General features: G+C 51.4%; 70 protein-coding genes and 1 pseudogene (1 of these 71 cut by a window edge). 21 read left to right on the top strand and 50 right to left on the bottom strand.

The genetic code is table 11. The features are described from left to right. Together tnpB and tnpA are read right to left on the bottom strand one after the other, a co-directional pair. Positions 1 to 238: IS66 family insertion sequence element accessory protein TnpB (gene tnpB, locus BM030_RS15035; protein ID WP_244518977.1), on the bottom strand; the 238-nt coding region annotated here is incomplete at its 3' end. Between the two features lie 53 nt (positions 239 to 291). After that, a complete protein-coding gene (gene tnpA / locus BM030_RS15030) occupies positions 292 to 582 on the bottom strand; it encodes an IS66 family insertion sequence element accessory protein TnpA (protein WP_079718784.1) in 291 nt (96 codons plus the stop codon). Positions 583 to 854: 272 nt separating this feature from the next. Between tnpA and BM030_RS20345 the strand changes: the two genes are divergently transcribed. After that, entirely contained in the window at positions 855 to 983 is a 129-nt protein-coding gene (locus BM030_RS20345) for a hypothetical protein (RefSeq protein WP_262987344.1), read from the top strand. Between the two features lie 232 nt (positions 984 to 1,215). Here the strand turns inward: BM030_RS20345 and BM030_RS15025 are convergent, their stop codons facing one another. The 13 genes from BM030_RS15025 to BM030_RS14965 all read right to left on the bottom strand — a co-directional run bounded on the left by BM030_RS15025 (position 1,216) and on the right by BM030_RS14965 (position 22,191). Continuing rightward, complete coding sequence (locus tag BM030_RS15025) at positions 1,216 to 2,205, bottom strand: phosphodiester glycosidase family protein (protein WP_170845764.1); 990 nt, start codon at positions 2,203 to 2,205, stop codon at positions 1,216 to 1,218. Positions 2,206 to 2,268: 63 nt separating this feature from the next. Beyond that, complete coding sequence (locus BM030_RS15020) at positions 2,269 to 3,114, bottom strand: DUF4397 domain-containing protein (protein ID WP_244518975.1); 846 nt, start codon at positions 3,112 to 3,114, stop codon at positions 2,269 to 2,271. After that, the gene (locus BM030_RS15015; RefSeq protein WP_090974426.1) at positions 3,107 to 4,687 is read right to left on the bottom strand and encodes a SusD/RagB family nutrient-binding outer membrane lipoprotein; all 1,581 of its coding nucleotides are present in this window, start codon (positions 4,685 to 4,687) and stop codon (positions 3,107 to 3,109) included. Before BM030_RS15015 ends, BM030_RS15020 begins: the two co-directional genes overlap by 8 nt. 16 nt (positions 4,688 to 4,703) lie before the next feature. Continuing rightward, positions 4,704 to 7,781, bottom strand: a complete 3,078-nt coding sequence (locus BM030_RS15010) for a SusC/RagA family TonB-linked outer membrane protein (protein WP_090974425.1) — start codon at positions 7,779 to 7,781, stop codon at positions 4,704 to 4,706. A gap of 452 nt (positions 7,782 to 8,233) precedes the next feature. Continuing rightward, positions 8,234 to 9,682, bottom strand: a complete 1,449-nt coding sequence (locus BM030_RS15005; RefSeq protein WP_170845763.1) for a serine hydrolase domain-containing protein — start codon at positions 9,680 to 9,682, stop codon at positions 8,234 to 8,236. A 104-nt stretch (positions 9,683 to 9,786) separates the two neighbouring features. Further along, complete coding sequence (locus tag BM030_RS15000) at positions 9,787 to 10,776, bottom strand: N-acetylmuramoyl-L-alanine amidase (RefSeq protein ID WP_090974423.1); 990 nt, start codon at positions 10,774 to 10,776, stop codon at positions 9,787 to 9,789. A gap of 18 nt (positions 10,777 to 10,794) precedes the next feature. Further along, positions 10,795 to 13,212, bottom strand: a complete 2,418-nt coding sequence (locus BM030_RS14995) for a serine hydrolase (RefSeq protein ID WP_090974422.1) — start codon at positions 13,210 to 13,212, stop codon at positions 10,795 to 10,797. A 47-nt stretch (positions 13,213 to 13,259) separates the two neighbouring features. Next, positions 13,260 to 14,651 carry an APC family permease gene (locus BM030_RS14990; protein WP_090974421.1) on the bottom strand — a complete coding sequence of 464 codons (1,392 nt, stop codon included), beginning with the start codon at positions 14,649 to 14,651 and terminating at the stop codon, positions 13,260 to 13,262. A 13-nt stretch (positions 14,652 to 14,664) separates the two neighbouring features. Continuing rightward, complete coding sequence (locus BM030_RS14985; protein WP_090974420.1) at positions 14,665 to 15,729, bottom strand: mandelate racemase/muconate lactonizing enzyme family protein; 1,065 nt, start codon at positions 15,727 to 15,729, stop codon at positions 14,665 to 14,667. Further along, on the bottom strand, positions 15,726 to 16,781 hold the full coding sequence (locus BM030_RS14980; protein ID WP_090974419.1) for an N-acetyltransferase DgcN family protein: 1,056 nt from the start codon (positions 16,779 to 16,781) through the stop codon (positions 15,726 to 15,728). The genes BM030_RS14985 and BM030_RS14980 overlap by 4 nt, the downstream gene beginning before the upstream one ends. A 4-nt stretch (positions 16,782 to 16,785) precedes the next feature. Further along, complete coding sequence (locus BM030_RS14975) at positions 16,786 to 18,879, bottom strand: S9 family peptidase (RefSeq protein ID WP_090974418.1); 2,094 nt, start codon at positions 18,877 to 18,879, stop codon at positions 16,786 to 16,788. 9 nt (positions 18,880 to 18,888) lie between these two features. After that, a complete protein-coding gene (locus BM030_RS14970; protein ID WP_090974417.1) occupies positions 18,889 to 20,409 on the bottom strand; it encodes a glycoside hydrolase family 10-like protein in 1,521 nt (506 codons plus the stop codon). 24 nt (positions 20,410 to 20,433) lie between these two features. Continuing rightward, entirely contained in the window at positions 20,434 to 22,191 is a 1,758-nt protein-coding gene (locus BM030_RS14965; RefSeq protein WP_090974416.1) for an N-acetylmuramoyl-L-alanine amidase, read from the bottom strand. Positions 22,192 to 22,612: 421 nt separating this feature from the next. Between BM030_RS14965 and BM030_RS14960 the strand changes: the two genes are divergently transcribed. Together BM030_RS14960 and BM030_RS20550 are read left to right on the top strand one after the other, a co-directional pair. Further along, on the top strand, positions 22,613 to 23,914 hold the full coding sequence (locus BM030_RS14960) for a UDP-N-acetylmuramoyl-tripeptide--D-alanyl-D-alanine ligase (protein WP_090974415.1): 1,302 nt from the start codon (positions 22,613 to 22,615) through the stop codon (positions 23,912 to 23,914). Beyond that, a pseudogene (locus BM030_RS20550) lies at positions 23,913 to 24,065 on the top strand (IS1634 family transposase); the annotation flags it as partial. The gene BM030_RS14960 and the pseudogene BM030_RS20550, both read left to right, overlap by 2 nt. Before the next feature lie 3 nt (positions 24,066 to 24,068). Here BM030_RS20550 and BM030_RS14955 read toward each other — a convergent pair. Further along, complete coding sequence (locus BM030_RS14955) at positions 24,069 to 24,788, bottom strand: tetratricopeptide repeat protein (protein ID WP_090974414.1); 720 nt, start codon at positions 24,786 to 24,788, stop codon at positions 24,069 to 24,071. A 2-nt stretch (positions 24,789 to 24,790) separates the two neighbouring features. Continuing rightward, positions 24,791 to 25,354, bottom strand: a complete 564-nt coding sequence (locus tag BM030_RS14950; RefSeq protein ID WP_090974413.1) for an RNA polymerase sigma factor — start codon at positions 25,352 to 25,354, stop codon at positions 24,791 to 24,793. An 89-nt stretch (positions 25,355 to 25,443) separates the two neighbouring features. On the opposite strand from BM030_RS14950, the gene BM030_RS14945 reads away from it, so the two are divergent. Both BM030_RS14945 and BM030_RS14940 read left to right on the top strand, forming a co-directional pair. Further along, positions 25,444 to 27,435 carry a PKD domain-containing protein gene (locus BM030_RS14945; protein ID WP_090974412.1) on the top strand — a complete coding sequence of 664 codons (1,992 nt, stop codon included), beginning with the start codon at positions 25,444 to 25,446 and terminating at the stop codon, positions 27,433 to 27,435. Then, a complete protein-coding gene (locus BM030_RS14940; RefSeq protein ID WP_090974411.1) occupies positions 27,435 to 30,047 on the top strand; it encodes a CHAT domain-containing protein in 2,613 nt (870 codons plus the stop codon). Before BM030_RS14945 ends, BM030_RS14940 begins: the two co-directional genes overlap by 1 nt. 77 nt (positions 30,048 to 30,124) lie before the next feature. Here BM030_RS14940 and BM030_RS14935 read toward each other — a convergent pair whose 3' ends face one another. Continuing rightward, a complete protein-coding gene (locus tag BM030_RS14935) occupies positions 30,125 to 31,927 on the bottom strand; it encodes an OmpA family protein (protein ID WP_090974410.1) in 1,803 nt (600 codons plus the stop codon). A gap of 364 nt (positions 31,928 to 32,291) precedes the next feature. On the opposite strand from BM030_RS14935, the gene BM030_RS14930 reads away from it, so the two are divergent. Beyond that, positions 32,292 to 32,504, top strand: coding sequence for a hypothetical protein (locus tag BM030_RS14930; RefSeq protein WP_090974409.1), 213 nt, complete (start codon positions 32,292 to 32,294; stop codon positions 32,502 to 32,504). A 250-nt stretch (positions 32,505 to 32,754) separates the two neighbouring features. Here BM030_RS14930 and BM030_RS14925 read toward each other — a convergent pair whose 3' ends face one another. Next, a complete protein-coding gene (locus BM030_RS14925; RefSeq protein WP_139215908.1) occupies positions 32,755 to 33,582 on the bottom strand; it encodes a hypothetical protein in 828 nt (275 codons plus the stop codon). Between the two features lie 297 nt (positions 33,583 to 33,879). Next, a complete protein-coding gene (locus BM030_RS19675) occupies positions 33,880 to 34,146 on the bottom strand; it encodes a hypothetical protein (RefSeq protein WP_139215907.1) in 267 nt (88 codons plus the stop codon). A 71-nt stretch (positions 34,147 to 34,217) separates the two neighbouring features. On the opposite strand from BM030_RS19675, the gene BM030_RS14920 reads away from it, so the two are divergent. Then, positions 34,218 to 35,471 carry an efflux RND transporter periplasmic adaptor subunit gene (locus BM030_RS14920; RefSeq protein ID WP_090974407.1) on the top strand — a complete coding sequence of 418 codons (1,254 nt, stop codon included), beginning with the start codon at positions 34,218 to 34,220 and terminating at the stop codon, positions 35,469 to 35,471. A 50-nt stretch (positions 35,472 to 35,521) separates the two neighbouring features. On the opposite strand, the gene BM030_RS14915 is transcribed toward BM030_RS14920, so the two are convergent. The 21 genes from BM030_RS14915 to BM030_RS14815 form a co-directional block, all read right to left on the bottom strand. Next, a complete protein-coding gene (locus tag BM030_RS14915; protein WP_090974406.1) occupies positions 35,522 to 36,202 on the bottom strand; it encodes a YceI family protein in 681 nt (226 codons plus the stop codon). Positions 36,203 to 36,435: 233 nt separating this feature from the next. Then, positions 36,436 to 36,813: a hypothetical protein gene (locus tag BM030_RS14910; RefSeq protein ID WP_090974405.1), complete on the bottom strand. Its 378-nt coding sequence runs from the start codon at positions 36,811 to 36,813 to the stop codon at positions 36,436 to 36,438. A 54-nt stretch (positions 36,814 to 36,867) separates the two neighbouring features. Continuing rightward, positions 36,868 to 37,230 carry a right-handed parallel beta-helix repeat-containing protein gene (locus tag BM030_RS14905; RefSeq protein ID WP_090974404.1) on the bottom strand — a complete coding sequence of 121 codons (363 nt, stop codon included), beginning with the start codon at positions 37,228 to 37,230 and terminating at the stop codon, positions 36,868 to 36,870. Next, a complete protein-coding gene (locus BM030_RS14900) occupies positions 37,200 to 37,757 on the bottom strand; it encodes a hypothetical protein (RefSeq protein ID WP_090974403.1) in 558 nt (185 codons plus the stop codon). Before BM030_RS14900 ends, BM030_RS14905 begins: the two co-directional genes overlap by 31 nt. A gap of 72 nt (positions 37,758 to 37,829) precedes the next feature. Further along, positions 37,830 to 39,110 carry a TonB-dependent receptor plug domain-containing protein gene (locus BM030_RS14895; RefSeq protein WP_090974402.1) on the bottom strand — a complete coding sequence of 427 codons (1,281 nt, stop codon included), beginning with the start codon at positions 39,108 to 39,110 and terminating at the stop codon, positions 37,830 to 37,832. Between the two features lie 218 nt (positions 39,111 to 39,328). Continuing rightward, entirely contained in the window at positions 39,329 to 40,339 is a 1,011-nt protein-coding gene (locus BM030_RS14890) for a FecR family protein (protein WP_090974401.1), read from the bottom strand. A gap of 81 nt (positions 40,340 to 40,420) precedes the next feature. Beyond that, positions 40,421 to 41,020: an RNA polymerase sigma factor gene (locus tag BM030_RS14885; RefSeq protein WP_090974400.1), complete on the bottom strand. Its 600-nt coding sequence runs from the start codon at positions 41,018 to 41,020 to the stop codon at positions 40,421 to 40,423. Between the two features lie 92 nt (positions 41,021 to 41,112). Then, a complete protein-coding gene (locus BM030_RS14880; RefSeq protein ID WP_090974399.1) occupies positions 41,113 to 42,195 on the bottom strand; it encodes a Gfo/Idh/MocA family protein in 1,083 nt (360 codons plus the stop codon). Further along, on the bottom strand, positions 42,185 to 43,438 hold the full coding sequence (locus tag BM030_RS14875) for a nucleoside permease (protein ID WP_090974398.1): 1,254 nt from the start codon (positions 43,436 to 43,438) through the stop codon (positions 42,185 to 42,187). The genes BM030_RS14880 and BM030_RS14875 overlap by 11 nt, the downstream gene beginning before the upstream one ends. Before the next feature lie 12 nt (positions 43,439 to 43,450). Next, on the bottom strand, positions 43,451 to 46,120 hold the full coding sequence (locus tag BM030_RS14870) for a PQQ-dependent sugar dehydrogenase (protein WP_090974397.1): 2,670 nt from the start codon (positions 46,118 to 46,120) through the stop codon (positions 43,451 to 43,453). A gap of 1 nt (position 46,121) precedes the next feature. Continuing rightward, positions 46,122 to 47,141, bottom strand: coding sequence for a Gfo/Idh/MocA family protein (locus BM030_RS14865; RefSeq protein WP_090974396.1), 1,020 nt, complete (start codon positions 47,139 to 47,141; stop codon positions 46,122 to 46,124). A 116-nt stretch (positions 47,142 to 47,257) separates the two neighbouring features. Next, the gene (locus tag BM030_RS14860) at positions 47,258 to 48,691 is read right to left on the bottom strand and encodes an ADP-ribosylglycohydrolase family protein (protein ID WP_170845762.1); all 1,434 of its coding nucleotides are present in this window, start codon (positions 48,689 to 48,691) and stop codon (positions 47,258 to 47,260) included. Between the two features lie 217 nt (positions 48,692 to 48,908). Further along, positions 48,909 to 50,609 (bottom strand): FAD-dependent oxidoreductase, encoded by a 1,701-nt coding sequence (locus BM030_RS14855; protein ID WP_090974394.1) that lies wholly within the window; start codon positions 50,607 to 50,609, stop codon positions 48,909 to 48,911. Between the two features lie 11 nt (positions 50,610 to 50,620). Continuing rightward, positions 50,621 to 52,087 carry a hypothetical protein gene (locus BM030_RS14850; protein WP_211657623.1) on the bottom strand — a complete coding sequence of 489 codons (1,467 nt, stop codon included), beginning with the start codon at positions 52,085 to 52,087 and terminating at the stop codon, positions 50,621 to 50,623. Continuing rightward, positions 52,084 to 53,187 (bottom strand): metallophosphoesterase, encoded by a 1,104-nt coding sequence (locus tag BM030_RS14845; RefSeq protein ID WP_090974393.1) that lies wholly within the window; start codon positions 53,185 to 53,187, stop codon positions 52,084 to 52,086. The genes BM030_RS14850 and BM030_RS14845 overlap by 4 nt, the downstream gene beginning before the upstream one ends. A gap of 55 nt (positions 53,188 to 53,242) precedes the next feature. Next, positions 53,243 to 54,415 carry a DUF4998 domain-containing protein gene (locus BM030_RS14840; RefSeq protein WP_170845761.1) on the bottom strand — a complete coding sequence of 391 codons (1,173 nt, stop codon included), beginning with the start codon at positions 54,413 to 54,415 and terminating at the stop codon, positions 53,243 to 53,245. 94 nt (positions 54,416 to 54,509) lie between these two features. After that, positions 54,510 to 55,700, bottom strand: coding sequence for a DUF5000 domain-containing lipoprotein (locus BM030_RS14835; RefSeq protein WP_170845760.1), 1,191 nt, complete (start codon positions 55,698 to 55,700; stop codon positions 54,510 to 54,512). A 32-nt stretch (positions 55,701 to 55,732) separates the two neighbouring features. Beyond that, positions 55,733 to 57,631 carry a RagB/SusD family nutrient uptake outer membrane protein gene (locus BM030_RS14830; protein ID WP_090974390.1) on the bottom strand — a complete coding sequence of 633 codons (1,899 nt, stop codon included), beginning with the start codon at positions 57,629 to 57,631 and terminating at the stop codon, positions 55,733 to 55,735. Positions 57,632 to 57,642: 11 nt separating this feature from the next. Next, the gene (locus BM030_RS14825) at positions 57,643 to 60,825 is read right to left on the bottom strand and encodes a SusC/RagA family TonB-linked outer membrane protein (RefSeq protein ID WP_170845759.1); all 3,183 of its coding nucleotides are present in this window, start codon (positions 60,823 to 60,825) and stop codon (positions 57,643 to 57,645) included. 121 nt (positions 60,826 to 60,946) lie between these two features. Continuing rightward, entirely contained in the window at positions 60,947 to 62,191 is a 1,245-nt protein-coding gene (locus BM030_RS14820; protein WP_090974388.1) for a sugar MFS transporter, read from the bottom strand. Position 62,192: 1 nt separating this feature from the next. Continuing rightward, the gene (locus BM030_RS14815; RefSeq protein WP_090974387.1) at positions 62,193 to 63,392 is read right to left on the bottom strand and encodes a n-acyl-d-glucosamine 2-epimerase; all 1,200 of its coding nucleotides are present in this window, start codon (positions 63,390 to 63,392) and stop codon (positions 62,193 to 62,195) included. A 356-nt stretch (positions 63,393 to 63,748) separates the two neighbouring features. Here BM030_RS14815 and BM030_RS14810 point away from each other — a divergent pair, with 356 nt between their 5' ends. Next, positions 63,749 to 64,987, top strand: coding sequence for an ROK family transcriptional regulator (locus tag BM030_RS14810; protein WP_090974386.1), 1,239 nt, complete (start codon positions 63,749 to 63,751; stop codon positions 64,985 to 64,987). A gap of 59 nt (positions 64,988 to 65,046) precedes the next feature. On the opposite strand, the gene glgP is transcribed toward BM030_RS14810, so the two are convergent. Continuing rightward, positions 65,047 to 65,820 (bottom strand): alpha-glucan family phosphorylase, encoded by a 774-nt coding sequence (gene glgP, locus BM030_RS20265; protein ID WP_244518973.1) that lies wholly within the window; start codon positions 65,818 to 65,820, stop codon positions 65,047 to 65,049. Positions 65,821 to 65,847: 27 nt separating this feature from the next. Further along, positions 65,848 to 66,573, bottom strand: a complete 726-nt coding sequence (locus tag BM030_RS20260) for a hypothetical protein (protein WP_244518971.1) — start codon at positions 66,571 to 66,573, stop codon at positions 65,848 to 65,850. 369 nt (positions 66,574 to 66,942) lie between these two features. Between BM030_RS20260 and BM030_RS14800 the strand changes: the two genes are divergently transcribed. Both BM030_RS14800 and BM030_RS14795 read left to right on the top strand, forming a co-directional pair. Next, positions 66,943 to 67,608, top strand: a complete 666-nt coding sequence (locus BM030_RS14800) for a DUF6266 family protein (RefSeq protein ID WP_317615116.1) — start codon at positions 66,943 to 66,945, stop codon at positions 67,606 to 67,608. A gap of 302 nt (positions 67,609 to 67,910) precedes the next feature. After that, the gene (locus tag BM030_RS14795; RefSeq protein WP_090974384.1) at positions 67,911 to 68,585 is read left to right on the top strand and encodes an ABC transporter ATP-binding protein; all 675 of its coding nucleotides are present in this window, start codon (positions 67,911 to 67,913) and stop codon (positions 68,583 to 68,585) included. 25 nt (positions 68,586 to 68,610) lie between these two features. Here the strand turns inward: BM030_RS14795 and BM030_RS14790 are convergent, their stop codons facing one another. Beyond that, positions 68,611 to 69,537, bottom strand: a complete 927-nt coding sequence (locus tag BM030_RS14790; protein ID WP_139215905.1) for a ketopantoate reductase family protein — start codon at positions 69,535 to 69,537, stop codon at positions 68,611 to 68,613. A 325-nt stretch (positions 69,538 to 69,862) separates the two neighbouring features. Between BM030_RS14790 and BM030_RS14785 the strand changes: the two genes are divergently transcribed. The 8 genes from BM030_RS14785 (at position 69,863) to BM030_RS14750 (ending at position 78,701) form a co-directional block, all read left to right on the top strand. After that, a complete protein-coding gene (locus BM030_RS14785; RefSeq protein WP_090974382.1) occupies positions 69,863 to 72,268 on the top strand; it encodes an FtsX-like permease family protein in 2,406 nt (801 codons plus the stop codon). Between the two features lie 67 nt (positions 72,269 to 72,335). Next, positions 72,336 to 73,217: an ABC transporter permease gene (locus tag BM030_RS14780; protein ID WP_170845758.1), complete on the top strand. Its 882-nt coding sequence runs from the start codon at positions 72,336 to 72,338 to the stop codon at positions 73,215 to 73,217. Continuing rightward, on the top strand, positions 73,196 to 74,797 hold the full coding sequence (locus BM030_RS14775) for an FtsX-like permease family protein (RefSeq protein WP_090974380.1): 1,602 nt from the start codon (positions 73,196 to 73,198) through the stop codon (positions 74,795 to 74,797). Before BM030_RS14780 ends, BM030_RS14775 begins: the two co-directional genes overlap by 22 nt. A 113-nt stretch (positions 74,798 to 74,910) precedes the next feature. After that, positions 74,911 to 75,519 (top strand): ABC transporter permease, encoded by a 609-nt coding sequence (locus BM030_RS14770; protein ID WP_170845757.1) that lies wholly within the window; start codon positions 74,911 to 74,913, stop codon positions 75,517 to 75,519. Between the two features lie 468 nt (positions 75,520 to 75,987). After that, positions 75,988 to 76,641 carry a DUF6266 family protein gene (locus BM030_RS14765; RefSeq protein ID WP_090974378.1) on the top strand — a complete coding sequence of 218 codons (654 nt, stop codon included), beginning with the start codon at positions 75,988 to 75,990 and terminating at the stop codon, positions 76,639 to 76,641. Between the two features lie 344 nt (positions 76,642 to 76,985). Beyond that, positions 76,986 to 77,315 (top strand): hypothetical protein, encoded by a 330-nt coding sequence (locus BM030_RS14760; RefSeq protein ID WP_090974377.1) that lies wholly within the window; start codon positions 76,986 to 76,988, stop codon positions 77,313 to 77,315. Further along, positions 77,198 to 78,166, top strand: a complete 969-nt coding sequence (locus BM030_RS14755) for an Nramp family divalent metal transporter (protein WP_170845756.1) — start codon at positions 77,198 to 77,200, stop codon at positions 78,164 to 78,166. The genes BM030_RS14760 and BM030_RS14755 overlap by 118 nt, the downstream gene beginning before the upstream one ends. A gap of 259 nt (positions 78,167 to 78,425) precedes the next feature. Then, on the top strand, positions 78,426 to 78,701 hold the full coding sequence (locus tag BM030_RS14750; protein WP_090974375.1) for a hypothetical protein: 276 nt from the start codon (positions 78,426 to 78,428) through the stop codon (positions 78,699 to 78,701). A gap of 7 nt (positions 78,702 to 78,708) precedes the next feature. Here BM030_RS14750 and BM030_RS14745 read toward each other — a convergent pair whose 3' ends face one another. Then, entirely contained in the window at positions 78,709 to 79,203 is a 495-nt protein-coding gene (locus BM030_RS14745; protein WP_090974433.1) for a DinB family protein, read from the bottom strand. A 130-nt stretch (positions 79,204 to 79,333) separates the two neighbouring features. Between BM030_RS14745 and BM030_RS14740 the strand changes: the two genes are divergently transcribed. After that, positions 79,334 to 81,094, top strand: a complete 1,761-nt coding sequence (locus BM030_RS14740; protein ID WP_090974374.1) for an SWIM zinc finger family protein — start codon at positions 79,334 to 79,336, stop codon at positions 81,092 to 81,094. A gap of 142 nt (positions 81,095 to 81,236) precedes the next feature. Here the strand turns inward: BM030_RS14740 and BM030_RS14735 are convergent, their stop codons facing one another. Further along, the gene (locus BM030_RS14735) at positions 81,237 to 82,421 is read right to left on the bottom strand and encodes an ATP-binding protein (RefSeq protein WP_090974373.1); all 1,185 of its coding nucleotides are present in this window, start codon (positions 82,419 to 82,421) and stop codon (positions 81,237 to 81,239) included. An 88-nt stretch (positions 82,422 to 82,509) separates the two neighbouring features. Continuing rightward, the gene (locus BM030_RS14730; RefSeq protein WP_090974372.1) at positions 82,510 to 85,998 is read right to left on the bottom strand and encodes a DEAD/DEAH box helicase; all 3,489 of its coding nucleotides are present in this window, start codon (positions 85,996 to 85,998) and stop codon (positions 82,510 to 82,512) included. Between the two features lie 118 nt (positions 85,999 to 86,116). Between BM030_RS14730 and BM030_RS14725 the strand changes: the two genes are divergently transcribed. Together BM030_RS14725 and BM030_RS14720 are read left to right on the top strand one after the other, a co-directional pair. Beyond that, the gene (locus BM030_RS14725) at positions 86,117 to 86,353 is read left to right on the top strand and encodes an addiction module protein (RefSeq protein WP_079717887.1); all 237 of its coding nucleotides are present in this window, start codon (positions 86,117 to 86,119) and stop codon (positions 86,351 to 86,353) included. Beyond that, entirely contained in the window at positions 86,353 to 86,652 is a 300-nt protein-coding gene (locus BM030_RS14720) for a type II toxin-antitoxin system RelE/ParE family toxin (RefSeq protein ID WP_079717888.1), read from the top strand. Before BM030_RS14725 ends, BM030_RS14720 begins: the two co-directional genes overlap by 1 nt. A 1-nt stretch (position 86,653) precedes the next feature. On the opposite strand, the gene BM030_RS14715 is transcribed toward BM030_RS14720, so the two are convergent. The 3 genes in view from BM030_RS14715 to BM030_RS14705 are tightly spaced (at most 18 nt apart) and all read right to left on the bottom strand, a layout consistent with a single transcriptional unit that may run on beyond the window. After that, positions 86,654 to 87,310: a hypothetical protein gene (locus BM030_RS14715; RefSeq protein ID WP_090974371.1), complete on the bottom strand. Its 657-nt coding sequence runs from the start codon at positions 87,308 to 87,310 to the stop codon at positions 86,654 to 86,656. A gap of 18 nt (positions 87,311 to 87,328) precedes the next feature. Then, positions 87,329 to 87,709 carry a hypothetical protein gene (locus BM030_RS14710; protein ID WP_139215902.1) on the bottom strand — a complete coding sequence of 127 codons (381 nt, stop codon included), beginning with the start codon at positions 87,707 to 87,709 and terminating at the stop codon, positions 87,329 to 87,331. Then, positions 87,693 to 87,864: the 3' portion of a hypothetical protein gene (locus tag BM030_RS14705; RefSeq protein WP_079717890.1), read on the bottom strand. The gene runs 605 nt beyond the window's last position; the window shows 172 of its 777 coding nt (coding positions 606-777); the start codon falls outside the window, past its right edge; the stop codon is at positions 87,693 to 87,695. Before BM030_RS14705 ends, BM030_RS14710 begins: the two co-directional genes overlap by 17 nt.

The following is an 87,864-nucleotide window of genomic DNA, read 5'->3' as shown; positions in this document are numbered from 1 at the left end:
CCACCATCAGCACCAGCTCGCTCCAGTCGATCTCCCCGCCCGGCGAACTGGTTCTGGGCAGCGGGAAGGTGCCGCCCTCCAGCCTTTTGTAATACAGCACGAACCCGCCATGCTCCCAGTGCAAAAGCTTCATGTGCGTTCGGCGCCGGTTCAGGAAAACGAACACATCCCCGCCGGTGGCACCCCGGCCCATACCGGAGGACACCAGCCCGCAAAGCCCGTCAAAACTTTTCCTCATATCGCAATGGCCGCCGTACAGATAATAACGGTGCGAGGAACCCAGCGAAAACATCAGGCAAGGGCAATCAGCCTGGACAATAGTCCAAGGTCCGCCGAAGGCACTTCCAGCCGCACACCGTTGGGATAGATAACCGACAAGACAGGATGGCCTGCCGCCCTGGTGGGTGAACCCATCGGAATAAAACCGCTATCCCCGGCGGATTGATCCTCCTTCCAGCGGCTGATCCAATAACTGAACTTGCCCAGGGTGATGCCATGCTGCAGGCAGAACTCCTGCCGGGTCAAACCACTCTCACGCCACTGGCCAACAAGGGTAAACATGTAATCTCTACGCTCTTTCATAAATATATTATTTTGGGCGTAAAGCTAAAGACGATCAATTAATCAGAAAATATGCAGTTGGTCGGGCGGATACGTTAAGGCTGATATGGGTTAATGTGCTATACATACCGCTGATGAGTGCATCGCCTGCAAATCGGCCCTGCGTTATGTTGAGCATATGGTAGTACGGTCATCTTTGTACCGGTGTGCATAGAGATCGCCTTCGTTGTCTGAGTTCGGCGAAATCCATCATAGACCGTAAGGAATCTGTCATCCGGAATACGAGAAATTGAATGAAACAGCAACAAATCCCGTCATTTTATTACTCTACCGATCTTACCAAACAAACCAAACCGGATAAGAAAGGAATCGTCCTTGTTGCAGGCTCTGGACTAGATGCCAGCCAGTTTTCCAACTTGTAATTACGCTCATTGACTAAGAAAAATAACGCCTCTCTATGAACGGTAAACTCAATAATAATATTCACTTACCACGATAACATCGGCATCAAAAGTAGGTATTGGTTCTGGATGGTCTTGACACCAGTACTGGCCAAACGAAAGAAACTGGTGGAATGTCTCGACCGATTCAATAACTAATCAATTTATATTAGTACTTTTTATTTTACGCGTTCTATAGATGGGTTCTGGAAATCTACTCAACCACAGCAAAAGCCAATCCATTAGCAACAGCCCGCTCTACGCCATCGGAGGGCCTATTCTTGACCGCCCATCCAGTCCCTACTCTGCTTGGTTCTATTCTAATCGCAAGGGTAGACGAAGCGCCACCGTCCAGATTAAAAGCATGATATGTTCCGAAAGCGAGCATCATTTGTCGTAATTCTTCCATCCCACAACCATTGGAAAAGTACTGCTGCCTTCCGTCAACAATCACAACATAAACCCTTTGATCTTGCGTCAGGCCGATTGCTGTCCGCGGTTCAATGGAATAGTTCGAATAGTTAACCGATTCGCCTTCAAAAACCAACCACTCGTTGCCGCTTACCAGATGTTCCACAGCGTTGAGGTTTATTTCCTCTCCTTGACCGGCAACAGGCGCCCTTCCGATTACTGCCGTACCGTCTTGCATAATGGCGAAATAAGGTCTCGTTGCCGAAGTATTGATTTTCCGCTGAAGCCCATTAATAATAAATGTACCTGTAGGCTCGCCAGTAGATGTGTTATAATAGTCTGCATTGATTGCGGCCATAATTTTTGTTCCCGTTTTCTCATTATCCCTCGCCATCTCAGAGATACGTTGAAAACCATACAGCCTATCGTTATATGGACTCATTGCATAAGCAACGAGATTCCCGTTCGATAAGTCCACTTCAAGAACGTGTATGCTCATCGGCAATTCCTGCTGGTTCAAGTAGCGGATATGTGTATGCGCTATGCCATCAGCGATCATTGTCGTGGAGTCCATCTGAAAAGTACCAATCACATTGGTGTTATCGATGATTAGCTGCGTAATGGCACTGACATCATCATCCGGGGGAATAACATCAACAATCTCTTCTTTTTTGTCCTTTAGGTAATTGTCATCCCGCATGCTGCAAGACGCCAACGTTAAAAGGGCTAATAAGGCAGACTTCGCAGATGGCAATACAGTGAACAACCGATATTTAATGTGATTTATCCTCATGATCATTATTCTTTTTGAATTTAGCTAAGTCGTTTAAAAGGTTCATCCCGCCTCATTACATTGCTAACGCACGTGATAGAAAGATACAAATGGTCGCCGAATATCTCCAGTACCAAAATATTTCTCGTATCCCATTGCATATACAGTATACACTCGTTGATTTAAGGTAGTATTCGTGCTGCTATACCAAGCCAGGACCGATGCATTAGTAACAGGAGCGCCGGCCTTCCGAATTTTCCAAGTTCGGTTCGCCGAACGGTTTAATGTAAATTCTTCGCTTAACTGCATGTACCCAATGTTGGAAGCCACTAAACTATCCGCGATAGTGGTCTGCCCAGCAGCTGTCGTAGAATAAGCTCCATAGTACAAATCTATCGCCTCCACATCTGGCATCAAATTGATAAACCGATAACGAGCATAACCCGAGTCAGGCATTAAGAAGTTTTCCTCTGCGATAATTGACCGAGTAAACTCTGCGGTGTCAGCTACGTGAATAGTATAACGTTTTCCCTTTTCAAGGGTAAACTCCTGTTGGTAGAGTACCAGCGAATCTAAACCATTGTCATTACGGAAGGGCAGACAGATCTGCATATTCATCACACCAGGCTTAGCTACTAAAAAATCTGCACGGGAGTCGCCCCGGGTATTCCAACCACCACCCGGGTAAGGCTGTCGCCCAAGGATCAGCGGTGTAACACGGGTGTCATTAAATTTGACGAATATAGCCCGGTCATCTCCGTACTGAGATGCATAATTAATTTTCACGATAGCGTCACTATCCGTTACCGGAGTGACATCGCCGTAATCGATGAGATTTTTCCCGCAAGCGGTACATAAAAACAATACTGCTGCGAATACTATCCTATATAAGTGAAGCATGTTCATCATTATTCTTTTTAAATTATTCATCAGATTTAGAAAACCACAGCTCATGAGTCATGTAATCTAGTTCAAGCCCGCCCCACTTTTCCAGCTCTGGCACGTTCCACACATATTCTGAGTTGTACCGGGGCCGGATCCGATACGCGTATCTACCGTTATTATTGGCATACAATTGGCCGGCTGTAAGGTAATTATAGTTACGGAAAATAGCCGGATCATAGTGATATTTCCGCATATCCGTCCACTGTTCAAGGCCTCCCCAACCCCAAAGCGCCACGTATTTTTGCCCGACAATATCGGCCAGCGTCAGCTCTCCTGCGTTCTGTGCAACCTCTTCCGAGTTCAGGTAGTGCTGGATTTCAGCTTCGGATATGGCTGCGGAGGCATTCGACCCAGAACCCAATCCGTACCGATTAATAAAATCCATATGACCGCGTATGCCTTGCAAATAGGCTTCGTAAGCCTTTTCTAAATCACCTTTGTGATAAAGGGCTTCTGCTTTTAAAAACTGTAGTTCCGCATACGTCATGATCGGAAACCCTGCAGCGTCCTGAAAAATATACTTTCCTTCCAAGGTGTTTCCCATCGCATGTGGAATTGTTGTCGAGTTAGCGGTAAACGGCAGTCCGCCGACGTAGACAGAGTCAGAAAGCCGGGGAGAAAGCATCCGCGTAAGGCGCGGATCGTCTGAAGCGGTAGTATCAACTACTGGTGTTCCCCGCATACCTCCGGTTAAGTAACGCACAATCTGATTGCTTACCCGGCCATAGTATGTAGAATTGAGATACCCCGCTTGCGGTCCATAAGGATTAGAGTCTGAGCTTTCGTTTCCATTGAACCGTACCATCGCATCATCTTCCGACGAGGTAAACGACAGATCCACGTACTTTATGACGCTGTCGGCATAGGCAGCGGAAAATTCCGGTTTATTTACTAACCTACTATATTGCATAGCCAATAGGCCGTACAGAAAGCGTCGCCATCTACCAATATTGCCACGATAAAGAAAATCCCCAGACGGTCCCGCCAATACCCCTGACATATCGGTACGGCTTTGCATGTTGAAATAGCGCAGCGATTCGTCCACCCATTCACGTACGCGGGCATAGACTTCAGGCTGATCCTGATAAGGAAATGCCAGCATTCCGGGTGTGTACGCATGATCCAGAATAATTGGTCCATGCATGTCAGTGAGCCATTGGTATCCCCAGGCTTTGATGGCATAGCCGATACCCGCATAATCATATATTTCTCTATTTACAGCATCAGCAATCATCTCTTCAAGATTCAACCCATGGTCAACATACACCATCCGCCATGTTACTCCACCTACATCACTCACCCCTCCGGGGTAACCATGGCGTTCCCATACTTGCGAGGCAAAATCACCGGAAGTACCAAACATTGCCTGCGAAATTTTCATCAATATCCGGTTATCCTGCGACACACCATTAGCCATTTGATAAATAATTGGCGGCAATACAATTTCTGCCTTAATAACCTGTGGGTTCGTGGGGTTTGTATTGATATCCAAAAATTTTTTACATCCAGACACTGTGACCAGTAGTCCGATTACACATACTATTTTTAACTTTTTCATGATTTTCCTGATAAGTTTACAACCGTAGCCGCAGCCCAATATTAAACCCGATCGGTCTTCCGATATTACCATAGTCTATACCATAACCGCCAATACCGCCAACAGAAGGGTTATTAGAGTTACTCTCCGGATCCAAGCCTGTATAGTTAGTGATCAATACTAGGTCGGTCACAGTCACAAAACCGCTCAAATTCCCACGGGGAACTACACGAGACACCAACCTTGCAGGCAGCACATAGCTTAAAGTGATATCTCTCAACCGCAGTGCCTTAATATTACGTTCAATAAACATCTCCGGTTCCACATTCGTCGTGTAGTAGAGCGAGTTAAAATAAGGTGTTACCGCGATCGCATTTCGGGTGGGGTTGGCTGTGTTTTCCAAACCATCCCTAATCACGCCGTTGATGATACGGGGTTCCTCTCGGTTCAGTGTTTTAGTACTAATGCCACGCGTGTACATCTCGTATTCCAAACCGTTAAGTACATCACCGCCATACCGAAGGTCCCACAAGAAAGACAGACTGAAATCTTTATATCTGAAATTATTTACCAAGCCTACCGTATACTTTGGTATACGGTCGCCAATGGGGTGATAAGTACCATCTCCCATAATTGGCAACCCATTAGCTGGATTAATCAGGATATCGCCGTTATCGTTCCGCTCAAATCGAGTTCCACTCAAGGCTCCAATGCTATAACCGGGATGGGTACCCGAACGTACACCGCCCAAAATCCACGTATCAGACTCATAGTACTCCGGAAGCTGGTCTGCAACCGACAGCACCGTACCGCGGTTTCTTGTGTAGTTCACCGTAACATCCCAACTTACATTAGCCTTACGGATAGGGTTCCCTTTCAATTGAATTTCAACACCTTTATTTTCTACATCTCCACCGTTCATCATCCGCAAAACGAAACCGCTTCCATAACTCAACCGGGGTAATATGATCTGATCGATACTCAATCGCCTGTAAGAGGTAAAATCGGCCGTAACTCTCCTTTTGAACAAGCTAAACTCGAAGCCATATTCAAAATCTCGTGTTGTTTCAACACTTAAATCCGGATTTCCCCCGTAATAGCTATATGCAAAACCGCCTCCTGAAGAACTGACGGGCTCCAAATTCGACCCTGTAGCATACGTGCGCCACGGTTGCTTGCCTGTAAGAGAAATGGACGACCGCAATTTACCATCTTCTAACCATGGTACGCGGTCCTTGAAGAAATCCAACTCGGTAAAATTAAACGCAATACTTCCTGCAGGGTAAGCAAAAAAAGGATTATTAGGCATTAAGCGGGATGCCCCATCCACCCGCCCGGATAGCGTCAGGTAGAGCAAGCTTTCATACCCTAACACAGCTTGCCCAAAAAAACCGACGTTGCGATATCTGTTCAACACATATCGTGCACGCTGCGTAGAAGGCAGCGTATTATTGATACTGTAAAAATCAGGATCAAAAAACCGTTCCCCGGATTGAGAATTGGTTTGATAGTTGTAATCATCGAAGTTCCCACCCAATACAAATGTTGCGGAATATTTTCCAAACTGATGCCGTGACCTGGCCGTCAACGACCCGGTTAGAATGCGGCCTAGACGGTCATAACCAACAAACCGGCCGCCTGTCTCGTTGCCAGCACTCCCTGAACCACGATACGACTGCCCATGGTAAACTGATTCGCCGTGCGTCTGCGAAAAATCTACACCAAGTATCCCGGTCACGCTAAGCCAGTCGGTTGGTTTATACGTTAGGTTCGTACTTCCGAGCAATCGATCTACCTTATCCCAGGTGGTATTACGGTAAACATCCCAAAAAGGATTATCATATTCACTGTAAATCGTTCCAATACTAGTCACCCGATTTCCATACTCATCAATCCAGTTCCTAACATCTGAGGACGGACTGAAGCGCATTAACGTTACCATGTAACCCTGCGGCCCCCGTCTGGCCTTATCGTTATCACTCTTTACATAGTTGAACGAGGTATTGAGCGACAATTTCTCACTAATTTCTGCCGTCGCACCAAGCCTAGAGGAGAGCCGGGTATACCTTGTATTGGGAATCACGCCTTTATTGTCTGTAAATTCGTTTGACCACCGGTAGGTAAAGCGGTTACTCCCGCCTTCGAAAACCAAGTTGTGCTTATGAGCCATCCCGGTGCGGAAGAACAGATCAAAATTATCAAACATAGGAGTGCCCTCTGGAAATTTGGGCCCTTGAAAAATCGAGGTCGTGCCACTGAACACACCGTTCTGCCCAGGACCGTATACCGTTTGTCGTTCCGGCCATCTGTTAAGCGTTTCCCAGCGGAACGAATTATTATACGTGATCAAACCGCGCCCGCCGGCGGAACGTTTCGTCGTAATTAGAATAGCTCCTGAAGCCCCTTGGTTTCCAAACATTGCAGTCGCCTCCGGGCCTTTCAGAATGGTATATGATTCGATATCCTCGGGATTAATATCCAACCCACGGTTCGAATAATCCTGATCTCGGTTAGGCGAATTCGTAACCAGATCTCCTTCACTCAAAATGCTGTTATCAACAGGCACTCCATCGACCACAATCAGCGCATTGTTATCCCCTGATAAGGATACGAAACCGCGTAATACAATCTGTGCAGAAGAACCCGGGGCACCGTTGGTACTATTGATGGACAGGCCAGGCACACGTCCTTGCAGACCCGAAAAAAAACCCTCGCGTTGAGTCTGTGCTACTTCCGCGCCATCCACTTCAACGGTTGAATATCCTAAGGATTTTTTTTCACGATCAACACCGTAAGCCGTGACTACCACTTCGTCAAGCCCCGATGCCTGTTGAAGCATTGTGACGTTGATTACGGTATTGTCTCCAACGGTTCGCTCCTCAGAAGAAAATCCGACATACCGAAATATCAGCACGTCCCCAAGAGAGGCTTCGATACGGTATCTACCTTGCCGATCGGTCTGCGCTTGGTTACGGCCATCTTTGACCAGTACCGTCACATTCGGCAGCGAACCACCGCTTTCATCGGTGACTTTACCCGTTATGGTCTTTTGCTGAGCAAACACATAAGTGCAATATATAACGTTTACCACGAGGATTAGTAACGATTTTTTCATAATTACATACGTTTGAAATCTAGTTGTTGTAGTATTTGGTATTTGGGGTCAAGCAAAAAATGACTATTCATTTTGAAAAATGAGTTAAATTATTGAACGTTGATTGAATTAAAACGAGCTTTCGTTTGGGAATTAGGGTATTTGTTTTTCCATATCTAGTTATTTATGTTTTAACACATTTATTTCCGGCAATCATAAATCAATCCGCCATGTATGCCGACAGCCTACCTGCCCAAAGTCCCTTATCCTCGATCCGTTTTTCGGTTAACAATAATTGGTCAATGCAATAATAAAAATAATTTTCAAATCAAATGCATTTTTCTGCATTTTTTTTTCGAAACGCTCCGAAACACACAAGAAACAAACGCTTCTGAAGGAAAAAAACGCCACAATAGGCAGCGTTGTCTTTGATTTAGACAACAAAACGCAAAATACAGTATTAGCGCTTACGTTTAATCGATCACCTTCAGCGAAAACTGCTGGATACGCGGAGTGGGTTCGGGCGAGAGGGAAAAGAATACCTCTACATTCCGCTTTGCACATTCGATGATAAAAGTACCGCGCAAGTTGTTTTCGGGAATGAATTCCCTTACCTGCACGATGGCTCCCGCTGCATCGAATACGGTCTTGGACGTTTCACGCAGCACATCGATGGGATTGTCCTGAAAGAAGTTGACGGAAAAGGCCGTGCTGTTTTCAGCATGTTCCCATGCCGGCAGGAACTGAAGCAACTGCTGCTTCCGCCGTTCCAGTACCGGAGAAACGGGGTTCTTCCGGGGCGTCAACGCTGCCCGCCGCACGATTTCCGTGGCCAAATAGGTGTTAATAGCTGCGGCAGGGGCATAGGTGATGTTGCTGAAGCAGACCAACCCGATATCGTAATCGGGAAGCATCATCCAATTGCTGCCGAATCCGGGCAGCCCGCCGGTGTGCCCCACGGTGGTTACCTGCGCTGCGTCACGGGTCCACCGCAAGGCATACCCATAGGCAAAGGAAGTCAGGCTGCCGTTGTACTCAGCAAGGGTGTTAAACACCCAAGGTGCTTGCATTTCCCGGAGAGATGACCGTTTCAGGGGTTGCACATCAGCCCCATTTCGGGCGGGCCAAGCTTGCTGGTGCAACGCCATATATTTCGCGAAATCGCCCAGTGTAGTCAGCATACCCCCCATGGCACCATAGACACCATGGCCAACCATGGTTTCCCGCACATGAGCGCCCCGGAGCCAGCGATATCCTTTGGCCAGCAGCGCCTCGGGTACCTGCGTGTATTCCCAATAGGTGTCGTTCATGCCGAGCGGTCTGAGAATATGCTGGTCGATATAAGCATCGAACGGTTGGCCCGTCACATTCCGGATGATTTCGCCCAGCAGCGCATAAGGCGTGTTACTGTATTCATAGGTTGCTCCCGGGGTATTGGAAAATGAAAACCCCTCCTTCATCAGTCCGTAAAATGTTTCTGCATCCATGTCCAACAACCGGTCGCCCCAGGGATCATCTTCCGGCATCCCGCTGGTGTGGGTAAGCAGATGGCGGATGGTGATGGCCGGTGCATCGTCCGTAGGGACGGGTTGCTGTTTAAACGCCGGGATATACTGCTCCACCGGGTCATCCAACCTAAGCTTTCCGGCATCGCGCAGCTGAAGGATGGCGGCAGCTACGAAACTCTTGGTCATCGAGGCAATCCGGAACACCGATTTTTCAGTTACGGGAACTTGTTGCTCAACATCGGTATATCCGAATGTACCAGCATGCAGTAGCTGACCGCGGTATACCAACGCATAGGCCAATCCTGGCGAATGATGCTCCACAGCGAACGCCCGGTAGGCACTGTCGATAAACGGGATGGTTCCCCGAATGGCGGCAACAACATCCCCGGGTTGCGCAGACGACATTTTGGTCATTGACAAGCACAATAAGGTGACATACAAAGCGGGTTTCACTGCACGGTGGATAACGTACAAACCTATCCCAGGAACCCGAAATTTTATTTTACTCATAATTAGCATCATGGATAATATTCGTGACGCCTGCGATCAGTTTCGCGGGCTTCTTCATACCTCCCCATCCGACGCTGCAGGTCGGCATATAACGCCAAGCATGCTTTGGCTATGGGCGAATCCGGAAAAGACGTGACGGATTCCAACAGCAAACGACAGGCTTCTTCATAGCGGCCGTGGGCCTCCTGCGCATAAATGTAGCGGGCAGCGTCATAGTTCAACCGCCAGCGTAACGCTATCGTATCCATCCGGGCAGCTTCCTGCTTCACTTCTAATAATGCGAATTGCGTTACCCGGGAATACTTAGGGTAAATTGGCACTGACGCTTTTTCAAAGAAACAACGGATACCGTCCAAATACGCTTCTGCTTCCTTCCGGTTATATGTGGGCAACTTCAATCGCTCCTCTTCAGCGGGGTTGGTAAAAAACGACGCTTCAACGATGAGCGCCGGTATGCCGTATGTGCCCCGCAGTACCGCCGCCCCTGCCTTGGGAAAAATCGTGTGATCAGACACGATCACCGCTGTCGCCTCGGGCCGGTGCTTGCCATACATACCGGTGAGGATTGCATTGCCGATACAGTGGGCCAGTGTGATGCTCGCTTGGTTTTCCGACGCATTTCCATGGTAGTAAAGTACAGGTAAATTCACTGCCGTATCTGCAGTTGCATTGTGATGGATGGACAGAAACAAGTCGGCTTCTCCCGCCATGGCCAAAGCGGCCCTATCAGTCAACGGCACGAAGACATCTGCCGAGCGCGTCAGGATTACATGAGCGCCGGCTTCTTCCAATAATTCCTGCAGATACCGTGCTACGCGGAGGTTTATCCACTCTTCCCGCTCACCGCCGATGCCCACCCGATACTGGTCGGTCTCTGCCGTGCCGCCATGCCCCGGGTCGAGACAGATGACTTTTCCTTGAAGCGGACGCTGCACTTGCTGTCCCTGTACCGGCAGCGCGGCTAACAGTAAGGCAACAAATAGGCCGTATACGAACATGACCGTTAAATCGTTAAATTATTCCTTTTCACTCATATAATCATACACAAGACGGGAGATGGACGCCAGGGCATTTCGCGCGTCGTCATCCGGCAGCCCTCCGGAAAGCAGCACCAGCACGTATGCCCGCCCGTCGGGCAGGTATACAATTCCCGAGTCGTGGAGGATCTCCGTAATGGAACCCGTTTTATGCGCTACTACTACATCGTCCGGCAGCCGAGCGGGAATCATGCTCCTGAACCGCTGCGCTTTCAGGATATCCACCATCGCTTCGCTCGAAGCGCGGTCTACCGCCGTCCCTGCGGCCAGGTGCTTGAACAACAGCATGAGATCATAAGCCGTCACCGTGTTGTTCAGCCCCTTCTCGAATGCCTTGGTGTCTTCCACGCCCCGGAGCACCTGGATGTCGTTCGCCCCCATCGTCTTCATGGTTTTCATCACGCTCTTGGCCCCCACCTGATCGATGAGAATATTGGTGGCCAGGTTGCTGCTTTCGGTAATCATCCGGTAGACGAGGTCGTGCCGGGTAAGCTTCGTTCCGATACGGGCATACAGGTCGCCCTCGCTATCAGTATTAGCCGGCAGGGAGTACCGGCTTCTGTCAACGATGCTGCGGAATTCGTTATACACGGTAATGGAATCCGTCATCCTAAATTTACCAGCGGCGGCTTGCCTGAACACCTCAATCATCACCGGAGTTTTCATTGTGCTGGCAGCATGGAACGTCTCCCCGGCGTTGTACAGCAACTGCTCACCATTTTGCATGTCCAGCAAGGCATAGGCAAAGCGCCCTTTGGGATGCCGCTTCATGATCTGGCCGATGCGTTTGCGCAGGTCGGCCGTGTCCAGAACCGCACCCTTGTCGGGCGTCAGTACGATATCCGTCCAATTGCCACCGCCGCCCTCACGCTCGGTCACGAACCGCCCTTCGCGGATAGATTTGTCGGCATTAAATACAAACGTGAGGAACGGTCCTTCGCCACGCTCGCTATTGTCATACACCAGCCGGAACTGGTCGCCATGGAAATGGCGGAGTTTCCCACTGTACTGGGGTGCTTTGGGGAAATCCAGGCGCAACGCCGTATCGCTGACCACACTTATCACCCCCCGGCCCAGCAACGGATCGCGGTATGCCCCGGCATAATCGGCCAAAGGCAGCGCACGCCGCCACGTGGTGTCCGGCAGCACTGGCTTGGAGCGGGCCCGGGTTGAATCCTGCCGACTCAACGAGCGGTCCAGTTCCTTTTTATACCCGGCTATCCAGTCAAAGGGTTCGTTGCCGAGGTAATGGTCAACCACATGATTGATAATGGACCAGTAGGCTCCGGAAGAAAGCTGGTTGGTAAGTACCACTACGCCCAGTTTCTTGTCGGGCACCATAGCGATCTGTGACACGAAACCGGTAAGCAAACCACCGTGCCCCACCACCTTTACCCCGCGGTAGTCGTACGTGCGGAAACCGAGCGCATAGCCCCAGAAGTTCTTCTGGTTGGGTTTGAGCCATTCCGGCTCCTTACTGATGGGCATGGGGCGCACGATCTTCCACAGCTGTTCCGTCGTCGAAGGCTTGAAAATCCGGAACCCGTCGGGCGTTCGGCCCGAATCCAGTTGGGTAATCAACCATCGCGACATATCGGCTGCTGACGAGGCGATGCCGCCCGCCGGGTTTCCATTATCGCCGATATTGGTTTCAAAATACCGCTCGCGTACCTCCACCTTTCCGTTGCGCCTGGCGTGTGCATAAGCCACGTTGGGTTGATCTTTCAGCGTGCTGTAACGGGAAATCGAATTTTTCATGCCCACCCGATCGAAAATACGGGTCTTCACAAAGTCTTCCCACGACATTCCGGAAACGGCCTCAACCACTTCCCCAGCGGCGACATACAGGATATTGTCATAGGCATAAACCGACCGGAAGTCGTACCGCAGCGGCACGTCTTTCAGCTTCTTGAGCAACTCCTTGCGGCTGTAGGTCGACGGTGGGAACAGCAGGAAATCATTGGCATATGCCGGCAGCCCACTGTGGTGTACCAGCAAATCCCGCACGGTGAGATGTGCGGTCACGTAATCGTCTGAAAATTGCAGGTAAGGCAAATACTTGATGACTGGGTCTTCCCAATCCAGCTTTCCTTCTTCCACCAACATGGCCAACGCCGTGCCGGTAAACGCCTTACTATTTGAAGCAATATTAAACAGGGTATGTTCGTCGACCGGATCGGGATCCCCAAGCTTTTTAACACCATACCCTTTGGCCAGCACCACTTTGCCATCTTTTACAATGCCAACACTGATGCCTGGCACTTCAAATGCCTGGAGCACCCGGCCAACGTATTCGTCAAAACCCGGGGGCAGGGATTGTTCTTGCGCCGTTGCGATCCCGATGGCACATAGCACCCACCATGCGCCAATTACTGCCTTTTTATATATTAACTTCATTCCTGATTAATTAATTGTTTGACTTCAATGCATTTACTGGTATGATGTTACCGCTCAGCGCTGCTACCGCGGTGCTTGACAAAGTAAAAATAAACCGGCACACCGGCCGCGATGAGGCCAAGCCCCATCAGCGACTGCAACGGGCTGCCCACGATGGTGATGACCACCAGCGCGAGGCAAAACGTAAAAAAAAGTGCGGGTAATACCGGGTAGCCCAAGGCCCGGTATGGTCGCTCCATTTCGGGGTGCTGTCTGCGCAGCAATAACACCCCTAACGCGGTGGCGCCGTAAAAAATGAACGCTGCGAAAATCAATAGATCGGTGAGCTGGTCGAACGATCCCATCCAGATCATCCCGCAAGCCCATGCCGCTTGCAGCACAATGGCGTTCGCGGGGGTACCAAAGCGCGGATGGACTTTTGAGGCAAACGGCAGAAAAAGCCGGTCCTTGCTGAGCGCGTAGAATATGCGCGACGACAGCAGGATGGTGCTGTTCGTACAATTGAACGTGCTGCATAAAATCAGGATTGACAATACTGCCCCTCCAATGGGGCCGCTCATCACCGAGGCCGCTTCCACGGCGGCTATTTTCTCCGGCGTGGCCATCATGGCCGCATAGGCTTCCACCGGCATAATACGCAGGTAAGCGGCGTTCATCAACAGATACAGCACGATGATGATGCCAGTGCCCAAGATCAGCGCCAATGGAATGTTCTTTTGCGGGTTTTTCACTTCTTCCCCGATATAACCTACGTTGTTCCACCCTTCATAGCCCCAGAAAGCTGCCAGCGAGGCGGCGAAAAAGGCTGTCACCCAGCCGAACCCATTGGTAGCGGCCGAAGGGATCACCGCCGTTCCGGAGATATCCGACACGGGCTCCGCCGCATCATAACCAAGGTAGGCATACCCGATGAATAACAGCATGGCGGCTACAATGCCAATGATGAACACACGGCTCAACGAGGTACCGAACAGTACCCCGCGGTAGTTGACGGAACTGAGCAGGACGACCAATAATGTAGCAACAACCTTGACTACGAAAGTAGCCGATCCCCAACCGGCTACCATCGCCGGAGGCAATAATGCATAAAGGGATTGAGAAAAGACAAAGGCCAGCGCAGCAACGGTAGCCGACCGCATCACCACCAGATTAGCCCAACCGTATAGAAAGGCAAAAAACCGCCCATATATTTTACGGAAATATACGTATTCTCCGCCCGACCCGGGCATCATAGCGGCCAGTTCGGCGGTACATAAGGCCCCTATCATACTAAGCAGGCCAGCCGCCAGCCAGCAGGTTAAAATAAGCGCGCCATCGTGCAGGCTTTCGGCCATGGGCACTACTTTCTTGAATACCCCTGAACCCACGACGGCACTAACCACCAACAGTACGGCTGAAGAGCCGCTGACAGTGCGTTTCAATGTGGTTTTTATTTCCATTGTGATTTCACATTCACATTAGCCGAAGCCCCAGACCCGGTGTGTCCGGCAACCGCATGATCCCCTCCTGCAGTATAAATCCGCCAGCCACGAAATCTTCCGCCAAATCCAGACTGCCGTCCAGGTCGATATATCGCGTATGCGGACAAGCAAAGGCCGCATGCAATGCTCCGGTGATACTGGCCCTGCTCTCGTCATTGCAACCCCAGAACAGCCGGATATCACATTGCCGGGCAATGGCAGCAATTTCCATTGCCCCGCAAATCCCCCCGCACTTCATCAACTTGATGTTAAAAATACCATAGGGCTCTCCTTGGCAAAGTTCAATGGCCGACCGGGCATTTTTCAGCGATTCATCCGCAGCCAGCATCCGCCGGATATCCCCTGGTAACGCCCGTATGGCCGCTTCATTGCCCGGAGGCAGGGGCTGTTCGACCAGTTCGACATCCAACCCCCGTACCTGCTCCATAAACGTTAGCAATTCGGGAATACTGTAACCTGTATTCGCGTCTACGCGGATGGCAAAATAATCGCCAAAACGCTCACGCAGCTTCACTATCCGCTCGGCGTCTTCCGCAACGTCCAATCCGGTCTTTACCTTCAGCACCCGGAAGCCGAGCGTTTTATACTCTTGCGCTTCCGCCAGTGTTTCGGTAACCCCTTTGATGCCGATGGTGACCGATGTGGGTAGCTGCACATGGTGCCGCCCATAGAAATCGACCACAGGGATGGCCGCCCATTTGCCGAAAGCATCGTGCAGTGCCAGATCGACCGCCGCCTGGGTACCCGGCTGCGCTGGGAAAATCTGCCGGACTTCATCAATCAACCCCAGAAACATCCGGATATCCCGGCCCACCAACAGATCGTCCAGCCCTTGATTCAGGTTCGCAAGCGTATCGTCTGCGCTTTCCCCAACAACTTCTACATCAGTGCTGGACGAACCGATGCCCACCATTCCGTTTTCCAGCACGACTTCCAGAAAGACCATCTCCACGTTGGAGATAGTCGACCGTGCAATGGTATAGGGTCTTTTCAGCCGCAGGAATTTTTTATAAGCGTGCGCCGATTGAATCTTCATACCCCTACTGGTTTTCCGGTCAATGCCTGTAATACGGGCAGTAACGGACCGCAACCGTCGGTTAATGGCAGGGATACCGGTATCCCGAACTGTTGCTGGTAGTGCTGCTGGAAATCAGCTGCCTCCGCCGCCGTGCACCCTTCTGTATTGATGGCGATGCCTACTACTTGAGCCCCATAAGCTGCTATTAATTCAATCTCCGAAGCCAAGGAAGGAATCTCTCCCCATTCCGGATTGTGCTCGTAATATTTCCGCTTCGGCGCGTGTACCAGCACCACATGCTTTGCCCCGCCAGAGCGGAGCAGTTCAGCACCTGCTGGGCCACTGGGATTACGGAGCGCCGACTGCCCCTCAAGCAGCACCAAATCGGGGTTTTCTTCGCGGACACACTGGACGATGGCATGTTCCAGTTCGCCCGACACAAAATCGTTCAATGTTGAATCAAATATGAACCCGTATTTACCGCCCTGCAGCCACCCGGTTTGGCCCGTATAAATCATTTCGGCGTGGATGCCGGCAGCTGCCGCAATCCGTACCATTAACTTACTGGTCGTGCGCTTCCCCAGGCTGCAATCCGTACCGATTACAGCCACCACGGGGGTGTTGATTCGGTTGATTTCGCCGGTCCAAAAGTGCAATGCACCAAACGGCTTAGGTTTGCGGATATCAATGATTCGGGCATTGCTGGCCGCCGCCAAAGCGACCATATCTGGCCGGTCAACCAAAAAGTCGTGCAGGCCGTTGACCACGGACACGCCCCGCTCCAACGCGATGCGGACGTCCGCCAGCATGCTGTCCGGGAATTTCCCTCCTAACGTGGCCACGCCCACAATGCACCACCGGGGCGCCATCAGCAGCGCTTCTTCCATGTTGCTGACTACCGGTATCCCCCGGGAACGCCCATCGAGGACTTCCCCTGCATCGCTGCCGGCATGCTGATGGTCAACCACGCCAACAATGCGATACCGGCCACTTTCCCGAATTAGTCCATGGGCCGTCTTCGCATCTCCCGTGCTTAGTAAGCCCGCTGTTAAAATAATCGCTGTTTCCATACAACTATTTACCGGCCAAGTGCTTGATTAAAAAATCTACGGTTGCCTGATCGACCTTTACCTGATGCTTATATAACATCCAATGATGCGTCTCATCGGGAATCACCAGCGTTTCATGCGGTACACCATGCTGCTGCAGCCGTCTGACCAAATCAACCGAATGCCCGAAACCGACATTGGCATCGTCGTCGCCATGGATGAGCAGTACCGGTGATTTCCAGGTATGTACGTGCGATACCGGCGACGAAATCTTAGCTAACTCGATGGCTTTTTCTGCGTCAGGTGCCGGCTCTGCGCTCACGGGCGGTATGCGGCCGATGTAATTGTGCACGCCATGGATATCAACGCCCGCGGCAAATAGGTCAGAGTCTTTGCCCAATGCCAGTGCGGTGAGGTATCCGCCATACGAGCCACCGTATACGCCTATCCTATCGGCATCTACCTGCGGTTGCGCAGCCAGCCATTGCCCCGCGGCCTTAATGTCTTGGTATTCCGACGCCCCGTAACGGCCGGCGAAAAGTGGCTTGTGAAAATCGTAGCCATACCCAATGCCTAAGCGGAAGTTGACCGACAGCACCACAAATCCCCGGCTGGCCAGATATTGGTTCACGGCGTAACAATTGGCGTAGTAATCGCCATAATGCCAGCCCAGCAGCATTTGCCGCTGTGGGCCGCCATGGATGAACACCACAGCAGGCTTTTTCGCTGTGCCGCCGCCCGGAGGTTCAAACAATTGTGCGTAAACCGTCATCCCGTCCGGTGCCTTGAACTCCACCCGCTTGGGAACTACCAACTCCGTATTGCGCAACGCCTCGGGAATAAGGTGCTCGCCCAACAACCGGATGTCGCCTTTCGGTTGCGGCCAGGGCAACACGGCCGGCACGGGGGGGCGCTGTGCGGTAGCACTCAAAAACACCAGATGCTTCCCATCGCCCGTTACGGCAGGAAAGGTTTCTATCCCTTTACCGGGTGTAATGACCTCCATATCGGCCTTATCTACCGACACGCGGATGATATGTCGGCGGTCGATATCGTCGCCATCAGGCCCGGTGTTTGCACTCGCCAGCAACCAACGGCCGTCGGGAGAAGGTGTAATGTGTTCCACCATAAAAGGTCCGGGAGTAAGCAGTAAGGGCTCGCCCCCTGTTTCAGCGACGCTATACAAATGCGGCCAGCCATCGTGATAGGAAAGGAACACTATCCGGTTTTTAGCAACCCAACGCAGGTTGGTACTTCCGTGGGTAGTAGGCACTGAGCCTTCAGGGGTATCGGGCGATTGCCAGATCAGCTTCGCCTCGCCGGTTGACACATCGGCCGTCCATATCGCCCAAGGATTCCGTTGGGCGGCCAGGATGGAGTCGGGAGCTCCGCCCGAGGCATTCCGCCGTACAAACGCAAGGTGTTTGCCGTCGGGCGACCACCGGGGTGAACCGTCCCGTGCGAAGGCGGGTGCAATCCATTGAATAGGCGTATCCTTGTCGCGGAAAATGCCCACAAGCGCATAATCGGTCCGGGAAGAAACGAAAGCCATCGCTTTCCCGTCGGGCGACCATTGAATGCCACTGATGGCACCCCGCGCATAAAACAATTGCGTAGCCTTATCTGACCCGTCTATGGCACACGTCCACACCCGGCCTTGGCGCATAAACGCTACCCGGCTGCCATCGGGTGAGATCACCGGCTCATCGCCATCGCCCAACAGGATCGGATTGCCCCCCGTAAAGGGGATGCTCCATACCTGCACTGCCGTAGCTACGGGTAGAGACGCTGGGTTACGCGGTGTACTGGAATTGGGGCCGCCGTGGTCGCCGCCTTTTACATAGACCACCCATTGCCCGTCTGATGAAAGCTGTACACTTGTAATTTCGTCACCCAAATCTTCGTCATAAGCCGTCAATTTGCGTAGCTCAAATGCCGGCCCTTCGGCCACATATAGGTTGCGGCGGCCCTGTTCGTTGATAGCTACCGCCATGCGGCTCCCGGTAGCCGATACCGTCAACGCTGAAGGGAAAGGGTACGAAGTAAGGGTTTCCATTGAAGGTTGGGCCAGCATCGGGCTGCCAACGCAGCACCATAGCGCCAATAGTAAAAATCTCATCGTTTTGTTTTATTTTATGGTTAAGATAGTTCGTTCACTTTCGTTCCCCAGGCGGTCTACGGCCGTCACCGCTACGGCCTGCAGTTTGGCGTCGCCATTCGCCGATTGGTCTGGCAATCCCGTCGCCATAGCCGTTTTGTCCATGATTTTGTAATCCCATATGTCGCCAAAGCGGTAATACACCACCCACCTGAATACCTTATCGGGCGCCGGATGTTTCCAACTAAGCTGTATTTCTCGCCCCTGCTGCTTCAAGTCTACCAAAGGAGCTTCGGGCGCGTCATTGCCCAACCACGGGCTGGCAGGTACCAACGCCTGCTGCCTGTAAGGCCCATCAAGCAATCCTTGGCCAAGCAGCGGATGCCGCGTTAGCGACGAGATGCTCCAATGCACCGCGCCTTTACTGGTGGGAAGCATGCCACGGGTAATCATAATCTGGTTGACCACCTCCCGCAAGTTGGCGTCATCGCCACCGCGGCCAACATTCATGCCTGGCCAGAGATGCCGCCCTTGGGTATTCTCCCCTTGCCACCAGCCCAGCAATACGGGGAAACTTTGTGGAAGCTGGGCGATGGGCCAGTACAGTTGGGGTGTGAAGTAATCAATCCACCCCTTGTTCAGCCACAGCTTTGCGTCGGCATAGAGTTTATCGTATTGATCCATCCCCGCGATACCTTCCGGGTAACCCGGCCGCCAGATACCGAACGGACTCAGCCCAAACTTGACATGTTTCTTTGCCGTTTTTATCTCTTTGTATATACGTTCAATGAACTGATTGACATGGTTGCGGCGCCAGTCGCCCCGCGACAGCGCCCCTCCGCCGGCGGTATAAGCCCTCCAACTGTCGTCGTCCGGAAAATCTGCTCCGCCGTTGTACGATTCATAGGGATAGAAATAGTCGTCAAAGTGGACACCGTCGACATCGTAGCGCTTCACGATGTCCATCACCACTGCAGCAGCATGGTCTTGCGTCGCTTGCTTAGCCGGGTCGAACCACCAATATCCTTCTTTGAGCGGGACGACCGACTCCCGCATTTTGTTGACAAGTGACGGGGGCTCCACAGCCCCTGCGGCTGGATGATGCGCACGGTAGGGATTGAGCCATACGTGCAGCTCCAGGCCGCGTTTGTGTGCTTCGGCGATCCAAAACGCCAACGGATCGTAATACGGATGAGGGGGCGTCCCCTGTTTTCCGGTAAGGTAGTAAGACCAAGGTTCCAAATCACTGGGATACAATGCATCGGCCTGCGGCCGTACCTGGAAAATCACCGCATTGAAATGGTGATCCTTCAGAAAATCGAGCAAGGCCAGCGCCTCCTCCTGCTGCTCGGCCGTGCTTAATCCCGGCTTGCTGGGCCAGTTGATATTATCTACAGTGGCCACCCAGGCCGCCCTGAATTCGCGCAGGGCTGCAGGGACAGGGGAAGTAACGGGTTGCCCTATGGTTAGGGTTATTGTACCAAAGCTAATTAACAACCAGCTGAATGCGGTTTTTAATAACCGATTTGTATATGTTGCTGTTTTCATCATAATTTACATACCAACCTATCTCCGCTATCGCGCTCTACCTTGAACGCCATTGAGAAATCCCCGCAAACCGGCGACAATTTTCCCGGCCACCGCCTCGTGGAACCCGTTGTCCAACAACCGTTCCTCATCGGCCGGATTCGATAAAAAGGCAACTTCCACCAGCACTGAGGGAAAGGACGTAGGTGAGTTTAACGTAAAATTAAAGCCGCCGACATTACCGAAGTCGGCCAAATCCAGTTTCCGCATCTCCGTTAAAATATACTGCGACAGCGGCCGGTATGCCTGATGGCGGTAATACGTGGAGACGCCCTGGACCATTGGGTTCGCCGAGGCATTGCAGTGGATACTTATTAACAAATCTGGATCTTGCTCTTGAAGCCGTCGCAACCGTTCTCCATTATTAACCGCCTCATCACCCTCACGCGTCATGATTACGTTGGCTCCAGCCTTTTCCAGCGCATCCTTCAGCTTCCGTGCCATCGACAAGTTCAAATCTTTTTCCAACACGCCCGTCATGCCCACCGCTCCGCGGTTACTTCCCCCATGCCCCGCATCCACCGCCACGGTGAGCTGACGGAGGCTTAACACAGCCGGCTGCGGCTTTACCCGGATTACCAGGTTACGGCCGCGGTACCGAATGTCATAACCCCATAGCTGCGGTTCGTTCAACTCAATAACCGCCCTGAAAACATCTTTGCTACGCTGTTCATACCAGACGTTCCGGATAGCCAACAACCCCTCCTTCTGCGTCATCCAGTTGCTGTTAGATACGGCGCCATATATGTCGACCACAATGCGTGTCGGATGTTGCTGTACGGTAGCCACATAAGGAAGCCGTTCGTCTAAGCCGATGCTCACAAAGTCGGCTGTACTATCCGAATATACTGTCCAACTGCCGGTAAGGGAATGCGGCCGGAAATGTACGCCGCGTTGCACCGCCAGCCGATCCGCTGGGACATAGGCCTGATCGGCCGTAGATAGTCTTACCCGGTACATGTCATGCATTTTCCCGGTTATCTCCAGCCTAACCAAACTATCCAGCGTTCCCATCTTAGCCCCGCCCAGGCGGTCTGTACCCAAGCCATAATACAGCGGCACTCCGTTGGAAGTGGTAAGCCCGGTCAAGACATATGGCTGGTTCAGTACAGTTATCCGCTCCCGGCTTTCCATCATAACCGTCTTTTTGCTTACGGAATCGAGCAAGTAAAATGAGATGGTCTGGCCGGTCAGGCTGTCCGACGGCTGAATCCGGTATTCACCCCGGTAAATACCGCCAACCTTAGCAACAGCTGTGTCTGCTTCAAACAACGGAATGCCTTGGTAAAAGGTAGCCGCCATCCCTGGCGTGGCTTTCATTTCCACCTGCAGCAGGTCGCCCGGCTGCAGCCACAGATCTCCTCCCGGAGCTATCCGGATGTACTCAATGGCAAACCCTTCCGTCGGTTTCGGCGGCAATGGCTTCTCGTAGACCACTACGATTCGCTTTCGCAACGTATCAGTACCCATCACATGCCACACCTCCCATTCGTTCGCGCCTTCGCGCAAATCAAGTGGCGCGGCAAATACGCCGGTGCTGTGTACCGGCAATGGCGTTCCATTAAGAAATAACATACCCTGCGGGTCAGCCTTCCCCCGCAGATATACCACAGCCCTATCCACCGTACTGCTATCCGCCATCGGTGAAACAACCTGCAGTCTTCCCTTCTGCCCATGTGAATGAAATGGGTTACAACACATGACTCCAATGGCCACGCCCAGAAATAGGTATATTCTCCGCATCATTTATATTTTGGCGGCCTTTATGGTGCCACTCCGACCACCACTCCCTGCGTTTAAAAAAGGCTTATATTTAGCGGAAGCAAGATTAAGCAAAAAATTTAAAACAATCTAACCGTTTTGGGGTTTACAGTCAAAAAGTTGCAGAAGCAGGTGCCTTTCGATTTTTTAACAATTTGATTTGGTTTTTTTAACAATAACAGGTTATTTTTACTATTGAAACGCAAATTAGTTAAAACAAACCAGCTAACTTCCCATTATTTCCACCCCCTCATCGGCTGATTATGAAAAAAAGACAAGTACTCCTGATCGTTTTTTCCTGTTTAAGTATTGCCGTGACATACGGCCAACAGAAAATAAAGGATAACACGGGGCAGAATGACATAACAGGCGTACAGAAGTCGTAATATTGCGCTAACTTTGCAGTATGGAACCGGCAGCGTTATACCCGTATTTCCTTGCGCATCCACGCATCAGTACAGACACCCGGCATATCCAGCCGGACAGCCTCTTTTTTGCTATAAAAGGGACCAACTTCAACGGTAATGCCTTTGCGGAGGAGGCTCTTGAAAAGGGGGCCCGGTATGCCATTATTGACGACCCCCAATACCAGCAGGACGAGCGCTTTCTACTGGTACCCGATGTCTTGGCTGCACTGCAAGCATTAGCGCGGCACCATCGCACGCAACTAAACATTCCCTTTATCGGTATCACCGGTTCTAACGGTAAAACCACCACCAAAGAGTTAGTACAAGCGGTCTTATCCCGTCAGTTCAAGACCTATGCTACCAAGGGCAACCTAAACAACCACATCGGCGTACCGCTTACAGTGCTTTCCATTGACACACAAGTGGAGCTCGCGATCGTGGAGATGGGGGCTAATCATCCCGGTGAAATCGCCTTCCTATGCGGCATCGCCCAACCCACACACGGACTGATTACCAATGTAGGCAAGGCCCATCTCGAAGGGTTCGGTGGTTTTGAAGGCGTAAAGAAAACCAAAGGCGAGCTATACGACTATTTGGCAATGCATTACGGCACCGTGTTTCTTCAGCAGGATAACCCATTGCTCAGCGAGATGGCCGCCGCACGCCGCATTGATAAGGTGGTTACCTATGGCTTTACTGAAGGGAATGACCTCCGGGGCGAACTGGTATCCGCCAATCCGCTGCTGCAAGTAAGGTGGCAAACCCACGGAAGCCTGGCAAGCCATGTCGTCCAAACCCAGCTTGCGGGATCTTACAATACCGAAAACATCTTGGCAGCAGCCTGCATAGGCCATCATTTCGGTCTCAGTCCAGACACCATCAACCAAGGTTTATCCGGCTACAGCCCGGCCAACAACCGTTCACAGCTCACCAAAACCGCGCACAATACCGTTATCAGCGATTATTACAACGCCAATGCCAGCAGCATGGCCGCAGCTTTGGAAAACCTCCGCCTGCTGGACGCCGACAAAAAAGTGATCATTCTGGGCGACATGTTTGAAATGGGCGATGAGTCGCATGAAGAACATGGCAAGGTGGTAAACACCGCTTTGGCCCTGAACCCTTCGCGGGTGATCTTTGCGGGCAAAGCGTTTTACCGCCATCAACAGGAAGGCGCTGAATTTTATGAAACCACCGATGCGGTCAAAGCCGCCCTGCAACAACGTCCCATCAACGGAGCGCTGGTGCTGCTTAAGGCCTCCCGTGGGATGGCTTTTGAGCAATTGATGGACACACTTTAATCATTCATTCGATTTCGACATCGTGTTTTACGACGTCACGACGCTTTACTTCCAGACCTTCCAGGAAGACGGGTTGCGCAAGAACGGATTTTCCAAAGAGAACGCATCGCAGCAACCCCAGATACTGATTGTTACCCCCCAAGGGATACCTCACTTAGAGCTTTTTCTTCAACCGTTCCGCTTTTTTGTGATAGTCACTTGTTTCCGTTACCCTTTCCACATACGACAGCGCTTCGTCGTGATCCCCCAATCGCCACCATGCCACGGCAGTAAAATAACTGGCATCGCCCGCAAATACAGACGGCCCGTCGGCAATCGGTTTTAGGTCAGTTATCGCCTTGCGATACTGCGCAAGTCCAAGATGACTGAGACCGCGATAATACCGGTATCGCACAACGCTCGTGTCATCGGATACCAACCCGTCCAGCAACCTGATACTCGTTTGGTAATCGCCCTCGTTGAACGCAGAAACTGCCTGCTGATAGGTGGAATCCGCTCCGCCATCCCGGGTTATCGATGTAGCCATCTCGGGCAGTTGTTCAAAATCCGGCTCAAAAAAACCGACGTAGTTAAATACGGCCAACAAGCAGGCGGCAACCGCAATGGCCGGTAGCAGGAGCCGGATGACACCCGGCTTTTTCTTCGGCCCTTCTGCTTCATAGGCTGCCCGTACCTGCCGCAAGGTCGCTTCCAGGGCGGACACGCCGGCTTCGGCAGCCCGGTGCTTCGTGATGAGATCCCGTAATTCACGCTGCAGGGCCAGCTCCTCCCGAAGGGCCCCGTCTTCCTTCAGTTGCTGTTCGAAAGCCTGCCGCTCTTCCACCGCAAGTGTACCGTCCAGATAATCCTGAATCTGTTCAAAAAATGCTGCCATGATCAATTTCGTTTAAATAGGGGGTGTTTCTTCACCAACTGTCCCAATTTCCCCATACATTCGCTCTTCTTCTTGCGCAGGTAGGCATAGGTCAGTCCCAGTCGTTCGGCTACCTGTTCCTGGTGCTCCTTGCCCATGCAGGCTTGGATGATTTCCCGGCACCGATCGCCCATATTGGCCAGTAACTGCATCACCGTGTGCTCCCGCTCCAGCTGCTCGGCATGCCGGCCAGCTTCGGCTTCATCGTCCTTATCAAAGTTAAATCCATCGTCGATCGATTTTGTTACCGGGCTGGATGCCCTTTTTTTCAACACATTCAGCCATTTGCGCTTGCAGATGGTGACCAGAAAAGCCTCGAACGGACAAGTGAGCACAAACCGGCCATCGGCACTCATCCGGTAGATGTCTACCAATGCTTCCTGCATGATGTCGGCCGCATCCGCTTCGTCACCACTATTGTATCGGATCATGCGGCTGATCTTAGAGGCATATAACCGGTAAATTTCGGCAATGCCGCGGCTGTCGTTTTGCTGTAGGCAGGTGATAAATCGTTGGTCGGGATGCATTATATGATCGTATTAAAGCCATAAAGATAAAAAATTTCCCTATTTTTAGGGCACAGAACTAAAATGCGATGGATTAAAAATACGACGTAATGAGCAAAAGCCTATACATCTCCGTTGGCCTCCTTTTCACCATTGCCGCATCCGCATTTGCTTCCGGGGCTGATACGGTGGAAGCACGCATCAACTTCGATTTTGCAGGAACTCGGGTACTGTTCAAGCCCGAACTGCCTGAACTGGCTGGCATACCCGGTGGCCGCGCACCGTTTTATACGTACCTGTGGGACTTTGGTGACGGCCATTTCAGTATGGACGAAGCACCGGAACACCAATATACCGAACCCGGCGAGTATGAGGTAACGCTCTACACGGTAAGCAACTACGATAATGGTCCCCGCCCTAAGCGGCCTACCCGGAAAATCAAGATAGACGCTTCCAAAGCGGCCCCCCAAAAGGTAGCGTCGGGAGCGGAACAGCATTTCTTCGGCCCGGACGGCACGTTCAAGCTCTCTAAAAATGCAAACGCGTTACCGGGGGAGGATATGGTGGTCATCGCTGGCGTCAAAACCGGCGAAAAAGGGACGGTGTTCCTGCTCACCAATGAAAAAATCTTCGGCCCCGAGGGCTTTGTCCTGGCCGGGCAGTCGGCCTACAACGGTGAACGGGTCATTCCAATCGACGATTCCCGGACTTTGAAAGGCCTGTGGGCCGGTGTCCCCAGCGTGTCGGTCACACAAAGCGGCAGCCCGGATTATGGTGTGTTTGAAGAAGTAGAATTTACCGGAAATGAGGCGGTCGACTATTTTGCAGACCTGTATGGCAGTTACAAAACGGTTACGGGATACGAGGTAGACGGTAGTGCCGATGCCCAGTTTTCGCTCATCAACCTGGACATCACGCCCGAAATGCTCACCGACACAAACGCTACAGTGACCATCACCGGAGTATTTATCCCGAAAGAAGGCCCGGCTCGGATACACCAACTGGACGTGCCGGTCGTGACCTCGCACGACCCCAACAAAATGTCTGTAAAGCAGTCGCGGATGCGTTACCGGGCATTGGCCAGGCGCAAAGCGCTCACCTATAAAGTACAATTCCAGAACGATGGGGAAGGCGATGCGAAAAACATCCGCCTGGAGGTCAAGTTGCCGGATGTGCTCGACCTCTCAACCTTGGAGCTGCTCAACCTGTATCCGCAGTGTGACACCTGTCTCACCGGACAGAGCGTGGGTTGCTATCATTACGAGATCCGGGGTGAAGACACGCTGGTATTCCACTTCAAGGACATTGCACTGCCGGGATCGAAAGCGCCCGATGTACACGATAAGGACAGCACCCGGGGCTTTATCCGGTTCCGTGTTCAACCCAAAAAAAGGCTGCCAAATCGTGCCTTTAAGGGGCAAACACATATCTTCTTTGATAAAAACGACCCCATCGTCACCAATATGGCAACAAGCCGGTTTCGCAAAAGCCTATCGCCCATCGTTTTTGCCGGATACCATCAGTTCCTCAAACGGCCGGAAACGTGGCGTAGCGATGAAGCCTCCGTCAATCCGGGGATGATGTTCGGCATCGGTTTGGCACCCCTGGCGCCCTACCGAAAGCTGTACTGGCAGGTGGAGTTGTACGCCAACACGTACCGGGCCGGATCGGCGGCACGTGGTATCCCGGAGGAGGGGGCTATCGAAATTCCAGTGGAACGGAGCGGCCAACCCGAACCGATGCCGTATTTCAGTTATGACCGGTTGGTTTCCTCGCGGTTCCTGCAGCTGCGTATCGTACCGCTGCACATCCGTTATAACTTCAACAGTTTGGTTTCCGCAGGGATCGGTGCATTAGCGGAAACCTCCGTCAATACCGCCTATCGGGAAAGCCGTACCTACCACGTACAAAGTGATCCCGAAATGGTGGAAGTGGAGCGGCTCCATACGACCGACCGACTCGCCAGGGGTCGGCTGTATGTGCAGCCGTTCGTCGATGTCAACGTGGGACGTACCTATCTGGGGCCCGTATCCGGACTGCGCTATGTGTATGGCGCGGGGCAAGGCCAAGCTACCCACCTGTACGTAGCCTGGCGTTTCTGATGATGATGAAGTGGCTGCTTCATACGACCCTCCTTATGGTTGCTTTCACCGCCTGCCAGTCGCCCGGACCGCAGACTACCCGCGACGAAGAAAAACCAATGGCCGTCATCGATGAAGAAGCCTTGCTCAATATACTGGATACGCTCGGGGCCATCGCTTACGACCATCCGGAACGCTTCATCCACCATCCGGATTCGTTCATCAATCTGTTGCCCCGCCAACCCGCTTCTCCGGAGGGCAAAGAACTATACGCCTGGCTGCTGCTCAATGTCGGCTATGCCCTTCGCGAACATGGCCGGATTCTCGAAAGCATCCGGTATTATGAGACGGCATTGACGTATTGTGCGGCCGAACAACTGACAGTCCCCGACCGGGTGCTGTATATCGCCAAACCCCTGGGCAACCTCTACACGCAAGTCGGAGACCTCGAAAAAGCGTTGCACATCCAGCAGGAAGCGATCCGGCTCACGGCCGGTCAGCCAGCCCAACAGGCAGCACTCTACAGCAACCTCGCTATTGTTTACCAGCAACTGGGTCAACCGGACCGTGTGTTGCAGACCTGTAAAAGCGGTTTGGCTTACCTCGATCCGGCCGACAGGCAGACAACTCCGCTCTATAACACCCTGGCGCGATGCTATCAGGAAATGGGTAAATCAGATAGTGCCCGCACGGCTAATACACGGGCATTGGCCTTGCTGTCGGACAGGCCTCTGCAGGGCGACACGTTGCTCTGGTATACCGAAGCGCTCCACCAGCGGGCATCGCTGGCCGCCGGTCAACGTCAATTTCGGGAAGCGTTCCATGATGTCAACCGCGCCATTGCCCTGATCGATGCATATTTCCCGACCAGCAAGGCACGTGAAAAAGCCAAGTATCACTATATGCGGGGCAATTTACACCGATACGACCTCCACCCGACGGAAGCCCGCTCCGATTTCGACCGTGTGCTTCACCTGCTCGGGGCGACCAAAGACCGGCTACCACCCGACTACACCATTACGGATGCGCTGTGGGGCCTGGCTCGCGTACATGCTGCACCGGATTCGGTGATCCACTACTACTCCCTGGCCCTGGAGCACGCCTACTATACCCAACAACTGATTACCAGCAAAACGAGCCACTACCAGAACTCGGCTTGGAACAGAACATTGCTGCAGGAAGCGCTGACCTACCTTTACAGGGCGTATACCCGGCAAACGCATCCGGTGGAGCGGCAAGAGCTTGCGCTACGGATGCTTTGGCTCATTGAACTTTCCAAGGGACGGCAACTCCTGCAGGAGGTGAGCCGCACAGATCGGTGGGATACCTCCGAGCGGGATGACCTCCGGGAAAGTCGGCAACGGCTGCAATACCTCTACGGCCAACTGGCTGCGGCGGCGGACTCCGCCGAACGCATCGAATACCAACGCCAGATTGCTGAAACGGCATTCCAGCTGCAACTTGCGGAGGAGCATTTCGACCGGGATTTCGCCCCGCCGGCTATGGCGGATTTCCGCCGATTTGTGGAACACATCCCGGATTCCAGCATGCTCGTCAGCTATTGCCTGCCTGACAGCGGCTTGGCATTGGCGGTATACCGGGCCGATGGAGCTTACCATGTCCATGCCATAGAACATGTGGAACAGGTCGTACAACGCGTCGGGCGCTTCATGAACGAATACTTCCATAAGGGGCCCGATGCCTACGAGAATGCTCCTCACGCCTACCAACAGGAAGCACACAGCCTGCGGGAAACACTGTTGCCGTTTATCGGTGAACAGCCGCATAGCGAACTCGTCATTTCCCTGGACGGTATCCTGTTTACGCTGCCTTTTGATGCGCTGATGGCAGACGGTCAGTTCCTGGCTGAGCAGTATCCCATCAGCTATACCTATACCTTGTTGCTTAACCAGCGGCATACGACCGGCACCAGTTTCCAGCCGGATATACATTGTTTTGCCAGATCCGACTATGGGGGAGAGCTACCCGACCTGCCTTCCGTAGCGGCCGAAAAGCAGCTGCTGGCCAAACGCTTCCACGGCCGGATCATGGAGGGGAACGCATTGACTGACGCCGCGCTGCTGGATGCGCTCGAACACGGGGCTTTGCTGCATATCGCCGCACATGCCGTAACAGGAAACAACACATCACCTTATCTCGCCTTCAACCAACCCTTTACGTTGGATAAGTTACGTTACTCCATTTCCCAATCCCCATTGGTCGTCCTCTCTGCCTGCCATACGGCCGCAGGCGTTGCCGTTCAGGCCGAAGGTTTGGAAAGCCTCAACAAAGCGTTCATCAGTAAAGGTGTATTGGGTGTCATTGCGGCGTATTGGCCGGTGGATGATGCGACTATGCCGCAGTTCATGGCGTTGTTTTACGAACAGTTGGCCGATTATGAAGTCCCTTCGCTGGCTCTCGCCCGTGCGAAGCAACACTATCTCCAAGAAGCTCCACCCGCCCGCCGAAACCCTTGGTACTGGGCAACCCTCAATTACACCGGGGTGGAAACCCGGATTACACTGCCTGGCCGATCGCGCTGGTACTACCCGTTAGTGGGCCTCGGGATGTTGTGCCTGCTTGGAATTGGGTGGCGATGGTACCGACACCGGAAAAGCAAAGACAAGGTGTAGCCATCAAAAAAGGCGGCCCCCACCATTTTGTCGGGACCGCCCGGATTCAACAGGTGTTGTTTGTTACCGATACCCCATCAATAGTTCAATACCTCGATCTCCGTCCGCCTATTCGCCTGGTGCAGTTCCTCCGGGCAATCCACACCATTCCCACAGTCGTTCAGCAGGCGGGTTTCACCATAACCGCGGGCAACCATACGGCTCCGGTCAATACCTTTGCGCACAAGGTAAGCCACCGCCGCATCCGCGCGGCGCTGCGACAGGCTCAGGTTGTAGGCGTCGTTGCCCCGGCTATCCGTATGCGACGATAGTTCGATACGCAGGGTCGGATTTTGCTGCATAATGTTGGCCACATTGTCCAATACACGCGCTGCGTCGGGTCGGATATTGCTCCGGTCGAAATCGTACAGGATATTCTTCAGCACCCAGCTTGCACCTTCCTCCAGATCACTCACACCCAATTTGAGCGTCACATACAGCGTTTTGCTGCGATCCAGTCCCTTGGTGGTAACGCGCTCCGTCTGCGAATATTTCCCGGCCTGATTCGCGACCACATTGTAATCCGCCCGCTGATCCAACTGGTAGATGAATTTACCTTCACCGTCGGATACTTGGCTCATGTTCGCATCCGTTCCTTCGTTGGTCAGCGTGGTGTTGATCCCGGCCAGCTTACGGTCACTGTTGCCTTCTACCGTTTCACCGATCAACGTAAAACGGGGGTCATCGTGCAGTAACTCCTTGTAAATCGTGGCACCACCGCCGGCAAAGTCGGCCGCTGTCAGCACCACCTCGGTGGTCCGGATACCGTTCTTCTCGCCACTGATGCGGTACGTTCCGCTTTTTGCTCCTGCCAGCCGTTCAGCCTCACCATGCGCATTGGTAATGGACACCTGTTCACCATCGCCGCCATCGATCACCACCTTCACCCCGCTCAGCGCCAGTCCGGTCTGCTTATCCTTTACCACCACCAGCACATCCTTAGGCTGTTGTTGCACAGGCTGTACGTCAGGCACTGTCTCCACCACCGGAGGAACCGGACGCTCCACCGGTTTACGTGCCTTACGCTTGCCAAATGTGTATTTCACACCCACCGTCATGTTTACTGCCTGCGTATATGTACTCCGCACGGCCGTATGGTCGGTATAGTGGTCATAGCCGTTATTTACGAACGTATTTGGCGCAATCGGCAACATTTCTTCCCGCTCCTCGATGAAGAAGTCACTGTCCTTGCCTCCAAATTGCCGGCCAAAGGTTGATAGGTAGTCGCCCTGTGCAAACACACTCCAATTTGGACTCAGCGCATAGTTGAACCGCAGACCGCCTACCCCCATCCATGCCCAGGCGTTATCAGATGCATTGGCTGAAGCGCGGACCAGCAACGTATCCGTTCGCATACCCGTGCCCGTCTGTGGATTCTCCACCGTATACACCAGGTGCCGCTGGTAAGCGGGGAACTGTTGGTAAAGCAATCCGCCTTTCACGAATGCCTCCAGACTGAACTTACCCGCCGTAAACTGATAAGTAGGCCCTATAGCCAGTCCGAAATGGCGAAAGCGCTTCGTATTGTCATAAGTTGTCGCCAGGTAGCCGTTTTCAAAAATCAGGCTATCGCGCCCCCATACCGGATGCTGTAGTATACGGACGTCGATGCCCAGACCGAAATTGCCGCCACCAAAATAATGGTCGGCAAACACCCCGCCCACATAGCCCAGATTAGCCCGGGCCGTATCCCCGTGATAATTGCCCAGTGTAGCACTGGTGCCACCAAATAAACCGACCTGCCAGGGATGACGCTCTTGCGCCTGTGCTGGTGGAAAAGCCGCGGTCAATAACATCAGGGTTACTACCGCTATCCATACTCGTTGTGTAAACTTTTTCATGATCGTTGAATTTTGTTGAACTATATTTTGGAGGTAAATCAACCCGCAGCCGCAAATGTTACCCCCTACCACCAAAGCATGTTCGGGACTTACCCGCGCTATAGTTATCACCCATGACAGGCACACATAAACAAAGGGGCAGTCTTTTGGACCACCCCTTTGCTGCTTGTTGGTAAGCTTCTGTCAAACTACGGTGCCCGTTCCAACACCACAAGCTGGTCGATTGACAGTACAGGATTGGGCCAGCAGTCTGTAGGATGAAAGATCATGTGATAAAGTTGTCTCCATGCTTTGCACAAGAATGCCCCTGTAACCGCGAAACACATTTTATTTACGTAAATTTACCGCACTAAGGTTTTTTTACATGAAAATCAGGGTGGTAAAGACCGCCTCAAAAGCCAGGGCGGTCCAGATTGTGCGGTATCAAAACAACAGGCGAACCATCCTGCGTCACATCGGTTCGGCGCATACCGATGCGGAGCTTCAGGAACTGATGACCACCGAGGAAATAATTTATTCGAATGAAAATCCATTTACAACGGAAAAACGAAGCCATTCATTTCGAAGGTTCGAGTGAACTTGTCGATGTAAAAGTAAATATTGACGGTTCGGAAAGTATCGGCGGTGAAGCGTATTTGATCTTTCCAGCATGCTGAAGATGCAACGTCAAACCATAGAAGATATACAGGTTGAGGTGGAAGGGAAGCGTCGAGAAGAAGTTAGCTGCCGGCGATGTGGAGATTACGTATAGCTTGAAATTCGTTTAAATATAAAATAGGAGAGAAACGCTATTATTTCTCTCCTATTTTATCATATGTTTCAAGCAACTAATTCCAGAACCAATTCCATGCTTTTTCCAGTAAGGCAGCCCCACTGGCGATGCCGGCTCCGGGACCTGCACCAACACCACCCACGAGCGCTCCAACAGCTGCCCCGGCAGCATCAGCTCCTACGACGTCACAAGTATGACATACTTTTGCAGCGTGGGCTTCTTGAAAAGCTTCGTAGTAACCGCTTTTACCCTGCTGAATAGCAGAAACATTGTGCCAATATCCAGAAGAATAACGGGCAATGGCATGTTGGTTTAATAAGGCTTTTTGCTGTTCTTCGCTCAGCTCTTTATCAGCCAGTATCTTCGCCTCATTTTCTTTTACCGCGTCAATAAATGTTAATGTACGATCGGTAGAGGTGCCACCATTATCCTCATTCAATAAACCTAGCGGAAGCGGGTACGGAAAAGTCGGTGAAGGCGTCAAGATGTCACATATCACGGGGAACCAACGGCAGAACTGAGGTGGAAAATTAGAGGAAGGCACACCGATGTTCATTTCACTATAGGCATCAAACAACTCCCCGTAACCTGCAATTTGCTCGTCCCCAAACTCCATTTTCTGAGAAGCGTAGAAGTCGGCATAAATCTTCAGCATCTTCTCCCGATTCATTTCTTTGCTGCCGTCTGCTTTGGCGATAAAGTAGTCGAGAAATGCATTGTGCTGCTCCCCTTCCTTATCATATGGGTTTTTCGGATTCTGCATTTGCGTGTTTGAGATTTCACGTTCTTTCTTTTCCATGGGTATGTCATCAGCTTTATCACATGAAGTGAAAATGAAGAGACTGATCAAGGCAATGGCGATGGTGTTAAGTAAATTTTTCATAATATTTATTTTTAAAGTTCTCCTACTCTTTTTAGGCTTTTCGGAATCCGCCTTTTTCGTGCTTTTGTAGATAAATCACCGGCATTTCCTAAATGTTACCCCCTTTCCAAGAAAATTTTTTTTGAAAACAGAAAAAACGACATAAACAGTCCTTATCCCTCATCGAACGGTCAGAAATAAATTTTTGTACTGATTCCTGACTTGTCCCTCTCTCATTTACTTCAGCCGTAATCAGCTGAACTTACCGCACCGATGCGGAGCTTCAGGAACTGATGACCACCGGGGAAACCGTGACCATTAAAGCCGAGCCAACCGCCGAAATGACCGCGATAGACAAGTCAGGAGGAAGGCGCTGAATTTTATGAAACCACCGATGCGGTCAAAGCCGCCCTGCAACAACGTCCCATCAACGGAGCGCTGGTGCTGCTTAAGGCCTCCCGTGGGATGGCTTTTGAGCAATTGATGGACACACTGTAACGGCTTCTGTACGCTATCGCACATGAACTGTCCGATATCGGACAATTTATGTGCGATGTCTATATCAAACACACTGTATTCAAACACATTATACTTTTGGCATGTCGTTTTAGCGTGATGAGTGGCCGGTTACAGACACCGGTCACAAGCAAAGAAACATGGACAGAGCCTTACCGAAAAAAACATGGAACAGCAAGCGGATCACCTTGGTTGCTGGAGCCACAGGCATACTCGCCTTGCTAGCGGCCAGCTATTACTTTACCTCCGGCAATTCACGTCTTAACGTGGATGCCGAGCGGATTACTATATCCGAAGTTAAAGAAGATTCCTTCCGTGAATTTATTCCGGTAAACGGCACCGTACTTCCCATCACCAGTATCTTTCTGGATGCCGCTGTTGGCGGCCGCGTAGAAGAAAAATACGTGGAAGACGGCGCTCACCTGAAGAAAGGCACCCCCATCATGCGACTGTCCAACACCGATTTAGAGCTCAGCCTGGTTACGCAAGAAACGCAGGTATTGAACCTGCTTACCCAAGCCCAGATAGCCCAAACCAACGCGCAGCAGGTAACGATCAACAACAGGAACCAACTGGCCGACGTGGAGAATCAACTCAAAGAAGCTGAGCGTTTATATAAGTTGAACAAAACGCTTTATGAAAAAAAAGCCATCGGCTCCCAAGAGTACCAGAAAGCGGTGAACGACTATAGCTACCAAAAGCAAAAGCTGGAGCTCACCAAACAAATCATCCGTCAGGACTCATTGAGTACGGCACAGAAAGCCGAACAAGACCGCCGCACGTATGAACGCACACAGGCCGCGCTGGAACTTATGCGGAAGAAGGTAGACGACCTAACCCTCCGTGCCCCGGTGGATGGGCAGCTTACCTCCTTCGATGCTGAAATCGGCCAAAGCAAGAACCCCGGCGAACGCCTCGGACAAATCGATGTGCTCACCGGCTTCAAAGTACGGGCAGATATTGATGAGCACTACATTTCGCGCATATATCCTGATTTGGAAGGCGAGTTTACATTTGCCGGAAAAAGCTATAAGCTCATCATCAAAAAGGTATACACCCAAGTGACGAACGGGCGTTTCCAGGTGGATATGGAATTTGTGAATAAAGTGCCAGAAGGCATCCGCCGCGGACAGACCCTGCAGATCCGGCTGGCGCTAAGCGACGAAACCAAAGCGATCTTGCTGGCCAAAGGTGGATTCTATCAGCAAACCGGTGGCAACTGGGTATTTAAACTAACTGACGACGGCAAGGCAGCCTATCGGGTGGATATACAGTTAGGCCGCCAGAACCCGGACTACTACGAAGTTATCAGCGGTTTGACACCCGGCGATAAGGTGGTAACATCTAGCTATGAAACGTATGACAGGATACAGGAGTTGAGGATTGGTTATTAATGGCGGGTGGTCGGTGGTCAGTCACCGATCCCCCACCACGGATCACCGAATTACTTAGCTTCAGCTTCAACCGCTACACCGATTTCGATGTCCTTGCTGATTCCCCATTCAGCGGGATCAGCTTCTGACGTACCGAATTTAATACCCCAATCGGCACGGTTTACCGTGAATTGAGCGACTACGGAAACCTTGCCGTCTGCAACCACTACCTTGGCTGGAAAAGCGATGTTCAACGTACTGTCCAGCAGGGTAAGATTACCGCTTACCCTTTTGTTGGCGCCCGCTACCGCACCATCAACCGGTTCTCCGCCCAGATCGGCAATCTGCGTAATCTTGAATTCAGCTACAGGAAACTGAGCCACATTGAAAAAGTCTTCGCTTTTCAAGTGACCTTCGAGATCCGTATGCTTCTTATCCCCTTCAGTAACCGATGCCGAATCCACTTTCAAGGAAGCCATGTCAATAACAAAATCGCCTCCGGTGATCGCTCCGTCTGCTACAGACAGCTCACCCGACTGGATGTTCAGTGTGCCCCAGCGCGGCGCGAAACCGCCTTTGTGAAACGCCTTCCAGGTTAGCTCACTTGCGTCAAGATTAACGGCATAAACCGCACCCTGTTTTTCAGCAACCTGCTGGGCCTCGGCAGTTTGCGCCTGTTTCGTGGTGTTACCGCCGCAAGCCACCGCAAAAGCGGCCAGCCCGGCTAAAAAAAGTGCATTAAATTTTTTCATAAATCTGTTTAAATTTATTTAGGCGGCAAAATAAGCACGTTCCAATTAAATGTTCAAACACAAATTTATTATATGACAATCCGGCTACATAACAGGCAACATTTAAATGTAAACAACTCCGACTTTAGTCGGATAATAGTGATTAAATAAGCACAGCAACACTTCGAACCCCAAATTCAGGACTGGACACATAGGGTCACCTCGATCCCTTATCTCCCGCTGTAAATCGGCAATTAACTGCGTTTATTTTCACAAATGTACACGTGGCTTAGCCCCCATGCCGAGGGCTGGGTGGCAATGTACGCAGAAGGCGTTAACCCGATCTCCTCCACGGGAATCGGATCGAGTATCTTTTCTTTCCCGAGCACACGCTGCAACCCGGATGTACGGATCTCCGTCAGGATATCCGCTTGGTTACGGAAAATGTTTGCCCTGCTCACTCCCAGTGCCTTGATGCGCCATGCCATGGTCTTTCCCTTCGCATAGATCGGATCCCTGAAATTGATGAACACGTTCCGGTGCACCAGGTTATAGGAAGGCTCCGGCACAGTTTCGAAATAGCCGGGCAACGTCGGGTACGCCAGTGCGTAGACCGGACCGGTGTAGTCCACGGCACGCAGGCGCTTCGCATACAGTCCGCTATCCGGAACTAACAGGTGCTTCGCCTAGGCACGCAACCGGTCATCGATGAAGATTCCGGCCTCGCTGCCGATAAAGAGGTTATTGTAGTATTTGTTGTCAGACCCTCCGCCCATCAGCACCGCCCGTTGGCCCGCATTGACAAGGATATTGGAGTAAGCCGTAAGGCCGCATGCGCCATCGTCGTGGTAGATGCCCGCCGTCAAAAATCGGTGGGGGATGTCGGCAATCACGTTATAGCGGACAACGATGCCCCGCTCCGACGGATCCCGGCCGTAGTAGATGGCACCCAGGTCGTTGACTTCCTTTGCCACATCGTGTATGTAATTGTATTCCAGTACGTGGTCGTTGCCGTTCATCAGGATCGCAGCTCCGGGGATATCGAACATCTCGCAATGCGCCACGACATTTTCTTCTGTCCATTTTCCGTGATGATATTTCCGGCTTGGTCCCGTGCATAAAGCTGCGTCAGCTGGTTCTGCCCGTTGATGAACCGGAAAACGTTGGCCACGGCACTGCCCGGATTCCGGCCGAAGCGCGTGGCCGGCGACTGCGTGGTGCGGTTCGAGAACCCGACGTTCGTGCCGATTTTCAGCCAGTCGAATACCTGCGCATCCACGTTCGCGCGGGCGTTGTACCGTTCGAAGGCAGAGCCCCTGATGTAGGAAGGATCCTCAAGGTAACCGCCGGAGAAGAAATAGTTCACGCGATCCGAGCCCCCTGAAGCCGACAGGTTATAGTCCTGCCTCAGCCGGTTTTCGAGGAGGTATTTGTCATAGTTATCGTTGTAAAGCAGCCTGGCGTCGGGGTTGAGTTTGCCGTCAGGATTTACGAGGTAGGCCCCGGACATCGTAGCGCTTGCCGCGGCTCCCGAACCCGTAGGCGTGTACACCGCTCCGGGAACGTCGTACAGCATCCAGTTTCCGAGGTTATTCCGCTGGAAATTGGTGGTTGAACCGACATAATCGAATAAGTGCGCGCTGGCGAACTACGCAGCGTCCTCATGGCTCATGTTCGGATTCCGAACATTGGTGGTGTAGCTTTTGGAAACTCCAGAACCATCCACCCCATACCTTGCCGAATTGTAGATGGAAAGCCAGGCGAACTCATAGATATCCTTTGGATCCAAAATTTTATCAAACTGGTATGGCCCTACCTGGTTCATTCCCGTCCTCCCTTCAAAGGAAATGCGCGGCACACCCTTGTTGCCCCGCTTGGTGGTGATGAGCACCACGCCGTTGGCCCCCCTGGATCCGTATAGCGCCGTCGACGCGGCATCTTTCAAAATGGTCACATTTTCAATATCCTTCGGATTGATGGTAGACAACGGGTTGGCATTCTGGGCAGGCACGCCATCAATAACCACCAGCGCATTAGACGTGTTTTGGCTTGCAGACCCCAGGCCCCGCACGCGGATGCCCATGTCCAGTCCCGGCTGCCCGTCTACCGCAGAGACCTGTATGCCGGGCGCTGCGCCTTCCAATGCCCTGCTCACGGTAGAGTTGGACCGGTTCGTCAGCAATTTGTTATCAATCGTGGATAAAGAACCGGTGAGATCACGCTCGCGGGTAGTGCCATAGGCTACCACCACGACCTCATCGAGGTCTGTACTGGATTCCACCAGTTGGACCACGATGTCCTGTTTTGCGGGCTCTTCGTGCTCCTGGTACCCCACATAGCTAAAAACGAGCACATCGGTCGCCAGCGCTTCAATGCGGTAAGTGCCCTCCGCATCCGTCATCGCGATGGCGCCGGTACGCTTGTTGGTCACCGTCACACCGGCCAACGGTTGCCTGTCTGCCACGGCAATAACCTTGCCTGCCACCTGCGACTGCTGCGCGCCTGTTTCGCCAATGGCGGGGTCCTCCAGCTTTAGCCCCACGGTATTTTCCGTGCCGCTTTCATCGAAGCGCTTTTTCAGGATGACAAAACCCTTTTCCTTCTCTTCAAACTGGATCGCAAGCGGCTTGAACAGTTCATTCAACACCTCCAATGCGCGTTGCTGCCGTACAGCTATCGTCACATTTCCGGCCTCGTCCAGCAAGTTGTTGGTATACACAAACCGTACCTCGGTCTGCTGTTCGATCTGGCGAAGCACCTGTGCAACCGGCGCGTTCTTGACGTCGAGAAAAACAGGTTGGTTAAGCAATTGAGCGTTGGTGGCCTCTGCGTACAGCAGCCCGCCTCCCTGGAGCGGGGCGGCTAGGTAAAAGAAAGCGATACGGATCATATGCCAATACAAGGCTTTTCCATACAAATGGATTTTCATATATTTGTTGTTGGTTTGGTCGGGAACTCATAATTCCCAAGCATTAAGTACTTACTACATTTAACTGAACCATCGTCCGGGTTCCGGTTGCAGCCAGAATCCGGACACTTTTTAGTCTAATGACTATGCACAATCGGTATATCCCCTTCATACAATAACCTTAATCTATTTTAGGTAATATAAGCTGGTGCGGCTATGAGGGTATATCTGTCATTTCATCATAGGCATCCTCCTCCTTTCAGGACAATTTTATCTTTCTTGATTTCGTATTGCGCATCCAGGGCCGCGGCCACCAGTTCGGCCGTATAATGCAGCGGCTGGCCGCTAAGGTCAGCGCTCACGCGGCAGCCACGGTAACGGCGTTCGTCAGCCTCCACGGCAACCCCGAACTTATTCGAGATGCGGCTAGCCACTTCTTCAAAGGGCGTATCGTCAAACCGCATGTTATAGTTTGTTCCGGCAGTATACTCGTTATCCACACTGACATCCACGGAATCCACCGTTATTGAATCTGCCCGAAGTCCATCATTGGTTTTCAGCCGCTGGCTCGGCATCAGCACAGCCGCCGGCGGGCCGGCCGGCGCAGGGCTCTTCGCTTTACCTTTTTTCTCAGGCTGCCGGCTCACCGCCACTTTGCCGGTTAGCACGACCAGCTCCATTTCAGCGGGATTGGCCGATTGCCTGATGTGGAAGCTTGTCCCCAGTACGGTAGCCACGTAATTCCCCACATTCACGCGGAACGGCTTTTCCTCATTTTTGGCCACCTCAAACAAAGCTTCTCCGGTCAATTCCACGTCGCGCAACCTGAAGCGCTTGCTGAACCGCAATGAGGCTCCCGGCCGGAGCCATACGATGGAACCATCGGGCAGCGTCTCCTGCCGCACGCTCTGACCGGCCCGCACCTGCTTGAATGCAATCCATGGCTTGTCGGTAAACCCGTTTTGATAATCCCAATACCAGCCAAAAATGGCCAAAAAAGCAATGGCAGCCGCCACACTCCGCACCCAAAGGATGCGGCGGCGGGCAGGCCGCGTTGCGGTACCCATGCCTTTTTCGATGATCTGCCGGTACAGCCGTGATTTCATGGCTTCTTCCCCCTCGTCAGAATCAATTTCGAGCGTGGAATCGTCAAAAGAACGGTACCACGCCTCGAAACGGGCACGTTCCTCTTCGTTCAGGGTTCCCTCCTGCCACTTCTTAGCCAAGCGATCGATTTCCGGGTAGCTCATTAATTGCCTTTTTATAGTAAAAAAAAGCGCCGGATGCAATACCCTACCTCCGATTCGATTTTTTTTATTTTTTTTCAGAAGTTAGCCGTTGATGCCCAGATAAGGCACGACCAGACAGTATTTCCTGCCGAATTTCTCCCGCAGCACCTTCAGCGCTTTGGAGATGTGTTTTTCCACAGCTTTCTCGCTGACACCGAGTTCTTCTGCGATTTGCCGGTTGGTAAACTCGTCATCGCGGCTCAGGCGGAAAACAAGCCGGCATTTGGGCGGGAGCGAATTGATGGTGCGTTCAAGCTGCTGGAGAAGATCCTTCAGTTCGAGGTCCGCGCCGCCATCGTAAACCGCATCGGCAACGTTCACGCTGTTGTGCAGCGCCTCCTTACGTGCCCATTTTGCCCGGCGGTTGATGATTTCAAACTTTACGGCCACCGCCAGGTAGTGTTCGAACGATACCTTCAGTTCAAATGTCTCCCGCTTGCGCCAGAGGTTCACGAAAATATCCTGTACGGCCTCTTCGGCCTCCGCTACATCATCCAGCCGTTTGGCGGCGACCACCAACATTTTGCTCCAAAATCGGTCGTACAGCTGTTTGAATGCATCGGCATCTCCCTTCCGCAGCAGTGAAGCTAACTGTTGGTCAGTAAGGAAATCCGAGTTATTCATGACTACGAAAGTAGTCATATTTCTTCATTACTGCGTCATGCCCTGCGCGGCGTGTTCTTTCAATCAATCCCTCATGTCACAGAGATCGGTATCCGGTTGTAAAAATATCGTCAAAGTTTCACAGGTTGCCCGCTCCGCACAGACTCATCGCAAGCCAAAGCGACTTCCAAACTACTGATCGCCTGTTCCGTCTGTACAGACAGATCCAAATCATTGCGGATGGCATTCAGAAAAAAACGCTGTTCGCGGTTGCACAGCTCCTGGTGATCCGGTTCGTCAGCCAGATCAATCCACTCGTCCGGTTTCGTAAACCGATTGGCGGCATCAATATCCGCATGGTGCAACCGCAGCGATTCCGTTTGCGTGTGGGCCGCTACATTGTCCGAATTGCCTGACCTACCGGCTTCTTTTGCTACAATCGACAGCGAACCTTTCGGGCCGAACACGTCCTTGATGAAAAATGCCGTTTCGCTCACCATCGGTCCCCACCCAGCCTCATACCAGCCTACAGATCCATCGTCAAACCGGATTTGCAGTTGCCCATAGTTGTAATTATCCTCCGGAATATCTTCCGTGAGCCGCGCCCCGATCGCATTGACTTGCACGGGCTTACTGCCTGTCAACTGGCACATCACATCGATGTAATGCACCCCGCAATCCACGATGGGACTCAGACTGGCCATCAGGCTGCGGTGCACGTCCCACATATGTCCCTGGCTCTGCTGGTTGAGGTTCATACGCATCACCAGCGGCCTGCCCAGTTGCCCACCGAGTTCAACGAACTTCTGCCAACTGGGGTGATAACGCAAAATGTAACCCACCACCAGTTTCCTACCGGTCCGTCTGGCTGTTTCGGCCACGCGCCGCGCACCCGCCAAGGTGTCAGCCAACGGCTTTTCGATAAAAACATGGCACCCATGTTCCATGGCCATGATGGCATAGGTTTCGTGGGTGTCGGGGTAGGTGGAAATACACACCGCGTCGGGCCGGGTGGCCTTAAGTGCTGTTTCATAATCGTCGAACAGGGCGTAGCCACCGCCGAGCCGCTTGTTGAGCTTTTCCTTGCTGGATCCCCGGGCCACCAGCCCGCAGATCTCGAAACCTTCTTCGGTGTGGTAGGCCATGGCATGCGAGGCACCCATGTTTCCGCAGCCAACAACGAGTACGCGTACGTTATCTGTCTTAGTTGTCATATTCCTTTGTTTCCTTTTTATCTTCATTAAAGCTGCCGGCAGCGTTGGTCTTTCGTCCGGGGTCACGAAACAACACTATGAACAGTACCAATACCACCAACGCAATTGCTGCCGGGACCAACCAGACGCCCTGCCAGTCGAATTGCTGCGCACTTCCAACTTGCCGGGCGTACCGGGCGGTGATGAGGCCAGCAACATGAGAGCCGATCAGCATCCCCACGCCATAGGTGGCAAAGGTAATCAATCCCTGTGCGGCATTGCGTATGGATTTTCCCGCCACATTATCCACGTACAGTTGGCCAGTCACGAAAAAGAAGTCGTAGCATACGCCGTGCAGCAGGATGCCTGCGTATAGCATCCAAATCCCTTGGTCCGTACCACCGTAGGCGAACAGCACATAGCGAACAATCCACGCAATGATCCCGACGGCAAGCATGGCCTTGATCCCGAATTTTCGGAATGCCAGCGGGATGACCAGCAGGAACAGGAACTCGGAGACCTGACCCAGGGTCATCTTGCCCGCGGCGTTCGCCATGCCGACGTCGTTCAGAAACGGGTTGGCAAAGCTGTAGTAAAACGACAGCGGGATACAGATGGCTAACGAGGAGAGAAAAAACACAACGAACGACCACTTGCGGAACAACACCAGTGCCTCCCCCCCCAGCAGCGACAGGATGTCGGTCGATTGGGTTTTGACAGGCGGGGTATCGGGCAGCGTGAAGCTTACGACACCCAGCAACAGTGAGGCGGCCGCACCGAAATTAAAAATCATCCGGCTGCTTTCCAAATTGAGGGAACCGATCAGCAGGCCCACTGCGATCCACCCCACCGTGCCGAAGACGCGGATGTAAGGAAAGGTCTTCCCGTCATCGTCCAGTTGCCTGAAGGTGATGGCATTGACCAAGGCCATGGTGGGCATGTACAGCATGGTATACAGTAACAGCAACCACCAAAACGTACCGTAGGAGGCCGCTTGCCCAAGCACCATCAGAACGACGGCCCCTGCTAAGTGGAGAGTCCCCAGCACCTTCTGTGCGGAGAAATAGCGGTCAGCCACCATACCCACGAAAATAGGTGATACAGCGGCCGCGATGGACAGGTTGGCGTAGGCCGAGCCCACCTGTGCCGCGCTGGCCTGAAAGGTTTCCATCAGGAAGGTGCCCAATGTGACATACCAGGTACCCCAGGTGAAATACTCCAAGAACATGACCAGCGACAACTTGCCGCGAAGTTCCTTTTTCATCTTCGTGTCCGATTAGTGGTTATAGAACTTCAACCAGTCTACGTGGAAGAGGTAATTGTCCGTATCGACGGTACGCTGGAAACCGATATGTAGCCGATTGCGCCCCAAGTTGTCCGGCACCCGGACCATGTATTCCTTCCAACCTTCATCATGGCTTTTCGCCTGGCCCGGCGGGATGCTCACCGAACCCACTACCGCTCCGTCGGAATTCCCTTGGCGCACCACGATCATACCGCCCGCTCCGCTTGCCTGCACGCGAAGACCGATGCGCTTGACCCCGCGGAGATCGACATCATCAAAGGAGATGTAACTGCTGTGCTTGATACCATTGGTATAGGCCATGAAAGCGGTAGTGATGGTGGCGATGCTTACATTGCCTTCATCAAAGTCTTCCGCCTGGATGATGGGATAACGGAGCAGCAGGTGGTCATGGCCCACCAGGCTGCCGATGCCGCCTGCCCCACCGTCACGGTAGCTGGCGCTGAGCAGGTACGCTCCCCCTTCGCGCTGGCCGATGTGGTCCGTCAATTCCAGCGTACCGGACAGCGGCAGCCTCTTTTCTTCGGTACCGAGCGAAAGGATATAATCGACCATTTCCTGGGCGTCCGCACGCGGCAGGTCCGGGTGCGGCGACATGGCACGCTCACCCCAATTGCCACTGCCCCCTTCGATGATCTTATCGACAAGCAGCTCCCGTACGCCCGGCTTGCCGGCATAGCGCTGGGCGATGGCTTGGTAAGTCGGTCCGACGGATTCCTGGTCAACGGCATGGCACGACCGGCAGTCCAGGCTGGCCACAAGGGCCTGCCCTTTCAGGAACCGGTAAGTTGACGCATCGCCCCCGCTTGCCAGCACCACCGCGGCGTCGCGTCCGTCGGGGATGTAACCGAAGGCGATGGCAATCCGTGAGGGATCGATCGCCTCCTCGGCATCGCGAACCTCCACCTCGTAAGGAACGGTCGCCCCGTCCCAGTAAAAGCTCCGGTTGGCGGAGGTCCGTATCGCAACTTCAGGCGGAGTATTGCCTACGTAGACCCTACGCGTCGCCGTGCCGATGCCGCCATCCGGGTCGGTGACCGTCAGGGTGACTTCATGGGTGCCGTTTTCCGTGAAGGTATGGGTAGCTTCGAATCCTTCATAATCGTTGCCGTCAATTCGCCAGCGGTAGCGCAGTCCATCGTTACCGTCGTGATCCATCGTCCCCTCGGCACTGAATGTTACGGTGAACGGCGCGGCGCCGTATTGGCCATTCATTTTGATTTCCGCGATGGGGTTGCGGTTACCTTCGGTATATTCGATGCGGATAAGCCGGGCGTTGCTGTTCTTGGAAAACCAGTTGGTGCCGTATTCAAGTATATAGATGGCTCCATCGGGAGCAAACTGCATGTCAATAGGGGCATCAAATTTCCAGTGGCTCAGGAAGGGCTCCATGCCGGCATAATTTCCCGTCTCGTCAAAAGCAACGGCCATGATCCACCCCCGTATCCACTCATAGATGAATAGTTTGCCGTCGTAGTAATCCGAAAGCTTAAACGGCGCCCCTTTGAAATGTTTGCTATAAAACACGGGTCCAGCCATTGCCGTCGCCCCGCCGCTGCCCACCAGCGGGAAACGGGCGGACTTGCCCTTGTTGTACCAGATCATCGCCGGCTGTGCCGGCGGCAGTTCGGTCAGGCCAGTGTTGTTCGGCGACCCATTCAGTGGCCGGTTGGGGTCTTTTCCCGGCTCCTCTTCTTTCGTTTCGTAGTTATATTTCGGGAACACATCGTTATTGCCGAGGAAATAAGGCCATCCGAAGAAGCCCGGTTCGCGTACCTGATTGATCTCGTCGTAGCTCATCAGCTCGCCGTCGGTACCACGCACCTTGGTATCCGGGCCGACGTCGCCGAAATACAGGTAACCGGTCTCCTGGTCGATGCTGAACCGGTAGGGGTTACGCATGCCCATGGCGTAGATTTCCGGTCGGGTTTCAGGCGTGCCCGGGGCGTAAAGGTTACCCTCCGGAATCATGTACCCCCCCGCGGGAAGCGGCTTGATACGCAGTATCTTGCCCCTCAGGTCATTGGTATTGGCCGCCGTGGCTTGGTCATCGGCAAGTTCATGTCCGGGGCGCTCGTCCACCGGCGTGTAACCTTCGGTTTCTTCAGCGTTCGTGTTGTCGCCAGTAGAAAGGTACAGGTTGCCGTGCCTATCGAATTTCAGGTAACCCGCCGAGTGGCAGCAGTAAATCCGCTGCGTGGGGATTTCGAGGATGATGCGCTCGGTGGAGCGGTACAGGCTGTCGTTACGGAACTCCATCCGTGACAGGCGGTTTTTGGCACTATCCCCTGCCACAGCATAATAGAAGTATAGCCAGTGATTCTTTTCGAAATCGGGATCGGCAACCACACCGAGTAAGCCGTCTTCAATGCCGCTGAATACCTCGAAATTGGCCACGGTCCGAAGTTCTTTCGTTGCGTCTTTATACAACCGCACCCCGCCCTTGCGTTCCACAAACAGCACATCATTGCCCGGAAGAATTACCATTTCCATCGGCTCATCGAGGCCTTCGGCCAGTACCGTACGGGTGTAACGGCTGCTGTCGGGTTTCACGGTCGGGTCGCTGCTACCTGCGCGGTTGCAGGATGCCAGCAGCCCGGATAAAGCAATGCCCAGACAAAAGAAAATCGAAGGTTGTCTCATCTTATCGTTCGTTGTTAGTTAGTAAAGATGCTACGGAAACGGACCGCCCTTGGTTCCTGCGGCTTTCGTCCGCTGCCTGCATGAAAGCAAAAAGTTCCAACGTTTCCGCCGCACTGACCGGAGGAACCTTGCTGTCAAAGAAGTGGATGATCTGGCCGATCAGTTGCTGATAAGTAGCTTCCGAAAACGGCCCCAATGGGGCAGTTCCCTTTTCCCCGAACGCCGTTCCTGCTATTCCCGCCGGCCATTTACGCACACCCCGGACCGTACCCATCCGCCCGTCTTCCCACGTGCCGATGATGATGTCGGTCTCTTCTTGGTATAACCGGGTCACGGATTTGCATCCCCGACCCAATACGGCATACAGCATTTCCAGGCCGTGCAGCGCATACCACGCCATGTCCAGATGGCTTGATTCCATCTCCGCGGGGGTGAAGACATCGCCCCCCGTTACGCGACCGATGCTTCCCGCAACCACCTTTTGTACGTTTGCGTCAAAACGAAGCGAAGAGGAAGAAAAGAAAGGGGTTTTGTATTTTTCTGCCGCAGCGACAATCGCTTTTGCCCCCTCCAGGGTGGCAGACAGCGGTTTATCAATGAACACCGGTTTGCCCGCCTTCAGTACTGGAAGGGCCTGCTCCAGGTGCGGAACCCCGTCTATCGTTTCCAGCAATACTGCATCACATGCATCCAGCAACGCGTCCATACTGTTCACAAGCCTGACACCATGCTTTTGCACCGCGGCAGCCATCTGCGGCTTGATGTTTAGAATATCGCGATTCGCTGCGGGATGGTAGGCTGCCACCACACGGTAGCCACGCATTTCTGCACCGCCCGTATTGATCATCCGGGTAAACACCTCGCTATGCGAAGTATCCAGACCGATTACGCCGACGCGTTTTCCAGCCAACGCTGCCAAAGGACGTGCTTGCAGGAACGGGTGGTGCAATACACCCACTCCTGCAGCAGCAAATGAAGCTGCTTTTACAAACTCCCTTCGGTTATATTTTTTTATTCGCATTTTCTGTTTTAATTTAATCACTAACAATTCGAATGTCTGGTTAACTTCCCATTGAAACGGTCAATCGCAATCTGCAGAATAACGAAGGCCAGATATTTTAGTAACTGTGTGCTTGCTCATTTCAGATTATCATATATCAAGCAGTCGACCGCATATAGCTCGTACTGTGGGTGAGGAGATAAAATTTTTATTTCTATCCGATGTCCTTTTTTAGGCAACTGATATCTCCAAAATAATTCTGTTCTGCTTTTCATCGGATCACTGGGAAAGTTAGCCTGCTCTACCTCTTCTCCGTCTATATAGAGCGCCGCACGTACTACATGCTCTTCTGCGTCAGTTACCTTTTTTTGCACGTAACCCCGGATAACGAAGCCAATTCCTTCTATGTCAAATGCGATCTCATCTGAAAATGTCTTTTTCAATGAAATATATTCCCGTGGATAATGCCCCGCAAAATTTTCCTCAAAAGCCACCGTCCTGGCTTCCGAAATCGGTATCCGCACCGCGGTACCAACGGTATCTCCACCATGGTACTGGATATTGGCCAGCGCATGTTGATAGCTAAGCCGGTAAACCTGATCCAAAGAAAGGTCCGTGTATGCGAAATTACGGTGTTCCGCCTGCTGGAGCGGCTTCAGCCAATATTCGGGTATATGACGGTATCCCTTCAACACTCCCAATATACCTGCAGCGGTGGCAGGATTGCAATCCGAATCTTGCCCCAGTCGTGTTGCTATTTCAAGTGTGCGGGTAAAATCACCGTTTCCATAAAGCAATCCTGCAACCACATAGGCGGCATTTAACTTAGCGTCGATGTTTAGAGGATGAAATACACCATGGGGACAACCCACATCCTCGGCCCATTTTTTCTGTACTTCGAACCAAGTTTGTTTCCAGTCATCCGGGTACGCTTTATGCCACCTGATCACGTCCGAAATGCAATGATGGAATTTGCTTTCCATAGGGATTGCTCGGAGCGCCTCAGTGATGATAAAGAAGATATTGTCATGGATAAATGCCAATGCATATAAATTGGCTACATAGACCCCTCCATACAAGCCATCACCTGAATTGATAATTCTACCTACCTTATCTGTAATATCTGTGGCAACGTCAGCCATGCCCGGGCTCATCAGTCCCGCAAAATCCGCCTCTATCTGAAAATCGATATCGTCCGCATGCGGATTGTTCAGCCAATGACCGGCTTCTATGGCAGGGACTCCCTGTTGTAAATTATATCTACCTGCTTGGTTAGCGTGCCATAACTCATACGCTTTCCCGGCGAAAGCCTTGCCAAATTCATCCAATGGCGCGTCCATTCCGAACTTCTCGAAGACTTCTACGAAGGTCAGGTCTACATACACATCATCATATAGGCCTGGGAATGTGGTCATGGCCTCGTTTACGTAATCGGCATGCCAGGGTATGGTTTCATAGTCTTGTATGTACGTGCCCAGATACTTGAATTCAGAAGGCCAACCGAACGTCACTCCGATCGTCTGACCGGCCCAGCCCCCCTTGATTTTATCGAGTAGCACAGACTTTTCCATGCGATGATTCCGTATTGATATCGAATCTGACGCGACACAGTTCTGCGTTGAATACATGGACACTCCCATGATCCATAGGCAAAGCCAGCGTTTTACATAGCTAGGATTTGTTTGAAACATTTTATTGAATTTCATTACCATACGACACAAAAGTAAGCGATTGCAATTCATAATCAGGGTGCGGGTTCTGGATTTCAAGTGTTATAGCAATTACAGTTTAAGATGGCCAATGCGTATCGATGCCGTGTTTCCGTATGAACGTTTGAAATTCTGCCAGCATCTGCCGGTTTTCCCAAACATGGGCTGGTACCGTTTGCTTCGCGTCGGAAAAAACTATCAGCAGCCCAACAGCTTCGCCGATACTCCATTCTACCGGATGCAAACGGTAGCAGCCGTTTGTGATGTGGGTTGTGCCAATATTCTTGTTTGCGGGGAGGAGGTTTTCCACACGCTCGGGAAGCAAGGCGCCCAACGGGATCTGGAAAGGCAGCGACGAGAAATCGATGTAGTTATTTCCCAAGTTAGAAGGATGCAGATCGATATGATAATATCCGATGCCCACGCTGTCAAAAAAATCGGCGGCTAACTTTTCGTCCTTGCCGGTAACCATTTTGCGCTGCTCGGCGCCGACATGCTCTTCCAGAACCGTAAACTTCGCTTTAATGCGCCGTGACTCGCGGATATACGGATATTTTGCCAGTCCATCGTGGGTTCCAAGGACATCCCCCCGCAATCGTAAACCTTTCCATCCGGGCTTACCTTCTGGCGTGGGTGCCTCCGTCTGCAACCAGTAAAACATCGACAAGCTGAGTTGTTTTGCGCGGTCTACATGGTGTTGAAACGCATCATTCGAAACGTCGATCAAATTCCCTTCCATGTAATCGTTTTGGGGCCAGTTCATAATAGAAATACCGCCTCGATAAAAACCGTCGCCAAACTGCCGGTGATCAATAATCCTACGGTAATTCCATAGATTCAGTAACGACCCTGTGGCCGTTCCGTTGGGATCAAAAGCTAATTTTTTGGGCTGTAGTGTTTTGGGGTTGGCATAATGAAGATCCAACAGCCGTCCGGGCCAAGGAGGGGAAAGCTTTGGGATGTAATTGCGCCAGTGGTCATACATCCGTGGTTTGGGGATTGTGTGATCTGCATCCGGTTCATAGTCCATTGCCAAACACATGGTAAATGCTTGGTTGTTTTGCGGATTGCCTTCCAAGGGTGCATGCAATTCACCTGTCTCGTTGCGCGATTCCGTCCCCGTTACATATTCCGTACGCGAAAGCGGCAGTAAATCGCCTAATTCGGTTGCGTCGACAAAAAAGCGAGCATTTAGGATCACGTCTCCCTGAAAGTACGGAGAATTTCCTGTCAATGCCCGAATCCGATCTCCCTGCATATCCGCACCGGAAATCCGGCAACGGAGCAGCAGCGTCAACTGTCCGGAGCTGACATAGGGAGCAAGCAAACTTTCCATTATGGATAGCGCGACACGCGGCTCGTGACAAAGTCGCGAAACGGAACCATTTCCCGGGTTTAAATACGCATTTGCCTTTGCCTCATCTTTTAAGGGATAATGTTGCCGATAATAGTGACGTACAGCCGTCCGGAAATCCCGATAACTTTGAGGCGCTCCATGCGTCTCAATCCACTGGTGTTCATCCGGAGGCACCCCTTGCTGGGTGATCTGTCCGCCTATCCAGTCGGTTTCCTCCGTCAGGACGACTTTGAATCCGCTTTTCAGCATGGCCAACGTGGCAGCAAAACCACCCAGCCCGCCGCCAGCTACCACAACGTCGGCAGTGACTTCGAAGCGGGATTTCATCCGATCTGCCGACGCTGTAGCCCATAGGGGAATACCGGAACAGGAGAACAGCGCGCCCCCCGCAGATACCATTTGGATGAATTTCCGTCTTTGCATAGCCTGTCGATTTACAAAATATTTACCGTTATTCTGCTGTTTTCGCTTACCGTATTCGCCGGGAAACCTTTGTGAAACCACAGATCAGGTGTATCCTGGATACGGCTAAATCCGATTTCGAACGCTTCCGAAGGCCAGCTGTCTGCCCCCAGCGTGATCCGGTTACCATCAACCTGAATATCCGCCAGGTCTATGGACACCGGATTCCCCCGTACAAAAAATTGGTAGTTCGACTTTTCCTTTGCGGATTTTTCATCGATCCGCTTATTAAACGAGACCGTCACCGAATGTGTACCGCTCCGGATCGCCTTCATGGGCTGGGGCTTTTCCGTAAAGATATATCCGCCGAGGTGATATTCGTAACTTGTCCACGTGGTATATCCGTATTGAGCTGCAGCCTTGTCAAATTGCTTCACCCAATACGCCGACTTAACCATATTTTTCGCAGATCCGATATCGGCCTGAATACCAATCGGCACGTGGGGATGTACCTGCTTAAGCTGGTCTACAAACGGTTGGTAGTACCGCATGTAGTCGGGGGGCAGCTGTGTTTCCGGTTTTACCCAGTCCGGCCAGTGGGTCTGGAAATAGTGAACATCGGGTCTTACCAAACTCACCATGGCAGCAGCGTCCAGTCCCTGATCCTCTTTCAGCTTTTCCACGGATTGCGGGCCGGCATCAATAGCCAGACTCCAGGTGGCAATCAGGGCATCCGGTCGTGCTTCGCGGATCCCTCCCGACCCGTTAATCAGTTCGTTCAAAAAACGGTTAACGGCTTCAACACGGAAGGCGATCCACTGTTGATAAATCTCAGGCTTCTTGGTATAATAATTAGCTGCGGCCGGATCCGAAAAGTCGGGCAATTCCAGTCCGTATTCCGCTTTAAATGCCTGTTTGGCATTCGGTCCTACATCGCCGTAAGTACCCTTTGCAATGGCATCCCACTCGGGAAAATAGGATTCCGCCAATTCAAGGCCATCGAATGGATAGTCCGTCATTAGTTTTACCAGTCTTTCTTTTTTCCACGAGACAAAATCGCTGTTGAAAGGAGACAAAAAGGTAAAGCCGTCCACGCCATTTTCGCGTTTGCTGAGCCCCATTTTCCATTGCTCCCATCCGGCCGGATAATCGGCGGTGGAATACGTGCCATTTCCCAGGGTGAGCAGCCAAACTCGCATACCCCTTTCGTGAAAAGCGTCGATCAGTGCGCCATTTACCTGATTTTCATTAACAACGAAATAATGCACCGCTTTGAAGCCGGCCAGTTGAATCTCTTCGGCGATGCTCTCTACCGAGCGGTTTTGGTAATAGGCAAAAGAAGGATCAACCTGAATCGTGACATCATCTGCCTGAATAGCGGCCAATTTCTCCGGAGGCACCAAATAGGTAGGCGTTTCATCCGCTGTTTTTGCCGCATTCTTGTTACAAGAGGAAGTCACAGCCAGCAAACAGGCTGTTAAAAAATACATTGCATTCATGGATTGTTCCTGTTTAGTTCGAAACTGAATTGGTCAAATTTATCGGTACGCCACGCCAGATGCGCGGTAGCCGGTGAGCTGGCAAAAAGCGGTGAAAACGTACGGACCTGAACCGTCTTTCCGTCGGGTAAAAATTCCAGTATGCGCAGCCAGCCGTCGCCGCCATTTCCTTTCCAGTTCCCGCCTTCATTTTGAGCGTTGAAAAGCATCTGGTTGACTATTTTTCCGACCTGATTCGTATCTGTCCGGAATCCGACATGGCCCTCATGGCTGGCTACATCCACGACGTGCCCGCACAAAACAAGACGTAAATTAGGTGAAACGGAAACCAGACGATCCCACAATTGCTGGCCGGTTGTCATATCTGAAAATCCGGGGGGATAGTCCTCCTGTTCGATGCGTTCATTTCCTTTTACCGACGAACGCATATAACTGTGGGTAAGCAGTACACCCATATGGTTGGCATAGGCCGGTTGATCCATCATTTCCTTTGCCCAGTCAACAACCGCTTTCCTTGGAGCATACTCCAACGAAAAAACAAGCAGTTGCTGCCCTAATGGAGAGTTATAGGCATAGCAGGCATTTTCGAGCGTTTTTACACCCGAAGCATTCGGTGCCATATCTACCAACAGGGCCTGCGCCAGCGGATTTTTATCGGGTGGGAAGAAGCTATTGAACTGACTGTATCGATTTTCCGTATGGTTTGTCCCATAATCGTGATTGCCTGTGCATAATACATAAGGCAATTTGCGATCCAACCGGCCAAATGTCTCCGACATGAAACGCCATTGAACGCTACTGAGCTGATCGCCGTTTTCTTCAGGCAGCGCAGTGATATAGTTCTGCTCAACGATATCACCTGTACAGAGTACCATCTGTATATTTAAGCGTTCCCGGTTATCTTCAATCCATCTGACCATTAAATCAAAAATCGGTTGGTTTCTATTAAACTTTGCATATCCCTGTACATCCGGAAGTAAAATAATACTCCATGAACCGGAATCACTAAGTGCCGGAGTCCAGCTTGGCACCTGAGAAACCAACCGAACCGATACCAACAACAGGAGGGTCAGCAACGGAAGTCCCTTCGGTATATGCATCTGAAAATATCTCCTTTTTTTCAAATCGGCAATCCTTCCAGCTAAATTTTGTCAATTATTGATACCCCCAGAATGTCAGCTCAGCAATCATCACATTCAAGTTACCGCCCCATGTGGAATTGGTCTTGAAGCGTACATACCGATAAAACTGATCAGTAGGCAGCAAATTAAAGGTCTCTCCTTCGACGGCCACAATACGGTCATCTTCAGCCACCTGTCCTGCCGGAAGGCCGGAAGGCTTGACCGATTCAAACGTTCCCAATAAGGTCCAGCTGTCCCAACTGCCATCTGCTGCTGGGTCATTGCTCCCATAGATTTCAAAGGACTTCGGGGCTCCTACATTAAACATCCAGTAGTCATCGTGCGATAATGAATTGACTTTCATTTTGGTCAGCCTACTTGCGTAACCCAGGTCCAATGTAAACCAGTTGGGGAGCGTCAAGCCCGCCATATTGGGGTTCATGTAAAAAAAGTTGGGGCTGGTAATCTGATCATCCCATAGGTTTTGGATAGCCCATGCGGCAAATTCGGGCTGGTAACTATCGGTCGGCAATGGCAAATGGGCGAATGAGGCTTTGTCTAGTATGCCCTCTGTTAATACCTCCTGATACGTTTCTTCGTCGGTATAAAACGTATCCAGCGCGCCCGCTTCCGGCAAGAAAGCTGTTTTATATCTCAATTTACCATTGCGGGGAAATTGAAACAGCGTGTCCACCTCCCGTCGCGCAGGGACAATGTGCTTCACCAACTTTTCATCGTTCCCGATGTAGCTTACCTCTACCTGGGTCATCGTCCCATCGGCCGGCATCCAACGAATTTCCAGATGGTCGCCAACTCGCCGTATACTCCGGTATGCCCGATTGAGCAATGAGCGTTCATATCGCTCCCCATATACCTTACCTGCCACGGAGGCTTTTATGGATGAATTGCCATAATGATCATAAAGATATACATCGAAATGGTGCGTACCCTCCGCAAGATCCCCAACTTCCAAACGGATGGTATCTATGCCGTCCGTTTTGGTGATACTCCCAGTCAGGGAATCCCTACCATTATTCCAAAACAGTCTATATCCAGCCACTTTGGGATCCGAGATAAGCAGCCAGGAAACGAGCACGCGATGGTTGCCACCATAGGCCACCAGGGAGTCTGCCTTACCGACATAGATGGTTTCGCCCCCTTTGATGAATTCACGGTAGGGGTCGTCCATACGCTTGCAGCTAACCATTGCCAACAAGCAAATAAAGGGAAGACCGAATTGATAAAATGGTCTTTGATTGGCTATCATTGTTGTATTTTTAAATTTTTCAGCACCTAATTGTTTAATTCATCGGTTGGCCCCAGAACGTCAATTCGGAGATCATCACATTGGTATTTCCCCCGTAGGTACGGTTCGTCTTGAAACGGATATACCGGTAAGAGTCGATATCGATCGGGAATGTAAAATCCTCTCCTGCGATCGCAACCGCACGGTCTTCATTGGTCAGCGAGCCAAGTGGTGAACCCGATGGTTTCTGGGATTCGTAGGTCGACAGCAATGTCCAGTTATTCCAACTGCCGTCGGAAGGCGGATCGTTGCTGCCATAAATTTCAAATACACGCGGTGCCCCCGAGGCGAACATCCAAGAGTCGTGGTGTGAAAGCTGATTCACACGGATTCGGCTGAACTTAGCTTCCTGCCCCAGATCGATGGTAAACCAATTGGGCAGTACCAAGCCTTCCAAATTGGGTTTCACATAAAAAATGTTGGCGGTGGTTCCATCCCACAGATTTTGGATCCGCCAAGAGTCAAACTCCGGTATATAGGTATCGCCCGGCAGGGGATGATGTTTCCACAACGCTTTGTCAAGCTGGGTTTCGAACAACGGAGTCAAGCTGGCAAAGAGTGTATCGGAAGAATTTTGCCACTTATCCGTAAAGAAAAAGGCAAACTCAGTCGGTTCCGAAGCTAACCCCCTAACGGAATAATCGCGGTTTTTGGAATTCGTATACAGACGGTCGTACGGTACCCAGCTACCTCCTTCATCCTTCGTCATCGTATAGAAAATGTATTCGCCTTCTTTTTCATTCGTAAAGGTTGCGTTGACTCCTCCGAACGTTTCCCGTACTTGCAGCGATTCGAACACGAAGTGCAGGTTGGCTTTTAACGGCTGGATGGCGACCGAAACCGGTTCCGAGCGATTTTCCGAACGGTTGACCACATACAACGTAACTTCGCGCGGTTGCGTGTCCGCAAATCCATCAAGCACCACGTAATTTGTATACGAGGAAGCTTTGGTAATTCGCGTTCCACCAGCCGTGGAAGGATATTCGGCGAGGACATATAACACATCTTCGTCGGACGGCAACGTATAGGTGATCTTGGCACCACCCGCTATATTTTCAACCCGCACATTGGAGATGGCGCCGGGTTTATCGCCATTTGTAACCAACGGTCCCATCTCGTTGTCTTTGCATCCCGCCAGAACCATTACGAAAGCAATAAAGACCGAGACAAATTGTTTCTTCTTCATTGGAATATCTTTTTTAAGTCTCATATAACTAGTTACCATCCCGGATTCTGGACCAAATTTTTATTCACGATCAAGTCGTTTTCGCGAATCGGCCAGAAATAATCCTTTAGCGCAAAAGTCTGGTTATACAGCACCCGCTCCCGGTAATAGGCCTCCGCTGTAACCTGGTCGACGTCCCACCCAGATATCGGCTGATTCAATTCTTCCGGCGCCGTTTTCCACCTACGCAAGTCCCAGAAACGTTCGCCCTCTAATGCCAGTTCGATACCCCGCTCATGGCGAATGATTTCCTGCAACCCCTCGGCAGTCGTGTACTTATTCGGGTTCCGGGAATGCGCTGTCCAGGATTCAACCACGCCCTCCAATCCAGCTTTAGCCCGGATCAGGTCCAGAAAACGAATACTCTCGTCATTCGAGCCATTCAATTCGTTCAACGCTTCGGCGTAAAGCAAGTAGAGGTCGCCCAATCGCAGCATGACCCATGGCCAATTGACCGTAGTGTACGTTCCGGTATTTACCGAGGTATTAGTATAATTGATCCATTTTTTTGCATAATAGCCCGTTACGGAATGCCATCCTACCTGTACCTTACCCCCGATCTGTTCTTTTTTGATCTGAAGGTAATAAGGGTCTTCATCGTCAAACCGCCCCTGGCCATACCAAACGCCACCATCAAATCCTAACGTTCCGTAGAAGCGGGGTTCGCGGTCGAAGTTGAGCCGGGATGTGGTATACCCTTCCTTGATCCGGTATTTGTCCTCTGCGGTACTCGTCCGTAATGCAAAGCGCTCCACATAACCGAATTCAGTATCCTCATCGATTGGCACCCCGTTCTTTGAGTAAAACAGATTGACCACTTTCATCGTTACACCAATACTGCCATTGGGTTCCTGATTTCCGATATGGGATGCTTCAAGCACACGCGGAGCAGCCCATACCTGCAGCTCGCGGGTAGTGCTGCCGGTGTTGGCCCAGATAATTTCCGGGTTCCACCGTTCGGTAAGGGTACCTCTGGCATTCAGATGAAGCCGTGTTTCTTCCGAAATATTCCTGGTTTGCTGACTTCCTTCAAAATCGAACAAGTCGTAGCCCAATGAATGGCACAAATCGATCGCCTCCTTACAAGCTGCGGCGGCCTTTTCCCATTTTTGTGCGCTGTAAACTGTATTAAACAACGGCGTACCATCGGAGTTGGCAAAGCCTTCGTAATCCGCATTTCCATTGAAAAGTGGGCTGGCGGCGTAAACCAGTATTTTAGCTTTCATACCCAGGGCAATAGGTTTCGTAATCCGGCCAAGTTCCGAATTTTCATCGCGGACCGCATTGGGTAAATCCGGTGCCAATTCGTCGATCAGGTTCACAATGTAATCAAACACCTCGTCGATGGGCTTACGCGAAATACGTACTTCTTCTCCCGAGGCGGAAATAGGCAGATTTTTGTCAATGATCGGAATCGGCCCATACATACGTAGCAGGAAAAAGTGGTAATATGCCTTCAGAAATTTCACTTCTGCCGCCCATTGCGCTTTCTCGCGATCATCCATATCCGGCACCTGCTGGATATTCTCCAGAAAAATATTGCACTGACTGATCCCCATCCACAGTGCTGTTGCGGCATTCGCTCCGTTCCAATAGTCCAACACCGGATTGTTTACATTCTGGTTGCCCAATGCAACCACCCAATTGGACCACCAGGTTTTGTCTGCTGAGAGCCATAGCTCGTCGCCACCGAACATGCCGGGGTTTTGGTACATATCTCCCATTTTCGGAAGAAAAGAATAACACGTAAACAAATACTTCTCTGCCGTGACTCGCATGCGGAAAGCGTATTCCACAGTCGCGACATTATCGGGAACGATATCGAGGTATTTTTGGCAGGAGACGGTCAGGCACATCACCAACCCACATATAATTGACTTAAAGATCTTCATTACTTTCTATGCTAAAAAGTTAGATTAACACCCAGGTTATAAACGCGCTGGAGCGGATAGCCCAACCCGTTGCCTCCCATCTCAACATCCCATAACTTGAAGCCGCTCAACAACAAGAGGTTAGTACCACTGAGGTAAATCCGCAGATTTTTCATATACATCTTCTCTGCTACATTCTGCGGAAGCGTATATCCAAACTCCGCCTGTTTCAGCCGCACGAACGCACCGTCATTCAACCACCAGGTGCTGGGCTGCATATTGTTCAGTTGAGTCTCGGTGCTAAACCTTGGCCAACGGGCATATAAATCCGGATTTTCCGAGGAATAATGGCTATCCGCAAACGCTTTGATAATTTGCTTCCCGCCAACAAACGGCTGGACATTGGACGGCCCGGTTACGTATCCTCCCGTAGCGGCGTCGTAAACCGTGCCACCGGTCCAAAAAGAAGAGTAAGCCGACCCCTGGAAAAACGCCGAAAGGTCAAACCCCTTGAATCCGATGGAAAAACCGCCGCCGTAAATAATTTCCGGAACCGTCGGATAGCCGATCGGCACCATGTCCAAAGCGGTGATTTCCCCATCACCGTTGACATCTTTGTACTTGATGTCACCCGCAACATTCGTTGTACCGAAATTCTGGGCGGGGGAGTTTCTCACTTCATTGTCGTCTACAAACAACCGCTCGGCGATGTACCCCCATTGTTGGCTGAGCGGATAGCCGATCCGGGATTTCCACCATTCTCTTTCATACAGCGGCTCTTCGTATGTCAGGTACTTGTTGGTTGCATACGTGAAATTTCCACGTGCCTGCATCCATATCCCGTTGGAAAAACTATGGGCATAATCAACGGAAACATCAATCCCCTGGCCTTCCGCTTCTCCCACATTGGCCCTTACGGGTGCGGTCAGTCCCATGGTAGACGGGATATCCGCGCGGTCCATCAGGATCTTTGTACGTCTTTCCCTGAAATAATCGGCTTGGATGGTTATCTCATTGAACAGCCCGAGTTCCAGTGCCAGATTCGTCTTATAGGACTTCTCCCAGGTAATGTCGGTGTTGGAATACCGGGTGATGTCGATACCGGTCAACGTTCTTCCGGATTCCCTACCGAAAGAGAATCCCCGGTTTGCGGCATTCATCTCCACATTTGAAAGGTAGAAGAAACGGTCTGTGGCAGAACCAATGGCATCATTTCCCACCAGCCCGTATGTTGCACGCAGGCGTAAATTGGTGATTTTATCTTTCAGCGTTTGCCAGAACCGTTCATTGGAAAGGGTCCACGCCACCCCGAATGAAGGGAAAAATCCAAAACGTTTGTCTTCATAGAACCGTTCGGAACCATTGTAGCCAAAATTGAACTCTGCGAAATACCGGCTGTCGTACGCGTAGGTTGCCCGTCCCGAAACGCCGAAATTCCGCGACGGCAACGAGAGCTGCAAGCTACCTGCCCGCGCATCCATACCAGACCGCATGATAGAAACGAGCATACCGCTCAGATTGTGGCGCTCGGCAAAGGCACGGTTATAATTCAGCGCCGATTCCATGTAAAAGACGCTTTGCTGCTCCCGAAGATCCGGATTTAGCGTGAAACTCAGGAACTCCTCACCGGCGGTTTCGTTGAAAACGCCAATGGAATAATCCAGTGTCCGTTTGTCGTATGATTCCAATTGGTAGAAAAACGGCTTATAGGCCCGTTCAATGTCAAAACGCGAGATCCGGTTGGTATTAAACATGGTCCGGAATGTCAGGCCTTCTGTAAGGAAAGCTAAGTCCTGCTTCAATTCCAACTGGGCCATCATCAGGGATCGGTTGTAATCTTTATATCCCTTGACCATATCCGCGTAAGGGTTCAGGAATGCCCTACCAGACACACCGCCAAACATGATGTGCTGTACATGCTGATGTTCTTCATTTTTGGGATAATAGGGCAGGAAATCAACGGGGCTGGTGCGGATCACCGTGTTATAAATTTCGCCACCTCCCTGAATCGGCCCCGTATAGTCGTCAAAGTTTCCGTTTAACCGCACGATCAACTCCGTTGATTTGGTTAAATTGATGTTGACGTTGGCCCGCAATGTATAGCTTTTGAGATCGATGTTGTTATTGAAGTTATTAACGGGGTCTACGCGGAGCACACCATTATCCTGTGCAAATGATCCCGCTACATAATAACGGGCCACTTTGCCGCCGCCGGAAACGTTCAGGTTATAGCGGTGATTGATCGTCTGGTCCTTGAACAGCGCTTTCCGCCAATCAACCGCAGGAAAAATCACGGGGCTGACCCCTTCTGCCGTCATATCGATCTTTTCCGAGCTATAAAGCGGTTCATCAAATGGGTTCCGCGCATATTGTGCTTCGTTGTAAAGCCTCATAAACGTTACCGGATCGGCAAGTTCGATGTTCCGGGTCGGCGCTGAGAGCGAACTTTCCGCACGGAAGAATATCGATGCGGTACTTTCCTTTCCCTGTTTAGTGGTTACGAAAATCACCCCGTTGGCACCTCTGGCGCCGTAGAGCGCCGTCGATGTCGCATCCTTCATAATGGAAAAACTCTCGATGTCATCGGGCCGGAGGCGGGCCAGTTCCGTTACACTGAGTTCTACGCCGTCGATCAGAATCAGCGGGTCCACCTTACCGGTGCCGAATGAAGTGACTCCCCGGATAAAGAAATCGGCATTATCCTGGCCCGGTTCACCGCTGCGTTGGTAGGCGATGATGCCTGCTGCCTGGCCGGCGAGAGCCGTCGTTAAATTGCTCGACGGTACACGCAGGTTTGAAGGTTTGACAGAAGTGACCGATCCCACCATATCCGTTTTCTTCTGTGTACCGAATGCGACAACAACCACCTCGCCGAGCTCTGATTGATCTTCCTTTAATACAATGACCAGATCGGATTGCGTAACCGGAACTTCCTGCGTGACGTAACCGGTATACGAAACAACAAGCACTACCTCATTGCCAATGTCAGGAAAAGCAAATGCCCCGTTTTTGTCTGTTTGGGTCCCCACACTTGTCCCTTTGATGGTAACGGACGCACCCGCCAACGCCACCTGATTGGAGTCGACAACAATCCCTTTGATTTGCCTTTGATAGAAAGCATGCTCGGCCCCATAGAGCGTCTGGCAGCAAGGCAACAAGAAAATCGCAAAGCCGAATAGCCATTTCGCCCGTGTCAACCGTAATAGCGAGCTCATGAATAAGATTAAAAGATGGTACTTTTTTTTCATACTGTTAATAAGTTTTTTACTGATTGGATTCGTTCGTTTTAGATTTCGACAGGTTGGATTCTACATATAGCTATTTTATTGTGATTGATTATTCCATCAACGCGTGTGTTGATCGATGCCCGTATCCGGCATAAAAGCAGAGATAAGCATAACATAGTATGGGCAGTATAAATGCAATCGTCCATCCATAGTTATCTATCAGCACACCTTGCAGATAAGGCACTACCGCACCACCGACAATAGCAGTTGAAAGCAGGCCCGACGCTTGGGTAGTATAGCCACCCAAACCTTTGATTGACAAAGAAAATATAATGGCAAACATGACTGAGTTGCATAATCCTACTGCGATCATTGTCCAAACCGCAAAGTAGCCGCCTGAACCAATGGAAGTCCCGATCAACACAATTGAAGTGATGGCGACGTAGGCCAGTAATACCTGTGGCCTGACGATTTTCAGCAGCAGCGAACCGACCAGTCTACCTATGAGCATGCCGCCCCAATAGAATGCAACGTAACTATTGGCCGCGTGTTCCTCAATGTGCAACAGCTTGGCGATATAATTGGTTAGAAACGTACCGATGGCTACTTCCGCCCCTACATAAGCAAAAATGCCCAACAGTCCGAAATTAAGGTTACGGAATGAAAATATTCCGCTGGCAATTTTCTCCTCGGTGCTTACGGACGGGGAGCCGATGCTGATTTGAGGTAAAGACAAAAAAGAGACTGCCCCCGCAATTAGTAACAATACCCCTCCGATAGCTAAATAAGGGATGCTGACCGCGTCGCTTGACACGCCGGAATCAGAAAGTCTTGACAGTATAAAATGCGCACCAAAAAGTGGAGCTACGGTCGTTCCTACTGACCCTACGCCTTGCACCAGTGTAAGCCTTGACGAAGCTGTTTCGGGTTTTCCCAGTAAGGTGATGTAAGGATTGGCGGCAACCTGCAATAAGACGATGCCAATTGCCAAAACGAATAGTGCACACAAAAAAAGCGGGTACTGGTGCCACCATGAAGCAGGCAAGAACAAAAAGGCGCCCACGCCAGAAATTGCAAAACCGATCACCATTCCCCGCTTATAACCTACTTTGTTCACAATTTTCCCTGCAGGAATGGACATGACCGCATATGTCAGAAAAAAATAGAACTGGACTAACGAAGACTCGGCATACCCTAGCGTAAATCCGGCTTTGAAAAAGGGGACCAACGTATCATTCAGACAGGTAATGAATCCCATCATGAAATACAATACCGCCAAAATGGTCAGTGCCAGTGTATCACGTTGTCCACCGGTTTGGCTGGCCGCGGATTGATCTGTGGGTACAAAAGCCATATTATTTATCCTGAATTATCAGCTGTCGTTGTTTTTCTGCGATTGCCTCCATTGTTTTCCACAATTGATACAATCCCCGCGGTATGTGAAAGCAACCCTTCCATTTTCCGCCCTTGGAGGGCAACAGCACTTCGCCATGGCGATTCAGGTAGCCATACCACTCGCCGAATTCCATATCAGGAAAATGTGCCCATGTGTAGTCGTGTAGCTTACTAAACCATTGGCTAAACCGTTCATCGCCGGTATGTAGATAGCCTTTTGCCAAACTGATCAGCGCCTCGATGTGTACCCACCATAACTTTTGGTCCCATTCCAATTGCTGTAGTGGCTTTTGTTCGACATCCAAAAAGTAAAAAATACCGCCATGTGTGCGATCCCACCCGTACTCCATAAGTTGCAGGGTAATATCTGCGGCCTTTTTCATCAGTTCGTTATCGCCTGACCGCTCCGCCAGATCCATCATAAACCACATCGCTTCCAATCCATGCCCCGGATTAACCAACCGGCCCTCAAAGGAATCCGAGAAACTTCCATCCAGGTTAACCGCCTCTAAAATCACCCGTTCATCGGGGCGGTAAAAGGTTGTCATTACTTCGTTGATACCATATTGGATGGTATCCGTAACCAAGGGGGCATCCAGTAGATGCTCCAGTTCAAGGACAAGATTGCAAAGAATCATCGGCAATGCAAAGTCTTTCAAGTTACGCGTGCCCGGCACGCCCTTCGCATACTTCCCCTTCGGATTCTGACGTCGCTTCAAAATGTTATTAAATGTATCACGTCCAAGATTCCCGTGATTACTGAGACCGGTTGCTTGGAACAACTGACCGAACGCCATCGCTGCAAAACAGTCGGAAAAGATATTGTATGGTTGAACAAGAGGTTTTCCTTCCCGGTTAAGTGCGAAATACCAATTCCCCTCGGCATCTCGGCCATGCTTTTCTAAAAATTTTGCGCCCGCAAGGGCGACATCCAACCACTCCTGCCGTTTTTCGAGCTTATTGTACAGCATGGAAAACATCCATATTTGACGTGCCTGCAACCATACAAACTTATCGGTATCATATACTCTCCCTTTCCGATCCAAACAGGTAAAATATCCGCCATTTGTCCAGTCTACGGCATTCCTCTGCCAAAAAGGGATTACATCACTTAATAGATTATCCCGGTAAAGTTTCGCTAAATTCTCTGCATCTATCATAGTAACTCAGTTATAAAATGGCCACGATCAACGTTTTCCATTGGCCTCTTTCTGCTTAATTTTCGTCCTACCCCTTGTTTATTTCGGTATAATTGGCTGTTAGCGTTTCCAATTGCACCACTAAATAATAACATATTTTCAAATTAAGCAAATTATTATTAAATTATTTTTTTATATATGTTAATTTTATCAATTTTATTTACATATAATAATGGAATCCGATTGTTCAAAGGAATAAAAATGGGGGATTCTGTGCTTACAATTTCAGTCAAACACAAGAATCATTGCTATTTTTAATTTTTTTTAAAAATATATATCTTTGCCTAGCTAACATCCATTGAGCATATCCCAATATAATGACGCAGCAGAGCACCACTTTTTTCGAAGACTTACACAGCCCCGAATTGTCGGGTGTAGCTTATAAAAACGTACAATTAAAAAAACGTATTTTAACACTGTTTGCTAATGATGGAAACACTACCCTTACGGATCTTAGCAAAACATTAAATATCAGTATCCCAAAAGCCAACGAACTGGTCAACGAATTGATCGTTGATGGCCTGGCAAAAGATTATGGGAAAACCGGCTCTGGTGTCGGTCGCAAACCCAATATGTATGGATTAGAACCCGATTCGGCATTTTTTGTGGGTGTCGAGGTGAAAAATTTTTACATCAATATCGGTCTAATGGACTTCAAGCGCAATCTCATTAAGGCTTCCATGGAAATTCCGTACCACCTCAATAATACCGAAGATTCGCTGAATATACTGTGCTCCTCCATCGATGGATTCATTGGCAATAGCGCTGTACCCTGGGAAAAAATCCTGGGCATTGGAGTAAACCTTACCGGCCGTATCAATTACCGCACGGGCTATAGCTACAGTTTTTTTAATTTCCACGAGGACCCGCTAAGTAAGATCATTGAATCTGTCGTCGGAATCCACACGTACTTAGAAAACGATTCCCGGGCAATGGCTTATGGCGAATTTTGCAGCGGCGGCGTCAAAGACGAAAAGAACGTTTTGTTTGTTAACCTCGATCACGGTATCGGTATGGGAATCATGGTCAACGGCCAGTTGTATTATGGCAAATCGGGCTTTGCCGGCGAACTCGGCCACATTCCGATGTTCAGCAACGAAATCCTATGTCACTGTGGAAAAAAAGGGTGTTTGGAAACAGAAGCTTCTGGACAAGCGCTCACCCGCCTTTTCCAAGAAAAGATAAACCAAGGAGCCAGCAGCATCGTCACCAATAAGCGTGCTGACCCCGATGATATCATGCTCGAAGACATCATCGAAGCGGCCAACAACGACGATACCCTGGCCATCGAACTCATCACCGAGGCCGGCGAGAAAATTGGGAAAGCCATGGCCACACTGGTCAACCTTTTCAATCCCGAGCTCATCATCCTCGGCGGCGCACTGGCTGCAACCGGTGACTACATCAAGCTGCCTATCAAAAACGCACTCAATAAGTATTCACTCAGCCTGGTCAATAACGACACGCAGTTGACCATCTCCCAGTTAGGCGATAAAGCCGGTATCATCGGGGCTTGCCTGCTCGTAAGGGACCGGCTGCTGGCCATCACTTCGTGACGGGAGACAGACGGCGCTCCGTCACGGGCCGGAAAGATACACGGCCAAGGGATTATAGATTATACATACAGCTTATCATAATACTCCCTGGCCATCCGCCCGCTGTCAAACGCCACACGGACATCCGCCATACTCTGCTTCACCATGCCGGTCCATTCCTGCTGCCGCTGGTAATACATCGGCAATACGTGCTTCTCGAGCAGCTCATAGAGGTGATAGGCATCGTGGTTATCCTGCTCATTGACATCGAGGTGCCGGTAATCGGCCTCCGGCACCAAAAACCCGTTGACACCCGGTTTAATAAACTCCGGTATCCAGCCATCGTTGGTCGACAGGTTGAGCGCCCCGTTCATCGCGGCGGTCATCCCGCTGGTTCCCGACGCTTCGCGCGGTATCCGCGGATTATTGAGCCAGATGTCGGCGCCCTGCTTCAATAGCTTGCTCAGGGCCAGCTCATAGCCCGTGAGCACGGCCACATTCGGATACCTGTGGCTGAGCTGCACAAGGGAATTGAACAGGTCAATGGCGCCCTGATCGGCAGGGTATGGCTTGCCCGCCCAGATCAGTTGCACCGGGTATTGGGTATTCGACACCAGCCGCTCGAACCATTCACGGTCGCGCAGCAGCAGGTCGGCGCGCTTATACCCCGCAAACCGCCCCGTCTGGTCGGCCACGGTAAGGAATGCCCGTCTCTTCAGCTCCTTTTTGCGCACAGCCAGGTGAGCATCATCTCCCCGGGCCGCAGCCTCATAAAGTTCGGTATCCGCCCAGTAGCGGTAGTCTGCGCATTCGTGATGTGGTCGATCTCGCAGATATCGCCATGCTTCTCCCACATCCCGCGCGAGACGTGCCCGTGCAGTTCAGACACCCCGTTCGCCTTTGGCCAGCCTTAATGCGGCGAGGGAGAGGTTGAACGAATCGTCATAAATCCCGGTGGCTTCCTGCACAACCGCCTTGGACAATCCGCCGAAATACCCCATTTCCAAACATAGGTCGAAGGGGTGTTTCTCGTTTCCCGCCTCTTCGGGCGTGTGCGTGGTGAATACCAGCCGTTTGTGCACCTCGGCTTTGTCGTTGTGCAGGTGGAAAGCCACCGGCAGCGCATGGGCCTCATTCAGGTGGTATACCTCCGCATCGTAACCCAGCAAATCGAGCAGTTTTCCGCCGCCGATGCCCAAAACCATGTACTGCGCCAGCTTAGTCGCCGTGTTACCGTCATACAGCCGGTAAGAGATGGTGCGTGAAACCTCATCGTTTTCGGCAAAGTCGGTCGTCAGCAGGTAGAGCGGAGCGCTTCCGAAGACATAGGGCGGCAGGTAATAGGCCTTTACCCACACATCCGCACCGTGGATGTTAACGGTGAACGTGATGCCCGTATCTTCCAGGTAAGCATATAATTTCTGCTGCCAGTCCACGCACAGGGTCTGGTCCTCATTGCGGCCCTGGTCGTAGTAGCCCAGCTTCCAGAGCATGCCGATGCCGACCATATGCTGCCCGAGATCATGGGCACTGCGCATATGCGATCCGGTCAGGAAGCCGAGGCCACCGCTGTAGATTTCCAGTGCCTGGTCGATAGCGAATTCCATGGAGAATAAGCCACCCGTTTGCTGAATGGTTCCTGCACAGGATAGGGGAATGGGGAAAGTGAAGCTGCCATAGCGATTGCATATTGTTGTGCCTAAACTTAGACAAAGTTGCGTTGATATACAATAATAATCGTTTTTAATCCGCAGCACCTTTATTCACCACTGCCCTGCCTGCAAAAGGAATTCATGATTTCCCCACAGTTTCCAGAAAGTACAGCCAACGCATCCTTAAGTAATAAGTATATTATCCGTACATTATAGGTATTTTATAGGGACTTTACAGGGGCAAATACGAATTTAATACGAATAATATACTTTTAAAATACGATATATATTTTATACTTCTAAAAAACGTCGTACCTTTGGGTAATAACCATTCAGGAAACAGGATATGGCAATATTCAAGAACGGGCCAAATGGCAGCTTCAGCGGAAAGGTGGGAAGCGTGTGGGCTATAAATGGAAAGGCCTCGATGTAATCCGCGGACTACCGCGCAAGAGCCACAAACCGCGCAGCGAGGCCCGGTTGGCCAATGAACAGGCAATGAAACTCATCATGAGCGTACTGACGCCGTTGAAACTCTTCATCCGCATGGGCTTCCGGTATGCGGCGGAACCGTTGAACATGAGCGCCTTTAACCTCGCGCTGTCCATCAACAAAAAACATGCAATTAAAGGCCAGTATCCCGACCTGGAAATCGACTGGGATAACCTGCAAATAAGCAAGGGTAACCTCGCCGGAATCAAAAGCCTGGCCGCCGAATGGACCGACACTGGCCTCCGTGTCAGCTGGGATACAGACACCGGCAACGCGCCGGGCCATGCAGCAGACCTGCTGTCACTCGCCGTGTATTCGACCTCGGAAGATTACTGGTGGCCCTTTTTCAATGCGGCTACCCGCGATGCCGGTGAATGCGAACTATCGCATGACAAGGACTGGCATTCCTTCGAGGCGCATGTCGTCGGCTTTTCCGTGTCCTACACCGGAGACGCGGTGTCCGACAGCAGGCACGTGCATGTCCCCGCCCGCAGCTGAAAGGCCGCCATTCCGCTAAGACAAACAAACAAAACCACCCTGAAGGGCCAAAAGCTACATCACGGTTGATAGCTTCTGCAATCTCCTTGCGGCGGCCACTCCCCTGTCCGCAAGCGGACAACAGGTGTCCGATATCGGACAGTCCTCAAATCATGAATACTTCATGCGGCTGATTATGGGCAATTTGAAAAATTGGAACGATAATGTATAGGGTGGCTTGAACAATAACGAACAACGATTAAACGGCAAAGAACCACGCACATGCCACCGGTTGGTGGGCGGCTGCTATAAAGCAACATAATATGATCAAGATTACCGAACTGCAAAAATTTTACCGCACCGAAGAGGTGGAAACCATGGCACTCAACAACTTAAGCATCCATGTAAAGGAGGGCGAATTTGTGGCCGTGATGGGCCCATCGGGCTGCGGCAAATCGACTTTGCTTAATATTGTGGGGTTGCTTGACGATCTCGACAGCGGCAGCTACCTATTTAATGGCATTGAAGTGGCAAACTTCAACGAGCGGAAACGCTCCGACCTGCGCAAGCACAACATCGGGTTCGTCTTCCAGAGCTTCAACCTCATCGATGAACTTACCGTATTCGAAAACGTAGAGCTGCCGCTCATCTACACCAAAGTGCCTGCTGCCGAGCGAAAGAAACGAGTGGAGGAGGTGCTGGAAAAAGTACAGATCATGCATCGGCGTAACCACTTTCCGCAACAGCTTTCCGGTGGCCAGCAGCAGCGTGTAGCGGTGGCCCGTGCAGTTGTAAATCGGCCCAAACTTATTCTGGCCGACGAACCGACAGGCAACCTCGATTCCAATAATGGCAATGAAGTGATGCAACTGCTCACTGAACTCAACGAAGCCGGCACGACCATCGTTATGGTAACGCACAGCGAGCACGATGCCCGTTATGCCGATCGTATCATCCGGATGCTGGACGGACGAGTACTGATGGAAACTGTCGGTTAGCGGCGATGCGAACGGTAAGACGCAATTATCCCGAATATCCTTTCTCCACCAACGCAAGTGCGTTATAGAGAAACCGGTTAATTGGCGTGGCAACGGTTAAGGCTTCCCCTTGACGAATAACCTCTCCGGCAAATGTCTCCAATTCCGTTGGCCGCTGTGCTTCTACATCTTGCAGCATAGATGTCTTACCATCAGGGTTGAGTGATAGAATGGTATCTACCATCTTGCCAATAGCTGTTTCAGTTAAATCAATGCCCTTCCGCTGCGCCACCTCCTGAACTTCCTGTGCCGCTTGGATCAGCAATGCACGCGCCTCTTGGTATTTTGCAAACACTCCGAATGGTATGCGCAACAAAGCCGACACCTGATTGACCGCGACATTGACCATAAATTTAAACCACATGGCTTGATGGATATCGGGCGGAACCTGATAAGGGATAGCCGCAGCTTCAAACAGCGCTTTAATCGCCTTTACCCGTGGGCTCACGGCATTGTCAGCCTCACCGAACACCATGTGCCCCATATCGGTATAGCTAACGTCCCGGCCCGTGCGTTGCGCGTCCATTGCAATGCCGAATGCATACAGTACGCGCTCTATCCCGTAAGCCTCTCCAATGGTTTTTTCGCTGGAAATCCCGTTCAGCAGCGACAAAAAACACGTATGCTGGCCCACAAAGGGTTTCAGCAGCGGAAGCGCATCTGCCAACTGGTATTCTTTTACCGCGATGATTACCAGATCGGCCACGGGTGCCTCAGAAGACGGCGTGAGATACTGAAACCGATAGGGTTGTTCATTTACCAAAATGGCTTTCTGTTCATACCGACGCTTTCGCTCTTCATCAACGACAACTTTTACCAGCGAATCATCCAGTGCATGGAGTTTCGAGGCGTACATGGTGCCAAGGGCCCCTAATCCGAGAAAATAGACGTTTTTAATTGTACGGGAGTCCACACATCAAAAGTACGAAAAACATCCGTATGAGCAAGCGGGAACTATACGACTATCTTGTCCGCATCCGCACAGCCAAGTGTCCGGAAACGGACACTATTTCAGCACCAAGCCCTCATAACCAGCTCACTGTTAATTCTTTATATTTTTGGCCCAGTTGCTGCCTGTTTATTGATTGGCGGTGGGTGGTCAGTAATGGGTGGAAAAAGAGAAAGTTACAGGAACAGCGATCGAGGAACAACGATAAATGAATAAAGACGTATAAACGACTACAGGCAATAACGGCAGGTCACCGGACACTGTTCATTCGCCACCGAACACTAAAAAAATGAAGTGTAACCTGAAAATCGCCTTTCGCACGCTGCTGAAAGGAAAGCTGTACACCATCATCAATATTTTAGGGCTTACGTTAGGCTTGACGTCTTGCCTGCTGATCGGTGCGGTCGTATTTGACGAACTATCTTATGATACCCATTGGAGCCATTCGAAAAACCTGTACAGGCTACTCTCCATCCGAGAGAACAGTGGAGATTACAGCCAAAAGGGAGGAACCGTATTTGCTACGCTTGCTCCAACTTTAAAGCATCAGTTTCCGGAAGTGGTAGATTACAGCGAAATCTACCCCGCACCCATCCACCTGAAAATCGACAAAGCAGGTCCAGTACCGCTCAAAGCGACAATGCTCCATGCGGATAGTGCCGTCATGCAGTTGCTTGACATCCGGCTCCTTTCCCATCAGGACCTGACGCCGAGCCGCGACATCAAGAAAATCGTCATCTCCCAACGATTCAGCAACACCCATTTTTCGGGCACCAATCCCTTGGGTAAGCGTATCTACGATGTACCACAATATGACGAACCCAATGAATATGTCATAGCAGGAGTAATGAAAGACCTGCCGCCGAATACTCACCTACGCGCGGATGCGCTTTTGCTGCATGAACGCACCGAGCAGGAACTGACGAACGGCGGCCGCGGTGCGCATTATGCAAGGCACTACGTCCTGCTGCGCGATGGAACCGACCCAACGGAATTTGAGCGGAAGATCAATGCCTGGTACCGGGATATCCCCGAGAACGACAAGGGATTGCAGTTCGGGTTACAGCCCATGGAAGACATCTACCTGAAAACCGATTTCCCCGCTTACCAATTGGTTAAAGGCAACATAAGACACAGTTATATCTTCATGGCGGTTGCGGCCATGCTGCTTTTGATTGCCTGTATCAACTACATCAACTTAAGTACAGCGCGCGCCAGCAGTCGGCTAAAGACAACCGGCGTCCATAAAATATTGGGTGCATCGCGACGCCAAATCACGGGACAGTCATTGATTGAATCGCTGCTCACGTTCAGTGCAGCGGGGCTAATCGCCTGCTTATGTTATCAGCTCGTGCTTCCTTCATTGCAGCATTTCATCGGACATCCGCTGGCATTCCGTTTCGGTGCGGGCTGGCCCTACCTCACCGCAGCTTTTTTGGTTTTCTTGCTGATTTGTCTGTTTAGCGGCCTATATCCTGCGTGGCTTGTATCCGGATTCCGCGCAGTAGGGAGCATCAACCAGGTATTGAAAGAACGAAGCACGAACCAAAAGGGGTTGCGCGAAGCACTGGTGGTCACACAGTTTGCCCTATCCATCGGTATCCTGGTAGCGCTGTTTGTCGTACAGCACCAGGTAGACTTCCTGAAAAACAAGGATGTAGGCTTCGATACGGAAGGGCTGCTTAGCCTCAATCACGTATCGTGGGACAATAAAGCCAGCGTGTTGAAAGCTGAGTTGGCGCAACACCCCGACATCCTCTCAGCGAGCTTTAGCACGTGGCTGCCAACCGATGGCGCGGGCTACATGACCAGGCTCATTGACGACCCGCGTGACCCAGGAAATAAAACCGACCTCTGGTATATCGCAGGCGATCCGGATATGGCTCAAACCCTAGGCCTGCGGCTGAAGGAAGGGCGCTTCCTGAACGGATCGAAGCCCGGCGATGCTATTGAGGCGACAGACTTGGATGCAGCGTTCAATAGCATACGCCCCTGCCTAATAACGGCCAGCACCGCACATATGCTCGGCATAACACAATTGAACGTACCGCTGCATGAAGCCAAGATCATACCCGTGGGCATCATTGACGATTTCAACAGCGAGTCGCTGCATAACGCCACGGTACCCACCGTGATCGTCGGGCAGCGGAATCCCTCGTACGGCCCGTTGCTCATTCGCAGTCGGCCGGGAACATCCCAGCGTGTCATGCGGTCTGTAGCGGCCATCTGGAAAAGCCTTTACCCAGACAAATTAATCGACATGCAGATCGTCAGGGAAACGTTGGCGAAACAATACGAAGCGGAGGAAAAACTCCAGGAAATATTTGGCGGATTTAGCCTCCTCACCATGCTTTTGGCGGCATTGGGCGTATTTGGACTTGTGGTACATGCCACCAGTTTGCGCGTAAAAGAAATCGGTATCCGTAAAGTGCTGGGGGCCTCCGTTTCAAGCATTATGCGGTTGCTCTCGGCTGACTTCGTGAAGTTGGTACTGGTCGCCGTTGTCATCGCCTCCCCCATTGCATGGTGGGCGATGAACAAGTGGCTGGAAGACTTTGCCTACCGCATCGATATTCAGTGGTGGATGTTTGCTGCCGCGGGGCTGGCGGCCGTGGTGATTGCGCTGCTCACGGTTAGCTGGCAAGCGATACGGGCAGCAACAGCCAATCCGGTGGATAGTTTAAGGGACGAATAGTTTTTGCTATATAAAGACAGGCATTTTCATCATAGGGCACGATCCAAAGCAAATAAAAAACATGAACATGAACGATCTCAAGCTCACCCTCCGCCACCTGTGGCGTAACCGACTGTTTACAGCGTTAAATATCCTGGGGCTGGCCATCGGCATCAGCGCGTGCTGGGTCATTTACCGGATCATTGATCATGAATTCAGCTACGATGCAAACCTACCGAACAGTGACCGCATTTATAAGGTAATCAGCGCATTCAGCCGAGAAGGCAGGGAATCAAGGATGGGCGGGGTGTCGGCGCCGCTGTATCAGGGCATCGAAGAAGAGCTCGCGGGGGTGCAGCATGTGGTGCCGGTATTCGGCAAATGGGTAAGCAGCGTTGAAATCAAGCGGCAAAACCAGGCCGCTTTTATCCAGGAAGACCCAAGTGGCATTGTAGCCACCAATGCTTCTTATTTCAAGATGCTTCCGTACGCCTGGCTGGCCGGTAATAAGCATACGGCATTGGATGCCCCGGAAAGCGTGGTACTCACCCAAAGCCGGGCAGCCATATACTTCCCGGATATCCAAACGGAGGACATGCTTCATCGGACCATCACCTACTACGGGCAGGATACTGTGGTGCGCACGGTTACGGGAATAGTGGCCGATTATTTTACGCCCTCGGAGTTTACGGCACAAGAGTTTGTCGTACTGCCGAGAGTGGCCTATGATACCTACGTATGGACCAACACCAACGGGAGCGACCGGCTTTACCTGCAACTCCAGGGTGGAGTGGATGTTCGCACCAAGCTGGATCAGATCAACGAACTGGATGCGAGGCATTGGAAAGCCTTTGAAGATGAACGGAAAAGCGGGGGAAATGCCAATATCCCCCCCGGATACGGTCATATGAACTCCTGCCTATCAGGGACGTCCATTTTTCGACCAACGTGTCTGACAGTGCAAACGTAAGCAAAACCAGTAAACCCGTGCTATATGGACTGATCGGTATCGGGGCGTTCCTGCTCATCCTCGCCTGCATCAACTACATCAACATGAGCGTTGCACAAATCCCCCAACGTGGCAAAGAAATCGGCGTACGGAAAACGCTCGGCGGCGGCTCCCCGCAACTGATCGGCCAGTTTCTCAGTGAGACGTTGCTGACGGCCTTGATTGCCTCAGTACTGGCTTTCTGCCTCGGCCGCCTGGCGTTCTGGCTGCTGGACGACATCATCCCCGCTGGCGTCACAGCGGCGGACAACATCTTCCTGTTCTTGGGATTTATGCTGGGCCTGGTGCTCCTGACCACCCTGCTGGCCGGGCTATATCCCAGCTGGCTGATTACCAAAGTAAAGACCGTAGACGTATTCAAAAATTTCTTCGTGTCTCCGTCAGTCCATCGCTTCAGCCTACAGAAGATCCTCATTGTGTTCCAGTTTACCATTGCACTGATATTCATCATCTGCACCATTATTGTAGGAGCGCAGCTCCGGCATACCATGAAGGCCGACATGGGTTTTGATAAAGACGCCACCGTGCTGGTAAACGTGCCGTGGAAATACCTCTCCGACCCGCGCTACCAGGACAAGCAGTTTACGCTGTTGAACGAGCTCCGGAACCTGCCGGGGGTTGATCAGGTAGCCATGGGTACCGCCCCGCTGTCATCGGGCTATTCGTCCAGCCCTTTCGGGTATACGCCCCAAGGTGAGGCCCCCGTGGAAATCATCAGTTTCAAAAAGACCATCGATACGGCTTATCTGGCGTTGTACCGGATGGAGCTGCTGGCGGGCCGGAACATCCGTGCCTCGGACACCACTTCCGAGTACATCGTCAACGAAACCGCAGCCCGGGCCTTCGGTTTCACCACTCCTGAAGAAGCTCTCGGGCAATTCATCGGCCAGCGGGGAAACAGCAAACACCCCGTTGTCGGCGTTGTCAAGGATTTTCACACGCAGGACTTTTACACACCGATCACGCCGACAGTGCTGTCGACCTATAAAGGAGATCTTTCTTCATTCAACATTAAACTGGATGGCCACGATCCTGCACGGTGGCAGGCCACATTGAAGCGGATCGGCGAAAAATGGGCGCAGTTTTATCCTGCCGATACTTATCAGTACCGCTTTTACGATGAAATGCTGGAAGCGATGTACAAGCAGGAACGGCAGATCGGAAAACTCATCAACCTGGCAACGGCTATCACCATCCTCATCAGCTGCTTAGGCCTTTTCGGCCTGGCTACACTCACTGCTTTCCAGCGCACCAAGGAAATTGGCATCCGGAAAGTGCTGGGAGCAACGGTGTCGGGCATTGTAGGGTTGCTTTCCAAAGATTTTGTCAAATTGGTTTTGATAGCCGTGGTCATTGCTTCGCCCGTCGCATGGTGGGCGATGAACAAGTGGCTGGAAGACTTTGCTTACCGCATCGATATCCAGTGGTGGATGTTTACTGCCGCGGGGCTGGTGGCCGCGGTCATTGCCCTGCTCACGGTAAGCGGACAGGCCATCCGGGCGGCTGTAGCCAATCCGGTGGAGTCGTTGAGGAATGAATGACTTTTTTATGATGATAAAGAACTATATAAAAACCGCTTTACGCAACCTTTGGAAGAACAAAGCGTACAGTACAATTAACATCTTGGGGTTAGCTGTAGGGTTAACCAGTTTTGGTGCTCCTACTGTATCTCAACCATGAACTGGGCTATGACCGATGGCATCCCGAATTGGCAAAAGTGTATAAGGTATCACTCCGTGGGGAGGAGGATATCCTCAGGAGAACGCCAGCGCCATTGGCCGCTTTGCTCCGCGACAACGCTTCGCAAATCGAAGCTGCCACCAAAATATCGGCGGATGCGCGCTATGAAACCCCGTTGTCTTTCGCCGAAAAAACAGTCACACAACCCGGTGTAATTTCTGCCGATTCTTTATTCTTTAAAGTCTTCCCGTACAAAATTGTAGCGGGGGATGCATTAGCTCCGCTGAACAAACCCAACGCCATGGTCATCAATGAAGGGATAGCCGCCAAGCTCTTTGGTTCCGAAAACCCAATCGGCAAGGCGATCAAGGTGTACAACTCGTACGACTGCGAAGTGACTGCGGTAATGGAACAGCCCGAAGGGCCGACACATCTGGATATTCAAGTCGTGCATCGTTCACCCTATGAAAAAAACAACTATCACCGGCAAAACTGGTCTGGTCGGCATTGCCCAGCTTCAATACACTTATCGGCAAGATGTTGGAATCCCGGTTCCATGTCAACGTATCGGCCGCTTTATTAGACATAGCGCAGGAGCTAATCCGACCGAAATCGTGATGCCGCTAAAGCAAAACCTTTACACGGCAGTGCTGGTTCCACTGGTTCGCGACGCGAATCTATCCCCACCAATGGCTCGCCGGGAATGTGCAGCACGGCAGGGTGTCCGCATTATGGATGCGAACGGTGAATGTATTACCCGTGTCTTCGAGGTAAGTATACGGTTTTGCTGCCAATCCACGCCATTGTCTGGTTTGCATTGCGCGCCTACTCCCACAAGTGGCACGATAACCGAAAAATAACCCTATTTGCACATTGAAACTCCACCTATAGCCCAAGTTAATGAGACATTATTCATATATAATAGGGTTTTTATAGGGACTTCATAGGGGAAAACACGATTAAAACATGTATTAAATATTATAGAATTATTATTAATATTTTGTTTAATTAACCCAATAATGTAAATTTGGTTATAAAAAAGCGTTTAGTCATGGCAGTATTCAAAAACGGACCAAACGGGAGCTTCAGCGGAAAAGTAGGCAGTGTGGTCGGCTATAAGTGGAAGGGACTCGATGTCATTCGCGGATTACCCCGTAAAAGCCACAAACCGAGAAGCGAGGCCCGGCTCGCTAATGAGCAGGCTATGAAGGTCGTTATGGAAGCGCTCAAACCCTTGAAGGTATTCATCCGCACGAGCTTCCGCAACGTAGCGGAGCCGCTAAACATGAGCGCGTTTAACCTGGCACTTTCCCTTAACAAAAAACAGGCGATTAAAGGAGAATATCCCCACCTTGAAATCGACTGGAGCCAATTCCGTACCAGCCAAGGCAATCTTCCGGGCGCCGACGCAGTAAACGCCGAATGGACCGACAGCGGGCTTCACGTCTCCTGGCACGACAACTCCGGTGCAGAAGGTGCCTATGACTCTGATAGGCTATCCATACTCATCTATTCGCATGCATTGGGCGTCTGGCAAAATTTCCTTGAAGAAACAACCCGTAATGCTGGGGCATGCATCCTTCCGGCATCGGCAAATTGGATAGGCACTGAAGTCGAAGTCTTCCTCACGTTCATGTCGTTTGGAAGCGAACGGGTTTCCAATAGCACCCATGTCCATGTAGCGGCCGAACAGCCCAAAGATTGAATACCGCAACAGCCTTTGAATCCTTATGCCAAGGACAACGCACCGCCAAGGCTACAAGCGCTTACTGAGCAATCAAGCGGTATTCAAATTCATTACGGAAGCCGTCACCAGCTCCTCATCCGCAGGAGCTAATCGACCGAAATCGCGATGCCGCTAAAGCAAAACCTTTATGCGGCAGTGCTGTTATCCTTTCCTGTACATGAAAGGACAATACGCTCAGCAGAACATACTTCGCAACGACGTGCACGACCCGCCGACAGGCAAAGGAAAGGCCGTCCATCGGCACCGGACAAATCCTTTTTACACCGCGCATCGCTGCACGGTACGAATATTCATTGCTCTGGATGTCTATCCTGGTTGCTGTAGCGCTCTTCTTCATCATCCGGGAAGTCGGGCGGTTTACCGTGGTGAGCGGCAGAAGCATTACGAATGGGCTGCAAGATCTCCCCAGGGGGAACAAATGGGGAATCTGGTTGATGAACGTGCCGCAGCTGGCCTTGGTGCCTTTGGTTGTCGCCGGAGCGGCTGCGCTGCTCGGGAGCGTATTAGCCATGATATGGGAAACGGATATCATGGTTTATGCGCTTATTTTTATCATCGGCTGCGGTCTGTTGGTATTAAGTGGCTCATACTCGGCGGTGGAAAAGGGAGCGATAATCTCGCAGCCCTGCTGATAGTCATTTCAGCAGTCACCGCCATCCGCGTATTGTCATCGCCCGGCGACTTGGCAGCCGGATTGGCCCCCTCGATCCCGGACGATTTTGAAATGACCTTCGTCATGCCGTGGGTGGGATTCTTTTTAGCCGGAGCCTCTGGCATCTTATGGTATTCTTATTGGGTAGGGGACAAGGAATTCGGAGGCACGCCCAACGACCGCTCAGAGACGGTCGAGGTCAACGAAGAAGTGGATGATGACCGGAAAAAATTAGCGAAAGTAACGCTATGGATGCGATCGCTTGGCCTCACCAGCGGAATCGGGATCCTGTTGGGCACCTTGGTAAACGTCGCTTTCATGATATTGGGTGCCGAATTGCTCGCCAGCGAGGATGACCTTCCCGAGGGGGCGGATGTCGTTGAAAAACTTACGCAGTCGCTTGAAGGCGTCTGGGGGCCGGCAGGCTATTGGGCCTTTTTGGTCTGCGTTGCCATCGCGCTGGGCAGCAGCATTCTTGCCAATCAGGATGGTGGCGGAAGGATGTTTTCCGATGCAGCCCGTTTGCTTTTCCAACGGCCGAACAACTACCTTTCCAACCGTAATAACGTCAGTAAATTTTTCATTGTCACCGTCGGCATGGTGATACCTTTGCTGATTTACATCATTGAACGCGACCCGGTAAAAATCCTCTCGCTTGCCGGAATCATCTCCGCGATACAGATTCCGGTCATTGTCTTTTTCACCTTTTACCTCAACAAAAAGCTGCTCCCTAAAATCTGTCAGCCCGGTGCACTGTCATCCGGCATCCTCCTATGCGCCGGACTCTTTTACAGTGCGCTTGCCATCATCCAGGTGGTTGACTTCTTTTAGCAGCCAAACCAGCTGTATGTTACTCGCTGATCAATCGAGGCTTCCATTGGATAAATGACTACCCGCCAAATTGGTAAGCCGGCCGGCAATATCAACTCGGTCAGGCCCTAACGCCGCCGGTCGGCTGATTTTTCAGCAGTGAACGCATCGCGACAAAAAGCATGGCAGCTATAGCAAAAGCGTACGGCACTGCGTTTATAGGTATATCAAACAAACGCATACCAAATGACCAAGAGAACAGCTGTCTTCCTGGCCATCATTGTCGACCTTTTCCTATGCACTTCATGCGAGAAGGGGCCAAATCGAACACGAAAACCGTTTCGAACGGAGCTATGAGCCATGGTTAGCCTTCAAGACTGCATCCGGCAACACATACCGCTACGAGGTATCCGGCGCCATAAGGGCGGGCTCGTCGTGGCTTACCACCATTACCGTCAGGCAAGGCCGGGTGGTACAGCGGGACTTCCAGCCAAATGGCTGCATGGATGATTGCTTCACGGGTATCTCCATCCGGTCAATTACGGCGACTGATTAGGCGGCCGCTAACCCATCTCATCTGCACTTGGCCCATAACTTCCCGGTATAGGGATATCCAAGAGGCGCAGGAAAACACCCAATTGCGCCCGGTGGTGGATGGTCTGGGCAAAGGCGTGGCGAACCATCCCGTATTTCGTGGTATCCAGGTACACGGCGTCCCCGCCACGCATCACCCAAGGTTTGTCAAGCGCAGCTTCCGGCAAGCGTTGCAGCGCGGCCTTTCCGGCTTGATAGGATTTTTCGAACAACGCCAGGAGTTCTGCGCTATTGGCAATGGAGGTAGGCTGATAGGCTCCCTCATTGAAATCCAGCTCATCCTGATCCACGGCCAGCGCATACCATGAAGGAATTTCGGCCAAATGCGTAGCCAATTGTTTCAGTGTCATGCTTTTGGGGTGCGGGGCCCAATCGAATCGATCTTCCGGCACAAGTGCCAGCATCTTGCGGGTTATCGCTCCTTCGCTTTCCAGTTCAGTCAATAGTTCTTTAATGATATCCATCTTCATACATGTTTGTTGTTACTGAGGCAAATCTACCTGCATCCACTGACAGCCCTATGGCAGCGCGAAACAGCAAATTTAAAACCAGTTCGGATTATTTCAGTATCTTGCCTTCCCAAGAAGGAAAACCATGCTGACGTTAGCAAATTTTGAGGATAAGGTAACCAAAGCTGCGTTAAAAGCCGGAAAGCTGATCGCCCAACGGGATGATTTCGATGAATTGGTCGAATACGAACAGGATGCTTGGATGGCTTTGGTCCGCGACCAGGATGTTTATCAGGTGGATATTATTTTGCGGGGCGATGCCGTCGCCGTCCATGAATGCCAATGCGCCGACGGAAACAAATTGTGCAGGCATAAGGTTGCGGTATGGCTTGAGCTTCGCAAACAAAAAGGTATCGCCGCCGGGGAACACACCCAAAAAACCGCAGCCCCCAAGAAGCGCCGGAACCTCAAAAAGCTGGTGCAGGATGTCAGCCTGGACGAGTTCCGCCAGTTTGTGCTGGACTATGCCGCCCGCCACAAGGGGTTCAAAGCGGATTTCGAACTGTATTTCGCAGGCCGCGAAGGCAGCGTGGATGCAGGCCAGCACTACGCGGACGCAGCAAAAAAAATCGTCCAGAAATACACCCGCCGGGGGTTCATCGACTACCGGGCATCCGGCAGACTGGCCAAGGAACTGGGCAAGCTCGCTTCGGACGGGAAGCAGTTGCTGGAAAGAGGGAATATGCGCGATGCGTACGCATTGGTATCAGGGACCCTGCCAGCGGCAATGGATGCCATCACCCAAAGCGATGATTCCAGCGGTTACCTCGGCACGGCTATTCACCTGCTGCTGGACTTGCTGGAAAGCCTTTCGGCATCGCCCTCGGCGCCCATCGACCTCAAACAGGAGCTTTTCCGCCTGGTGGATCAGGAATTGCGCAACCCCATTTACCACGAGTACGGCGATTTCTATCCCCGGGCATTCGAGGTGTTCAAACAACTGGCTTTGCTGTTTGGCGAGCACGACGCTTTCCTGGGACATGTGGACGAACAATTGCCGCTGGCTGCGGGTTACATAACGGATTACCGGACGTCCTTTCTGCTTACCGCCAAAATCGATTACCTCACGGAAACTGGACGGCCCGACGAGGCTGCACGGTTGATTGACGGACACCTGAATCTACCTGCTGTGCGGATGAGAAAGCTTGAAAGGGTATTGGCGACGAACGACTTCAGGCAAGCCAAGGCATTGATAGCCGAAGGCATCGCGTTGGCTGAGGCTGCACGGCATCCCGGCGTGACGTCTATCTGGGAAAAGCAGCTGCTCCGGGTAGCCCAATTGGAAAACGATCTGCCCGCAATCCGCCAGCAGGCCAAGAAACTCGCGCTGGACGGCCGCGGGCTATCGCCCGAGCACTACCGCGCGTGGAAGGCAACCTACCCTCCCGATGAGTGGACGGCGGTCATCAACGAACACATCGAAGCGGTGACCCGGAAAGCTACCGAACAGTGGATGGCCATGCCTGCACACTACCGCACCGAAGCCCCGCTGCTGCTCATCCCGCTGGGCCGTATTTTTATTGAGGAGGAATACTGGGACCGCCTCCTGCATGCCGTGCAGCAGGAAAACCGGCTGGATACCACCACTGAATACCATGAAGTTTTGCTGCCGCGGTATCCGGATGAGTTACTGGAGCTTTACCTGCGCCAACTGGAGCAGTTCGCCGACCACGCTGGCAACCGCCGGCAGTATCAGCAACTGGTAAGCATGATGCGGAAGGTGGTTGAAGACATTCCTGCAGGAAAGCCCCGCATAGCCGAGCTGGCACAGGCTTTGTATCGCCATTATGGTTTCCGGAGGGCGTTGCAGGATGAGCTGGTGAAACTGCTATCCGCCATCGGTTGATGAGGGACCGCCACACACACCCCATGCGCAACGAATGGTCGGCCGTACAAATCCGGTTTCACATCGCTTTACCCAGCATTCGCACTGGCTGACTACCACCCCGTAGATGTGCTGAAAGGAAACAGTGTTCGGTCGCCGGCCTTCAAAATAACTCAGCTGGATTTATCGCCAAAAACGCTTCCCATGGAATACCAGAAGCACCCACCAGCAAGACTTTATCCGGATTAACGGCTTTCCGGAATGCAGGCATACTCGTCCCTGTTTGCGTTTTACCGCTTTTAACTTCGATTCCAATCACTTTCCCACGACGTTCCAACACAAAGTCAACTTCGTGACCACCCGCCCGCCAATAATGTACGTTATAACCTCCTGAATAGGCGCTATTGATCAAATGGGTACCCACGGCCGATTCGACCATATGTCCCCATTTATCCGGAAGCTGGCGGACTTCGCCAAACTGTTCGTCCCGCTGCGCACTGATTAGGGCCGTATTGTGTACCTGGAATTTGGGGCTGGACGACCGCTTACGGATCAGTTTTGGATCAAACTTCTCCAGGCCGCCGAGCAAACCAGCCGTATTCAGCAAGTCCAAGTAGTGCGCCAAAGTAGTCGTGTTACCGGCATCGACGAGCTGCCCCAACATCTTGGAATAGGCCATAATTTTTCCGGAATACAGACATCCAAGTTCAAACAGCCGTTTCATTAAGGCGGGCTTATCCACGCGGGTCAACATCAGAATGTCCCGTGAAATGCTTGTCTCAATCAGCGAATCGTGCACATACCGTTTCCAACGATCCTCATCACCGGTCAGCACAGCAGCACCCGGATACCCCCCGAACCAGACATAGGTCGATGCATCCCAACCAAATGCATCCTGCATCTCCCCAAAAGACCAGTGGCCAAGGTAAGACGTTTCAAACCTACCCGCCAACGATTCTGTCAGGCCTTGTTGTAATAAGAGCCGAGAAGCCCCCAACAGGATTACCTTGATATTCCGTTGCTCACGGGTATCCGTATCCCATAGTAGTTTGACCGTCTCGCTCCAGTTTGACACCTTCTGAATCTCATCAATGACCAATAAAAACTCGTCAGCTTCCTGTTGAAGCATCATTAACCTCGCAGCCTCCCATTGTTGCTCCAGCCAAGTGATGCCTGCAGCCGGCACCGCATCGGCCGTAACAAAATGAAAGGGGTAAGTATACCCTGTCGTCAATTGACTGACCAGTGTCGTTTTTCCTACCTGACGCGGCCCCATAATCACTTGAATAAACCTGCGCGGCTCATTTATCCTTGATTTAAGCACCTGTAAATAAGGCCTTTCAAACATATCTTTGGAATTACCTCAATATAATGAGTAAAATTACTCAATACATTGAGTAATTACAACATCCGCTGATTAAAAAACAATCCATTTATCAATCAAATAATTTCAGTAAATCTTCCTTGTTCAGCGCTTCCAGCATATTGCCGTCCGTTTGAATCAGCGAACCGGCCAACTCCCGCTTGCCGGCCTGCATATCGAGGATTTTTTCCTCGATGCTGTCTTTGCAGATCATCCGATACGCCATCACATGCTTATCCTGCCCAATGCGGTAACACCGGTCGATGGCCTGCGCTTCCGCAGCCGGATTCCACCACGGATCGAGGATATACACATAATCCGCGGCGGTGAGGTTCAGGCCTGCCCCTCCGGCCTTAAGGCTCAGCAGGAATAGTCGGCATTGCTCGTTCTCCTGGAATTCCGCCACCTGTTTTTGGCGTTCATCCCCTGTAGTTTTTCCATCGAGGTAAGCGAATCCGATGTCCGCAGACACTAACCGGTCTTTCAACAAAGCCAGCATTGCGGTGAACGCCGAGAAAACCAGTATTTTGTGCTGGCCTTGCAGTTCGCCGATCTGGTCCATCAGTTCATCCAGCTTTGCGGATGCGTTCGGATGGCCGCCATCTTTCAGCAACGCCGGTGAGTTGCAGATCTGCCGCAATTTCATCAACCCTTCTATGGCCAGAAATTTTGACCGCCCGGTATTGCTCCCTTGCAGGCTGTCGGTAAGCTTACTCTTGAAAAGCTTCCGGTATTCATCGTAAAGCCGGCGCTGTTCCGGCAGCATGTCGCAGTACAGGAGCATCTCGGATTTATCCGGCAATTCGGTGGCCACCTGTTTTTTGGTACGGCGGAGGATAAAGGGGCTGATCACCCGTTGCAATTCCGTTTTGGTTTCTGCTGTTGCCGTTCCATCTGCGATACCCGGATAGGTCCTTTTGAAATCTGCGAAGGTGCCGAAGAACCCGGGATTAACGAACGACAGTTGCGCATACAGATCGCCGATACCATTTTCTATTGGCGTACCGGTCATGGCTATCCGGTAGTATGCGTTCAGTTGTCCGGCTGCCTCGAAACGCTTTGAGTTCCGGTTTTTCACAGCCTGGGATTCGTCGAGCACGAGGTAGCTAAACTCCAAAGCGGCGAACAACTCCACATCGGCCGTCAGTGTGCCATAGGTCGTCAGCACTACCAGCCCTTCCGTACACTGCAGGGTTTGGTGGCGTTCGGCACCATGGTGGATATATAATTTGCGGTGCGGAGCAAATCTACCCAGTTCGGCCTGCCAATTGAACAATAAGGTATTGGGGACGACCACGAGACTGGCTGGCGCATCGGGCTGTTGCTGATAGTGGTGTTCCAATATGCTGATGACCTGCAGCGTTTTACCCAGTCCCATGTCATCAGCCAGGATACCGCCCCACCCAAATTCCCGCAGAAAAGCCAGCCAGCTCAGTCCGGCTTCTTGGTAACGGCGGAGCGTTGCCTGCACCGGATCGGGCTTTTTTATGGGCTGCATGGAGTCCAGGTCCATCAATTTCTGCCGTTTGGTTTGAATCGCCGCTTTGATGGACGCATCGGCGATATGGCTGGTATAATTAGCCAGTGTATTGAAATGGCTGGTGGGAATACGAAGCTGCTGTCCGTTGGTTTTTCCGAATGCCAGCAGGGGCAAAAGCCGCTTTTTATCCGCATTGCTGACAAACCCAAGGCTGCCATCTTGCAGCTTGAACCAATTTTTCGACCGCCGCACCATTTCACCCAGCTCCTCCAGCGAAATCGGGGTCGACCCCATTTTAGCCCTGACATTCGCCTGGTAGTACGCCTTTCGCTCATCCGTAATGGCTAATTGCCAGTCTAACATGCGGGGGAAATAGTTACTCCCTTCTTCGACGCCGGTAAGATCGAGCATAACTCCGGCGTTACGCAAGGTGGTCACGCTATCCGGCAACCAGGTTGATTTCTCGATGACTGCCACCGGCAGCGAAAGGTAGTCCTTCTGCCGTTGCTCACGAAATAACGGATGAAGCCCCTGTAGCATTGTCCTGAATTCACGCTCCCGGTCTTTATCCCGCAGAAGCACATAAAGGTTGTCCGCCCGTTGGCGCATCACCAGATTTGCGTCGTGCACGGGGTTCACGGTAAACCCAACGGGATAGTATGTCGTTGGATAGAAAAATAGCCGGCCGTCGCGTTCCTCGATTTTCAGTCGATGGTTGCCGTTCTCCAATTCGCGTTGCGAAAAAACACTGTCCTGTGGCAGGGTCTGCAGGTCAATCGGATGGCGCATACTGATCGGCAGGACAATCTGCTCGAAAAACTTCGGGAAATCCTGCGACAAGGCGGTGATGGTATAACCGCATGTCCTGAATTTGTGGATAATCGCTTCATCCTGCGCATCGGCTACGAAGTGTACCGTCCCGTCATCTTCCGCTGCGATAAAGCAGGAAAAGGATTGCCCATGGAATTTCGGGTCGGGAACGTGTTTGCCGTTGACCATCAATTTCAGCGTTAGTTGGAACGATGAAAGGTGTTCTTTGAGCTCAAACATCAATTGTATCGTTGCTGCGCCTAATTTTTTAAAATGCCGCGAACCGGAAGACGGTTTGGTTGACTCGCGGGAGGACTGGTAGCCGTCGAAGAAAAGGAGCTGGATGCTTTCATGCAGCGTTGGGATAAACTCCGCCCAGTAATCAAACAATTGTTGCCGTCTTTGCAGTTTATCGTCGTCCGACGGAGCCGGTGATTCAACCAATACCTGCATCCTTCGGCAGGCGGCTTCCACGGCCTGTTCATGGATCGTGAGACTCTCCGGCTCACCCTCACCTGTTAGGAGATAACTGCGCTCAAAAGACGCATACGGATTGGCTTTAGCGGTTTTCGTTCCGGTTTTGGTCAGGTATGGAATCAATACCGGATCCCGGAAATAATAAGAACCCGTGGGTATACCGAACACCAGCTTGGCCTCTCTTACTTTCGGAACGAGCGGTTCCATCAGTTGGACGGGGTCGCTGAATGATTCCTTCGTGTAATCATGGTTATTTACGTAACGGTAGATGCGACCGTACTCCGGATGGGTTTTAAACGGCGCTTTACCGTTATTATGATAATAGCTTCCCAGATTAAAGTTGAACAGTCGCTGCTGTTCAGGCGGCAAGGCGACGACGTCGGGCAAATAAAACTGCTCGAAGTATTTCTTATTCGACTTCACCTTGTACATCAGCGCTGAGCACGCATGCTTGCACAATTGATCAACGGGCCTGTTGCAGGAGCAGGTTATTTCGAGGCCTCCGGGGAGAATTTTCACCGAAAGCTCTTTCCCGTGCATGTTTTCTCCGTGCAATTCCATGATGAGGTTGTTGCCTATCAGTGCTTTATTGGATCCCCAGAAGGGATGGCTGTTTAGATTGGCCGTACCGGTGTAAAAGGAGCGCACATAGGTTTCGCTGAGTGCAAAAGGCTCCCCCTCCTCCCAGGGGATCTGGAACGGTTCTGACGCACGGCGCTTTTTGGTTTCTTCTTTGTTTTCTGCTGGCTCGTCGACGAGAAGGTCGTCGTTAGGCTGTGGTGTAGCTGAATTCATTGTATGGTGGTTTTGTAAATGGGTTGATGGTTTGATGATGTCGTCTTGTATTCTTTCTATTCCTTCCTTGTTTCCATAAAATTTTGTATTTTCGTGATGTTGAGTAGACTATATTGTTATGCGTAGTACGACCATACGTGAAAAATTATATGATTATATCCGCTTTGCGGATGACAAAAAGGTAAAAGCCATTTATACCATGGTGGAAGAAGAGATCACTGCAAAAGGCAACCCTTGGGATGACCCTGCGTTTATATCCGAACTCGACCGTAGGCTTGCTGAATATGAAAGTGGGAAAATCAATACGTCCACTTGGGAAGAAGTAAAAGCGAAAGCCCGCATATTAAAAACCTAATGCCTTATACCGTAGTTTTACATCCTGAAGCCGAAAAAGAATACTTGACTTCATTTCTTTGGTATGAAGAACGCTCTCCCGGTTTGGGTGAGCGGTTTGAACAGGCTGTAGAAAGTAAAATCCGGTCCATAGCAAATAACCCGCTTCATTACCCAACGAAGAAAAAGAACTATCGAGAGGCGCTTGTGAGTGTTTTTCCATTTCTAATTGTCTATAAAATCTATCCTGAGAAGAAAGAAATTTTTATTGCTTCGATATTTCATACTAGCCGCAGATCTGGCAAAAAATATCGAAGATGATTTAAATTCCCACTTTCATTTCGCTTGCCGACCGGATATGAATCAAATGTGCCGCCTCGATAACCTTCGTGAGGTATTTATGCAGGTTATACACGTAACTGCTGCCCCTGCTGTCATCTGCGTTTGTAAAATCAATGGCGACGATATACCACCAGTATAACGCATCACGGTATTGGGGCAGGTTTTGATGATTGAAGAAATCACGGATGACGCCATGCGGATATTTCTTTTCTTCGGCGTCCAGATGGAACGGGTAATATTCATCACGTTCGAATTTCTTCGGATTGTGATTATTATTAAAATAACCATGCGCGGTGTTGATTTCGTCGGGAAGAAGTATGTCGCTATTGTTGCACATTCGGCGGTAAAGTTTTTGATCTGGCATGTAGGTGCTGTCCATCAACCGCTGGATAAGTGACAGACCTTCCACCAGATACTCAATGAATTCATAACGGACGAACAGCTCCACCAGCTCATCGCGGCTCAATTGAAAACCGGATTTTAGGGCGGCTTGCAGCCATTTATCAAGCTGGTTGCGCCATTCCGGTAGGTTTTCCCAATCGAAAAACTGGTGAATGGCAAGGTAAGGGTTGCCGATTTCCCGCGTGTGCAACCGCCGTGGGAAGTAGTCGTACGGGGTGTGGTTGGCGAAAGGCATAATGTTTCGACTTTAACGTTATTTATCGTTTGATTGGTCCTTTTCCTCCATCACCTCCTTAATCCGGTCTTCCAAAACGGCTTGGTGCCATTCGTCCACCATCTTTTGTGCAAGGTCTTTCGCATCTTTTGGGTTAGCTAATGCCGCGTTAACAAGCTTCTCCGCAAACTTGCCGTATTTAACCATAATTTCTTCCGACTCCACCTGCGCGATGACGTATTCAAATACAAACGTGTTGGCCCACCGGTTAAGTGAGTAGGGATCGCACAGGTAATCCGCTATTGACACGTTGTCAATGAAATCCTGAACGACTTGTTCGGGACTTAACTTAAAGATGTCGCACACCTGTTGAAATTCGTGCGTGATGGTGATTTTCTCCAGATTAGTCATAATCTTCATTTAAATAGGGGTTTTTAATACGCTGATAATTTTCTTCAAGCCGTTCGCGGTACATGTAAATCCGGTCCTCAAGATTACGGTAGAAAAAGTACCGGGCCCGGAACTCCTGCAGGTCCATCAGGAATATTTTGAATGCTTCCGATTCCAGATATGTT

The sequence above is a fragment of the Parapedobacter composti genome (assembly GCF_900112315.1).
Classification (GTDB): domain Bacteria; phylum Bacteroidota; class Bacteroidia; order Sphingobacteriales; family Sphingobacteriaceae; genus Parapedobacter; species Parapedobacter composti.
This window is presented reverse-complemented; position numbering and strand designations above follow the sequence as displayed.

Excerpts from the sequence above, each read along its gene's own strand:
- BM030_RS14830 (WP_090974390.1), bottom strand. The coding sequence starts at position 57,631 with ATGAAGATCTTTAAGTCAATTATATGTGGGTTGGTGATGTGCCTGACC.
- BM030_RS14865 (WP_090974396.1), bottom strand. The coding sequence starts at position 47,141 with ATGCGAATAAAAAAATATAACCGAAGGGAGTTTGTAAAAGCAGCTTCA.
- BM030_RS14740 (WP_090974374.1), top strand. The coding sequence starts at position 79,334 with ATGCTGACGTTAGCAAATTTTGAGGATAAGGTAACCAAAGCTGCGTTA.
- BM030_RS14920 (WP_090974407.1), top strand. The coding sequence starts at position 34,218 with ATGGACAGAGCCTTACCGAAAAAAACATGGAACAGCAAGCGGATCACC.
- BM030_RS14715 (WP_090974371.1), bottom strand. The coding sequence starts at position 87,310 with ATGCCTTTCGCCAACCACACCCCGTACGACTACTTCCCACGGCGGTTG.
- BM030_RS14845 (WP_090974393.1), bottom strand. The coding sequence starts at position 53,187 with ATGCATATACCGAAGGGACTTCCGTTGCTGACCCTCCTGTTGTTGGTA.
- BM030_RS14900 (WP_090974403.1), bottom strand. The coding sequence starts at position 37,757 with ATGCTGTACGACGTTCCCGGAGCGGTGTACACGCCTACGGGTTCGGGA.
- BM030_RS14870 (WP_090974397.1), bottom strand. The coding sequence starts at position 46,120 with ATGAGACAACCTTCGATTTTCTTTTGTCTGGGCATTGCTTTATCCGGG.
- BM030_RS14970 (WP_090974417.1), bottom strand. The coding sequence starts at position 20,409 with ATGATGAAAACAGCAACATATACAAATCGGTTATTAAAAACCGCATTC.
- BM030_RS14765 (WP_090974378.1), top strand. The coding sequence starts at position 75,988 with ATGGCAGTATTCAAAAACGGACCAAACGGGAGCTTCAGCGGAAAAGTA.
- BM030_RS15015 (WP_090974426.1), bottom strand. The coding sequence starts at position 4,687 with ATGAAAAAGTTAAAAATAGTATGTGTAATCGGACTACTGGTCACAGTG.
- BM030_RS14760 (WP_090974377.1), top strand. The coding sequence starts at position 76,986 with ATGTCTATCCTGGTTGCTGTAGCGCTCTTCTTCATCATCCGGGAAGTC.
- BM030_RS20345 (WP_262987344.1), top strand. The coding sequence starts at position 855 with ATGAAACAGCAACAAATCCCGTCATTTTATTACTCTACCGATCTTACC.
- BM030_RS14990 (WP_090974421.1), bottom strand. The coding sequence starts at position 14,651 with ATGGAAATAAAAACCACATTGAAACGCACTGTCAGCGGCTCTTCAGCC.
- BM030_RS14965 (WP_090974416.1), bottom strand. The coding sequence starts at position 22,191 with ATGATGCGGAGAATATACCTATTTCTGGGCGTGGCCATTGGAGTCATG.
- BM030_RS15000 (WP_090974423.1), bottom strand. The coding sequence starts at position 10,776 with ATGTTCGTATACGGCCTATTTGTTGCCTTACTGTTAGCCGCGCTGCCG.
- BM030_RS14820 (WP_090974388.1), bottom strand. The coding sequence starts at position 62,191 with ATGGCTTTTGTACCCACAGATCAATCCGCGGCCAGCCAAACCGGTGGA.
- BM030_RS14980 (WP_090974419.1), bottom strand. The coding sequence starts at position 16,781 with ATGGAAACAGCGATTATTTTAACAGCGGGCTTACTAAGCACGGGAGAT.
- BM030_RS14935 (WP_090974410.1), bottom strand. The coding sequence starts at position 31,927 with ATGAAAAAGTTTACACAACGAGTATGGATAGCGGTAGTAACCCTGATG.
- BM030_RS15010 (WP_090974425.1), bottom strand. The coding sequence starts at position 7,781 with ATGAAAAAATCGTTACTAATCCTCGTGGTAAACGTTATATATTGCACT.
- BM030_RS14940 (WP_090974411.1), top strand. The coding sequence starts at position 27,435 with ATGATGATGAAGTGGCTGCTTCATACGACCCTCCTTATGGTTGCTTTC.
- BM030_RS14785 (WP_090974382.1), top strand. The coding sequence starts at position 69,863 with ATGAAGTGTAACCTGAAAATCGCCTTTCGCACGCTGCTGAAAGGAAAG.
- tnpA (WP_079718784.1), bottom strand. The coding sequence starts at position 582 with ATGAAAGAGCGTAGAGATTACATGTTTACCCTTGTTGGCCAGTGGCGT.
- BM030_RS14745 (WP_090974433.1), bottom strand. The coding sequence starts at position 79,203 with ATGGATATCATTAAAGAACTATTGACTGAACTGGAAAGCGAAGGAGCG.
- BM030_RS14915 (WP_090974406.1), bottom strand. The coding sequence starts at position 36,202 with ATGAAAAAATTTAATGCACTTTTTTTAGCCGGGCTGGCCGCTTTTGCG.
- BM030_RS14725 (WP_079717887.1), top strand. The coding sequence starts at position 86,117 with ATGCGTAGTACGACCATACGTGAAAAATTATATGATTATATCCGCTTT.
- BM030_RS14995 (WP_090974422.1), bottom strand. The coding sequence starts at position 13,212 with ATGAAGTTAATATATAAAAAGGCAGTAATTGGCGCATGGTGGGTGCTA.
- BM030_RS14885 (WP_090974400.1), bottom strand. The coding sequence starts at position 41,020 with ATGACTACTTTCGTAGTCATGAATAACTCGGATTTCCTTACTGACCAA.
- BM030_RS14960 (WP_090974415.1), top strand. The coding sequence starts at position 22,613 with ATGGAACCGGCAGCGTTATACCCGTATTTCCTTGCGCATCCACGCATC.
- BM030_RS14720 (WP_079717888.1), top strand. The coding sequence starts at position 86,353 with ATGCCTTATACCGTAGTTTTACATCCTGAAGCCGAAAAAGAATACTTG.
- BM030_RS14930 (WP_090974409.1), top strand. The coding sequence starts at position 32,292 with ATGAAAATCAGGGTGGTAAAGACCGCCTCAAAAGCCAGGGCGGTCCAG.
- BM030_RS20260 (WP_244518971.1), bottom strand. The coding sequence starts at position 66,573 with ATGGAATTCGCTATCGACCAGGCACTGGAAATCTACAGCGGTGGCCTC.
- BM030_RS14950 (WP_090974413.1), bottom strand. The coding sequence starts at position 25,354 with ATGCATCCCGACCAACGATTTATCACCTGCCTACAGCAAAACGACAGC.
- BM030_RS14945 (WP_090974412.1), top strand. The coding sequence starts at position 25,444 with ATGAGCAAAAGCCTATACATCTCCGTTGGCCTCCTTTTCACCATTGCC.
- BM030_RS14835 (WP_170845760.1), bottom strand. The coding sequence starts at position 55,700 with ATGAAGAAGAAACAATTTGTCTCGGTCTTTATTGCTTTCGTAATGGTT.
- BM030_RS14875 (WP_090974398.1), bottom strand. The coding sequence starts at position 43,438 with ATGAAAAAGGAACTTCGCGGCAAGTTGTCGCTGGTCATGTTCTTGGAG.
- BM030_RS14975 (WP_090974418.1), bottom strand. The coding sequence starts at position 18,879 with ATGAGATTTTTACTATTGGCGCTATGGTGCTGCGTTGGCAGCCCGATG.
- BM030_RS14755 (WP_170845756.1), top strand. The coding sequence starts at position 77,198 with ATGGGAAACGGATATCATGGTTTATGCGCTTATTTTTATCATCGGCTG.
- BM030_RS14850 (WP_211657623.1), bottom strand. The coding sequence starts at position 52,087 with ATGAATGCAATGTATTTTTTAACAGCCTGTTTGCTGGCTGTGACTTCC.
- BM030_RS14825 (WP_170845759.1), bottom strand. The coding sequence starts at position 60,825 with ATGAGCTCGCTATTACGGTTGACACGGGCGAAATGGCTATTCGGCTTT.
- BM030_RS14810 (WP_090974386.1), top strand. The coding sequence starts at position 63,749 with ATGACGCAGCAGAGCACCACTTTTTTCGAAGACTTACACAGCCCCGAA.
- BM030_RS14855 (WP_090974394.1), bottom strand. The coding sequence starts at position 50,609 with ATGCAAAGACGGAAATTCATCCAAATGGTATCTGCGGGGGGCGCGCTG.
- BM030_RS14710 (WP_139215902.1), bottom strand. The coding sequence starts at position 87,709 with ATGAAGATTATGACTAATCTGGAGAAAATCACCATCACGCACGAATTT.
- BM030_RS14880 (WP_090974399.1), bottom strand. The coding sequence starts at position 42,195 with ATGACAACTAAGACAGATAACGTACGCGTACTCGTTGTTGGCTGCGGA.
- BM030_RS14780 (WP_170845758.1), top strand. The coding sequence starts at position 72,336 with ATGAACGATCTCAAGCTCACCCTCCGCCACCTGTGGCGTAACCGACTG.
- BM030_RS14730 (WP_090974372.1), bottom strand. The coding sequence starts at position 85,998 with ATGAATTCAGCTACACCACAGCCTAACGACGACCTTCTCGTCGACGAG.
- BM030_RS14815 (WP_090974387.1), bottom strand. The coding sequence starts at position 63,392 with ATGATAGATGCAGAGAATTTAGCGAAACTTTACCGGGATAATCTATTA.
- BM030_RS15005 (WP_170845763.1), bottom strand. The coding sequence starts at position 9,682 with ATGACCAAAATGTCGTCTGCGCAACCCGGGGATGTTGTTGCCGCCATT.
- BM030_RS14955 (WP_090974414.1), bottom strand. The coding sequence starts at position 24,788 with ATGGCAGCATTTTTTGAACAGATTCAGGATTATCTGGACGGTACACTT.
- BM030_RS14890 (WP_090974401.1), bottom strand. The coding sequence starts at position 40,339 with ATGAGCTACCCGGAAATCGATCGCTTGGCTAAGAAGTGGCAGGAGGGA.
- BM030_RS14860 (WP_170845762.1), bottom strand. The coding sequence starts at position 48,691 with ATGGAAAAGTCTGTGCTACTCGATAAAATCAAGGGGGGCTGGGCCGGT.
- BM030_RS14985 (WP_090974420.1), bottom strand. The coding sequence starts at position 15,729 with ATGAAGATTCAATCGGCGCACGCTTATAAAAAATTCCTGCGGCTGAAA.
- BM030_RS15025 (WP_170845764.1), bottom strand. The coding sequence starts at position 2,205 with ATGAGGATAAATCACATTAAATATCGGTTGTTCACTGTATTGCCATCT.
- BM030_RS15020 (WP_244518975.1), bottom strand. The coding sequence starts at position 3,114 with ATGAATAATTTAAAAAGAATAATGATGAACATGCTTCACTTATATAGG.
- BM030_RS14895 (WP_090974402.1), bottom strand. The coding sequence starts at position 39,110 with ATGAAAATCCATTTGTATGGAAAAGCCTTGTATTGGCATATGATCCGT.
- BM030_RS14840 (WP_170845761.1), bottom strand. The coding sequence starts at position 54,415 with ATGGTTAGCTGCAAGCGTATGGACGACCCCTACCGTGAATTCATCAAA.
- BM030_RS14735 (WP_090974373.1), bottom strand. The coding sequence starts at position 82,421 with ATGTTTGAAAGGCCTTATTTACAGGTGCTTAAATCAAGGATAAATGAG.
- BM030_RS14905 (WP_090974404.1), bottom strand. The coding sequence starts at position 37,230 with ATGTTCGATATCCCCGGAGCTGCGATCCTGATGAACGGCAACGACCAC.
- BM030_RS14795 (WP_090974384.1), top strand. The coding sequence starts at position 67,911 with ATGATCAAGATTACCGAACTGCAAAAATTTTACCGCACCGAAGAGGTG.
- BM030_RS14925 (WP_139215908.1), bottom strand. The coding sequence starts at position 33,582 with ATGAAAAATTTACTTAACACCATCGCCATTGCCTTGATCAGTCTCTTC.